This window comes from Candidatus Methanarcanum hacksteinii (genome assembly GCF_964305265.1).
Taxonomy (GTDB): Archaea; Thermoplasmatota; Thermoplasmata; order Methanomassiliicoccales; family Methanomethylophilaceae; genus Methanarcanum; species Methanarcanum hacksteinii.
In genome coordinates this window covers 57,672-173,014 of the sequence record NZ_CAYATA010000003.1, presented here as the reverse complement: position 1 = coordinate 173,014, position 115,343 = coordinate 57,672, and the positions used below count along the sequence as shown (strand labels likewise).

Annotated in this window: 107 protein-coding genes and 2 pseudogenes (1 of these 109 only partly in view); 56 read left to right on the top strand and 53 right to left on the bottom strand. The window is 46.8% G+C overall.

Going from position 1 to position 115,343, the window contains the following annotated elements; all coding sequences use genetic code 11:
* Positions 1-1,618, top strand: partial view of a beta-CASP ribonuclease aCPSF1 gene (locus ACI2NF_RS05620; RefSeq protein ID WP_400196246.1) — the 3' portion only. The gene continues 293 nt to the left of window position 1, outside the view; 1,618 of the gene's 1,911 nt are visible here — the last part of the coding sequence; the start codon falls outside the window, past its left edge; its stop codon occupies positions 1,616-1,618.
* Between the two features lie 32 nt (positions 1,619-1,650).
* Here ACI2NF_RS05620 and ACI2NF_RS05615 read toward each other — a convergent pair whose 3' ends face one another.
* From ACI2NF_RS05615 to ACI2NF_RS05600, 4 genes are all read right to left on the bottom strand, one after another.
* Positions 1,651-1,887, bottom strand: a complete 237-nt coding sequence (locus ACI2NF_RS05615; RefSeq protein ID WP_400148867.1) for a hypothetical protein — start codon at positions 1,885-1,887, stop codon at positions 1,651-1,653.
* Between the two features lie 70 nt (positions 1,888-1,957).
* Positions 1,958-2,500, bottom strand: a complete 543-nt coding sequence (gene rbr / locus ACI2NF_RS05610; RefSeq protein ID WP_400148869.1) for a rubrerythrin — start codon at positions 2,498-2,500, stop codon at positions 1,958-1,960.
* A gap of 128 nt (positions 2,501-2,628) precedes the next feature.
* Positions 2,629-3,174 (bottom strand): NADH peroxidase, encoded by a 546-nt coding sequence (locus ACI2NF_RS05605; protein WP_400146395.1) that lies wholly within the window; start codon positions 3,172-3,174, stop codon positions 2,629-2,631.
* A 90-nt stretch (positions 3,175-3,264) separates the two neighbouring features.
* Complete coding sequence (locus ACI2NF_RS05600) at positions 3,265-3,891, bottom strand: tetratricopeptide repeat protein (RefSeq protein WP_400148871.1); 627 nt, start codon at positions 3,889-3,891, stop codon at positions 3,265-3,267.
* A 64-nt stretch (positions 3,892-3,955) separates the two neighbouring features.
* Between ACI2NF_RS05600 and ACI2NF_RS05595 the strand changes: the two genes are divergently transcribed.
* The 6 genes from ACI2NF_RS05595 to purC all read left to right on the top strand — a co-directional run bounded on the left by ACI2NF_RS05595 (position 3,956) and on the right by purC (position 9,105).
* Positions 3,956-4,219: a DUF2188 domain-containing protein gene (locus tag ACI2NF_RS05595; protein ID WP_400146399.1), complete on the top strand. Its 264-nt coding sequence runs from the start codon at positions 3,956-3,958 to the stop codon at positions 4,217-4,219.
* Positions 4,220-4,305: 86 nt separating this feature from the next.
* Positions 4,306-6,384: an ATP-dependent protease LonB gene (gene lonB / locus ACI2NF_RS05590; RefSeq protein WP_400196831.1), complete on the top strand. Its 2,079-nt coding sequence runs from the start codon at positions 4,306-4,308 to the stop codon at positions 6,382-6,384.
* Between the two features lie 62 nt (positions 6,385-6,446).
* Entirely contained in the window at positions 6,447-6,986 is a 540-nt protein-coding gene (locus tag ACI2NF_RS05585) for a nicotinamide-nucleotide adenylyltransferase (RefSeq protein ID WP_177971980.1), read from the top strand.
* The gene (locus ACI2NF_RS05580) at positions 6,973-7,446 is read left to right on the top strand and encodes a CinA family protein (protein ID WP_400149930.1); all 474 of its coding nucleotides are present in this window, start codon (positions 6,973-6,975) and stop codon (positions 7,444-7,446) included. The genes ACI2NF_RS05585 and ACI2NF_RS05580 overlap by 14 nt, the downstream gene beginning before the upstream one ends.
* Entirely contained in the window at positions 7,443-8,147 is a 705-nt protein-coding gene (locus tag ACI2NF_RS05575) for a HesA/MoeB/ThiF family protein (protein ID WP_400149932.1), read from the top strand. The genes ACI2NF_RS05580 and ACI2NF_RS05575 overlap by 4 nt, the downstream gene beginning before the upstream one ends.
* A 55-nt stretch (positions 8,148-8,202) precedes the next feature.
* Positions 8,203-9,105: a phosphoribosylaminoimidazolesuccinocarboxamide synthase gene (gene purC / locus ACI2NF_RS05570; RefSeq protein ID WP_400153343.1), complete on the top strand. Its 903-nt coding sequence runs from the start codon at positions 8,203-8,205 to the stop codon at positions 9,103-9,105.
* Between the two features lie 100 nt (positions 9,106-9,205).
* On the opposite strand, the gene ACI2NF_RS05565 is transcribed toward purC, so the two are convergent.
* On the bottom strand, positions 9,206-9,631 hold the full coding sequence (locus tag ACI2NF_RS05565) for a UPF0179 family protein (RefSeq protein WP_400149936.1): 426 nt from the start codon (positions 9,629-9,631) through the stop codon (positions 9,206-9,208).
* A gap of 11 nt (positions 9,632-9,642) precedes the next feature.
* The gene (locus tag ACI2NF_RS05560; RefSeq protein ID WP_400146411.1) at positions 9,643-10,713 is read right to left on the bottom strand and encodes an NAD(P)-dependent glycerol-1-phosphate dehydrogenase; all 1,071 of its coding nucleotides are present in this window, start codon (positions 10,711-10,713) and stop codon (positions 9,643-9,645) included.
* A gap of 73 nt (positions 10,714-10,786) precedes the next feature.
* Between ACI2NF_RS05560 and ACI2NF_RS05555 the strand changes: the two genes are divergently transcribed.
* Positions 10,787-11,335 carry a flavodoxin family protein gene (locus ACI2NF_RS05555; protein WP_177971974.1) on the top strand — a complete coding sequence of 183 codons (549 nt, stop codon included), beginning with the start codon at positions 10,787-10,789 and terminating at the stop codon, positions 11,333-11,335.
* Here ACI2NF_RS05555 and ACI2NF_RS05550 read toward each other — a convergent pair.
* Positions 11,319-11,951 carry a hypothetical protein gene (locus ACI2NF_RS05550; protein ID WP_400146413.1) on the bottom strand — a complete coding sequence of 211 codons (633 nt, stop codon included), beginning with the start codon at positions 11,949-11,951 and terminating at the stop codon, positions 11,319-11,321. The two genes, ACI2NF_RS05555 and ACI2NF_RS05550, sit on opposite strands and share 17 nt — an antisense overlap.
* Positions 11,952-11,955: 4 nt before the next feature.
* Positions 11,956-12,522 carry a flavodoxin family protein gene (locus ACI2NF_RS05545; RefSeq protein WP_177971972.1) on the bottom strand — a complete coding sequence of 189 codons (567 nt, stop codon included), beginning with the start codon at positions 12,520-12,522 and terminating at the stop codon, positions 11,956-11,958.
* Between the two features lie 78 nt (positions 12,523-12,600).
* On the opposite strand from ACI2NF_RS05545, the gene ACI2NF_RS05540 reads away from it, so the two are divergent.
* Together ACI2NF_RS05540 and ACI2NF_RS05535 are read left to right on the top strand one after the other, a co-directional pair.
* Positions 12,601-12,975, top strand: coding sequence for a desulfoferrodoxin family protein (locus ACI2NF_RS05540; RefSeq protein ID WP_400211204.1), 375 nt, complete (start codon positions 12,601-12,603; stop codon positions 12,973-12,975).
* Positions 12,976-12,987: 12 nt separating this feature from the next.
* On the top strand, positions 12,988-13,248 hold the full coding sequence (locus ACI2NF_RS05535) for a KEOPS complex subunit Pcc1 (RefSeq protein WP_400146417.1): 261 nt from the start codon (positions 12,988-12,990) through the stop codon (positions 13,246-13,248).
* Here ACI2NF_RS05535 and tgtA read toward each other — a convergent pair.
* The 3 genes from tgtA to ACI2NF_RS05520 all read right to left on the bottom strand — a co-directional run bounded on the left by tgtA (position 13,195) and on the right by ACI2NF_RS05520 (position 16,053).
* Entirely contained in the window at positions 13,195-15,120 is a 1,926-nt protein-coding gene (tgtA, locus tag ACI2NF_RS05530) for a tRNA guanosine(15) transglycosylase TgtA (protein WP_400211202.1), read from the bottom strand. The genes ACI2NF_RS05535 and tgtA overlap by 54 nt on opposite strands.
* A 105-nt stretch (positions 15,121-15,225) precedes the next feature.
* Positions 15,226-15,636, bottom strand: a complete 411-nt coding sequence (locus ACI2NF_RS05525) for a hypothetical protein (RefSeq protein WP_400211201.1) — start codon at positions 15,634-15,636, stop codon at positions 15,226-15,228.
* An 81-nt stretch (positions 15,637-15,717) separates the two neighbouring features.
* Positions 15,718-16,053 carry a hypothetical protein gene (locus ACI2NF_RS05520; RefSeq protein ID WP_400146423.1) on the bottom strand — a complete coding sequence of 112 codons (336 nt, stop codon included), beginning with the start codon at positions 16,051-16,053 and terminating at the stop codon, positions 15,718-15,720.
* A 115-nt stretch (positions 16,054-16,168) separates the two neighbouring features.
* Between ACI2NF_RS05520 and pth2 the strand changes: the two genes are divergently transcribed.
* A complete protein-coding gene (gene pth2, locus ACI2NF_RS05515) occupies positions 16,169-16,552 on the top strand; it encodes a peptidyl-tRNA hydrolase Pth2 (protein ID WP_400146425.1) in 384 nt (127 codons plus the stop codon).
* Between the two features lie 6 nt (positions 16,553-16,558).
* Here pth2 and ACI2NF_RS05510 read toward each other — a convergent pair whose 3' ends face one another.
* Genes ACI2NF_RS05510 through thiM form a run of 3 tightly spaced genes read right to left on the bottom strand, consistent with a single transcriptional unit; the run spans position 16,559 to position 18,775 of the window.
* The gene (locus tag ACI2NF_RS05510) at positions 16,559-17,305 is read right to left on the bottom strand and encodes a hypothetical protein (RefSeq protein ID WP_400146427.1); all 747 of its coding nucleotides are present in this window, start codon (positions 17,303-17,305) and stop codon (positions 16,559-16,561) included.
* 31 nt (positions 17,306-17,336) lie between these two features.
* Positions 17,337-17,993: a thiamine phosphate synthase gene (gene thiE, locus ACI2NF_RS05505; protein ID WP_400146429.1), complete on the bottom strand. Its 657-nt coding sequence runs from the start codon at positions 17,991-17,993 to the stop codon at positions 17,337-17,339.
* Complete coding sequence (thiM, locus tag ACI2NF_RS05500) at positions 17,990-18,775, bottom strand: hydroxyethylthiazole kinase (protein WP_400146430.1); 786 nt, start codon at positions 18,773-18,775, stop codon at positions 17,990-17,992. The genes thiE and thiM overlap by 4 nt, the downstream gene beginning before the upstream one ends.
* 158 nt (positions 18,776-18,933) lie before the next feature.
* Between thiM and thrS the strand changes: the two genes are divergently transcribed.
* Positions 18,934-20,688 (top strand): threonine--tRNA ligase, encoded by a 1,755-nt coding sequence (gene thrS / locus ACI2NF_RS05495; protein WP_400211200.1) that lies wholly within the window; start codon positions 18,934-18,936, stop codon positions 20,686-20,688.
* A 120-nt stretch (positions 20,689-20,808) separates the two neighbouring features.
* A complete protein-coding gene (locus ACI2NF_RS05490) occupies positions 20,809-21,837 on the top strand; it encodes a hypothetical protein (RefSeq protein ID WP_400211199.1) in 1,029 nt (342 codons plus the stop codon).
* Positions 21,838-21,935: 98 nt separating this feature from the next.
* Here ACI2NF_RS05490 and thiD read toward each other — a convergent pair whose 3' ends face one another.
* A complete protein-coding gene (gene thiD / locus ACI2NF_RS05485; protein ID WP_400151309.1) occupies positions 21,936-23,231 on the bottom strand; it encodes a bifunctional hydroxymethylpyrimidine kinase/phosphomethylpyrimidine kinase in 1,296 nt (431 codons plus the stop codon).
* A 122-nt stretch (positions 23,232-23,353) separates the two neighbouring features.
* Here thiD and ACI2NF_RS05480 point away from each other — a divergent pair, with 122 nt between their 5' ends.
* On the top strand, positions 23,354-23,725 hold the full coding sequence (locus ACI2NF_RS05480; protein WP_400146438.1) for a hypothetical protein: 372 nt from the start codon (positions 23,354-23,356) through the stop codon (positions 23,723-23,725).
* Here the strand turns inward: ACI2NF_RS05480 and ACI2NF_RS05475 are convergent, their stop codons facing one another.
* Genes ACI2NF_RS05475 through ACI2NF_RS05465 form a run of 3 tightly spaced genes read right to left on the bottom strand, consistent with a single transcriptional unit; the run spans position 23,726 to position 26,784 of the window.
* On the bottom strand, positions 23,726-24,049 hold the full coding sequence (locus tag ACI2NF_RS05475) for a hypothetical protein (protein WP_177971111.1): 324 nt from the start codon (positions 24,047-24,049) through the stop codon (positions 23,726-23,728).
* 58 nt (positions 24,050-24,107) lie between these two features.
* Complete coding sequence (gene argH / locus ACI2NF_RS05470) at positions 24,108-25,553, bottom strand: argininosuccinate lyase (RefSeq protein ID WP_400211198.1); 1,446 nt, start codon at positions 25,551-25,553, stop codon at positions 24,108-24,110.
* A gap of 4 nt (positions 25,554-25,557) precedes the next feature.
* Entirely contained in the window at positions 25,558-26,784 is a 1,227-nt protein-coding gene (locus ACI2NF_RS05465; RefSeq protein ID WP_400146446.1) for an argininosuccinate synthase, read from the bottom strand.
* Positions 26,785-27,046: 262 nt separating this feature from the next.
* Here ACI2NF_RS05465 and argC point away from each other — a divergent pair, with 262 nt between their 5' ends.
* The 6 genes from argC (at position 27,047) to ACI2NF_RS05435 (ending at position 32,838) form a co-directional block, all read left to right on the top strand.
* On the top strand, positions 27,047-28,057 hold the full coding sequence (gene argC / locus ACI2NF_RS05460) for an N-acetyl-gamma-glutamyl-phosphate reductase (protein ID WP_400211197.1): 1,011 nt from the start codon (positions 27,047-27,049) through the stop codon (positions 28,055-28,057).
* Entirely contained in the window at positions 28,054-29,286 is a 1,233-nt protein-coding gene (argJ, locus tag ACI2NF_RS05455) for a bifunctional ornithine acetyltransferase/N-acetylglutamate synthase (protein ID WP_400149359.1), read from the top strand. Before argC ends, argJ begins: the two co-directional genes overlap by 4 nt.
* Positions 29,287-29,300: 14 nt before the next feature.
* The gene (gene argB / locus ACI2NF_RS05450) at positions 29,301-30,104 is read left to right on the top strand and encodes an acetylglutamate kinase (RefSeq protein WP_400211196.1); all 804 of its coding nucleotides are present in this window, start codon (positions 29,301-29,303) and stop codon (positions 30,102-30,104) included.
* A 4-nt stretch (positions 30,105-30,108) separates the two neighbouring features.
* The gene (locus ACI2NF_RS05445) at positions 30,109-31,278 is read left to right on the top strand and encodes an aspartate aminotransferase family protein (RefSeq protein WP_400211195.1); all 1,170 of its coding nucleotides are present in this window, start codon (positions 30,109-30,111) and stop codon (positions 31,276-31,278) included.
* 85 nt (positions 31,279-31,363) lie between these two features.
* Entirely contained in the window at positions 31,364-32,047 is a 684-nt protein-coding gene (locus tag ACI2NF_RS05440; protein WP_400148334.1) for a DUF7523 family protein, read from the top strand.
* 5 nt (positions 32,048-32,052) lie between these two features.
* Entirely contained in the window at positions 32,053-32,838 is a 786-nt protein-coding gene (locus ACI2NF_RS05435; RefSeq protein WP_400211194.1) for a YqaJ viral recombinase family protein, read from the top strand.
* Between the two features lie 100 nt (positions 32,839-32,938).
* On the opposite strand, the gene ACI2NF_RS05430 is transcribed toward ACI2NF_RS05435, so the two are convergent.
* From ACI2NF_RS05430 to upp, 3 genes are all read right to left on the bottom strand, one after another.
* Positions 32,939-34,279, bottom strand: a complete 1,341-nt coding sequence (locus ACI2NF_RS05430) for a citrate/2-methylcitrate synthase (RefSeq protein WP_400148330.1) — start codon at positions 34,277-34,279, stop codon at positions 32,939-32,941.
* 105 nt (positions 34,280-34,384) lie between these two features.
* Entirely contained in the window at positions 34,385-35,734 is a 1,350-nt protein-coding gene (locus ACI2NF_RS05425) for a uracil-xanthine permease family protein (protein ID WP_400151299.1), read from the bottom strand.
* A gap of 9 nt (positions 35,735-35,743) precedes the next feature.
* Positions 35,744-36,382 (bottom strand): uracil phosphoribosyltransferase, encoded by a 639-nt coding sequence (gene upp / locus ACI2NF_RS05420; protein WP_400148327.1) that lies wholly within the window; start codon positions 36,380-36,382, stop codon positions 35,744-35,746.
* A gap of 135 nt (positions 36,383-36,517) precedes the next feature.
* Between upp and ACI2NF_RS05415 the strand changes: the two genes are divergently transcribed.
* Positions 36,518-37,423: a DMT family transporter gene (locus ACI2NF_RS05415; RefSeq protein WP_400148325.1), complete on the top strand. Its 906-nt coding sequence runs from the start codon at positions 36,518-36,520 to the stop codon at positions 37,421-37,423.
* Here ACI2NF_RS05415 and ACI2NF_RS05410 read toward each other — a convergent pair.
* The gene (locus ACI2NF_RS05410; RefSeq protein ID WP_400149587.1) at positions 37,415-38,365 is read right to left on the bottom strand and encodes an asparagine synthase-related protein; all 951 of its coding nucleotides are present in this window, start codon (positions 38,363-38,365) and stop codon (positions 37,415-37,417) included. The two genes, ACI2NF_RS05415 and ACI2NF_RS05410, sit on opposite strands and share 9 nt — an antisense overlap.
* Positions 38,366-38,510: 145 nt before the next feature.
* On the opposite strand from ACI2NF_RS05410, the gene ACI2NF_RS05405 reads away from it, so the two are divergent.
* Positions 38,511-40,268: an ABC-F family ATP-binding cassette domain-containing protein gene (locus ACI2NF_RS05405; protein WP_400201898.1), complete on the top strand. Its 1,758-nt coding sequence runs from the start codon at positions 38,511-38,513 to the stop codon at positions 40,266-40,268.
* A 135-nt stretch (positions 40,269-40,403) separates the two neighbouring features.
* Here ACI2NF_RS05405 and ACI2NF_RS05400 read toward each other — a convergent pair whose 3' ends face one another.
* Positions 40,404-41,405, bottom strand: a complete 1,002-nt coding sequence (locus tag ACI2NF_RS05400) for a PhoU domain-containing protein (protein WP_400149584.1) — start codon at positions 41,403-41,405, stop codon at positions 40,404-40,406.
* A 237-nt stretch (positions 41,406-41,642) separates the two neighbouring features.
* On the opposite strand from ACI2NF_RS05400, the gene ACI2NF_RS05395 reads away from it, so the two are divergent.
* From ACI2NF_RS05395 to phoU, 4 genes are all read left to right on the top strand, one after another.
* Entirely contained in the window at positions 41,643-42,290 is a 648-nt protein-coding gene (locus tag ACI2NF_RS05395) for a substrate-binding domain-containing protein (protein ID WP_400211192.1), read from the top strand.
* Positions 42,291-42,560: 270 nt separating this feature from the next.
* Positions 42,561-44,498 (top strand): phosphate ABC transporter permease PstA, encoded by a 1,938-nt coding sequence (gene pstA / locus ACI2NF_RS05390; protein ID WP_400211191.1) that lies wholly within the window; start codon positions 42,561-42,563, stop codon positions 44,496-44,498.
* A 5-nt stretch (positions 44,499-44,503) separates the two neighbouring features.
* Positions 44,504-45,286, top strand: a complete 783-nt coding sequence (pstB, locus tag ACI2NF_RS05385; RefSeq protein WP_400211190.1) for a phosphate ABC transporter ATP-binding protein PstB — start codon at positions 44,504-44,506, stop codon at positions 45,284-45,286.
* A 4-nt stretch (positions 45,287-45,290) separates the two neighbouring features.
* On the top strand, positions 45,291-45,938 hold the full coding sequence (gene phoU, locus ACI2NF_RS05380; RefSeq protein ID WP_400211189.1) for a phosphate signaling complex protein PhoU: 648 nt from the start codon (positions 45,291-45,293) through the stop codon (positions 45,936-45,938).
* 47 nt (positions 45,939-45,985) lie between these two features.
* Here phoU and ACI2NF_RS05375 read toward each other — a convergent pair whose 3' ends face one another.
* The 3 genes from ACI2NF_RS05375 to ACI2NF_RS05365 are packed head-to-tail and all read right to left on the bottom strand — an operon-like array spanning position 45,986 to position 48,662.
* Complete coding sequence (locus tag ACI2NF_RS05375; RefSeq protein ID WP_400149296.1) at positions 45,986-46,414, bottom strand: RrF2 family transcriptional regulator; 429 nt, start codon at positions 46,412-46,414, stop codon at positions 45,986-45,988.
* A gap of 3 nt (positions 46,415-46,417) precedes the next feature.
* Positions 46,418-47,344 (bottom strand): cysteine synthase A, encoded by a 927-nt coding sequence (gene cysK, locus ACI2NF_RS05370; RefSeq protein WP_400211188.1) that lies wholly within the window; start codon positions 47,342-47,344, stop codon positions 46,418-46,420.
* A gap of 1 nt (position 47,345) precedes the next feature.
* Positions 47,346-48,662: an O-acetylhomoserine aminocarboxypropyltransferase/cysteine synthase family protein gene (locus tag ACI2NF_RS05365; RefSeq protein WP_400211187.1), complete on the bottom strand. Its 1,317-nt coding sequence runs from the start codon at positions 48,660-48,662 to the stop codon at positions 47,346-47,348.
* Between the two features lie 85 nt (positions 48,663-48,747).
* Here ACI2NF_RS05365 and ACI2NF_RS05360 point away from each other — a divergent pair.
* The 4 genes and pseudogenes from ACI2NF_RS05360 (at position 48,748) to cobJ (ending at position 51,488) form a co-directional block, all read left to right on the top strand.
* Positions 48,748-49,680: pseudogene (locus ACI2NF_RS05360) on the top strand (homoserine O-succinyltransferase).
* 83 nt (positions 49,681-49,763) lie between these two features.
* Positions 49,764-49,865, top strand: a pseudogene (locus tag ACI2NF_RS05355) (iron-sulfur cluster assembly scaffold protein); the annotation flags it as partial.
* 130 nt (positions 49,866-49,995) lie between these two features.
* Positions 49,996-50,757 (top strand): precorrin-4 C(11)-methyltransferase, encoded by a 762-nt coding sequence (cobM, locus tag ACI2NF_RS05350; RefSeq protein ID WP_400211186.1) that lies wholly within the window; start codon positions 49,996-49,998, stop codon positions 50,755-50,757.
* Positions 50,757-51,488: a precorrin-3B C(17)-methyltransferase gene (gene cobJ / locus ACI2NF_RS05345; protein ID WP_400149597.1), complete on the top strand. Its 732-nt coding sequence runs from the start codon at positions 50,757-50,759 to the stop codon at positions 51,486-51,488. Before cobM ends, cobJ begins: the two co-directional genes overlap by 1 nt.
* Before the next feature lie 22 nt (positions 51,489-51,510).
* Here the strand turns inward: cobJ and ACI2NF_RS05340 are convergent, their stop codons facing one another.
* Complete coding sequence (locus ACI2NF_RS05340) at positions 51,511-52,272, bottom strand: ABC transporter permease (protein WP_400147948.1); 762 nt, start codon at positions 52,270-52,272, stop codon at positions 51,511-51,513.
* Positions 52,272-53,150: an ABC transporter ATP-binding protein gene (locus ACI2NF_RS05335; RefSeq protein ID WP_400211185.1), complete on the bottom strand. Its 879-nt coding sequence runs from the start codon at positions 53,148-53,150 to the stop codon at positions 52,272-52,274. Before ACI2NF_RS05335 ends, ACI2NF_RS05340 begins: the two co-directional genes overlap by 1 nt.
* A gap of 239 nt (positions 53,151-53,389) precedes the next feature.
* Between ACI2NF_RS05335 and ACI2NF_RS05330 the strand changes: the two genes are divergently transcribed.
* From ACI2NF_RS05330 to ACI2NF_RS05320, 3 genes are all read left to right on the top strand, one after another.
* Complete coding sequence (locus tag ACI2NF_RS05330) at positions 53,390-54,496, top strand: hypothetical protein (protein ID WP_400153365.1); 1,107 nt, start codon at positions 53,390-53,392, stop codon at positions 54,494-54,496.
* A gap of 166 nt (positions 54,497-54,662) precedes the next feature.
* Positions 54,663-55,697, top strand: a complete 1,035-nt coding sequence (locus ACI2NF_RS05325; RefSeq protein ID WP_400147942.1) for a FecCD family ABC transporter permease — start codon at positions 54,663-54,665, stop codon at positions 55,695-55,697.
* Positions 55,679-56,551, top strand: coding sequence for an ABC transporter ATP-binding protein (locus ACI2NF_RS05320; protein WP_400211184.1), 873 nt, complete (start codon positions 55,679-55,681; stop codon positions 56,549-56,551). Before ACI2NF_RS05325 ends, ACI2NF_RS05320 begins: the two co-directional genes overlap by 19 nt.
* Here the strand turns inward: ACI2NF_RS05320 and cobI are convergent.
* Complete coding sequence (gene cobI, locus ACI2NF_RS05315) at positions 56,543-57,247, bottom strand: precorrin-2 C(20)-methyltransferase (RefSeq protein ID WP_400211183.1); 705 nt, start codon at positions 57,245-57,247, stop codon at positions 56,543-56,545. The two genes, ACI2NF_RS05320 and cobI, sit on opposite strands and share 9 nt — an antisense overlap.
* 56 nt (positions 57,248-57,303) lie before the next feature.
* On the opposite strand from cobI, the gene cbiD reads away from it, so the two are divergent.
* Genes cbiD through ACI2NF_RS05295 form a run of 4 tightly spaced genes read left to right on the top strand, consistent with a single transcriptional unit; the run spans position 57,304 to position 62,736 of the window.
* Positions 57,304-58,428, top strand: coding sequence for a cobalt-precorrin-5B (C(1))-methyltransferase CbiD (gene cbiD / locus ACI2NF_RS05310; protein WP_400149608.1), 1,125 nt, complete (start codon positions 57,304-57,306; stop codon positions 58,426-58,428).
* Positions 58,425-59,447 (top strand): cobalt-precorrin 5A hydrolase, encoded by a 1,023-nt coding sequence (locus tag ACI2NF_RS05305; RefSeq protein ID WP_400146607.1) that lies wholly within the window; start codon positions 58,425-58,427, stop codon positions 59,445-59,447. Before cbiD ends, ACI2NF_RS05305 begins: the two co-directional genes overlap by 4 nt.
* On the top strand, positions 59,447-61,405 hold the full coding sequence (gene cobK, locus ACI2NF_RS05300) for a precorrin-6A reductase (RefSeq protein WP_400152193.1): 1,959 nt from the start codon (positions 59,447-59,449) through the stop codon (positions 61,403-61,405). The genes ACI2NF_RS05305 and cobK overlap by 1 nt, the downstream gene beginning before the upstream one ends.
* Entirely contained in the window at positions 61,402-62,736 is a 1,335-nt protein-coding gene (locus ACI2NF_RS05295) for a cobyrinate a,c-diamide synthase (protein WP_400149612.1), read from the top strand. The genes cobK and ACI2NF_RS05295 overlap by 4 nt, the downstream gene beginning before the upstream one ends.
* 15 nt (positions 62,737-62,751) lie before the next feature.
* Here the strand turns inward: ACI2NF_RS05295 and ACI2NF_RS05290 are convergent, their stop codons facing one another.
* The 3 genes from ACI2NF_RS05290 to ACI2NF_RS05280 form a co-directional block, all read right to left on the bottom strand.
* The gene (locus tag ACI2NF_RS05290; RefSeq protein WP_400146613.1) at positions 62,752-63,009 is read right to left on the bottom strand and encodes a TM2 domain-containing protein; all 258 of its coding nucleotides are present in this window, start codon (positions 63,007-63,009) and stop codon (positions 62,752-62,754) included.
* Between the two features lie 169 nt (positions 63,010-63,178).
* Complete coding sequence (locus tag ACI2NF_RS05285) at positions 63,179-65,032, bottom strand: hydantoinase/oxoprolinase N-terminal domain-containing protein (RefSeq protein ID WP_400146615.1); 1,854 nt, start codon at positions 65,030-65,032, stop codon at positions 63,179-63,181.
* A 46-nt stretch (positions 65,033-65,078) separates the two neighbouring features.
* Complete coding sequence (locus ACI2NF_RS05280) at positions 65,079-65,726, bottom strand: HAD family hydrolase (RefSeq protein WP_400146617.1); 648 nt, start codon at positions 65,724-65,726, stop codon at positions 65,079-65,081.
* A 207-nt stretch (positions 65,727-65,933) separates the two neighbouring features.
* Between ACI2NF_RS05280 and ACI2NF_RS05275 the strand changes: the two genes are divergently transcribed.
* The 4 genes from ACI2NF_RS05275 (at position 65,934) to ACI2NF_RS05260 (ending at position 70,203) form a co-directional block, all read left to right on the top strand.
* Positions 65,934-67,073, top strand: coding sequence for a fructose-1,6-bisphosphatase (locus tag ACI2NF_RS05275; protein ID WP_177971499.1), 1,140 nt, complete (start codon positions 65,934-65,936; stop codon positions 67,071-67,073).
* Positions 67,066-67,743, top strand: a complete 678-nt coding sequence (gene tpiA, locus ACI2NF_RS05270) for a triose-phosphate isomerase (RefSeq protein WP_400151876.1) — start codon at positions 67,066-67,068, stop codon at positions 67,741-67,743. The genes ACI2NF_RS05275 and tpiA overlap by 8 nt, the downstream gene beginning before the upstream one ends.
* An 80-nt stretch (positions 67,744-67,823) precedes the next feature.
* Complete coding sequence (locus ACI2NF_RS05265) at positions 67,824-69,752, top strand: phospholipase D-like domain-containing protein (protein WP_400211182.1); 1,929 nt, start codon at positions 67,824-67,826, stop codon at positions 69,750-69,752.
* Between the two features lies 1 nt (position 69,753).
* Complete coding sequence (locus ACI2NF_RS05260; protein ID WP_400146621.1) at positions 69,754-70,203, top strand: GNAT family N-acetyltransferase; 450 nt, start codon at positions 69,754-69,756, stop codon at positions 70,201-70,203.
* 24 nt (positions 70,204-70,227) lie between these two features.
* Here ACI2NF_RS05260 and ACI2NF_RS05255 read toward each other — a convergent pair whose 3' ends face one another.
* The 11 genes from ACI2NF_RS05255 to ACI2NF_RS05205 all read right to left on the bottom strand — a co-directional run bounded on the left by ACI2NF_RS05255 (position 70,228) and on the right by ACI2NF_RS05205 (position 87,908).
* Positions 70,228-71,745, bottom strand: a complete 1,518-nt coding sequence (locus ACI2NF_RS05255) for an ATP-binding protein (protein WP_400146623.1) — start codon at positions 71,743-71,745, stop codon at positions 70,228-70,230.
* Positions 71,745-73,478 carry a DNA primase DnaG gene (gene dnaG / locus ACI2NF_RS05250; protein ID WP_449727732.1) on the bottom strand — a complete coding sequence of 578 codons (1,734 nt, stop codon included), beginning with the start codon at positions 73,476-73,478 and terminating at the stop codon, positions 71,745-71,747. Before dnaG ends, ACI2NF_RS05255 begins: the two co-directional genes overlap by 1 nt.
* A gap of 358 nt (positions 73,479-73,836) precedes the next feature.
* Positions 73,837-76,206 (bottom strand): ATP-binding protein, encoded by a 2,370-nt coding sequence (locus ACI2NF_RS05245; RefSeq protein WP_400211180.1) that lies wholly within the window; start codon positions 76,204-76,206, stop codon positions 73,837-73,839.
* Complete coding sequence (locus tag ACI2NF_RS05240) at positions 76,203-77,399, bottom strand: metallophosphoesterase family protein (protein ID WP_400146629.1); 1,197 nt, start codon at positions 77,397-77,399, stop codon at positions 76,203-76,205. The genes ACI2NF_RS05245 and ACI2NF_RS05240 overlap by 4 nt, the downstream gene beginning before the upstream one ends.
* A 52-nt stretch (positions 77,400-77,451) precedes the next feature.
* Positions 77,452-78,603: a uroporphyrinogen decarboxylase family protein gene (locus ACI2NF_RS05235; RefSeq protein WP_400146655.1), complete on the bottom strand. Its 1,152-nt coding sequence runs from the start codon at positions 78,601-78,603 to the stop codon at positions 77,452-77,454.
* Between the two features lies 1 nt (position 78,604).
* On the bottom strand, positions 78,605-78,787 hold the full coding sequence (locus ACI2NF_RS05230) for a hypothetical protein (protein WP_400151661.1): 183 nt from the start codon (positions 78,785-78,787) through the stop codon (positions 78,605-78,607).
* Positions 78,759-81,386 (bottom strand): HAD-IC family P-type ATPase, encoded by a 2,628-nt coding sequence (locus ACI2NF_RS05225; protein ID WP_400211179.1) that lies wholly within the window; start codon positions 81,384-81,386, stop codon positions 78,759-78,761. The genes ACI2NF_RS05230 and ACI2NF_RS05225 overlap by 29 nt, the downstream gene beginning before the upstream one ends.
* A gap of 20 nt (positions 81,387-81,406) precedes the next feature.
* Positions 81,407-84,307 (bottom strand): UvrD-helicase domain-containing protein, encoded by a 2,901-nt coding sequence (locus tag ACI2NF_RS05220; RefSeq protein ID WP_400211178.1) that lies wholly within the window; start codon positions 84,305-84,307, stop codon positions 81,407-81,409.
* Positions 84,300-86,963, bottom strand: coding sequence for a PD-(D/E)XK nuclease family protein (locus ACI2NF_RS05215; protein WP_400211177.1), 2,664 nt, complete (start codon positions 86,961-86,963; stop codon positions 84,300-84,302). Before ACI2NF_RS05215 ends, ACI2NF_RS05220 begins: the two co-directional genes overlap by 8 nt.
* A 64-nt stretch (positions 86,964-87,027) precedes the next feature.
* Complete coding sequence (locus ACI2NF_RS05210) at positions 87,028-87,462, bottom strand: hypothetical protein (protein WP_177971435.1); 435 nt, start codon at positions 87,460-87,462, stop codon at positions 87,028-87,030.
* Positions 87,459-87,908 carry a PaaI family thioesterase gene (locus ACI2NF_RS05205; RefSeq protein ID WP_400146641.1) on the bottom strand — a complete coding sequence of 150 codons (450 nt, stop codon included), beginning with the start codon at positions 87,906-87,908 and terminating at the stop codon, positions 87,459-87,461. Before ACI2NF_RS05205 ends, ACI2NF_RS05210 begins: the two co-directional genes overlap by 4 nt.
* Before the next feature lie 117 nt (positions 87,909-88,025).
* On the opposite strand from ACI2NF_RS05205, the gene xseA reads away from it, so the two are divergent.
* Together xseA and xseB are read left to right on the top strand one after the other, a co-directional pair.
* Entirely contained in the window at positions 88,026-89,351 is a 1,326-nt protein-coding gene (gene xseA / locus ACI2NF_RS05200) for an exodeoxyribonuclease VII large subunit (protein ID WP_400150074.1), read from the top strand.
* The gene (xseB, locus tag ACI2NF_RS05195) at positions 89,351-89,587 is read left to right on the top strand and encodes an exodeoxyribonuclease VII small subunit (RefSeq protein ID WP_177971432.1); all 237 of its coding nucleotides are present in this window, start codon (positions 89,351-89,353) and stop codon (positions 89,585-89,587) included. The genes xseA and xseB overlap by 1 nt, the downstream gene beginning before the upstream one ends.
* On the opposite strand, the gene ACI2NF_RS05190 is transcribed toward xseB, so the two are convergent.
* Together ACI2NF_RS05190 and ACI2NF_RS05185 are read right to left on the bottom strand one after the other, a co-directional pair.
* Positions 89,577-90,443 carry a DUF4435 domain-containing protein gene (locus ACI2NF_RS05190; protein WP_400211176.1) on the bottom strand — a complete coding sequence of 289 codons (867 nt, stop codon included), beginning with the start codon at positions 90,441-90,443 and terminating at the stop codon, positions 89,577-89,579. The two genes, xseB and ACI2NF_RS05190, sit on opposite strands and share 11 nt — an antisense overlap.
* On the bottom strand, positions 90,436-91,473 hold the full coding sequence (locus ACI2NF_RS05185) for an AAA family ATPase (protein WP_177971430.1): 1,038 nt from the start codon (positions 91,471-91,473) through the stop codon (positions 90,436-90,438). Before ACI2NF_RS05185 ends, ACI2NF_RS05190 begins: the two co-directional genes overlap by 8 nt.
* A 100-nt stretch (positions 91,474-91,573) precedes the next feature.
* Between ACI2NF_RS05185 and ACI2NF_RS05180 the strand changes: the two genes are divergently transcribed.
* Together ACI2NF_RS05180 and ACI2NF_RS05175 are read left to right on the top strand one after the other, a co-directional pair.
* On the top strand, positions 91,574-92,182 hold the full coding sequence (locus tag ACI2NF_RS05180; protein WP_177971429.1) for a DUF998 domain-containing protein: 609 nt from the start codon (positions 91,574-91,576) through the stop codon (positions 92,180-92,182).
* Between the two features lie 27 nt (positions 92,183-92,209).
* Positions 92,210-93,058, top strand: coding sequence for a tetratricopeptide repeat protein (locus tag ACI2NF_RS05175; RefSeq protein WP_177971428.1), 849 nt, complete (start codon positions 92,210-92,212; stop codon positions 93,056-93,058).
* On the opposite strand, the gene ACI2NF_RS05170 is transcribed toward ACI2NF_RS05175, so the two are convergent.
* On the bottom strand, positions 93,042-94,535 hold the full coding sequence (locus ACI2NF_RS05170; RefSeq protein WP_400211175.1) for a TrkH family potassium uptake protein: 1,494 nt from the start codon (positions 94,533-94,535) through the stop codon (positions 93,042-93,044). The genes ACI2NF_RS05175 and ACI2NF_RS05170 overlap by 17 nt on opposite strands.
* Before the next feature lie 5 nt (positions 94,536-94,540).
* Entirely contained in the window at positions 94,541-95,881 is a 1,341-nt protein-coding gene (gene trkA, locus ACI2NF_RS05165; protein ID WP_177971426.1) for a Trk system potassium transporter TrkA, read from the bottom strand.
* A gap of 113 nt (positions 95,882-95,994) precedes the next feature.
* Between trkA and hisD the strand changes: the two genes are divergently transcribed.
* The 3 genes from hisD (at position 95,995) to ACI2NF_RS05150 (ending at position 99,608) form a co-directional block, all read left to right on the top strand.
* The gene (hisD, locus tag ACI2NF_RS05160; RefSeq protein WP_177971425.1) at positions 95,995-97,266 is read left to right on the top strand and encodes a histidinol dehydrogenase; all 1,272 of its coding nucleotides are present in this window, start codon (positions 95,995-95,997) and stop codon (positions 97,264-97,266) included.
* 262 nt (positions 97,267-97,528) lie between these two features.
* Positions 97,529-98,803 carry an Nre family DNA repair protein gene (locus ACI2NF_RS05155; protein WP_400146649.1) on the top strand — a complete coding sequence of 425 codons (1,275 nt, stop codon included), beginning with the start codon at positions 97,529-97,531 and terminating at the stop codon, positions 98,801-98,803.
* A complete protein-coding gene (locus ACI2NF_RS05150; RefSeq protein WP_177971424.1) occupies positions 98,796-99,608 on the top strand; it encodes an SPL family radical SAM protein in 813 nt (270 codons plus the stop codon). The genes ACI2NF_RS05155 and ACI2NF_RS05150 overlap by 8 nt, the downstream gene beginning before the upstream one ends.
* A 14-nt stretch (positions 99,609-99,622) precedes the next feature.
* Here ACI2NF_RS05150 and ACI2NF_RS05145 read toward each other — a convergent pair whose 3' ends face one another.
* Positions 99,623-100,039 carry a hypothetical protein gene (locus ACI2NF_RS05145; protein ID WP_400152177.1) on the bottom strand — a complete coding sequence of 139 codons (417 nt, stop codon included), beginning with the start codon at positions 100,037-100,039 and terminating at the stop codon, positions 99,623-99,625.
* A gap of 178 nt (positions 100,040-100,217) precedes the next feature.
* Here ACI2NF_RS05145 and thsA point away from each other — a divergent pair, with 178 nt between their 5' ends.
* Both thsA and ACI2NF_RS05135 read left to right on the top strand, forming a co-directional pair.
* The gene (gene thsA, locus ACI2NF_RS05140; RefSeq protein WP_400196289.1) at positions 100,218-101,864 is read left to right on the top strand and encodes a thermosome subunit alpha; all 1,647 of its coding nucleotides are present in this window, start codon (positions 100,218-100,220) and stop codon (positions 101,862-101,864) included.
* Between the two features lie 93 nt (positions 101,865-101,957).
* Positions 101,958-102,545, top strand: coding sequence for an HAD-IB family phosphatase (locus tag ACI2NF_RS05135; RefSeq protein ID WP_400196815.1), 588 nt, complete (start codon positions 101,958-101,960; stop codon positions 102,543-102,545).
* On the opposite strand, the gene ACI2NF_RS05130 is transcribed toward ACI2NF_RS05135, so the two are convergent.
* Both ACI2NF_RS05130 and ACI2NF_RS05125 read right to left on the bottom strand, forming a co-directional pair.
* Complete coding sequence (locus ACI2NF_RS05130) at positions 102,496-103,434, bottom strand: alpha/beta fold hydrolase (RefSeq protein ID WP_400196291.1); 939 nt, start codon at positions 103,432-103,434, stop codon at positions 102,496-102,498. The genes ACI2NF_RS05135 and ACI2NF_RS05130 overlap by 50 nt on opposite strands.
* Before the next feature lie 5 nt (positions 103,435-103,439).
* Entirely contained in the window at positions 103,440-104,447 is a 1,008-nt protein-coding gene (locus tag ACI2NF_RS05125; protein ID WP_177971925.1) for a diacylglycerol/lipid kinase family protein, read from the bottom strand.
* Between the two features lie 263 nt (positions 104,448-104,710).
* Between ACI2NF_RS05125 and ACI2NF_RS05120 the strand changes: the two genes are divergently transcribed.
* The 4 genes from ACI2NF_RS05120 (at position 104,711) to ACI2NF_RS05105 (ending at position 110,076) form a co-directional block, all read left to right on the top strand.
* Complete coding sequence (locus tag ACI2NF_RS05120) at positions 104,711-105,502, top strand: recombinase family protein (protein WP_400151798.1); 792 nt, start codon at positions 104,711-104,713, stop codon at positions 105,500-105,502.
* Positions 105,499-106,344 carry a recombinase family protein gene (locus ACI2NF_RS05115; protein WP_400148615.1) on the top strand — a complete coding sequence of 282 codons (846 nt, stop codon included), beginning with the start codon at positions 105,499-105,501 and terminating at the stop codon, positions 106,342-106,344. Before ACI2NF_RS05120 ends, ACI2NF_RS05115 begins: the two co-directional genes overlap by 4 nt.
* A 500-nt stretch (positions 106,345-106,844) precedes the next feature.
* The gene (locus ACI2NF_RS05110) at positions 106,845-107,309 is read left to right on the top strand and encodes a hypothetical protein (RefSeq protein ID WP_400211174.1); all 465 of its coding nucleotides are present in this window, start codon (positions 106,845-106,847) and stop codon (positions 107,307-107,309) included.
* A 532-nt stretch (positions 107,310-107,841) separates the two neighbouring features.
* On the top strand, positions 107,842-110,076 hold the full coding sequence (locus ACI2NF_RS05105; RefSeq protein ID WP_400148294.1) for an adenosylcobalamin-dependent ribonucleoside-diphosphate reductase: 2,235 nt from the start codon (positions 107,842-107,844) through the stop codon (positions 110,074-110,076).
* A 1,042-nt stretch (positions 110,077-111,118) separates the two neighbouring features.
* Here ACI2NF_RS05105 and ACI2NF_RS05100 read toward each other — a convergent pair.
* Positions 111,119-111,493, bottom strand: coding sequence for a cupin domain-containing protein (locus ACI2NF_RS05100; RefSeq protein WP_400148311.1), 375 nt, complete (start codon positions 111,491-111,493; stop codon positions 111,119-111,121).
* Positions 111,494-111,546: 53 nt separating this feature from the next.
* Between ACI2NF_RS05100 and ACI2NF_RS05095 the strand changes: the two genes are divergently transcribed.
* Positions 111,547-112,809 (top strand): ArsB/NhaD family transporter, encoded by a 1,263-nt coding sequence (locus ACI2NF_RS05095; RefSeq protein WP_400211173.1) that lies wholly within the window; start codon positions 111,547-111,549, stop codon positions 112,807-112,809.
* 36 nt (positions 112,810-112,845) lie between these two features.
* Here the strand turns inward: ACI2NF_RS05095 and ACI2NF_RS05090 are convergent, their stop codons facing one another.
* Positions 112,846-113,187 carry a P-loop NTPase family protein gene (locus tag ACI2NF_RS05090; RefSeq protein ID WP_400148314.1) on the bottom strand — a complete coding sequence of 114 codons (342 nt, stop codon included), beginning with the start codon at positions 113,185-113,187 and terminating at the stop codon, positions 112,846-112,848.
* Positions 113,188-113,239: 52 nt separating this feature from the next.
* A complete protein-coding gene (locus tag ACI2NF_RS05085) occupies positions 113,240-114,109 on the bottom strand; it encodes a trypsin-like peptidase domain-containing protein (protein ID WP_400148316.1) in 870 nt (289 codons plus the stop codon).
* Positions 114,110-114,659: 550 nt separating this feature from the next.
* Between ACI2NF_RS05085 and ACI2NF_RS05080 the strand changes: the two genes are divergently transcribed.
* The gene (locus ACI2NF_RS05080; protein WP_400146576.1) at positions 114,660-115,304 is read left to right on the top strand and encodes a hypothetical protein; all 645 of its coding nucleotides are present in this window, start codon (positions 114,660-114,662) and stop codon (positions 115,302-115,304) included.
* Positions 115,305-115,343: the final 39 nt, after the last annotated feature.

Sequence of the window (115,343 nt, the reverse complement as noted above, 5' to 3'; positions counted from 1 at the left end):
TGATACTGGCGTAGTGATGGTGGAGGCCAAGAATCCTGGAGCCATCGTAGGAAAGGGTGGACAATACCTTACGGATCTGAAGAAGAGTACCGGATGGAACATAAAGACGATCCGTTCGCCTCCGATCCCCTCCAAGACGATCAATGATGTCCGCGGATACTTGAGATACAGTCGTGATGAGAGGTCAGAGATCATGCGCCACATCGGTAGGCGTATCAATAGGGCCATCATAGAGAACGGGGAACAGTTCGTGAGGATGACATCCTTGGGCGGTTTCAGACAGGTCGGTAGATCATGCACTCTTCTGATGACAAAGAACAGCAAGATCCTCATCGATTGCGGTCTCGACCCGTCATCCGATGCATCCCCGTACTTCAATGTCCCTGAGATGAAGCCGATAACGGATATTGATGCCGTTGTCATCACACATGCACATATGGACCACTGCGGTCTGCTCCCCGTACTCTACAAATACGGATTCGACGGGCCGATATACTGTACTCCTCCAACGAGGGACCTTATGACCCTTCTACAGTTGGATTCAATAAAGCTCATGTTCGGTGAGGCGAAGAAGGCACCTTTCGATGCTTCTGATGTAAGGGAGGAGATATTGCACGTCATACCATTGCAATATGAGAAGACGACCGATATCGCCCCAGATGTGAGATTGACATTCTATAACGCAGGACACATCCTCGGATCATCCATAGCGCATTTCAACCTCTGCAACGGATTCCATAATGTTGCATTCACTGGGGATACCAAATTCGAGAAATCATGGTTGTTCAATCCCGCAAGTACAAGATTCATTCGTCTGGAGTCGTTGGTCATAGAATCGACATACGGCGGACACAATGATATGCAACCGAGCAGGATGGATGCATCAGAGGAGATGTGCAGCATACTGCAGAAGGCTACCGAGAATGGCGGAAAGGTCTTGATCCCTGTGTTCGCTGTCGGAAGGTCGCAGGAGGTCATGTTGGTCATCGAAGAGATGATGCGTACTGGTAAGTTGCCCAAGATGCCCGTTTACCTTGATGGTATGATCTGGGAGGCAACAGCCATCCACACAGCCTATCCTGAATATCTCAACAGTCAACTCAAGACCAAGATATTCCAACAGAATGAGAATCCTTTCCTGTCTCCCATATTCAAACGTGTGGAGACATCGGATATGAGAGAGGAGATATGTCATTCGCCCGATTCCTGTATCGTTCTTGCTACAAGCGGTATGATGACCGGCGGTCCTGTGATGGAGTACTTCAGGGAGTGGGTGGACGATCCCAACAATTGGTTGATGTTCGTCGGTTACCAGAGCGAGAATTCCTTGGGACGCACAATCCAAAGAGGAAGGAAAGAGGTATCATTGACTATGAAAGGCGGAAAGTCGCTCAATCTCGAGGTCAAGATGAATGTCGTGACCATTGACGGTTTCTCAGGACATTCCGACCGTAAACAATTGATGAATTATATCTCGAAATTGGATCCAAGGCCTTCCAAGATAATCGTAGGCCATGGTGAGGATCGTAAATGTGCGGATCTCGCATCATCGATCTATCAGAAATATAAGATAGAGACGAAAGCGCCTCAGAACCTTGAGACGATCCGTCTTAGATGATCGTGATGGGAGAAGAGATTCTCCCAAACACATCATTCTTTTTCAGTGTATTCGTCATCGAAGCAATCTTCCTCACAGCAGCAACTGCATTCGCAATCCCCGTGGTGATTTGAAGATTCGCCGAACAATGCGTCGATGAGAGAAAGGTTCGATGCATAAATGATGAAACTACATTGTCTGCAGTCGCCATCTTCACAGATGTGGCTGTTGATTATGCAGTGTCCATCCTCGCGGTATGCTTCGCTCGCTTTGATTTTAAATTGATCCATTTCCATGTCGAAGGGGATGCGTGTTTATTATAAAAAATGGAATGCCGCACACATGGTGCGGCGTAAAAATTCACCAGTTCGATGCTTTGAGCTCAAAGTATGACTGGGGGTGTTTACAGACGGGACAGACCTCAGGAGCCTCTTCGCCCACGTGAGTGTATCCGCAGTTCCTGCATTTCCATATGGCGACCTTATCTTTCTTGAAAACAAGGCCCTCTTCGATGTTCTTGAGAAGTGCCAGATATCTTTCTTCATGTGTCTTCTCAACAGCACCTACACCTTCGAAAGCGGCAGCGATCTCGTTGAAACCTTCCTCTCTTGCCGTCTTTGCGAACTCGGCATACATCTTCATCCATTCAAAATTCTCCCCATTCGCAGCATCCTTGAGATTCTCTACGGTACATGGTACAGAGCCGTCATGAAGTGCTTTGAACCACATCTTCGCATGTTCTTTCTCGTTCTCTGCCGTCTCCAAGAAGATGGCCGCTATCTGTTCGTAGCCATCTTTCTTGGCTTGTGAGGCATAGTATGTGTATTTGTTCCTGGCTTGACTCTCTCCAGAGAAGGCAGTAAGCAGGTTCTGTTCCGTTTTTGATCCTTTGATCGATGGCATTTTCAATACCTCGACCAAGTCATTGTCGTGCGAATAGATAAGGATTGACGCAAGACCATCCGATTATCAGATGGTCTTGCGAGAAAGTAATTGCAATGGGGAGAGCGGTTCCCGCCCTCCTGATGGTTTCAGTTGAAGTATCTCTCAAGGAGTCCCTTAAAGGCCTTTCCGTGCCTTGCCTCATCCCTTGCCATCTCGTGAACTGCATCGTGGATAGCATCGAGGCCAAGTTCCTTTGCCTTCTTTGCGAGTTCTGTCTTGCCTGCTGTGGCTCCGAACTCTGCATCGACCCTCATCTCGAGGTTCTTCTTTGTGCTGTCTGAGAGGACCTCTCCGAGCATCTCTGCGAATCTTGATGCGTGGTCAGCCTCTTCGAATGCGGCCTGCTTCCAGTACATTCCGATCTCAGGGTATCCCTCGCGGAATGCGACCCTTGACATCGCAAGATACATGCCCACTTCCGTGCATTCGCCCTGGAAGTTTGCTCTGAGTCCATCGATGATCTCTGCAGGTACTCCGTCTGTGATTCCGACCTTGTGCTCTGCTGCCCAGACCCACTGCTCATCCTTGACCTCTTCGAAATGTTCCTTGCTTGCACCGCAAACGGGGCATTTCTCGGGGCAGATGTCGCTCTTTACAATCTCTCCGCAGACTTTGCATCTCCATGTTTTCATAAATATCACCTAGTAGTCTTACGACTCTATCGTTGCTCTATCACAATCTTTGTATAAAAAGTTAACAATGTTAACAGCGATTACGTTCTATCAACGCTTCCTCAAGAATGAGAAGAATCCTTTCTTCTCGACATCCTTGGGGAACTTCTTCCTCAGAAGTTTATCCAACGCTTCCTTCGCTTTCGTGTTGTTCGGATCGAGTTCCAATGCCCTCTCGAGATGTGCTCTTGCCTCTGTGTACTTCTTCAGATCGTTCACGAGGAGTATCGCATAGTTGAGGTGGAATTCAGCCCTGTTCGGATCCAATTCGATCGCCTTGAGGTAGTATTCCTCCGATTTCTTGTTATCCAATAGCTGAAGTCTGCAGAATATCCCGTAGCTGTTCAAGAGATCGGGATCTTCGGGATGTTTCTCAAGAAGGTATTGGAATTGCTCGTTAGCTTGCCTGACTGTCTTCTTGTCGTTCTTGTAGATCGTGAGCAACGCCCTTCTAGCATCCTCATTGTCTGGATCGAGATCGACGATGATATTAAGCTGCATTATCGCATAATTGTGCATCATGGCATTGAATGCAATGTTCGCCAAGAGCATCCTGACCTCTACGTTGTGCGGATCATTGACGAGATATGCTTCCAGTGTTTCAATGGCACCGTTGCTGTTGTTGCTCGATGCTTGATTCTTCGCCTTCTTCATTGCATCCTCTGGTCCGCCGTACATGCTTGGTGAATTGAAAAAGCATATTATAATTTGACGACCCTAATTGATATGAGGAGATGTTTCCATGGCAGATAAGACTGAGATCGATGTTGGAGCACAGACGGAAGAGGTTGAATCTACTACATCCACTGAGAGGAAGAAGAGGCAGTTCGTCTCCCCACATCCTGATGGCGGGTGGCAGGTGAAGATCGAAGGCGGCAAGAAGGCTACGAAGAGATTCGCGACTAAACTCGAAGCAGAGGCATATGCGAAGGAATTGGCGAAGAACCAGGGCACGACCGTCATGCGTCAGAAGAAGGATGGCAAGTTACAGAAGAAACGTTATTGATCCCTCCCATTTTCTTGTATTTTAAGGACAACCTTATATCCTGTCGTGCATAAGGGGGTATCCACTTAGTTACACGGAGGAAGAGAATGGGTGAAGAAAAGGACGTGGAATGTAAGGTCCCTCTCGAGGAATGGGTAGAAGGACAGACATTCCAAACCACGGACGATATCCAAATCCCCGAAATCAAGGCCGATCAGGTCATTGGACAGGAGGAGGCCGTTGATATCGTCAAGAAAGCTGCGTCACAGAAGAGACACGTGATGCTCATCGGTGAGCCCGGTACAGGTAAATCGATGTTAGCGAATGCAATGACGGAATATCTCCCGAAAGGAGAGTTGCAGGACGTCATCGCGTATCATAACCCTGAGGATTTCAACGAGCCCAGGATACGTGTCCTCCCTGCTGGAAGAGGAAAGACGATCGTCAATGAGCAGAAGGCACAGGCTGCGGCTCAGAAGAATCGTAAGAACAACACGACACTTTACATCATCTTCGCCATTCTCGGAATCGCCGTGTTATACTTCATCATGACAAAGGACATGTCGCTCCTTTGGATTGGATTGATGGCTTCATTCCTGATTTTCATGGTGTTCAGGACACCTGGGGGTCAGAGGCAGGAAGTCATCATAGTGCCCAAATTATTGGTCGGTCATGATGCCAATGAGATGCCCCCGTTCGTAGATGCGACAGCTGCCCACGCAGGAGCACTTCTCGGTGATGTCAGACACGATCCGTTCCAATCCGGTGGATTGGAGACACCGTCACACGACAGGCTTGAAGCGGGAGCAATCCACAAGGCGAACAAAGGTGTTCTCTTCATCGATGAGATCAACATGCTCAGGATGGAATCCCAACAGGCATTGCTCACTGCTATGCAGGAGAAGAGGGCATGCATCACAGGACAGTCCGAGAGGTCATCCGGTGCACTCGTGAAGAGTGAACCCGTACCGACGGATTTCGTTCTCGTCTGTGCAGGTAACCTTGATGCGCTTCAGGGAATGCACCCTGCACTCAGGTCCAGGATAAGAGGATACGGTTACGAGGTCTACATGAAGACGACCATGATCGACAGCGATGAGAACCGTAAGAACATCTGCAGGTTCGTCGCGCAGGAGGTCAAGAAGGACGGAAAGATCCCTCCATTCGACAAGTATGCCGTAGGAGAGGTCATCAGAGAGGCACAGCGCCGTTCCGGCAGGAAAGGAGAGCTCACACTCAGGTTCAGGGAACTCGGTGGTCTCGTCCGTGTATCCGGCGATATCGCTACGCAGAAAGGAAAGAAGGTCGTCGGTATCGATGATGTTCTCCTCGCAAGAAGGACAGCAAGGAGTCTTGAGAAGCAGATGGCTGACCGTGTCGTCGAATCACACAAGAAATACGACATGTTCAAGACATCTGGCGATGAGGTCGGTATGATCAACGGCCTTGCGGCACTCAACGCAAGCTCGAACATGGCAGAGTATGCAGGTATCGTACTTCCGATCGTAGCAGAGGTCGCACCTTCACAGAGCAAGAAGGGCGGACATATCGTCGCTACCGGTAAACTCGGCGAGATCGCCAAGGAAGCCGTGGACAACATCTCGGCTGTAGTGAAGAAGTACGCCATCGCGGACATCTCTGATGTGGACATTCACCTTCAGTTCATCGGAACATACGATGGTGTGGAGGGCGACAGTGCATCCATAACGATCACAACTGCGATCATCTCAGCATTGGAGAACATCCCCATCCACCAGAACATCGCTATGACAGGAAGTCTCAATGTCAGAGGTATGGTGCTTCCAATCGGTGGTGCTACTGCCAAATTGGAAGCTGCAGGGGATGCAGGGATAACGAAGGTCCTCATTCCCAAAGAGAATGCGAACGATGTGATGATAGAGTCGAGATACTACGAGAAGATGGAGATCATCCTCGTGGAGACGTTCCGTGATGTCATCGAACACGCATTCGCAGACTGCCCCAGGAAACAGGAGTACATGGAGAAACTCCTTCCACTTCAGAGGAACGGTGTGTCCTCTGCTGTGAAGGTCGTGCCCCCGAAGGTACCCGATGTAGTACACAAGGTTGTAGAGGAGACGCACGAGGAGGTCATCGAGACCACCTCGGACCCCTCTCCTTCGATCACTGTCGATGTCAAGGGAGACACAACTCCATCACCTCAGTGATCACATTCACTAAACCATTTACCAACCATTACTTTTTATCTCAGTTGCATATAGTAAATCGTATGCACAGCATTCACGGTCATGAGAATGATGCATTGATCATCGGTCGCTTCCAACCATTGCACAATGGACATCTAGAGGTGATAAGGAAGGTTTCTGCCGAATGTGACCACGTCATCATCGGTATCGGGAGTGCGCAATCCTCACATACTTCAGAGAATCCGTTCACTGCAGGTGAGAGATATCTGATGATGTCCGAGACGCTCAAGGATGAGGGCATCGATAATGCGATGATCGTTCCTGTCGAGGATTTGAATAGGTATTCCGTGTGGGTTTCTCACGTCGAATCCATATGTCCTCCGTTCTCCATCATCTATTCCAACAATCTAGGTACTAGACGTCTTTTCACGGAGGCGGGATATGAGGTACGTCATGCACCATTGTACAACAGGAGGGATCATTCCGGTACAGAGGTCAGAAGGAGGATGGCCAACGGCGGCGATTGGAGGTCTTTGGTGCCTGAACCCGTTGCAAAGGTCATCGATGCCATCGACGGAGTGGGCAGGATAAGGTCCATGGGTGATTTCGATGGTGGCATCTGATCTACAGGAACTCATGCTTGAGAAAGGATTGACATTGTCCTTGGCAGAATCCTGTACGGGTGGTATGATATCTTCGAGCATAACGGATCGTCCAGGATCCTCTGCATATTTCATCGGTTCAGCGATAACCTATTCCAATCAATCAAAGATCTCCATCCTTGGAGTGAGACCGGAGACGATATCCGAATTCGGAGCTGTCAGCAGGGAGACGTCCGTAGAGATGGCATTGGGTGCATCGAGGATATTCGATACCGACATCTCTGCATCAGTCACCGGTATCGCAGGTCCGGATGGAGGTTCTGTCTCCAAGCCTATCGGAACCGTATGGATGACGGTTACCGACGGTTCAAGATGCATATCATCCGTATTCCACTTCGATGGGAACAGGGACGACATACGCACAAGTTCTACTAATGCTTTGATCGATATGATCATCGATTTCGTGAAGGGTGTGTTATGAGATATTCAAGACAGATACCGATCATAGGAGATGATGGGCAGAAGAGGATAGAACAGGCCCATGTCGCCGTTGCAGGATGCGGAGGATTGGGCTCCAATGTGATAACTCAATTATCCGTTGCAGGCGTAGGTAATTTTACCATTATCGATGGTGATGTCATCGAAGAATCAAATCTTAACAGACAATTCGTTCATTGCGGCAACTCAGGTTCGAAGGCATTGTCAATGAAGGATTGGATACTTCGCAACAATCCTGATGCTAAGGTCAAGGTAATGGATGTATCATTGAATGAAGAAAACGTGAACGAATTCATCTCCTCTGCAGAGATAGTTGTCGATTGCCTAGATAATAATGAAACTAGATCATCATTGAATGATGCCTGTGTGAAAAGGAACATCCCTATGGTCCACGGCGGCATCAACGGGATGTATGGGCAGGTGACGTTCATCAAGCCTGGTATCACGCCATGCCTCTCATGCTTTTTGGGAAAAGGTGACAACGAGAGATCATCCATCGGATCCGCTGTCGCAGTCATCGGATCCATCGAGGCAAATGAGGTGTTGAAATACATAACAGGAGTGGGAGAGGTCCTTACGAACCAACTACTCCTGATCGATCTTCTCTCGAATTCATTCGAGAAGGTCCCGATCAACCGCAGAGAGGATTGTCCTGTATGCGGTCATCTTCACAATGGCCGATAGATATCTTTCGCGTGTTTTGAGATACTATTAATATCGTTCTTCCGATGTGGAATGCATGGAGCACATTAGGACAGGTAAAGTGAAAGAGGTCTATGCTGTGGACGACGATACACTCGAGTTCGTATTCACAGACAACATCTCTGTCTTCGACAAGATAATACCTTCACAGATCCCGCACAAAGGGGAGACACTATGTAGGACTGCGAAGTATTGGTTCACTCTTCTTGAATCCAAAGGGATAAAGAATCATTTCATCGAGTATCTTCCACCTAACAGGATGAGGGTGAAGAGATTCCAGATCATTGAGGACTATGACAAGATAGATCAGACCACAAACGACTATCTGATCCCTCTTGAAGTGATCTGCAGGCATTACGCAGCAGGTTCTTTGATGGATCGTGTCAAGACCGGAAAGATAACAGCGGAACAGCTTGGATTCCCCAAGGATCACGTTGTACAATATGGTGAGAAACTTCCGAAGCCATTCCTTGAGTGTACGACGAAGTTGGAAGCACATGACCGTGAATTGGATGAGAAGGAGGCCAAGGATATCGCAGGTTTGAGCGATTCCGACTATCAGGGAATCCTTGATACGATCTTGAAGGTCGATGAGATCATCGGTGAGGAAGCATCCAAGCGTAAACTCATCCATTGTGATGGTAAGAAGGAATTCGGTTATGATGAGAACCGTAACCTCATGCTCATCGATACATTCGGTACGCTCGATGAGGACCGTTGGTGGGATTCGGATGAGTATGCGAAAGGGAATGTTGTGGAATTGTCGAAGGAATTCGTCAGACAGTACTATCGCGATATCGGATACCACAAGGAATTGATGGAAGCACGTGAGAAGGGCCTTCCTGAACCCGACATCCCTGCATTGCCGCAGGACATCATCGATCGTGTGAGCAAGCTCTATACAGATATGTATGAGAGGATCACGGGCGAGAAGTTCTAAGCAATAAGAACAAATTACAGGCGGATGATGTCGGCCATCGATGGCCGGCCATCCTGCCTAGATCTCTGTATCAAAATCGTCTGGCACAATCGATTCGATATCAATCCAATTCTACCAGAACAAGATTATCGAATTCGGGGCAATCGATCTTACCGATGTTATTCACAACGGTCTTCTTTGCCCCTTTCTTCAATCCTATCGGGTGACAATACTCATAGTTCTTGCATCCGAGTCTTCCGCAATCGATATCGTCATAGGTTATGACGCTCCCTTCGATGGCGTATTTCTTAGGGATCAATGCTTTGGTCGGTACTTTGGCGACTTCGACGACCCTTACCTTCTCACTGATGAGTTCGCAATCGTGCTCAGTGTCCCTGAGCTTTACTATCTCGTATTTGTGTCCAGGTTCGAGATTGAAACATACTCCCTTTAATCTGCAGTCCCTGCATTCGGTAAGGGGGCCGATGTAGTAGAATCTGTTCCCAATCTGTGCTTGTTCCTTTCCTACCAACGTGATCAATACCATCGTCTTAACCTTCAGATTACCATTGTGGTCTTGGCGACCACTTCAGCCACTTCACGATCGAGTCCATTATCTCCAAGGATGGTGAATCTGTCCTTCCTTATGTTGGGCGCTTCTACGAGTGCATCGATAATATCCTCATCCTTCAGTCCGAGATCCTTCGCACAGGTGGGTGCTCCGATATCCTTCAATGCATCCCTTATCCTCATCCAATCGCCTCCGTGCAGGTACATCATCATTATTGAACCTACACCGCACTGTTCGCCATGCATCGCACGTCCGGGATGGAGTATGTCCAACGCATGGGAGAACATGTGTTCCGCACCGCTAGTAGGCCTTGAACTGCCTGCAACGGCCATCGATACACCAGATATGATAATCGGATTCAATGCTATATGTACACTTTCCTCGAGTCCGGGTTTTATGAGCTTCGAATTATCGATTATAGTGTTGGCGGACATCTCCGATAATGCATACGCCGTTTTGCTGAACGGTTCGTTCTTGATCCTCCTTGCGAAATCCCAATCCTTCAATGCGGTGATATTGGATATGACGTCCGCACATCCTGATACGAGGTATCTGTATGGGGATTTGTAAATGATGGCAGAATCTGCAAGTATCCCCATGGGAACGACCGCATCAACGGATTTAGGTCCCATGTCCGATTTCAGAGATGCTCTTCCGGATGCTATGCCGTCATGAGCTACGGATGTAGGTACGCTGATGAAAGGTATCCTCATCTGTTTCGCTACCATCTTGGCAATATCTATCTTGCTGCCACCTCCGACAGCGAGGATGAATTTGGATTTCGTTTCTTTCCCTGCAGACACAACATCCTCGACATTCGCTAATGTCGCATTGCCTGTAAGTTGGACATGCATGTCGTAGCCTGAATCCTCCATGTATTCCTTGACGGTCCTTCCGGCTGCTTTGTACGTATTGTCTCCTGTGATGATCATCCCATCCTTGGCGAATCCGAACTGTTCGCACATGTTAGGGATCTCTGGAAGAGTATCATGTCCAACGATTACATTCCTCGGGAATGTCATCGCTCTGAATTCTGAAAAACCTGTATCTTCGATCATAAGACAGCACGTCCGAAATATGGTCAATTATGGTAGCCAAGTATTAAAACTGTTCACAACAATCCATCGTCCGATGAAAGCTGCCATCATTATCGGAAGTGCAAGGGAGGACGGTAATACTGAGGCACAATGTCGTGCGGTGATGGACGCCCTCGAAGAGAATGGTATAGAGGTAGATGTCATAAGGCCTGCCAAGATGGACATACACCACTGCACAGGGTGCAACAGGTGTATCGATACCGATTCTTGTTACATGCAGGATGATATGCAGGTGATCTATGATGCGTTCGATGGTTCGGATGTCTTTATATTGGCAACACCGGTCTATTTCTCCGGACCATCATCGATATTGAAACAGGTCATCGATAGGTTCCAATGCAGATGGGAATCTGTGGATGAGCCCTATTCAGACAAATATGTCGCTCTTCTCTGCAATGGAGGTTCTAGGAATCCGAGATTCGAGAATGTCATCTCCATCGTAAGGGCATTCGCATTCGGCACAAGGTGTGTCTGGGCTGGCGAGACGCTTGTTGAAGGGACCGATAACGACGAATCGAAATGTTTCAAAGATTCGTACAAGTTCGGAGTCCATCTTGCGGAGATGCTCAAGGATCTGGAGTGATCAGATAGAGATCATCCGGCATGTTCAGATATTCGAAGACACTGCTGTGGAATCTTTCCGAATAGGGGATGATCCTGCCATAGGAGGATATCCTCTTCCAATCGTCGAATGATAATGAGCCGTCGGTATCTATGACAGCGATGTCCGTGTACCCTATCTCACGCAGATAGTCCACTATCTCTTTCACGGAGCTGGTGCCATCGATACATTGGGCTATCCCTTCTGACACGAATATGGTCGGTATGGCGGAATCAGAGACTGATAATATATCATGCAGGTTGTCCTCGGATTCCACTTTGTGATAAGGCATCAATATCTTATCCGCATCTGAATTGAATGCATCAAAAAGATCGTCCGTATTGCGAACGCAAGTCATCAGCCATGTGGTCACACCCCGCATCTTTGAACGTTTGAGGATGGTCGGATTGATGGTGTCGTTCTGCAATCCCTTCACATCCATCACCAATATGGGAGAACCGTACGGTACACTTGGGATTAGGCGCTGTTTCGTAAGGATGGTCCCTTTCTGTTTGATCTCACATCCATCGAATTGGATCTCAGCGAACAGGACGATCTCATCCGTATCTGATGTCAAAGGTATCATCGGGACATGCATCGGATCACATCTCTGCCTGGAATTCCAAACTCTCCAAGTAATCATTCACCTTCTCAGATGTTGTCGCGGTGTCAGGCGTGAGTCCGCAGAGTATCGTCCCTGAGAGATCGTTGACACCCATTGATTTTATGGTGTTCGTAAGTCTCGAGAGGATCCCGCCATACGTCATGTATCCGTCCGGTGCGCCACATGTGAGGAGTATGGATGCCTTCTTCACATTGCCGAAATTGACGAATCTCTGTCCATCCTTGTTGATGACCATGGCATACATCCTATCAACGAATGTCTTCATCTGACCGGTCTCTGCACCGAAGTATATCGGTGAGCACAGGATGAGCATGTCCGACCCTCTGATCTTATCATAAAGTACTGTCATGTCATCATTCTGAGCACACTTGCCTGTCTTTTTACAGGACATGCATGCCTGACATCCCCTGATATTCAGATCATTGATGTTGACGGCCTCAGCATCATAATCGTATCCTTTCATACGTTCGGCGATCATCTGTCCGATCTTGGCATCGACGCCATCTTTTCTCGGACTTCCATTGATGATAAGGAGTCTGCTCATATTCCATCGAATATCATTCAACGATTTATCAACTACTAATAAATATCAGGATTCCAATGTATTAACGGTGTTTATAAGATGGAGCAGAAGAGATACTACGTCTGTCCCGTTTGCGGGAATATCATCGAATCTGAATACGCAACGAAGGCACAGGTCATGTGCTGTGGACAACCCATGAAATTGCTTGAAGCAAAGATAGCTGATTTCGCTACGGAGAAGCACGTCCCTTATGTGGAGAAAGTCGACGGCGGAGTCATCGTCAAGGTCGGAAAAGAGACGGCACATCCTATGGAGCCCGACCATTACATCGTCTTCATTGAGATACTCGCAGACGGCGTATATATGAAGAAGTATCTCAACCCGGGTGATAAGCCTGAAGCATTCTTCAAGACGGATGCGAAGGATATCGTCGCGTGGGAGATGTGCAACAAGCATTACCTGTGGAAATCATGAACAGTGATCCTGATGTTGGAATTGGAACTCAGATTGAGATATGAGGATGAGAGGACTGCGGAATCCGTATTGAGGGCCGTGGAGCCTGATAATGGAGGATATGTCGAATCCGAATTGAATGGAAAGGAGATAATATTCAAAATGAAAGCGAAGGATGCCGGCAGTATGAGGAATACTGCCGACGACCTTCTCGTTTGTATCAAGATCGCTGAGGAAGCATCAGGAATCGTCGCTTCCGCTACGGACTTTGATGGCGATGCCTTTCTTGAATGACTTCAACTCATCGAAGGTAAGGATCGCACGTCCCGTAGCGAGGAAGTTGTCATCCTTATCGACGATGATTATCTCTTCCATCGGTCTGATCTCGGGATCCATGTCTGTTACGAATTGACAGAACATGTTCCTTCCGTTGGATACGAAGGGAACCGCATCATCCATGGAGATGCATCTCATCTTCGGTGAAGGCAATATCTTGAGAAGTCTCTGCGCACCTTCGGGCCTCAGAGTATAGAGTCCATCGGGAGCTCTGAGGGAAAGGACGTGTTCTCCGTCGGATATAATATTCCTTATCTTCCCGGTCTTCCTGCTCTTGATGAGTTCGATCTCTCCCTTGAACAATGCATCCGCAGATTCTTTTCCGAATTGATACGCAGCTGTTGCTTTCGCTCTCAACAGGTCTGCATCGTACTCGATCTCTCCGGGCTCAATGTCCTTCTGTTCCCTGACATCGATGAATCCCATCTTCTTGATGAATTCATCCATCATCCTCTCGACATCCTCTTCAGTCTCTCTATCCCATATCTCTGGGAACAAGGATTGTGCAAGAGGATATACCTCATCGAGATCGGCGGGAACTGGGCCGAAGGGAGATCTTACGATCGGAGTGTATCCTGCCGTCCTCACTCTATTGAAATCGGAAACATAATGTCTGCTGTATGGTTTCGGTGAATCCTCGAAAATCGCTGCCTTGTTCGTAGGAGGGACATAATTCTCGAGGAGTTTCCTGTAGTATCTGAGGAATATCGGCCTCGATCTCGATTCCGATCCTGTGTAGAACAATGCCGCATCACGGCTGATGGGCTCTGTCCTCTCAAGGAATGCCTGATGTTCCTTAAGTCTTCTCAATCCGTTGAGCAATTCGGGGTGTGCCCTGCATCTCATCTCAGCAAGGTCCCAAAGCCTTCCTTCCTTGAGGTATCTCTTCACCAATGCGAGTTCACTCGTTATCTGGTAGAGGTTGTGACGTGCGATGAGCCTCTCTCTGTTGGATTTCTCCATCTTCTTGATCTCTTCCAGAGTGTGTCCTCTGCATGCAGGACAGTTACAATCAAGGGATTGCATATCAGCGATACGATATGTTCCGTCGATGAACATGAATCTGTCATCCCTTGCGAATTTCGCATATGATGCGGAATCGAAGAGATCGCAACCGAGCAGTGTTGCGAATGCGAGGATCATCGGATGTCCTGCGCCGAATAGATGCACTGGGCGGTTGGGGTTCAATCCTTTCTTGGAAGAGATGATGACGTCGACGAGTTCAGTGTATCTGTACTGCTCCATCAGGGGAACGACTCCGCCGATAGGATGAACATCGATATCCATATCCGCCATCTTCCTTGCACAATCCTCTCTCAGGTCTTGGTAGACCGATCCCTGTACGACACCATTGATCATCATATCTCCTTTGATGCCGCATGCGTGCTGTGTCCTCTTGAGAGTCTCCGTGATCGAATCAGCGGTCTCCTCTTTGGGCCAGAACGGTTCTGTGAATATGTCGAGGACGGTACCGATATCGGTGCCGATACTTTTCTGGAATTCGACCATCTCATCGTTGGTGACCTCAACTTCGCCGTACATATGACTCTGGAATGTTCCCGAGTCCGTCATGATCACTCCGGGGAAATCTAGCATCTTGTGAAGACCTTCAGCTTGTGCCTTCTCCTTGAGGGCAGGGTTGTTCTTTATGATGTATGAATTTGTGATGAGTGCCCTGAATCCGAACTCCTCATAGAGTTCCTTGGGCGTGACTGTGAATATCTTCGGGTTCACTACAGGTAATAGCGCCGGTGTTTCGAGGACTATGCCTGACTTGGTTTCGAATTTACCTAATCTGGCGAGTCCGTCCCTTTTGGTTATTTCGAACATTAAGGAACAGTAAACAAACCCTATATTAAATAAGGACGGTGGCCATTTTATTGCAAAAGTATTGTGCCAGATAATAAGTTTGATGATATGAGGGTATACCTCATATCACATTATTCTGTCAGCTTCCATGTCAGCATACATCTTGGCTATGGCGTTCTTCATCAACACATCGGAAATATCCTCGATGTGTTCATCGTTCCAATCGAGCTCGGAACGTCCGATATTTGTTATCGGTTTCGAAGGGGAATTGCATTCACAGCTATCCTCATCAGGTTCAAGCATCACGAGTTGAAGACCATCGAGGATCTGATTGACGGTCTTTCCATTGATCAGGACCGTATTCCTATCCAAATCATCTTTCTTGATCATCTTGAAACCGACAGAGATGTCAGCCATCTGCATCTCGAGGACAAGGCTTCTGATGTAGTTCTCCATCTCTTTGACGGATTTACGCCTGATATCCAAATCCGACGGCGGTTCAGCAGAATACCTATATTCGATATCTAGCATTGCCATGTTGAGGATTATTGTGTAATCGATTGAAATAACTATGTTTTAAAAAATGGAATGGGTGAGCCCTTCCGAAGGGCTCAGAATTCATTCCTCATTCTCGGATTCGATCTTGAAATTCTCTCTTTCTTCCTTGCCTTTGACCTTTATGTCGTCTATGAGCCTTTCATATTCCTCGATATCGACTTTGGATTGATCGATCTTCGCAATGGCCTCATCGATCTTGGTCTGAGCATCGGGATCGGTGCCTTTGACAAAGGCATAGTAGAGTTCTCCGATCAATTTGAGATTCTTCTCGATCTTGGATTTCTCATCGTTTATCTTACTCTTGGTCTTGGAAACATCAACGCCCTCTCCGAGTTTGCTGTCGACGTTCTTTGCGACAAGCTTGGTCTTATTGATGGCTTTGTCAAGAAAACTCATGTTATCGAACCTTGATGTGTATCGGAGTAATTCAAACTTATCTTATCTCAATAGGCCATAACTCAATGACATCGTACCTGGACAGGATTTTATACAACATTCCTGATTGATGTGTATGGCTTTATTTCTCAGATCGAAGACTGATGAAGAATACAAGATGGTCATCGTCATGAGATCCGATCTCAAGATGTCGAAAGGTAAACTGGCGGCTCAAGCTGCTCATGCGGCTGTGAACTGTGCCTTCGCTGCCAAGAAGAAGGACCCCAGAGGTTTCGATAAATGGTATTCCGAAGGTCAGAAGAAAGTCGTATTGAAGGTGGATTCCTTGGAGAGGCTGTATGAGATCAAAGCCATCGTCGATGCCAATTCTATCAACAACTCATTAATCACGGATGCTGGAAGGACGGAGATCGCCCCTGGTTCGGTCACATGTATCGGTATAGGGCCTAGCACGGATGCGATCCTCGACAAGATAACCGGCGAGTTATCCATGCTTTGATCATCATCAGACGATGTCGAGGTATGTGTTGACGAATTGTGAGATGAGCATCTTCCTTCTATCTTCCACCGTCGGCCTATCGGTAGGAGGGCATGTTATCAGGTCCTCGGTAGCATAATATGCGCATTTCAGTGCGAACGATGAACCTTCGCGTCTATCATCCATCGATTTGGATCTCTTGATCAATTCGGATTCGTCCATGCATCCTGATGCTACTGTCAATTCGCCAAGGAGCTCTATGTACTGTGTCCTGTATTCGTCCGCAACCTTCCAAAGGATCGTCTTGACCTCAATCGGTTCGTTCAATACCTTGGATATCGAACAAATGTCGGACATCGTATTCATCAATGCTTCGCATTTGTTCTGAAGATCGGGACAATAGTCAGTGTTGATCAGTGAACAGTATGAGATCCTATTGACCCCAAGTGTGTAGTTGATGAGTGATTCCGAATCCCTGAATGAGGTGGATCTCTCTGATATCACTCTTATTATGTCCATCGGTAGGTCTATATCCTTGGCCTTCAGCATGTGCTTTGACAATTCCTCGAGACCTTCTGTAGAGAATCCGTTTAGTCCGCCTTCGATACATTCGAAATAGAAATCTGTGAGTTCAGAAACGATCTTGTCGCAATCCTCTATCGGAAGTTCAGCTATCTCGAAGGCCTTGTTCCAATTCATGATTGCGCCTGCGACATCGCATTTGTACAACGTCTCAAGGCCGGACTCGAATAGTTTCTTTGAATCATCAGACATGGTCGCGGTGATTTGTTACAGTGATATAATCCTAATGAGTCGTGTGTGAGGCAGGACCATCTCTGCACATCTTTGCATCAGAGATGATCTTCCTCAGTTCTTTCGCTGCTTTGGGGATATCTTGTTGCGACACGACGGCAGAGATGACCGCAATGCCCTCTGCACCGTTCATGATTATGGGTTCGACATTATCCTTGTTTATCCCGCCGATAGCGATGGCAGGGATCGATACGGATTCGGATATCGACCTCATCATCTTCAATCCATGGCCGTGTCCTGCATCATCCTTGGATTTCGTGTCAAAGATAGGACTGAGTGCGACATATGTCGCACCTTCCTTCTCGGCCTTCACGGCTTCTTCTACATTGCCGACGGAAACACCGATGATGAAATCCTCGGGTACGCGCTCTCTTATCGATGATGGGGATTCATCGCCTTGGCCGACATGCACACCATCGGCACCGGATTCCAATGCGATCTCCACATCATCATTGACGATGAAACATCTGCCATACGATCTCGAAATCGCAGAGATCTCCTTCGCCCATGACAGGAATCTCGGATCGTTGTCCTTCACACGTAGCTGTACGATATCCGCACCGCCCTCGTAGGATCTGCGTGCGACCTCCACATGCGATAGGCCATTCGATAGTGTATCGTCGGTGACCACGTACAGGTCGTAGTTCATATCTCCTCTACCTTCAGTCTTGAATTCAGGTATTCGGGAACCAATGAGAAGAGTGAATCCATGAGATTGATCTTATAAGATGCAGGTCCTTTTGAATCGTTAGCAAGTTCACCGGCGACGGTGAATGACGATATCGCTGCGGCGACCGATTCTGCGGATACGCCATTGGCTCCCACGAAACATCCGATCACGGATGAGAGCATGCATCCTGTACCGGAGACCATGTCCATCATATCCTTACCGTTATGGAGCGCATATGTCGTTTTTCCGTCGGATACGTAATCGATTTCACCTGACATACCTACGACAATCCCAAGTTTCCTTGCCAATCTCCTACAGTCTGAAACCTCGGAGGAAGTATCAGAATCCACACCCCTTACCTTTCCTTTGTGACCAAGGAGTGATGCGATCTCACCGGCATTGCCTTTGATGACATCGACCTTGACTTCTTTTAGGATCCCTTCGGCGGCTCTCGATCTGTATCCCGTGGCGCCAACTCCCACCGGATCGAGTATGACAGGTATCTTGCATTCATTGGCAATTTTACCTGCAGAGATCATTATGCCTAAGGTATCATCATTGACCGTACCGATGTTCAGGACGAGGGCGGATGCCATACCCACCATCTCGATGGCGTCAGCCATAGAATCGCTCATCACAGGGGAACCGCCTGTGCATAATGTCACATTCGCACAATCATTGATGGTCACATTGTTGGTTATCTGACAGACCAGGGGTTTCATCTCTCTGACTTTTTTCAGCATGCCGCCTGTAGTAATCATGCATTGAGTATCATGTATTATCTGTATAAATCTGAGCATTTCAACGATACTTGCAAAATTGTCCTTTTCGATGGTTCATGTTAGGATGTATAATATTAATACAACGTCATTGATTGACAGTGTCGATTAAGAACCCGTTTGTAAAGGGATGATTTTAAATGAAAGCATTGTACAACGACGGAAGCGTCAGAGAAACAGAAGATGAACTACCAGTACTGAGGCACACGGCATCCCATATTTTGGCACAGGCCGTCCTCAGACTTTTCCCAGGTACGAAACTCGCGATCGGTCCAGCGATCGATGATGGATTCTACTATGATTTCGACAAAGACGGAGGTTTCACAACAGACGACCTCGAGAAGATCGAGGCAGAGATGAAGAAGATCATCAAAGAGAACCTCAAGATCGAGACATACACGCTTCCAAGGTCGGAAGCCATCGAATACATGAAAGGAAGGGGTGAGATCTACAAAGTGGAGCTCATCGAGGACCTTCCCGAGGATGCACTCATCAGTTTCTACAAGCAGGGCGAGTTCGTCGACCTATGTGCAGGCCCGCACGCGTTGTATACGAAGGCTATCAAAGCATACAAGCTGACATCCATCGCAGGCGCATATTGGCGCGGAAGCGAGAAGAACAAGATGCTCACACGTATCTACGGTACGGCATTCCAGGACAAGGAGAAGTTGGAAGAGTATCTCAAGATGTTGGAAGAGGTGAAGAGGAGGGATCACAGGAGACTAGGGAAGGAACTCGGCCTCTTCATGCTCCTCGAGGAAGGTCCCGGATTCCCGTTCTTCCTTCCGAAGGGTATGACCCTCAAGAACACGCTCGTCGATTATTGGAGACAGATACACCAGAGGGAGAACTATCTGGAAGTGTCCACACCACTCATCATGAGGAAGCAGTTGTGGGAACAATCCGGCCACTGGGACCACTATAAGGACAACATGTACACGACCAAGATCGAGGATGAGGAGTTCTGCATCAAACCGATGAACTGTCCAGGCGGAGTATTGGTCTACAAGAGTGAACCGCACTCATACAAGGATCTCCCACTCAGGATCGGAGAACTCGGTACCGTCCACAGGCATGAGCGCTCAGGCACGCTCCATGGATTGATGCGTGTGAGGTGCTTCACACAGGATGATGCGCATATCTTCATGACGAGGGATCAGATAACTGAGGAGATCGAAGGTGTCGTCAGACTCATCGATGAGGTCTATTCATTGTTCGGATTCAAGTATCACGTGGAATTATCCACACGTCCTGAGGACTCTATGGGTTCGGACGAGGATTGGGAAGCAGCCACAGAAGGTCTGAAGAAAGCACTCGATGAGATGGGATTGCCCTATGTCATCAATGAGGGTGACGGAGCGTTCTACGGCCCCAAGATCGATTTCCATCTTGAAGATTCGCTTGGGAGGACATGGCAGTGCGGTACGATTCAACTCGACTTCCAGATGCCTCAGAGATTCGACATCCATTACGTAGGAACGGATGGCGAGAAGCACAGGCCTATCATGATACACCGTGTCGTATTCGGTTCCATTGAGAGGTTCATCGGCATATTGATCGAGCATTACGCAGGTAAATTCCCTGCATGGCTGGCACCTGTTCAGGTCAAGGTACTTTCAGTCTCGGAGAAATCACGTCCGTATGCGAACCAGATACTCGCTGAACTTAAGACGAAAGGCATCAGATGCGAGGTCGACAACAGGGATGAGAAGATTGGATACAAGATCCGTGAAGCTCAGTTGGAGAAGGTCCCGTACATGCTCGTTCTCGGTGAGAAGGAGAGTGATGACGGTACGGTCGTTGCTGTCAGGAGCAGGGACAAAGGGGATCTCGGTTCTGTCAAGACCGATGAGTTCATAACGAACGTACTCAACGAGATATCATCCAAAGGATGAATTGGATCGGGTCGATGCTTATGCATTGGCCCGACTCTCTTTCTTTTTTAACACGCGCGCATTATACTTGTGCGGGCATTATCTTTATATAAAGTCCTGTCATAGTCCGCGACAGTTATTATGTCCGACAAATCGAAGAAGTCGAAGGAGATGGAGGTCATCAACGATTTGCCCTTGGATGAGGGTTCGCTCGATACAGCTTCCATTAACGAGGACGTCAGATCCGACAAGGATAAGAGATCTGAGGACGGGAAAAAGAATCTAAGGATGGGCCTCATCAAGAAGAAGGACCGCGATCCGATTCTCCACGTCAGTGCAATAGTCCTCGCAATTGCATGTATGATCGTCATTTGTAACACAGTCTTTGATATCGCTATCGCAGACCACTCTGACCCGCCGATTGAATACGGTGACAAGGTCGTTGTGGACTACATCGGCTGTTACCAGGAATTCTATGACAAGGACAATCTCAAGAACGGTGCAATCGTCTTCGACACATCCCTTTCGAGCTTGAAGGATTCGGACGTAATGAAGAGCTACGAATACAATCCTGCGTACAAGCAACTCAATGTCGAGATCGGCAAGGGCAAGTACTTGAAGGCGTTCGAGGAAGCATTGATCGGTCACGTTCCTGGTGATGTTGTCAAGGTCTGTATTCCCAATGGATACGGCGAAGCACAGCTGTATGATTTCACCAACATGGCGAACATCAAGATGGCAGATGTCCTCACAGCTGATGAATTCAAGTCACTCTTCGGTTTCGATGCACCTAGTGCTAACAGCGGCCTCATGTACTTGAACGCGCACACAGAGATTAAAGAGAAGGACGAAGCGAAATACTCGCCTTTCGGTTTCCCTGCAGTCATCTCCACGATGACGGATGGTACCGTGGCAGTGAACTACATGCCTGAAGAGGGTAATACCTACATCATGAGCGAAGATGTCTCCATCAAGGTCGATTCAGTCAAGGATGGAGTTGTAAAGATCACATACGAACTCAAGAAGGATACCAAGAGGGATTTCGTTAAGGTCATTGTGGACAATAACAACGCAATCTACGTCTACCCCGAGTCAATGAAGTACAAGACAACTGACGAGAAGACAGGCGAAGATCTCTACTTCACGATCACGATTGTGAAGTACGAGTGATTAAAACAGATTATACGGGGGTAGATCCCCTGTAATCCTTTTATTCCATTTCGATCGATGCAAGAGAATTGACTTACATTGATATTATCGATGAACACTCAAACGAAGAGTTCGAGTTTATCATACAGGTCCTTCGGACTCTTACCTAACAATCTGAGGTAATTCTTCTTTCCTGATTCCCTGTCGATGAAAACATCGGGTATGTATCCGATCTCTCTTATCGTCGCATCCGTGATCTCACCGAGGCGAAGGTCCTTGTATTTCTTGCGATCCAAAGCAACGATCTTCAAACCGACCTCTTCCATGACATCATAGAGTTCCTCGGTGTATTCAAAATTGATCGTCGCTCTCATTTCAGGATCATATTTCATTACGGAGAGCAACATGTACGATGCATGTTCCGCTGAACCGTATTTGGCCTTCCCTGATTTTCTAAGGCTTCCGTTCTTGAAAACGATCCTGTTGTCTATCGCGGCGATATCCTCGGGGCCTGCTGCATTAGGCATGGAATATGCGATGTTCAGACCAGATGTTGGAACCCAATCCTGCGGAATCATGTTTACGACCTTATCAGCAAGACCATCTATCTCATCAAGTATACGGAATCTAACGGAATCATCATGCATCTTCACCAAAGGATTAACGATCTTGTCGCCCTTCCCTATGACATACATGGATGCGATTGATTCTTGGATCAATTCCCTCGATTTGATGACAGAATTCACGATATCGAGTCCTTTGGCCATATGGGCTGTGATGTATGATGATAATGTACATCCCCCTCCATGGCCTGCTCTCTCTAAACGAGGGTATTCCATCCTTGTGATCTCTGATGACAGGTAGAAGTAATCAACAACGTTCTTTCCCGTCATGTGCCCACCTTTGAGTAGGACAGATGAACCTTCCTTACCAATGAGTTCACAAGCCAAAGTAGCATCATCCTCTGTCCTTATCGGCATCTTGGCGAGAACCTCTGCCTCATGCCTGTTGGGTGTGATGAGTTCACAGAGTGGCATGAGTTTCCTTTTGATGCTTCTTCCAAGATCATTGGTCGCGAGTGAATCTCCTACTCCTGCGACCATGACGGGATCTATGATGAGAGGCATGTCGTGGTCCTCGAGAACATCAGCAACAGCCTCGACGATTTCCGAATCATAAAGCATACCTGTCTTTATCGCTTTGATGTCCACATCCTTCAATACAGATTCGAGCTGATCTATGACCATGTCTACAGGCATAGGATAGATGCGATCGACGGCCGTCGTGTTCTGTGCAGTCACTGCTGTGATAACAGCACAGGCATGGATGCCTATCGACCCCATGGCCTTGATGTCTGCTTCAATACCGGCACCGCCTATTGAGTCTGAACCTGCAATCGTAAGTGCACATCTCATATGTGAGCTTATAATACATCCTTATATAAAGGATATGAATGGCCTGTCGCTGGCCACAATGGTGTGCTTATTCCTCATCACAAGCCGAATAGATAAATACGGGCTGAATCATAGGGCGATTGATGAAATCTCACAGCTATCACTTCATTCTCAAAGGAAAGGCCGAATACAAGGATTTGGTGCCTGTTTTTCCAGACATCCTTAAGACGATCCTTGCAGAGAACGATCACTTCCAGAACGACGAGGATGAAGAGAGCAGAGAGATGTTCATCGAGTTGAATATGTTTGATCTAGAACAGAATCGCAAACCAGAGGGATATAACAGGAAAGGTAAGTACAGACTCATCTTCCCCATAGGCACCATGGAGTTCTATCTCATTTCCTTGGTTGCGAAACCCAATGATGTCAAGCGCGTCGGCGATAGGATCGCAGACATCCTTTCGACAACGAATATCAAATTCGAGACGTCGAGAGGAGATGACGAGATAGACTGATTACATCAGTACGAACATCGACGAAATGAACAGGGCGACTCCTGTGCACATCAACGTTCTAACAATATCTGATCTGTATTGTTCCTTTGATATCAGATAGGCTGACAGTGAGATCATCAATAATCCTGTCAACAAAGAACATTTGTTCAATACATTCATCTGACTGAAAAGATCGGTGTTCAATATAGCTAGGAAGAGCAAGAACACTATCGCAGATGATATGCAGACCATCCTGCAACGTTCTTTCTTCGCTTCCTTCTCATTCTCGATCTCGACGATTCTGCTTCTGTTTAGCTCATACATCGTTCCCATCCGTATCGCCATAATTACGATTCGTCGAACGATATATAAACGAAAGTGGGGGAGGTCACCGATTGATGATTCAGTTAAGAAGCTCATCCCAACAGCTTTCGATCAGATCGGATTCTTGTCTGACGATATCCTCTCTCGCCATGTATTCCTGTATGGCGATCATGAGCTGATAATCGGTAGATGCAGAGGATGTTCCTCCGAATGACGATCTTCTCTCGACGCAATTCCTCACATCGATGAACTGATAGACGTCATCAGTGATAAGGGGAGAGAACTTGTTGAATTCTTCGACTGAAAGGTCATCCAATTTCTTTCCGTTATCGATACAGTATCTCACTGAAGCGCCTACGATACCATGCGCCTCCCTGAATGGAACACCTTTTGTAACAAGATAATCTGCAAGATCCGTGGCGTTGATGAATCCAGAGGTCACTTTGGAAAGCATGACGTCCGATCTCACCTTCATCGTGGAGATGACTTTGGACATCATCGTGAGACACGAATTCAATGAATCAAGGGATTCCATGACAGGCTTCTTGTCCTCTTGTAAATCTCTGTTGTAGGACAGTGGGAGTCCTTTGATCATCATGAGCATTGTGATAAGGCTACCGTTTATCGCACCAGACCTTCCTCTTATCAGTTCTGCGATATCCGGGTTCTTCTTCTGAGGCATTATCGATGAGCCTGTAGTGTACTTATCGGCCATCTCTATGAATCCGAATTCCTGTGATGACCACAGGACCAATTCCTCTGACATGGAGGATAGGTGGATCGATGTCAACGATGCACAGAATGCCAATTCTGTTACGAAATCCCTGTCACTGACGGAATCCATAGAATTGAACGTAGGTCCTTTGAACCCAAGTGATCTGGCGGTCATCTCTCTGTCGATGGGATATGTCGTACCCGCAAGGGCAGCTGAACCAAGGGGGCAGAGGTTGAGTCTCTCGAAGGCATCGAGGAAACGTTGTGCATCGCGTGAGAGTTTGAACGCGTGAGCAAGCATATGTTGAGCCAATGTGACGGGCTGTGCGTGCTGCATGTGCGTGAATCCCGGCATCACAGTATCTCCGTTGTCCTTGGTGATGGTGATGAGCGAATCGATCAACAAGTCGATGTTCTTCACGGTCTCGAGGGTCATATCCCTGAGATACATCCTGAAGTCCGTGGCCACCTGATCGTTCCTACTCCTTCCTGTATGAAGTTTTCCGCCGGCAGGTCCAATCATGTCAGTGAGTCTGAACTCTACATTCGTATGGATATCCTCCAAAGATTCATCCATCTTGAATTTGCCGTTCTCCATCTCGGCAGCTATGGTCTTGAGACCCTCGATGATCCTATCAGCATCATCGGATGGTATTATCTCACATTTTTTGAGCATTCTCACATGTGCTAACGATCCCATGACATCATAGAACGAGAGCATGACATCGACATCCAAAGAGGATGTGAAACTCAATGTGGAATCATCCATCTTATCTTCGAATCTTCCGGACCATAGTGCCTGTTGGGACATGATATCACTTCTTGTGTGCTCTTGATGTCGTTTTGTTCGGGAGTCCCCAGCAATAGATGAATCCAAGTGCGGATTCGTGGTTGAACTCATCACCTTTGGCGTATGTTGCGAGTCCTTCGTCATAGAGCGAGTATTCTGATTTGCGACCTACGACCATGACGCTGCCCTTGTAGAGTTTGAGACGTACGACGCCTGTGACGAATTCCTGTGTCTTCTCGATGAATGCCTGAAGCGATTCCCTGAGGACACCGTACCAAAGACCGTTGTAGATTATCTCAGAATACCTCTGCTCAACGCCTCTCTTGTATTCGAGGACATCCTTCTGGAGTGTAAGGAACTCAAGACCTCTGTGGGCTTTGATGAGTACCGTTGCAGCGGGACATTCGTATGTCTCTCTGCTCTTGATTCCCACAAGACGATCCTCTACGTGATCGATACGACCGACACCGTTCTTGCATGCAATGGCATTGAGTTCCTCTATGATCTTTACGCCTTCCATCTTCTTGCCGTTGACAGCTACAGGCACTCCTTTTTCGAATTCGATCTCGACGTATTCCGCCTCATCGGGTGCATTCTTGGGATTTGTGGTCCATCCCCATGCCTCCTCAGGAGGCTCTGCCCATGCGTCTTCGATGATACCGCATTCACAGCTTCTTCCCCAAAGGTTCTCATCGACGGAGAATGGATTCTCCTTCTTCACGATGATCTCTACACCGTTCTCCTTGGCGTAATCGATCTCTTCCTCACGTGTCATCACCCACTCTCTCATGGGGCCGATGATCTTCATGTCAGGGTCGAGTGATACGATACCGACATCGAAACGGACCTGATCGTTTCCTTTCGCTGTACAGCCGTGTGCGATATATTTGGCGCCTTCCTTCTGTGCGACCTCGACCAATTTCTTCACGATGAGGGGTCTTGCAGTCGCTGTGCTGAGGGGATACACATCCTGATACATCGCATTGCCTTTGAGTGTAGGCCAAATGTAGTCCTCAACGAATTCTTTCTTAGCATCGATGAACTCTGCCTTGATAGCACCGTTCCTCAGAGCACGTGCAACGATATCGTCGCTGCTCGGTGGTTGACCAACATTGATCGCAACTGCGATCACATCGAGATTGTATTTGTCTTGTAGCCATCTGATTGCAACGGATGTATCCAAGCCACCAGAATATGCGAGAACTATCTTCTCCCTCTTATTATCAGCCGTACCACAATTACATGCGACCATGTTATCATTTCTTGGTATCCTAGTTTTAGATTTAAATGTATTTGACTGAAATAAAACATTTATTGTTTAAAAATATCATGATGATATGAATTAAAACAGTTTTAATCAACATTTATTGGATACAAAACATTCATTTTCTCGTTTGATGTCGGATTACATTGTCTGTATGAAAACATACTATGTGTATTTTATACAATTTGTGTCTTAAATGAAACATTATCTTTATAGGTTGGTTGTTGATAGCAGTAATCAGGTGTATTTCATGTTCAAAGTAGGGATAATTGGAGGGACAGGCTATACAGGGGGAGAATTGGCCCGTATACTCTGTGTGCATCCTGATGTAGAGATAGTCTCTATGACGTCACGTCAGAATGATGGGAAGAAGGTCTCGGACATACATCCTTTCCTTAAAGGATATACGGATCTGACGTTCTCAGAAACGATATCCGATAGTGCGGACCTTGTCTTTGTTGCTACGCCCCATGGTGTCGCGATGAACGAGGTACCGAAATATCTCGAGAAGGGCATGAAATGTATCGATCTCTCCGGGGATTATCGCTTACACGATGTTGATGTTTACGAGAAGTGGTATGGACATGAACATACCGATCTAGACAATCTTGAGAAAGCTGTATACGGCCTCCCTGAATTGTTCCGTAAGGACATTACGAATGCCGATCTTGTAGCGAACCCTGGTTGTTATGCGACAGCGACGATACTCGCCTGTGCCCCCTTGGTCGCATCTGGTTCAGTGGAGGATGATATCGATGTCGATGCGAAGAGCGGCACCTCAGGTGCCGGTATGGTACCGTCCTCCCGTACGCACCATCCATTCTGCGGAGAATCCGTGATCCCATACAGCATAGGTTCGCATCGTCACACTCCTGAGATAGAGATGGCATTGAAGATGTTCTCTGGCAAGGATTCCGATATCCTCTTCGTACCTAATCTTGTACCGATCGTCCGTGGAATACTTTCTTCATGTTACATGAGATTGAAGGATGATCTGAATGAAGATGATGTTAGAGGCATCTATGAGAAACAATATGCTGACGAGAGATTCGTGCATGTTGTCGATGATGCATCCATACGTTCCGTAGTGGCATCCAATCACGTACAGATAGGTGTCAAGACGATAAAGAAGAAGGTAGTTGCATTCGGAGCGATAGACAATCTTGTCAAAGGCGCATCCGGACAAGCGGTCCAATGTATGAATCTCATGTTGGGATTGAAGGAATCCGTAGGTCTTGACATGCCTGGTTTGGGGGTGTGAACACGGTCGAGATAATCGATGGTGGTGTAACTACACCACATGGATTCAAAGCAGCAGGAGTGCACAGTGGTGTGAAGTATCGTTCATTGGATCTCGGCCTCCTGTACTCCGATGTCCCTGCGACAGCATGTGTAGGTTACACGAGCAACAATGTGAAAGCTGCACCCGTACAGGTGATGATGGCAGAGAATTCACCGAAACTTTCTGCTGTCGTCGTGAACAGCGGTAATGCGAATGCATTGACCGGCCACAGAGGGATCGAGGATGCGATCACCATGAAGGAATCGGTCGCCGCAGAGCTGAATCTCGATCCGAAAGAGGTGGGTGTGATGTCCACTGGCCTCATCGGACGTTTCATGGACATGCACAAGATCAAATATGGGATCAATAAGGCCGCGAAACAATTGGATGTCGGTCGTGAAGCCGATGACCGTCTTGCTGAAGCGATAATGACGACGGATACCGTGAAAAAGGAATGTGCCGTTCGCGTACGTCTCTCCGATGGTACCTTGGCATACATAGGCGCAGTCTCCAAAGGGAGCGGGATGATAGAACCTCATCTCAAGGTACTCCATGGAACGACATTGAGTCTTGTGACGACCGATGCTAATGTCTCTCTCGGATTCCGTGAGAAATGGCAGGAGATATTGGATGATACGATGAATATGGTCTCCGTGGATGGTGATCAATCGACCAACGACACATGCATATTCCTTGCCAATGGACTCTCTGGAGGAGCATATGCAGATGAGGATCCTGAATTCATATCTGCATTGCAATTCGTCATGAAACGTATCGCCCGTTCCATTGCAATGGATGGTGAGGGAGCGAGTAAATTGATCGAAGTTCAGGTCAATGGTGCAGAATCGAAAGAGGATGCAAGAGTTGTCGTGAAAGCGATCATCAACTCCCCATTGGTCAAAACGGCGATATTCGGTTCTGATCCCAACTATGGACGTATAATGATGGCATTGGGTGAGAGCGGTGCGAAGTTCGACATAGAGAGATGTCGTCTGATAATAAAAGGGGGAGAGATGGAAGTACCTATCCTCGAAGGTGGTTCCCCTGTCTTCCAAGAGGAACGTTCTGTCGAAGTCGTCAGGATGGCGATGGATAACAAAGAGGTGAAGATCATTCTCAATCTTGCAGTAGGGGATCATTCAGCGACAGGATGGGGATGCGACCTCACATATGATTACGTCCGTATCAATGCAGAGTATTCAACATGAACAGGGTGTCGAAGATGTCAACATTTCTTTTCAAGATCGGAGGCAATGCACTAAGTGATGCAAAGGACAGAAGACGTTTCTGTGATGCAGTGTCGACGATGATCGACTCAGGTACAAGAGTTATCATCGTACATGGCGGAGGCCCTGAGATAAACAAGGCATTGGAGATGAAGGGCATACAGCCAAAGAAGGTGAACGGGCTCAGAGTGACCGACAAGGATACATTGGATGTCGTGGAAGGGACGTTGTCCTCGATCAACGGAAGTCTTGTACGTTCATTGAAGAGATCCGGTGTGAAGGCATTAGGTGTTCCCGGATATGTCGTCGCACTCTGCAAGAGGAAAGAACCTTCGATCGTCGATGGAACGGCTGTCGATCTGATGTATGTCGGAGATGTATCTTCAGTCGATATCGATGCTATAGAGGGACTATTTGATAATGGGATAACTCCTGTGATATATCCGATAGGTGCGGACGAGAACGGCGATCATCTGAATATCAATGCGGATTCCATGGCATCAGGTGTCGCATCCGCATTGAGATGCGACGAGATGGTGCAGATAACTGATGTTCCAGGTGTTCTGATGGATGTCAAGGATCCATCATCGAAGATAGATGAGATGACACTCATTGAAGTTGATGAACTGATCAGAAAAGGGATCATATCCGGCGGCATGATACCGAAGGTAGAAGCATGCCGTGAGGCATTGGGCGCCGGTGTCGAAAAGGTACGTATGATGAACGGGAAGGATGACAGGATCATCATCTCGGACATAACATCTGGTTCAAAAGAAGGAACGATCATAAGAAGAGGGTGAAGGGATGAAGATTGACGAAGTGAAAGAGAAAGGTTCAAAGTATCTATTTCAGAACTATGGTCGTATCGACCTCTGTTTCGATCACGGAGAGGGGATGTATCTCTACGATCTCGATGGCAGGAAGTATCTCGACCTTGTTGCGGGAATCGCTGTGAATTCCATCGGATATTCACATCCAAAATGGGTCAATGCGATCCAAAAGAAAGCTTCAGAACTCGTTCATGTATCCAACCTCTATCAGGTGAAGGAACAGGCAGATGCTGCAGAGGCTATCGCATCCATCACACCGAAAGGATTGGATCATACCTTATTCGTCAACAGTGGTGCTGAGGCGAACGAGGGCTCGATGAAGGTCGCTGTTCGTTACACAGGTAAGAGGAAGATACTGTCCGCATTGAATTCATTCCATGGACGTACGGCAGGCGCATTGGGTGCGACAGGTCAGACGAAATATCAGGATACATTCCAAACACTGATCTCTGATTGTTTCGATTATTTTGATTATGATTCATTCGAATCAGTCAAATCCATGGTCGACAAGGACACAGCTGCAGTGATCGTGGAGCCTATCCAAGGGGAGGGCGGTGTGAGAACGGCATCAGCTGAATTCTTCAAGACCGTACGTGATGTCTGTACCGACAGAGGTGCACTGATGATCGTCGATGAGGTTCAGACCGGCATGGGGCGTACAGGAAGATGGTTAGGTATCGATAACTTCAATGTAATACCAGATATCATTTCATTGGCGAAAGCATTAGGTGGTGGAGTGCCGGTAGGTGCAGTCGTCACCACTGATGAAATTTCATCCGTAATGACGCCGGGAACACATGGTACGACGTTCGGAGGGACACCGCTTGTCTGTACGGCGGTATCGGCAACGATCGACGTGATGAAGGAGGAGGATCTCGTTCAGAACTCGCATGACGTCGGGAAGTATCTGAAGGACAGAGTATCTAAGATCGATTCCGATGAGATAGTCGATGTACGCGGATATGGTCTGATGATCGGTATCGAGATGAGAAGCAAGGCATCCGATTTCCAGAAGTACTGTCGTGACAACGGCATATTGATCAACGTATGCCATGGGAACACGGTCCGTCTAATACCGCCGCTCATAATGAAAACATCTGATGCAGACATATTCGTCGAAACACTTGATAGATTTTTGAATTGAGACATTATTGTCTCATTTCTTTTTCTATTTCAACAAATATGTCTGAAATAGAACAAATAAATACTCGCATACCATTCGAACGCTCATGTCAAAAGGCCCTACAAGAGAGAGTCTCGCTGAGAAGACAAGAGTGTATATCGATGCACATCCGAGTGTGAAGGATTGTGTCTCGAAGGGACTTGTCAATTATTCATCGCTTGCAAGAGCGATCATGAAGGAACTTGACCTCGATAACGAGGAAGCGGTCATGATCGCATGCAGAAGATATGCTAGCAAGATGGGAGTTTCGACCGATCACGAGATCAGCATCCTCAACATCCTCAAGGACAGTCGCCTTGAGATGAGGACGAAGACATGTATCGTCACAGCCAAGAACGATTGGTCCGTCCTTCATAAGATGGATAATCTCTTCAAGGACCTTTGGAATGAGGATTCCATCATGCAGATCGTTCAATCCGCATCTGCAGTCACGATCATCGCGGATAAGATGCTGAAGGAACGTATCATCGATACGGTAGGTAGGTTCAACATCCTGAAGATCAGAGAGAATCTTGTCGAGATCACTGTAAAATCCCCTGAGAAGATCGTGGAGACAAGCGGTGTCATCGCATACCTGATCACGAATCTCTCTGATGCGGGCATAAACATCGAGGAGACCGTTAGCTGTCATACGGACACCGTATTCATCGTCGGCGAATATGACATGATCAATGCATACTCCGTATTGACCAAATGTATCCAAAGTGCTGAAGAGACATTGAAGGAGTGATCCCGATGGCCTTTGATGGAAGGAAGAACATCGTCGAGATAAGCGATGATGAGAAGACCATCTACTTCGAGACATGGAAGCCTAAGAAGATATCGGGTACAAAGATCGGAGGGATATTGGGATATAGTGAATTCGCCACACCATTCAAGGTAGCATGCGAGATCGCAGGGATATATCCTGGCGATAAGGCCAACAAATACATCGATGCAGGCAATGCGTTGGAGCCTGTGCTGAGGAATTATCTCGGTCAGAGTTGTACAAGGATGTTGTCTGGACCGATGGGTCTCTCGGAAGGACAGAAAGCTGCGGTCGAACAACCTGTCGAAGGCGATAAATGCGGTTATGATCACTTTCATGACAACAAGTTGTTCGGTGGGCTTGTTGACGGTTATATCGTGATCGATGGCGAGAGAAAAGCTATACTTGAGATCAAAACATCCCACGATAAGAGTAAATGGGATGATGGCAAGGGTGGGTTCACCAACATTCCGATGACGTATCAGTTGCAGGCTTCCCTGTATGCTGAACTCGCAGGCCTCGATACCGTTGTGTTCTTGGTAGGGTTCTTGGAAGAATCCGAGGTGATCCGTCCGAATGCATGGAAGCCATCGGAGGATAACGTCAAGATCATCGTTGTTCCAAGATTGGATATGAAACCATACATGGAGGAGGCAGAATCATGGTACAAGGAGTTCATCCTCAATGGATACACTCCTGAATGGTCCGATGAGAAAGATGCGGACCTTCTGAAATATCTTAGAACAAAACCTAAAGATGATAGGAAGAGATGAATCTCCTATCATAAATGAAAATTAAGTGTGATCGGCCCCGATGGAATGCACCTTCGGGGTCGATCTAACATATTTTTGATTCGTACGATCGATAGAGAATTCATCTCTTTTCGATCGGTACGTATTTCCTCTCAGGCGAGATCGAGATGTAGGCAGGACGTATGATCTTGCCTCCGCCGACGAGTTCCTCGATACGGTGTGCGCTCCATCCGACGATCCTTGCTATCGCGAATATCGGGGTGAACATCTCCTCTGGTATCCCCAGCATGTCATAGACGAATCCGCTGTACATGTCGACGTTTGCACTGACGCCCGTGAACGCATGTTTCCTCTCAGTGATCAGATCCGGTGCGTATTTCACGATGGTCTGATAGAGCCTGAGATCCTTCTCACGTCCTTTCTCAACAGCTAATCTCTCTGCGAGAGTCCTGAGAATCTCCGCCCTTGGATCCGATATCGAATACACAGCGTGCCCCATGCCATAGATCAGGCCTGCTTTGTCGAATGCCTTCTTGTCGAGTATGTCTATGAGGTACTTCCTTACAGCTTCCTCGTCATCAGTGTCGTAGATGTGCTTCTTGATGTCTGCGATCATCTGAACGACCTTGATGTTTGCACCGCCGTGCTTAGGTCCCTTCAACGATGATAATGCCGCAGCCATGACCGCATAGGTATCCGAACCTGCGGATGTGACGACACGTGCTGTGAATGTGGAGTTGTTACCTCCTCCATGCTCCATGTGAAGAACAAGGGCAGCATCGAGTACCTTGGCTTCCAATTCCGTGAACTTCCCGTCCTGCCTGAGGGTCATGAGAAGATTCTCAGCAACGGAGAGTTTTGGATCGGGCCTGTGAATGATGAGGCTGTCGTTGAGGTCATAATATCTGTATGCCTGATACCCATAAGCTGCAAGCATGGGCATGACCGAGATCAAGCTGATGCATTGCTTTAATACGATGGGAATCTCGTTGCTTCCGATGTAATCGTCGTATGCTCCAAGTGAGAGCACGCTCTTTGTCATGGAGTTCATGATGTCCTTACTGTGAGCTTTAAGAATAACTCCCCTCAAGAATGTCGTAGGGAGTTCCCTGTGATTTGCGATTATCTCTTTGAACTCTTCGAGTTGACTAGTTGTCGGAAGTTCACCGAACAACAAGAGGTATGTGGCCTCTTCGAATGAGAATTTCCTTTCACCGTGGCCGATTATGAAATCCTTGATGTCGTATCCTCTGTAGATCAGACGGCCCTCTATCGGAGTCCTTACTCCGTTTATCATTTCAAATCCATCAACTCTTGATATGTGAGTCAGACCTGTGACAACACCTTTACCATCCTTGTCACGGAGTCCCTTCTTGACATCATATTTCTCATAGAGTTCTGTCGGCGTTTCGTCTTGTGTGGAGCATAATGCAGCCTGTTTAATGAAGTAATCGTCGACCATTTCTTATCTCCCCTATCTTATGATACCTAAAACGACATGATTAAAATAATTATTGAAAACAAGGGGGTAAAATCGGGGTTATCGGCCCCGATTGTTTAATTCTACTCAGAAATCATCGTCTTCCTTAGCTTTCCAGGAAAGAAGGAGGTTGGTGATGATACCGATTATCAAAGCACATGCGATCGTGCCTATGACGATAGCTTGTCCATCGAAATCGAACTGAAGTGATAATCCGCCGATACCTGTGATGAAGATCGCAGCAACGACATAGAGATTCTTGGAATCGTTGAGATCCACCTCTTTGAACATCCTGAGACCTGATACCGCGATGTATCCGTAAAGAGCTATGGAGATGCCGCCTACGACGCATGTCGGGATCGTTGTGAGGAATGCCACGAACGGGTAGATGAATGCGACGACGATACAGATTATAGCTGTCAGAAGGATTGTGCTGACGGAGGCGTTCCTTGAGAGTGCGACGCATCCGATGGATTCGCCGTATGTCGTGTTCGGACATCCTCCAAAGAATGCACCGACCATGGAACCGACACCGTCACCGAGGAGTGTGTTCTTAAGTCCTGGCTCTTTGATAAGATCGTGGTTGATGATCGAACTGAGGTTCTTGTGATCAGCGATGTGCTCAGCGAATACGACGAATGCGATCGGAATGAAGAGCACAGCGACTGTGACCCAACTAGCTGCCGAAGACATCAATGATGTTCCCTGATCGATAGCACCAAGGAATGTGAGGTCTGGAATCCATTTGTCGAAGTTGCCGATATCATCGAATGCAGAATAGTCCATTATGATCAATTCCTCGATGTTACAAGCGTTACCTACGATGGTGAGCAATGCGGCAAGGATGTAACCGAACATGATACCGATGATGAATGGGTAGAGTCTGATCGATTTAGGTCCTCTATTGGATGCCAATGCAACGACCATGAATGTTGCGATACCGATGAAGATCGTAACGTATGATGTGTTCCCACCGAGGTTCCCGATCGCAGATCCAGCAAGTGAGAATCCGATGAGTGCTACGGTCGGACCGATGATGATCGGTGGCATGTATTTGTCCACCCAATCAGTTCCGCATTTCCAAATTATCGCTGCAAGCAAAACATAGACGAGACCAGCCATGATGGCTCCCATGATGATCCCGAAGTAACCGAAGGACACAGCGCCTATGAGAGCGGGAATGAACGCGAACGAACTTCCTAGGAACACCGGACTCTTGAATCTGGTGAATAGGAGATACACGATCGTACCCATACCTGCTCCGACAAGTGCTGATGCTTGGTTGAGATACTCAGTACTTGTTGCCGAATTCACGAGAACAGGGACAAGGATCGTCGCTGCGATTACGGCAAGGAATTGTTGCAAAGCAAATATGATGTTCTTTTTGAATGGCAGTTTGTCATACACATCATATACGAGTTTTATTCCATTAGTCATTATAACACCTTATTTGGTTCCAAAAATCCTATCTCCTGCATCACCGAGTCCAGGCAGGATGTAACAATTCTCATTCAGTTCCCTGTCTAGTGTAGACACATATATCTCCACATCAGGGTGGTCCTCAGCCATCCTAGTGACTCCTTCAGGAGCTGCGATGATGGACATGAGTTTAATCTTTTTACAGCCACGTTTCTTGAGCATGGTGATTGCTTCTGAGGCACTTCCGCCTGTGGCAAGCATCGGATCAAGGACGACGGTGACCATGTTCTCGATGTTCTGAGGTAATTTGCAATAGTATTCCACAGGTTCATGCGTTTCTTCGTTACGATAGAGTCCAATATGTCCGACCTTCGCTAAGGGGAACAGATTAAACACACCATCAACCATGCCTAGTCCCGCACGTAGGATGGGGACGATAGCGACCGAATCATTCTTGACGATATCTTGATCGATAAGCTCGAATGGCGTTTGGATCTTGATCGACTCTGTCGGTACGTCCTTGAATGCCTCATACGTCATAAGTGTGGCAACTTCTGTGATGAGATCTCTAAAAAGCTTGGTGTCTGTATTGACATCCCTAAGATAGGCGACCTTGTGCCTTATCAGCGGATGGTCCAGAATGTGAACGTTCGGATAATCCTTCATTTATCCCACTACTCTGGGAAACAATCATAGCGTTATGTGATATAATCCTTTACTCCGTTCATATATGCCACCCATCAAAACGAATGATGTGCCCCCATAGGATTATATTAATATGGGAAGGAGATAGGTCGGTATATGGAGAAGAGGGCATTCTATGCATCTATGATCGTCGTCGCCGCATGTCTGTGGGGAGTCATAGGTGTATTCACGAGTGAACTTGAGGCGGATGGACTGACATCCACGCAGGTTACTGAGGTAAGGTGTGCCGTAACCGCCATAGGCCTTCTGATCATAATGTTGATCCGCGATAGGTCTCTATTCAAGGTGGAACCGAAGGATCTCGTCATCCTGGTTGCCGTAGCTTTGTTCTTCATGGTCTATAACATCCTGTATTTCGAAGAGATCGCCATAGGATGTCCGTTGTCGATGGTGTCGATCATGCTCTATACGGCACCATTCTTCGTTCTTGTATTCTCCGTGTTCATCTTCAAGGAAGAGCTGACGCTCCACAAGGTCCTAGCTCTTGGATTGGCATTCATAGGCTGTGCATTCGCAGTCGGACTTGTGGGAGGCGAAGGCGGAGAATTGAATATGCGTGGATTCTGGATGGGACTCGGTTCAGGTTTCACATACGCCCTCTATACGATTTTGAACAAGTTCCTTCTCAGGAAGTATAGTCCGATGACATTGACTTTCTACGCTTTCGGGATCTCAGCTCTATGTCTGGTCCCATTCTCCAATATCCTTGGTATATTGGATATCGCGATCAACATCGAAGGAGCGGCCCTTTGGATGTTGGGATTGGGATTATTGATAACATTGATCCCGTATTTCCTGTACGGTTCCGGTCTTAAAGGTTTGGATGCGGGTTATGTGTCCGTTCTCGCGCTCATCGAACCGATGGTGGCAACGGTTGCCGGATTCGTGATGTATGGACAATCACCGACAACAATAAAGGTCTGTGGAATAGTGCTTGTCCTCCTTGGAGTAGCACTTTTGAATCTGAAACTAAAAAGGCCCAAGAAGATACAATCAGAGTGAGTCCTCATTCTCTTGTATTATCTTCCTGTAAAGGTCTTCGATGGCTTCGGATGGAGTTATTCCTTGTTGGAGAAGTATCCGCTCTGCCTTCTCTTTCACGATAGGGTCGATGCGAGCGTTGATAAAGGATCCTCTCTTCAAAGGTATCTTACCATATGTGACCTCGTCTCTTATGGATGCGATGTATTCGGCATACATCATATTGTTCTCCTTGGCGATACCACGGATGAGATCGGTCGTACCCGACCCATATTGCGATGATTTCTTAGGTCTCTTAGCGATGAAATCATATCCGAGGTGGATGGCGATCTTTCTAAGGACCTCCTTCCTAGAATCCATGTCCTTCGGTCTCAATACCTCTGGATCGATCTTCTCGACAAGAGAGGTCATACTGATGTCAAGATAAGGATAATACAGCGTCTTGTTGAAATGCTCCGCGATCTTGAGTTCACATGGAACTGAAACGTTCAACAGTCTTTCAACACTTGCTGTCTTTAGGACCTCATAATCCTCTGCACTCGCACCGACGAATTTAGCACAGCCCATGAAGTACTCGTCCGCACCCTGTCCGGTGAGGATGATGTCCTCTTTGGCAGCTTTACATACACAAAGCAGTGGCATCTCATAGGATATGGTGAAGGGATCCGGTTGACTTGCGATCTCTATCATCTCCCTTATCAGTCCGTGCATATCTCCTTTCGTTATCTTCGCATGGACCATAGGGATCTCCAATCTCTCCGAGAGATCCTTAGTCATCATCACATCATGTGCATTCTTCGTACCGCATGAGTACAATGTGACCGAATTGGCGAATTCCTTCGCGATAGCGGATACCAGGCCGGAATCCAATCCTCCGGAACAAGCGACACCGACATCCTTCCCTTCTACTTTCTCCTTGATGAACGATATCAATGCATCTTCGAGTTCCTGGTATTCGAACATGTTCCTGCCGATGACATCATATGATTTTATTTCATCGATTCGAAGGATATCTTAACGTCTAACAATATCCTCCTTGCCATATGTTGGATGAAGTCATTCGATTCGGACATTTTCGTTATATATCGTGAACCGATAGCCTGTGACCGTGTTAGTAAGAGCCTCATCATTATCCAAATCATTCGGCCCCATGAAGGTGCTGACGGATGCGACGCTTCAAATAGACGAAGGACAGCGCGTAGGTCTTGTCGGTAACAACGGTGCCGGAAAGAGCACACTTCTTAGATTGATACTTGGTGAGGAGAAACCTGATACCGGGGAGATAATCCGCAGGACGGATAAGATTGGCTATATGCAGCAATTCACCGAATTGCCCGACGATGCCACTCCGCGTGATGTTCTTAGCAGTTGCTATGGTTTCGTTGAGACGATCAAACGCCGTCAGGCTGAGATCGATGATATGATGATGCAAGGAGGGGACGTTGATTGGAATGCCCTGGCCGAGGAAAGTGCGGAATTGGAACGCAAACTATCATCATTCGAATCAGAGATAGATGATAAATTACAGGATGTATTCGCATCCATCAACTTCCCAACATCCATCCTTGACAGGAAGATGGATACATTGTCTGGGGGAGAGAGGACGAAAGTGATGATAGCGAAGCTTGCTGTCCAGATCTCTGATTGTGATCTCCTCATAATGGATGAACCCACATCGCACCTTGACATCACGACCATCGAATGGATGCAGGATATGATCCTGAGTTCGAAATGTGCCGTCCTAGTTGTAAGTCACGACAGATACTTCCTTGATGCCATCGTCACGAGGGTCATAGAGATCGAGAACGGGAAGACAAGGGAATACAAAGGCAACTACTCCCAATTCGTCGAGAAGAAGAATGAAGCGATCGAAAGGGCGATGGCAGAATTCGAAAGATATGAGAATCAGAAGAAGAAACAAGAAGCCATAGCCGAACAGATGTTCCATGATCAGCGCAGATACATGGCATCGTACAAGACAAGATTGATGCTCATCGACAAGATGGAGAAGAAAGAGAGACCAGAGGATTCAAAGAAGATCTCCATCAACTTCCAAGCCGCTCAGAAATCAGGGAAGAATGTCATAATCGCGAACGGCATGTCTGTGGATTATGATGGCAGGACGATACTAAGCGGTGTGGATCTCGATATCGAGAAGGGCGACAAGGTCGGTGTATTCGGTGCTAATGGTGCTGGGAAGAGTACTTTGATCAGATCTATACTCGGAGAGATACACGTGAAGGGTGAATTATGGGTGGCACCAGGCGCGAAGATCGGTTACTATTCACAGAATCATGAAGGTCTCGATCTGAATCTCACTGCAGAGGAACAGATGTTGATGATCATCGGCAAGGACAGGAAAGCCGAGGCAAGGAACATGCTTGCACACTTCCTCTTAACAGATGAGAATGTGACGAATAAGATGTCCACGCTCTCAGGAGGACAGAGGGCAAGGGTCGCATTGTGCATGTTGCTCAACGGCGCGACAAATCTGCTGATATTGGATGAACCTACGAATTATGTGGATATCGAATCCAAGCATATGCTGGAGCAGGCATTGTCAGAATATGATGGTACGGTCATAACGATCACCCATGACAGATATTTCCTCGACAATGTGTGTAACAAGGTTATCGAAGTGTCCGGGAACACAGCAAAGATGTACAATGGCAATTACACGGACATCAAAGGTAAACCCGTTGTCAAAACACCAAAGCAGAAAGGTGATTCGTATCGCGTACTGTCTCCATTCACGAATTGGGCACAGGGCAAGAAATACGCTAAGGGCGATAAGGTGATCATCACCCCTGATGATATGCCCGGTTTCGAGACTGCATTGAACCAAGGTAAATTGAGAAAACAATGAATCCGTGACCGAGACTCATCCAACTAGGGTAAAGGATATATCCATTCCAACACGATTCTTTCATGCTTCTTCGGAATCGACCGAAGATAGTGGGGGATGCACTGATCCTCTACTTCGAAAGTTCTTTCAAACGGTTTACTCCATGGTCGCGTTTATCGCGATCTCGGAGATATCCATTGAATATTCTATTATCCTCTTCACACTTTCAATGATCAGACCGGTGGAGATAGCAGCTTTTCCTGTGAATTCGTTAACGCGATTCGAGTTTTCAAATACCTTGTTCGCGAGTATCTTGCCTCTTTCGATACAGGCATTCGCAGATACCATATCCTTGGTCTTCCATGTCTTTATGGAGTCTGAGAACAACTTTATCGCGTCACGGCCTGCAGCGACCATAGATGATTCCATCATGTTCGGCGGACACTCTCCCAGTAAGTACCTCATGTTCTTTGACATGAGTACTGCGTGATCGCCTATCCTTTCGATGATGCGACTGATGGAACTGCAACGAGTTACCGATGCGATACTCATTCCCTGTTTACGTGCAACTGTTGGATCCCTCTGATTGATACTGACCTGTCTCAAGATCAACCAGTGTATCCTGTCCACTTCTTTGTCCCTCTCGACCATGCTCTCGAACAGCGTCACATCCTTCTTCTCAATCGAATCTATGACGTCATTGAGCATGTTGCGGACGAGAACCTCCATTCTCTCCAATGACTTCAATGGTCTGATCTGACTTTGGTTCATCAGATCCTGTATGATGATGGAATTATCATTTTCCTCTATTATCTCCAATCCAATAGAGGTCTGTACGAATGAGGATACGACGTCGATGTGTTCACTAGCCAATTTATCATTGGATCTGAGCTCTATCATATTGTGTCCTGCGATATATGCACCGACCAATTGTCTGTAGAGGAAATCATTGTCAGAGATATCATTTACGTCGATACATTTCGTAGAGGATAGATTCCTCTCTTCCATACCGTTAGGGAATATTATTAACGAACCATCGTTCTGTACGTCCAACGATACAGGATCGTTCTTCTTCAATCCAACTGTCTCTGCCCATTCTTTGGGAAGTGTGATCATCATTGATGAACCGCCGGTAATCTGAACTTTCCTTATTTCCATCGTCCTCGCCAAAACTAGAAGTATATAGCAATATAAATAATATATAGTAAACAATATTTAATATTCCTAATATGTTATTGTAACATAACTTAAAACGTAGTTTTTTCATTGAAAACACATGATTTTTCCATATTTTATATATAAAATATTGTTCTACATATAGTATATATTGTTCTATATAATAAATCAAATAACTATATATTAAGTCTCGAAATAGTCCGATTCGAGGTGTAAATCTTGAATAACAGGATCATAGCGTTGTTCGCTGTAATCGTAATCGCTGTTGCAGGCGTTTCAATCGTCGCTTTCATGAGCAATGGTGACGACAACGATAACGATGCATATGCAGTTTCATTGAATGGCGTAGAAGCAACTGAATCAAACGTGAGAGACAATTCATACCTTATCAAAAGGAACCTTATCGTATGTACGAACGGTGAAGCCACTGGCAATGTGGCAGAGTTCCTCAATTATGTGACATCTGCCGACGGACAGAAGATCGTCGGAAAGGAATTCATCTCGATCGACAAGATGACAGATTACAAAGATCCCGACAAGGATGGCAAGACCATGATCGCAATCTCTGGTTCAACAACCATCATGGATACGATGACACGTATCGCCGAGGGATACATGGCGAAGTACCCGTACATGAAAGTCTCCATCACCGGAGGAGGATCGGGTCAGGGTGCAAGCAACACGATCAACGGAGTCTCCGACATCGGAATGTGCTCCAGAGATCTCAAGGCATCAGAGGCTGAGAAGGGATTGATCCCTACGATCATCGGTAAGGATGGTGTAGCGGTCATCGTCAATGGTACAGGAGTGAAGGACCTCACCATAGAGCAGGTAGCAAAGATCTACGACGGAACATACACGAACTAGTCACAGGTCGGAGGTGTCGACAAGAGCATCGGTGTCGTATGTCGTGAGGATGGTTCAGGAACACGTGAATGTTTCGAGGAGTCAATAAAAGCATCCACACCAGGTTGGAAGATGAAATCGGATGTCAACTCACTCTCTTCCACGGGTGCCGTGATCAAGATGATCGGCAACACCGACGGTTCAATCGGATACATCAGTATCGGACAATTGGTAAATCTCTGATGGGGAAAATGGATGTTCGATAATCAACACAGCAGAGGAGGATTAAACATGGATGCGGATGCTATAATGAGGTATGTGCTCATTGCGATAGCATCAACAGCTGTGTTGATTATCTTCCTCATCCTCTTTTTCATTGTAGGTAATGGGATCGAACTATTCAAGGACGTAGATCCCATCGAATTCATCTTCGGTACCGATTGGTCACCGTCCGATGGCTCCTATGGAGCATTGCCCATGATCGTCGGTACCTTGTTGGTAACGTTGGGTGCGATAGCATTCGCATTCCCCATAGGGCTCTTAGCAGCCATTTACATATCCGAATTCGCGAATCCGAAAATACGTAGTGTCTTGAAACCTCTGTGTGAGGTGTTCGCAGGCATACCCTCAGTGGTCTACGGTTTCTTCGGGCTTGTGATATTAGTACCGTTCCTTTCCAAGATGTTCGATGAGAACCTTCTATTCGGTTCCTCTTGGTTGGCAGCATCGATCATATTGGGGATAATGGCGTTACCAACGATCATTTCGGTATCGGAGGATGCGATCCGCGCGGTACCGAATTCATACAGAGAAGCATCCATAGCGATGGGTGCTAACAGGTGGGAGACGACAGCAAAAGTGATCGTTCCTGCCGCAGTGATGGGCATATCGGCCGCTGTAACGCTCGGTATAGGAAGAGCGATCGGTGAGACGATGGCCGTCATGATGGTGTCCGGTAATGCTACAATAATTCCGGACCCACTATGGAACATATTCTCTCTGATCAGTACGATAACAGGCACATTGGCATTGGAGATGCCTGAGTCGGTCGTGGGAGATACACACTATAACGCACTATTCATGCTCGCTTTGGTCCTTATGGTTATGGTCTTTGCAGTCAATATCGTAGCAAAGAAAATCACGGACAACATGAAGCAGAAATTCAACGGAACAGCATTCAATGACCGTTCGAAGATAAGGGCGTATGCAACATTTGTCGATACCATCCAAAGGAACAAGAAAATGGTCTGTAAGATAGGATCTTTCATCCTTATCTTCACGATGTCGTGGATGATCCTCTCGTTGATGATTTCTGGTCTGTCCTCCTTGATAGCATCTATCATCATCACGATAGGGACTTATGCTACCCTCTTCACAGTCTCGAGACTGAGTCCGTCCGACAGAGAGGATGTCGCTAAATGCATATTGATCGCTAACATGGTATTCGTCCTCCTGCTGCTTGCAATAATCATATTAGATATAGTAATAAAGGGACTGCCGAACATATCCTTGGATTTCATCACCTCTTCACCATCCATGGGCGGTAGGGAAGGAGGGATAATGCCTGCGATCGTAGGCACATTGGAACTGATGGCAGGTACTGCCATCATAGCATTGCCTTTGGGGATATTGACAGGCATTTATCTTGCAGAGTATGCCAAGGATAACAAGCTCAACAGAGCGATAAGAGGTGCGATAGACACATTGAACGGTACACCATCTGTCGTATTCGGCCTCTTCGGATTATCATTCTTCGTGATTTATCTCGGCATCGGATATTCTCTGATAGCTGGTTGGGCGACATTATCGATGATGATACTTCCTGTGATAATCAGAACGACGGAAGAATCCATAAGAGCAGTACCTAACGAATTACGTGAAGCATCCAGAGCAATGGGTGCAACAAAATGGCAGACGACATACAGGGTCGTCTTCCCTGCAGCCATAGGTGGAACGATAACCGGTGCGATCCTTTCCTTAGGACGTGCGACAGGAGAGACCGCTCCGATCATGTTCACTGCAGCAGTGGCATTCCATCCAAGTCTTGCAAAATCGATAATGGATCCTGTGATGGCTTTGCCATATCACCTGTATTATCTGACTGCAGAGGTCCCTGGAACCACAGGCAATCAATATGCAACGGCAACGATACTTCTGATCATCGTGCTCTCGATGTTCGTGTTGGCATCTGTTGTCAGAAGTCACTACAATAAGAAAATCAGATGGTGAGTATGATGGAAATGAAAGAATCCGCCTCAAATTCTGAGGTGGCGATAGACATACAGGATGTGAATCTCTGGTATGGGGAGAAACAGGCACTGTATGATGTGTCCATGAAAGTCAAGAAGAATGCGATCACCGCATTGATAGGTCCCTCAGGATGCGGTAAGTCCACATTGCTGAGGTCGATCAATAGGATCAATGACCTCATTGATGGATGCAAGATCGAAGGGAAGATAATGTTCCGCGGAGAGAACATATGCTCCAAAGACACCAATGTGAATGATCTGCGCATGAAGATTGGGATGGTGTTCCAGAAACCGAACCCATTCCCGATGACGATAAGAGAGAATCTTACCTATGGACCTAAACTCAAAGGCATCAAGGATAAGAAGGAATTGAACGAGATCGTAGAGTCATGTCTTCAGAAGGCCGCTCTCTACGATGAGGTGGCGGATAGATTGGACAAATCCGCATTCGGCCTCTCAGGAGGACAACAGCAGAGATTGTGCATCGCAAGGACACTCTCCATGAATCCTGATGTCATCCTCATGGATGAACCGACCTCCGCATTGGATCCGATAGCTACATCGAAGATCGAGGATCTCGCTGTGCAGCTGAAGAAGGAGTATACTGTCGTTATAGTGACACACAACATGCAACAGGCTTCGCGTATCAGTGACGATACAGGTTTCATGTATCTTGGAAAGATGATCGAGTTCGGGAACACGACATCATTATTCAACAAACCAAAGGAAGAGATGACTGAGAGATATCTTACAGGAAGGTTCGGGTGATCGAATGCAAAAAGCGATAGAGGAGATCGATTCGGTCGTGGAGAATACGATCAAGATGGCGAAGATGACGTCGAGCATGATCGAAAGATCGATAAAGGCTCTCGCCGACAGCGATATCAAGCTAGCTGATGATGTGATGTCAGATTTCGAGATAGTCGACAGATATGACAGATGTATCGAGGAGAGTGCGTTGAAAGTATTATCCTTGTATCAGCCGCGGGCATCGGATATGCGCACGATGGTTACTGTATTGAAATGCATAACATATCTGGAAAGGGTGGCGAAATACAGCAAGAACATATCTTCTGCTGTAAGGAAACTCGATGGCGATGTGCCGAATGAATTCATCGAAGATGTCGTCTCCATGGGTAACATAGCTGTGAATATGGTCAACAAGGCCATAGATGGCTTCATTCAACGTTCTGTGGACGGTTTCGATGAGATACAGGATATGGATGATCTCATCGACGAGAGTCTCACGAACAATCGTGAATCATTTATAGCACACATCAAGGAGAATCCTGCATCAGCGGATGATTGTGTATTCCTGCTGTCGATAATGAGATACATAGAGAGAGTAGGGGATCACGCCTGCAAGATAGCTGAGAAGGTCACATACATGGTGACCGGATTTCATACAGTGATCGCATAAAGGGATTGGCGCACGTAAGTGCGTCGATCTCATTTTTTAAAAAAAGATCATTCATCAGCGATACTGATGATGTCATCGGTCAAGAGGTCGCTGAGCTTTATCTTACTGAGATAATTGTTGATTGTCTCATCCAAACCCTTCCAGATTGGTAATGTCTTGCACTTGGAGCTGCGCTCGCAAACGATCTCGGGATCAAGACAAGAAACTGTAAGGATGGGCCCTTCAACAGCAGTGATTATCTCTGCCAATGTACATTCATCAGGCGAAACGGCGAGTTCATAACCGCCACCCTTACCATGGATGGCGGTCACGAACCCTGCTTTCGTTAACGGAGGCATAATCGATTCGAGATACTTGAGCGATATGCCCTGGTCATTGGCGATATCTTTCAAAGGAACTTTCCTTCCAAGATTGTTCGCCAACTCAATCATCACGCGTAACGCATATCTGCCCTTTGTCGAAACGATTGCATTCATTCCTTATTCCTCGAACAATGCTGTTGAGAGATATCTCTCTCCTGTATCCGCCATGATGGCGACGATATTTTTACCTTTATTGGCAGAATCCTTCGCCAATTCTATCGCAGCCCATGTCGTAGCACCCGATGAGATGCCGACAAGTATGCCCTCTTTCTTCCCAACGAGTCTGCCGGCCTTGAATGCATCCTCATCCTCCACAGCGATAACACGGTTGTAGATGTCCCTGTCGAGTGTCTCTGGAATGAATCCTGCGCCGATACCTTGTATCTTGTGGGTGCCTGTCCTCCCTTCAGAGAGCAATGGAGAACCCCTAGGTTCTACAGCGATGATCTCCACATCTGGATTCTTCTCCCTGAGGTATTTCCCCACTCCAGAGAGTGTTCCGCCCGTACCGACCCCGGCTACGAAGATATCCACCTTCCCATCCAGATCCCTATAGATCTCAGGACCTGTCGTCCTATAGTGGGTGGCAGGGTTCGCAGGATTGATGAATTGTCCCGGGATAACAGCATTCGAAATCGTCTTGGATAATTCCTCTGCTTTGGCGACAGCACCTTTCATTCCCTTAGCACCCTCGGTCAAGACCAATTCCGCACCATATGCCTTGATCAGTTTCCTGCGTTCGATGGACATGGTCTCGGGCATGACGATTATCGCTCTGTATCCGCGTGCCGTGGCGATGGAAGACAACGCGATGCCTGTGTTGCCTGATGTGGGTTTGATTATGACGGAATCTTCCTTCAATATCCCTTTTTCCTCAAGATCATCGATCATCGCTTTCGCGATCCTGTCCTTCACTGAACCAGCTGGGTTGAATGCCTCTATCTTTCCGTAGATCCTGGCATCCAATTTCAGATCTTTCTCGATGTTCGTCAATTCCACCAACGGAGTGTTACCGATGGTCCCATCTATAGTCTTATAAAGCATCTTATTCGCCTTCTACCGCTTTGAAACCGTTCTTCAGATCATTTATGATATCATCTATGTTCTCAGTACCTATCGAGAGACGGATCGTGTTCGGTTTGATGCCGCTTTCAAGGAGCTCTTTCTCATCTAATTGTGAGTTTGTCGTCGAGGCAGGGTGGATGACCAATGATTTGACATCCGCAACATTGGCGAGGAGTGAGAATAATTTCAGAGACTCTGTGAACTTCTTCGCTTTTTCTGCGTCGCCTTTGATCTCGAATGTGAATATCGAGCCTGCGCCGTTCGGGAAGTACCTATCATACAGCTCCTTCTGCTTACCAGTCGCTAACGACGGATGGTTCACTTTCTCGACATCAGGATGTTCGTTGAGGAATTCGACAACTTTCAACGCATTCTCGACCTGACGCTCCACACGAAGCGATAACGTCTCCAATCCAAGTAACAGAAGGAATGAATTGAATGGAGAGATCGTAGCTCCCTGATCCCTCATCAGTGTAGTACGTATCTTCGTCACGAATGCAGCCCTGCCTACGGCATCGGTGAAGACAACACCGTGATACGATGGATTAGGTTTTGACAATGTTGGGAATTTATCATTCGCTGCCCAATCGAAATTACCTCCATCGATTATGATACCTCCCATTGCGACACCATGGCCTCCGATGAACTTGGTCGCAGAATGAACCACGATATCGGCACCGTGCTCGATGGGCCTAAGAAGATATGGTGATGTGAATGTGCTGTCAACGATCAATGGGATTCCATGTTTGTGGGCGATGGCAGATATAGCTTCCAGATCAACCACATCAGAGTTGGGGTTTCCCAATGTCTCTGTGTATAGCAATTTGGTGTTCTCTTTGATCGCCTTTTCAAAATTGGAAGGATCGGAGGGATCCACGAATGTCGTCTCGATACCTTGTTCCCTCAACGTATTGGCAAATAGATTGAACGTTCCGCCATAGAGATTTGTCGAGGACACGATATGGTCCCCTGCAAGAGCGATGTTCTGTATCGCATACGTTATCGCCGCTGAACCCGATGCAGTTGCCAATGCACCGACACCTCCCTCCAAAGCGGTCATCCTCTCTTCAAAGACGGATGATGTTGGATTCATCAATCTTGTATAGATGTTCCCTGGTTCCGCCAAAGCGAACCTTCCTGCTGCCTGTGCAGAGTCCTTGAAGACATATGATGTTGTCATGTAGATAGGTACTGCACGTGAATCCGTTGCTGGATCCGGTTCTTCTTGTCCTGCATGGACCTGCAATGTTTCGAATTTGTAATTCGGACCTGTCACCATATCACTGAAAGTGACCATGCACGAATTGTATTTAACACTTACCTACTATGTTGATAGGTAAATACAAATAGTGTGAACCGATTAGGCTCACTCGAGGAGAAAGATGCCGATCAAGATACCTGAGGGACTACCTGTATTCTCGACTCTAGAGAATGAGAACATATTCGTCATGGATGACGATCGTGCGAGAACACAGGACATCAGGCCTTTGAAGATCGCGATATTGAACCTTATGCCGACGAAGGTGGAAACGGAGATACAATTATTGAGATTGCTCAGCAACACACCACTTCAGGTGGATGTCGATCTCATCATACCTTCAACTCATGAATCTAAACATACATCTATCAACTATCTTACAAGATTCTATAAGAGATTCTCTGACATTGAGGATCGCTACTATGATGGGATGATCATCACTGGTGCCCCATTGGAGGATATCCCGTTCGAAAAGGTGGATTATTGGGACGAGATGTGCAGGATAATGGATTGGACGAAGGAACATGTCTGGTCCACCACGTACATCTGCTGGACATCAATGGCTGGATTGTATCATCATTATGGCATTCAGAAAAGGAGTCTTCCCAAAAAGAGATCTGGCATCTTCGAATACAGGAATGTCATTGAGACCTAACCGTTGATGAGGGGCATAGATCAGTATTTGAAAATCCCTCAATCAAGACATGCGACGATCTCATCATCGGACATAAAGGCCAACCCAAGGTTGAATATCTTGGCCGAAACGGCTGATGACGATACAGGTATCGTGATTTCCGATGATGGGCAGATCTTCATCACAGGACATTTGGAATATGATAGATCGACGCTTGCCGATGAATATTCAAGGGACATGGAGAGAGGACTCAATACAGAGATGCCGAAGAATTACTTCCTGAATAATGACGACAGATACGATCCGATCGTGACTTGGAGAAGTCATTCCACATTGATATTCACCAATTGGCTGAATTATTACGTCTATCAGCAGACGCCCTATGACATCAGGGATATCAGTAAGAGATTAACAAAGAGATGAGAGGAATGGAACAGATTTCTTCGATAATGCATCGACAACGAGAATGAAACAAGAGACATTGGATGTGATGATGCCGTATTTCATTGAGAAATACGCCAATCCATGCAGCACTTTGGGATTATGCCGAGAAGCATAATATCAAGATCGAAGGTCTTGAGAAGCCTAAACATGACATAAATGATTGAATTCTGGGCCTGAGGCCCATCATTTATTCCATTACGTATCCGCATCACCCGTGAAATATGTTGGATTATACAACCAATTTATTATATTGGACAAAATATGGTTTCCAAAGGGCAAAGGCCCTCAGGCGTGATGAAGATGATTCATTTCATAGGTGCCGGACCTGGGGATCCGGAATTGATAACAGTAAAAGGTCGCAGATTGATGGATGAAGCAGACGTGATAATCTACGCAGGATCGTTGGTGAACCCGAAGGTCCTGGACGGTCACAAGGATTCTGCCGTGATCTACAACAGCGCACTCATGGATTTGGATGAGGTATCTCGCATCGAGATCGAAGCAGCGAAAAAAGGTCTGAGTGTAGCACGTGTGCATACTGGGGATCCATCGATATATGGGGCGATCCGTGAGCAGATGGACCTTTTGGAGAAGGAAGGCATCGAATTCGATGTCATACCTGGTGTTAGTTCGTTCGTAGCGACCGCTGCTGTTCTGAAGAAGGAATACACATTACCTGATGTCAGTCAGACAGTCATCTTGACACGCATGGAGGGTCGCACACCGATGCCTCCGAAGGAGAAGCTCATCGATCTTGCGAGGCACAACTCATCGATGGTCATATTCCTCAGCGTGAGTTTCATGGACGAATTATGCAAGACGTTGATAGAGGGAGGATATTCACCCGACACTCCTGTTGCCGTTGTCTATAAGGCGACATGGCCTGAACAGAAGATAGTCGAAGGTACATTGAGCGATATGCCGCAGAAGGTCAAGGAATCAAAGATCGATAAGACCGCCCTCACAGTAGTAGGCGGATTCTTGGGTAACAAATACAGCCTTTCCAAACTCTATGACAAACACTTCACGACAGAATACCGCAAAGGGGTGGAGTGATGGGCGTCCTGAAGGTTGTCGGATTCGGTCCTGGGAGCAAGGACGACATGTCCATAAGGGCTGTGAAGGCCATCGAGGACGCAGATCTTGTAATGGGTTACACGACATACGTGAGAATACTGAAAGAGATCTTCCCGGATAAGGAATTCAAATCGACAGGTATGACGCACGAGGTCGACCGTTGTAAGGCGGCTTTGGAAGAAGCGAAGGATAAGACCGTAGCATTGGTAAGCAGCGGGGATTCAGGCATCTATGGTATGGCGTCGATAACATATCAGGTCGCATCAGAGATGGGTTCTGATGTGAAGATAGAGGTCATACCCGGCATCACCGCAGCTTCCTCGGCAGCTTCCCTCTTAGGTGCACCGCTCACGCACGATACCGCATTGATCAGTCTATCCAATTGCTTGACACCATGGGATGTCATCGTAAAACGTCTTGATGCGGTCTCTTCAGCAGATATGGTCATAGCATTGTATAATCCAAGGAGCAATGCACGTCCCGACGTACTTTCAGAAGCCATCAACATCATGTCCAAATACAAATCCCCGTCAACACCTGTCGGTGTCGCAAGGAATATTGGAAGGGCCGATCAGGAATCATGGTGCACGACACTCGGAGAACTTGATTGTGAGAGCATCGATATGTTCTGCACATTGATCGTCGGTAATTCAAAGACGTTCATCGAAGATGGAAAGATGATAACCCCGAGGGGTTATACGATCCAATAATTTTTTCAAAAAGATGGGGGGTTCAAACCCTCCTCGTTTTTATCAGATACAAGTTGATGAAATAGAATACAACTGTATATGCCAGTAAGGCGATCAGCAATATCCACGGGAATTCAGCACCGAGTGCTGTGGCCCTTATCAACTCACTTGAGTACGTCAATGGTATCATATACAATATGCCCTGGAAGATGGGTGGCAATGATGCCGTAGAGAAGAACGTACCGCAAAGGAATGTCATCGGGAGCACGATGAGTGTGTTGAACAATGACATACCCTGATGCGTCTTCACGACCAATGCAGCCGTCTCACCCAACAATGAGAATGCTATGCATGATAGCAACACCATCGCGAAGAATCCCAGACTCGGGATCATGCCGATATCCAATGCCAATCCTATGATAAATATGACGATACTGCTCAACAGACCTCTCAAGATCCCTAAGATCGATTTTCCGATGACTATCGATGAATAGTGTATAGGACACATCAGCATCTCATCGAAACTCTTGTAGTAGAGCCTCTGAACGTTCATCCTCGTAGCAGTGGAAGTGAACGAGGATGACAACGTCGACAATGCGATGATACCCGGCAACATGAACGAAACGTACTTTATCTGTTCCCCGCCGTATTCGATGGTCGCCGAGCCCCCTAGACCATAACCGAATGCTATCAAGTATAGGATAGGACTCATCAGACTCATCAATATCACGTTGAGGATATTGTGCTTCATGAATGCGAGATCGGCCCATGAGACGTAGTATATCTCCCTCAGACGTCTGAACATCATACACCACCTACCGAACTACCTGTGAGTTTGACGAAACAATCCTCCAAGTTGGTCTTCCTTATGAGTACATCCACATCATCCGTCAGAGTCGCGGAGTATGCGTTCGCATCATCCCTGTTCTTGAAGTATTTGTAATCGGTGTGACCGTCGTGATATTTGCATTCGACAGCGACATTACCAACAGTTTCGCAGAGATGTCTTGGTGTATCGATCGCTTTGATCTTCCCGTGATCGATGATCCCTACTCTGTCGCAGAGATTCTCAGCTTCCTCTATGTAGTGTGTCGTTAGAATGATCGTTGTACCATCATTGTTGAGTTTACGGACAAGATCCCAAAGCCCCCTCCTTGCTTGGATATCAAGGCCTGCTGTGGGTTCGTCGAGGAATATTATCTTCGGTTCATGGATCAATGCCGCAATGATAGCGACACGTTTCTTCCATCCGCCCGATAGGGAGTCGACAGTCTTGTCCATATATTCGCCAAGTGAAACATAGTCTGCTAGATCCTGTATCTTGGAAGTCCTCTTTGCACGCGGCATCATATGCATCATCGCGTGATGGATGAGATTCTCACGCACGGTCAGATCTTTATCGAGACTTATGTGCTGTTGAATGACTCCTAAACAACCTTTTGCTTCATTCGATTGTTTGATGAGGTCATTCTCATCTATCATTACCGATCCCTCGTCCATCGTTGTGAGTGAGGATATCATCCTGACAGTGGTGGTCTTACCTGCACCGTTTGGACCAAGAAGTCCGAAAATCTCGCCTCTTTTTATTTCCAAGTCTACGTGATCGACAGCTACTTTTTCGTTGAATCTTTTTGTGATTCCTTTTACAACGATGATGTTTTCATCTGCAGTATTAGTCGTCATGTGAATGAAGTTCGCTATTTTTGTGCACCTATATTATGATTTACGATTTTTTTAATACTGGATGGGTTTCTTTGCTCCACCTTCATTTCATTTCAAAAGGCCAGAGATGTGTACTCAAATATTCAAGTTGGATTTATATACCAATTGAGAGATTGAGTAACATTGGATGAATTATCCAACGAGGTGATTAGACGGCAATTGATAAGAAAATCATTGCGATTGCGGCAGTAGCGTTAATTGTGATAGCGGGTATTGCGACAGCAATCGTCATTTCAAACAACGACTCATCGAGTGAAGGATATACGATAGTCGATGGAAGCGGTAAAGAGATCAAAGTCTCCGGACCGGTGAAATCGGTCGTCACTGTGAATACGAATGTTCCTAAAGCAATGAAGATCTTGGGTTTGGACGATTACGTCACAGGGATAAGCAATTATTCAAGCTCCTATGATGCAAAATTATGGGAGATGTTCCATCCCATTTTCAAGAATGCGAAACACATGTCTGTAACTAAGAATATGACTGCAGAAGAAATCTCCAAACTTGGAGTGAAATATGTTATCGCACCTGTTTCCTCAATGACGGTATCCCCTGATAAAGAAAAAGCATATGCGGAACTTGGAATCACTGTCGTCAAACTGGATTGCTTCGGCGACAAAATGGACGAGGATTTTAAAACGTTATTGAAATTGTGTCTTGGAGAAAATGTAGAGACAAACGATGCATATGAGAAATACGTTAAGATGTCAAACGATGTCATCAACACTGTTATCACAAAAGCTTCTTCTTCAAGTACGAGCGATAAAACCTTCCTGTTCTACATGTCAGGTAAGGGATTCTACAACAAGACATCATCACTCAGTGAAATAACAGAGAAAATCTACGGAAAGAATGCTCTTAACAGCATACCGAATCTCGATCTTAATGGTGTAACGAACAGTGCAGGTTCAGATGGAATCAAAGAGCAGGTTATCGCATTGGATGCAAAGACGCCTGTAGATAAATTATTCATCAGAGGATCAAGTAAGGTTGTTGATGCTGCATCGGCTAAAGCATTCTGGTCAGATGATAAGAACGGATTGATCAAGCAGAGTGAGGCATATAAAGACCTCAACGCTGTAAAATCAAATGAAGTATACGTATTGAACACGAATGTTATGTCGGGCCCGTTGACATATGTAGGATATGTGCTTATTGCAGAAGCTTCTGGCATCGACACAGGATATGATGTATCCAAATTGATCTCAGACTACAACAAAGCATACGGATTCGACGAAGATACAACAGGTATGCTCTTCGGCACATCCGATAATTGTAACACATTCAAGGAGATCATAATCGAGTGATGGGGCTAACGCCCCTATTTTATTTTTTCGTGATCCAATGGCGAACGATGACGGGATAATCAGCCTCACAGATATCATAAAAAATAGAATCGATGAAGATACCTTTGAAGGAAAATATAGCGCGTCGGTACGTAAAAAACTGATCCTAATCCTTGTGCTACTGTTCATGAGCGTATCGCTGATGATGCTAGGCATGTGTCTTGGTTCGGTCGATATACCTTTTGTAGATCTCGTCAGAGTGTTCTTACATCCAATATTCCCTGATTTTGTCCAACAACCATCAGAAACATACTATGCGGATTTCATCTACAAGGGCAGAATGCCGAGGATGTTCATGATCCTGTTAACAGGATTCAGCCTCGGAATGGCTGGTATGGTCATGCAGGGACTTCTGAGGAATCCGTTGGTCAGTCCGTTCACGTTGGGTGTTTCGACAGCCGCATCATTCGGTGCTGCGCTTTCAATATTGTTCGGTTCTTTCCTGTTCGGAGCATTGGCAGGAACCAATGCAACAGTTGGGGACATAACATTCTATTTCGATGATCTCAGTGCAGTCCTCTTTGCATTCGTCATGGCGATGCTAAGCATGGCATTAATCCTTGGATTGACAAAAGGGAAAGAAGTATCGAGATCTACTGTTATCCTCGCCGGAGTTGTCATCAGTTACCTGTTCCAAGCAGGGATCATGGCAACGAAATATTTCTCCGATGACGATCAACTCAGAGAGATTACGCTATGGATCATGGGGAACTTCTCTGGTTCATCATGGAGCTCGATAATAATCCTCACTCCTATCGTGATCATCTGTGGAATATATCTTATGAACATGGCGCTCAAGATTAATGCGATGTCCGCTGGTGATGATGTAGCTACAAGTCTCGGCGTGGATGTGATTGCATTGAGACGTAACGGGCTGATAGTCTGTACACTCGTAACCGCATCTTGTCTTTCATTCACAGGAGTCATCGGATTCATCGGATTGATGGCCCCGCACATATGCAGGATGATCATAGGTAATGATTCAAGGTACCTCTTACCAGCATCCGGACTCATGGGAGTAGTCATCCTTTTGATATCGGATCTGTTCTGCAGGATGATCATAAGGCCTGGTGAACTTCCAGTGGGAATCGTGCTGTACATAGTCGGCGGTGTGTTCTTCGTATGGATGATCGCAAACAAGAAATGGAGTCAGAGAATATGAGGTTGGACATAGAATCTGTTGATCAGGGATATGGCAGTAAGACGATCCTCCATGACATATCGTTGAGTGCTCAATCAGGAGAGGTCCTGACGATACTCGGACCCAACGGTTCAGGAAAATCCACTTTAATAAAGACGATCTGCGGTATCAAAAAACCACAATCCGGCAGGATCCTCATCGATGGCGCCCCTATCAATGAGATCGACAGGAATGAATTCGCCAAGATCGTAGGATATGTGCCTCAGAATTCAGAATTCATAGGACATTCAACAGTATATGATGCCGTCCTTATCGGCCGTCTGCCGTATGTGAAATGGAGCTATACACGCAACGACATCCGTATCGCCGTGGAATCTATGCAAATGATGAAGGTAAGTCATTTCTTCGACAGACAGGTATCAGAACTATCCGGTGGACAGAAGCAGAGGGTCACATTGGCACGTGCTTTGACGCAGGATCCGATGGTCTACGTTTTCGATGAACCGACATCCGCTTTGGACCTCCGTAACCAATTGGATACATTGAAATTCATGCAGTCCACCATCAGACGGAAGAACACTTGCATGATTGTCGCATTGCACGATCTCAACCTTGCATTGAGATATTCAGACAAGGTGGCTGTACTGAAGGATGGGAAGGTATACTCCTTTGGAAAGACTGAGGATGTCATCACGAACAGGATGATCAAGGATGTCTACAACGTAGATGCCGACATCATTGACACTCCGCGCGGAAAGTTCGTACTAGCTTATGATTCTGAGATGTGCGGAGATCTTCAAAAACTGATGCAGGACATCAGTAAGAAGGATAGTATGGAAAAGAGTTCGATAGATGCAGGAGATGCATCAATCTGAATCCCTTTTCACCAATACTGTTGTGAAATACGTCGTATCCTTTCTCACATCCAGTGGGCCGACATATTCATCGATGAGTCCAAGATTGCACATCATGATGGCATTATCGAATGGTATGTTATGTTCACAAAGTAACTTGATTATGGTCTCGATGTGACCATGAGCCTTCATGATTATCACATTGTCATTCTCATCCAATGCCTTTTTCAATCTCCAGACGTTAGATTTTGCCATAGGTACGATACATAGTGATTCGTCACCCATCATGAGGGGAACATTCGCCAAAGCCGCACCATAGACGAAGGAACTGATCCCTGATACGACCTCCACGTCATATCCTCTCTTCATCAGCGTCTTGTGGACGTACATGTACGTACTGTATACACAAGCATCACCGATCGTCACTAAAGCGACATCCTTCCCCTCATCCAGTATTTCCGAAATCATATCTGCGGCGATATCCTGCGAATCCTTCATCGCAGAATCAACAGGTTTCATGGAGAACACCACCTCTCTGACATCCTTGTCGCTCGTATCGATCTGTTTATCGATCACTTCCTTAGCGACTCCGACCTCACCTTTTTCCTTCACAGGATAACAAATGACATCGACGGTCTCCAGAACATTCTTGGCTTTCAAGGTCATGAGTTCTGGATTACCTGGGCCGATACTGACTCCGAAAAGCTTTCCTCTCATAGAACAGGTATCACAGATATACTATATATTGGATTATATATCCAAAAATTGATCAAATGAACTGTGATGGCCACGACGGACGCGTCAAAAAAATGAGGTGCGGATATACGACGGGATCCTGCGCCACGGCCGGTGCCGTGGCAGGAGCCATTGAGCTCCTGACAGGCAATGTACAGGACAATGTCGCTATAACATTGCCGACCGGCGATACGTTGAGGATCGATGTGAAGAAATTATCATCATATCGTGACAAGGCCACGTATTCAGTGATCAAGGATGGTGGAGATGATATCGATGCGACAGATGGCATGGAGATCATCACCGAGATCACGTTCACTCCATCCGAGATCAATATCGACGGCGGTATCGGAGTGGGCCGTGTAACGAAAGAAGGCCTCGATCAACCCGTAGGTAATGCAGCCATCAATTCTGTCCCTAGAAAGATGATAGAATACTCGCTGAAGACGATATTCGAGAAGTTCGATTACCATGGAGGTGCGAATGTAATCATCACAGCACCGATGGGTGAGGCTGTTGCGGAACAGACATTCAACCCTAACCTTGGGATCGTGGGAGGGATCTCCATACTTGGTACGACAGGCATCGTCAATCCGATGAGCAATGAAGCGATAATATCCACAACCAGGGTGGAGATGAACGTCAAAAAGGCCGAAGGGAAGAAGATAATTGTGATGGTCCCTGGTAACTATGGAGAGAATTTCGCCATCTCATTACCGGGAGTCGATGGAGATAACGTCGTCAGATGCAGTAATTTCATCGGAGAGGCATTGGACAATGCTACAGAATTAGATTTAGATGTCCTGCTCATAGGGAACATAGGGAAATTAGTGAAATTGGCCGGCGGCATAATGAACACCCATTCCCACGTAGCGGATTGCAGGATGGAAATCCTAGCATCCAATTGCATAATGGCTGGAGGATCCTTGGAATTGGCAAAGAGGATCATGGAATGCACGACAACGGATGATGCACTCAAATACATCAAAGAAGAGAACATATTGGAACCTGTCATGAGGATCCTGACAGAGAAGATCTCCCAAAGGATGTCCAAACGTACCAATGGTACTATACGTACGGCCGCGATAGTATTCTCTTCGAAATACGGATTCCTCGGTGAAACGGATAACGCCAACATATTGCTGGAAGAGGTGAGAAGATGAAGATAGCCGCCATAGCATATTCATCGGACGGTTGTAAGGTCCTGCTTAGATTGAAGGAGATCTTCGGCGATGATATCGACGTCTGCTGCAAGACCTCTTCTGATACACATGGCATCGAGGATGTCGGGATGAACGTTACCCTTTGGACGGAACAGGTCTTTAAAAATTATGATGCCTTGATCTCCGTAGGTGCGATCGGGATCGTAGTGAGACACATCTCCCATTTCGTGAAGAACAAATGCGTCGATCCGGCAGTGATAGCGATAGACGATCTTGGAAGATATGTCATCCCTATCCTTTCAGGCCACATCGGCGGTGCTAACGAACTTGCGAAGAGAATATCCTCAGAATTAGGTTCGACCGCGATAATAACGACATCAACAGACATCCACAACAGATTCGCTGTCGATGTCTTCGCGAAGAAGAACCATCTTTTCATCACAAGTATGTCCAAAGCCAAAGATGTATCCGCCAGATTGATCGATGGACGCTTCGTCGGATTCAGCAGTGATTTTCCGATCGAAGGGGACATTCCATCGGAATTGACACCATCGGATGGCGGGGAGTTCGGCATAAAGGTAACGGAATCCATTGATGATAGACCGTTCGATGAGACCTTGGTATTGATCCCCAAAGATATCATAATAGGCGTCGGATGTAAGAGGGACACCAACCCCAAGGTGATGGAATCGTTCGTTAAGGATGTACTCAGAAGAGAGAACATCTCGGAACACCGCATAAAGAGGGTGGCAAGCATAGACATAAAGAAGGATGAGGATGCTATCATCGAACTATCGGAGAGGTACGGTGCCGATCTATCTTTCTACAATGATGTGGAATTGAATTCGATCGATGGTACCTTCAGCTCATCCGAATTCGTTAAGAGGATCACAGATGTCGATTGCGTATGCGAACGCTCTGCGGTATGCGGAGGTGGCGAACTCATCATGCGCAAATATGCATCCGATGGTATGACCATCGCCCTTGCGAAGGAACCTGTTGTCTTGAGGCTGATGTGATGTGTAAGATATTGATATTCTCAGGCACTACCGAAGGCAGAAGACTTACGGAATGGCTTTCCTCGTGTAAAGAATTGGATGTGACTGCTAGAGTGGCTACGGAATACGGTGCACTCGTATGCAATGACGTGAATGTCGATGTAGGCAGTTGTGGTGGTGTAGAAGGCATAGCGAGAACGATAAAGACTGAAGGGTACGATCTCGTCATAGATGCGACCCACCCATATGCATCAAGGATAACGGAGCACATCCGCGAGGCATGTTCGATGACCGATACCGAGTTGATAAGGGTCAAGAGGAACGAGTCCGAATACGATGATGTCATCACCGTCCCTTCTATAGATGATGTACCGAAGATATTGAACGATGTCGAAGGTAACATCCTCGTTACGACCGGTTCGAAGGAAGCTGATGTCTACACTAGGATCAAGGATTTCAAAGAAAGGGTATTCGTAAGGGTCCTTCCAACGATGGATTCATTAGACAGATGTATCAAACTAGGATATCCCAACAAGAACATCATCTGTGCACAAGGGCCGTTCTCGATGGAAATGAATATGGCCTTGTTGAAACAGATCGATGCTTCATACATGGTAACGAAGGAATCCGGCGATGTCGGCGGATTCGATTCCAAGTACGAAGCTGCAAAGAAGATGGATGTCAAACTCATCGTGATAGGTCGTCCGAATGATGACGGGATGTCATATGATGATGTCGTGGATGAGCTATCTGCCCGTTTCAATATCAAAAAGGATACTCAAAAAAGAAAGATCACGCTCATCGGCATAGGTCTAGGCGGAGATACGATGACGATCGAGGCCAAGGATGCGATATCGGAAGCGGACTTGATCATAGGCGCTAAACGCATGATCGAATCGTCTCACGTACATGATAAAGCAACATATGAGGGATACCTTCCCAAGGATGTTATCGACTACATCGAATCACACAAGGATCACAAAAGGATCGCCGTATTGTTATCAGGCGATGTGGGATTCTATAGCGGTGCGAAGGGACTTCTTGAAGTGATAGATACTGAAAGATATGACATAGACGTCGTTTGCGGCATATCCTCCATGGTGTACTTCTTCTCCAAGATAGGGAAGTCATGGGATGATGCCCATCTTATCAGTTCCCACGGAAGAAGGATGAACACCATCAATCACATATGCAGATATCCGAAGGTATTCTCACTGCTCTCATCATCCGGTGAATTGAATGACATCCTCTCAGAGATGTGTTACTATGAACTGAATGATGTCGATGTCACCGTAGGCAGTGATTTCAGAACAGATGCTGAGAGGTTCATCAAAGGAAAGCCTTCAGAACTCAAAGGAATGGAATTCGGCAAACTCATCGTCGTACTGTTCGAGAACAAGGATCTGATCCAAAGGACAGCCTGCATACCTGATGATCAATTCATACGTGGTGATGCACCGATGTCCAAGAGTGAAGTGAGAGCGTTATCCGTACTGAAATTGAACTGTGATGCAGATTCTATAGTATATGACGTAGGTGCAGGCACAGGCTCCGTATCCATAGAATTGGCATTGAGAGCGGTGGACGGTACGGTATATGCGATAGAGAGGGATCATGATTCTATAGAACTGATCAAGGAGAATCGCAAGAGATTCAAGGTCCCAAACCTCATCCCAGTCGAAGGATTGGCCCCAGAGGCATTGAATGACCTGCCTGCACCCACTCATGTGTTCATCGGAGGATCATCAGGCAATCTCAAGGACATCATCTCGTGCATATTGAAGAAGAACCCTCACGTACGTATCGTGATGAACGCGGTCACATTGGAGACCATATCCGAAATATTGGATGTGATCAAATCATTCAATCTTATAGAGGAAGAGACCATATGCCTTTCCGTGGATCGCACTAGGAAGATAGGAAGATACCATCTGATGGATTCTCAGAATCCTGTATACATCAATGTGGTGAGGGGATGACGACTCCACGCATAATGATCGCTGCACAATCCAGCGGAAGCGGTAAGACCACCATATCATGTGGCATACTGCAGGCGCTTGTCAACAGAGGTTTGAAGGTATCATCATTCAAATGTGGTCCGGATTACATAGACCCGATGTTCCATAAAAAGGTCATCGGCGCGGATTCCACGAATGTCGATCCTTTCTTCTCGGATGATGAACAACTCAAATATTTGTTCTCAAGGAGTGCCGATAGGACGGACATCGCCGTCATCGAAGGCGTAATGGGATTCTATGACGGTTCATCCCTCGATTCCAGTAAGGATAGCTCATGTGATATCTCATTGAAATTGGATGCGCCTGTGATATTGATCGTTGATTCCTCAGGTTCATCATATTCCGCCCTCGCAGTGTTGAAGGGATTCGCGGATCTGGAGAGGAACAATATCAAAGGTGTCATCTTCAACAGGATGTCCGAGAGGGTATTTGATTCCATAAGACATCACGTCATAGACATGGGCATCACACCGATCGGTTACATCCCGAAGATGAAGGACATCAAGTTAGAAAGCAGACATCTGGGTCTTGTGATGCCCGACGAGATTTCCGACATCAAGGCGATGTTGAACGAGGTCGCCAACAGATTCGAAAGGACATTGGATATTGACGCCATAATCGAATTAGCAGGGACTGCGAAGGACATCGTATCCAAGGAACCTCCGACATCGGATCTAAGATATGATGTGAAGGTCGCGGTCGCTGATGACGAGGCATTCTGCTTCATGTATCACGACAACATAGAACTGCTCGAGTCATTGGGTGTCAAGATCGTAAGATTCTCGCCCATACACGATAAGGCGATGCCTGATGCGGATGCTTTGATCCTGTATGGCGGATACCCCGAGATGCATGCTAAGGAGTTGAGCGAGAATCATACGATGATCGCATCGATAAAGAACAATCTCTCCAGAGGGATGCCATGCTTGGCCGAATGCGGAGGATTCATGTATCTGCACGAGAGGATGGAGGGTGCTGATGGCATTATGTACGACATGTGCGGAGTGATCAAAGGTAGCACATGGAAGACCGAAGGGCTGGTAAGATTCGGTTATGTGAGATTGAATTCACCGAATTTGGAAGGCACCATCAAAGCACATGAGTTCCACCACTGGGATAGCGATAACAATGGAGAGGATTGGACTGCGACCAATGTGAAAGGGAACAGCTACAGATGCATCCATGACGATGGCAACATGATAGTAGGGTTCCCTCACATGTACTACTATTCGAACCCCGAATTCGTACATTCTTTCCTAAAGAAAGCATCGAATTTCAAGGAAGGTCACTGAGTCCGCAATCATAGCTCAAACGAAATACTTGTCAGGGTTGACGATAAGGAATCCATTCCCGTCATCTTCCTCTGTCAAGGCTACGATACCTTCAACGATACCCAATATAGCAGGTATCGCCGTCCAGCAGAAGAGGATGTATAGGATACCGGAAACGAATCTCCTTGCATAGAATCTGTGGATCCCTATCCCGCCTAACAGTATCGCCAACAGCGCATATGCGATCTTATTCACTTTGACGCAATCGTTGCATGTATTCTGATGAACGACCATCGGCTTTGACGTTTCCTTCCCGCAATTAGGACAAAAGTTGGATTCACCAACATCCTTTCCGCAATTTTGACAATACAGATAATCACCTCTTAGAGATATTACCTATAACATTGTGCAAACATCATAAACGTTACCCATTGCAGTCAGTGATTGGTAACAGGATCGATCATCATTTACTACCGAATGAGGGGTCACCGAACGCCTTTACGATGATATCTGCACCACGGAACAGACACTCCCCATGGAATTTGTCATCGATATTGTGCTCTTCTATCTTCATCATAATCTCAATCTCATTGGCACCTGAGGCTTTGGCCTTCTGAGTAGCGATCCTGATGCCTTCACTCTTGGCGAATTCTATGGCCTCATCCTTCCCGTTGAAATAGAAGCTATCGTCGGATGCGTACACCCTACACTGCGGGTCCGGTGAGAAGTCATTGGGTGCTGCACGTATGATTATCTCGACGTATTCCGTAACCCTGCTGCATATTGCACCCACAGCATTCCTGACATCGAAATCATCAGGGATTATGAGATCATATCCTATCGCATCTACGACATCAGGTAACCATGACCCTGATGGGGCACCTACGCCGATGATGGTAGTGATATCCGCTTTCTTGTATCTCTCTGCCTGTCCGACACGCCCGAACACCTCCATCGGTTCATCGTCGGAATGATAGGTGTAATCATAGATGCATTGGAGCAATCTTCCCTTCACGGAGCCTTTAGCCAAATGTATCAATTCATCAGCAGTCATCGAATTGAATGAAGCTATCAGCTCCACCATGACTGTGGATGCTGTGCTATCGTACCTGTCATATCTGCCTTCTGCAGCTAAGATATCCGTAGGCGTCAATGAGATACGGATGAGCGAACCTGATGATTCCATCGCACCCAATGACGCATCGGATAAACCCATCTCGCCCTTCAGTTCATTGAGAGATAAAGGTCCTTTACCATTGGAATGAATGAAGAATATGCAATCATCGATTGAAACCATCCTTCTCTCCATTATGCGATCATGGATGGATGGCCATCTGCTGGACGCGACACAATATGGGATGGAGCGTCTGCCAGAGAATACTATCCTCTTATCGACCAATTCCATGCCCGTATCCCCTCCAAGACCATACGTGCATATGTCCGCCGCATGTACTCTGGTCCTATGTCCGCATATCGATGCCCCTTCATCCAACGTGTGAACGAAACCGTTCTGTATCATCCCGATGTCGGTCGTCGTCCCACCGATATCGATGACCATCGCGTCCGTCACACCGGGGACGTTCATCGCACCTGTCAGACTCGATGCGGGACCGGACATTATCGTATCGATAGGCCTCTCCATCGCAACGTCGGAACTCATGACAGAACCGTCACCTTTGACGATCATCAACGGGGCATCGATATCGAACTCCACCAAAGCATCCTTCACGGAAGAGATCAACCCAATTATCTCTGGGATGAGACTTGCGTTCATCACTGCTGTGTTCAGCCTTTCCTTGAAACCGAGTTTCGATGTCAGATCATGAGCGCATACGACAGGTACATCCAATATCTCAGATGCCAAACCTTTCAAACGATTCTCATGTTCAGGATACCTTACGCTAAGATATCCGCAGATCGCGATGGAATCCACCTTGCCCTTCATATCATTCAGAAGATTCGTCGCGGACATCTCATCCAATTCTGTGACGATGTTGCCTCTCATATCGAATTCACCGTCGACGAAACCGATGGAAGATACATCGAGATCGGGGACGATCCTCTTTCCGATCATCAATAATCCTACACGACAGCCTTTACCTTCGACGACGGAATTCGTGGCCAAGGTCGTGGAGAGAGAAACTAACTGTATATTCTCATGAGATCTCAGTCCATCGATCGAATCGACTATCCCTTTCAGAAGATCATCGTGCGTCGTAAGCGCTTTGGAACGGGAGATAATCTCCTTCGTATCAAGATCCAATATCACGGAATCCGTATAGGTGCCGCCTGTATCGATACCAAGCCCTAATCTCATCGAGGATACAATATGCTGAATGGTATTTTATCGATGTGGATGGAATTCATTCATCGAAGAACCGTTGCAGTCCGCTGAGATCGGATATCTCTCCAAACACCACATCCTTCAGATCATCACCCAATGGAGTGAGATCAGGAACGAAAACTACATTGCATCCTGCACGTGAAGCAGATAATACACCATTGGGGGCATCCTCCACCGCAATGCAATCAGAGGGATCCTTACCTATGGCTTCGCATGCGTAGAGATACACATCCGGTGCAGGTTTCCCATCCTTCACCATGTTCGTGCATATCTTCTCATCGAGAAGGTCACTTATCCCCACCATGTCAAGATATTGCCTCATCCTGGATTCCCCTGTGGCTGTGGCGACAGCGGTCTTTACTCCCCTGTTCTTCAGGAAAGCGAGGGTCTCTTTGACGAAGGGTTTCAATTCCAATCCTTCGGATACCACATGCTCCCTCATCAGTTGCCTCCTATCTTCCCTTATCGAATGGAAATCGAATGTCTCTCCGAATCTATCGATGAAATACTTCTCCGATATCCTGGCATCCAGACTTCTTATGTGAAGGACATCCTCTTCGGTTATGTCGAAACCGTTTTTCCGTCCAGCCTCCATCCAGAACCTTACGTTGAGTTTCTCTGTGTCTAGGAGCGTACCATCCATATCGAAGATGACTGCACGTATCATGTTCTCCCACTTCCCCTGAATCGATTGGAGGATGGTCCGATGATATGTAAATTGTCCGAGGATGATAGGTATCATCCGATCCTTCATTTTACGGTTGAATTGACGATATGACGTCCCTTCATCCCTTACTCCATGGATTTTACGCACCCCATTTCGAAAAGACTATTATATTGCGCGCAAATCAGGGGGTAATAAATAGGTGACCATATGGCACAGAAAGTTACGGTTTCAGTTATCAAAGCTGATGTCGGTTCAGTTTGCGGACACACAAGACCACATCCCGACATGATGGCAAAATGCGATGAGATGCTCAAAGAGGGAGTCATGCAAGGCATCCTGGAAGACTACTACGTCACACGCGTCGGCGATGATATCAACCTCTTCATGACACACTACAAGGGCGAGAACAACAAGGACGTCCACAAGCTTGCTTGGGATGCGTTCTATGAGGCCGCACAGCTCGCAAGGAAGATGCACCTCTATGGAGCAGGACAGGACCTTCTCGCAGATTCGTTCTCAGGCAACATCAAAGGCGCCGGACCTGGATCCGCTGAGATGGAGTTTGAGGAGAGGAAATCAGAACCTATCATGTTCTTCATGGCTGACAAGACAGAACCGTCAGCATACTCATTGCCTCTTTCGAAGATATTCCTCGACCCCTTCACTACAACCGGCCTCGTCATCGATGCCAGGGCAAAGAAGGGATTCGATGTCGAGATCCATGATGTCATGGACCACAAGAAGGTCATCATGTCCGCACCTGAGGAGACACTCAGCATCCTTTCACTCCTCGGTGACACGTCAAGATATGCTATCAAGAGGGTCTTCAGCCGTGCAGGTCTCGGAACCGCGGCTGTCGTATCCACAGATAAACTCAACCTCACAGCAGGCAAATACGTCGGAAAGGACGACCCTGTCTGTGTCGTAAGGGCCCAGAGCGGTATGCCGTCTGTCGGTGAGTACCTCCAGCCCTTCATGAACACGATGCTCGTCGCAGGATGGATGAGGGGATCACACTACGGTGCATTCTACCCCTGTTCACCCGAGGACTCCACACCCACATACTTCGATGGACCTCCAAGAGTATGCTGTCTCGGATTCCAGCTCGTAGATGGTCACCTCCAGGGTCTTGAACCCATGGGATCAGCACCTGGTGTGCACGTTCCTGTCGATTACTTCAAGGGAGCAGAGTGGGATTATGTCCGCAACAATGCTGTCAAAGCATCCAAATTCATGAGGACACACGGCCCGTTCATGCCTGCAGTACTCGGCCCCGAAGAGATGGAATACACCTCAAGGCCGGAAGTCCTCAAGGAACTCACAAAGAGGATGGAGAACCTTGACTGATCTCAAGACGCCTGCAATAGTCGTCAACTTCAAGGCATACAGAGAGGTGGACGGCGAAGGTTCGCTCAAGCTCGCAAAGATATGCGAGTCTGTATCGAAGGATTCAGGAGTGACCATCGCTGTCTGTCCGCCTATGGTGGAGCTTGGAACGGTCGCCAGGGCTGTGGACATACCTGTATTCTCGCAGAATGCTGACCCGCATGCCCCAGGTTCATCCACTGGATGGATCACTGCATCGATGATCAAATCCACTGGTGCGATCGGTACGCTGATCAATCATTCGGAACACAGATTCGAGAACAATGTGATCAGCGAATCGGTAGAACTCGCAAAGGCCGATGACCTCATAACGATGGTCTGTGCCGAATCTGTCAAGAAGGCGGTATCGGTTTCAGCATATCACCCGGATTTCATTGCGATCGAACCTCCGGAACTGATCGGCGGAGATATATCTGTGACTACAGCGAACCCGCTTATCATCGAAGATACTGTCAACTCAGTGAAATCCGTGAATAAGAAGATCTCTGTCCTCTGCGGAGCTGGTGTAAAGACCGGAGAGGATGTCGCCAAGGCCATCGAATTGGGATCATCAGGCGTTCTGTTGGCTTCAGGAGTCGTTAAATCGAAGGATCCTAAGGCAACGCTCTACGATCTCATCAAACACATTTGAATCGGTTATCTCCCCGAAAGGGGATTAACTGATTACAATTAACATCCATTGAATAATACCTTCTGAGGAATCATCCTTTTATGAGGATGTTCCCATTCCTATTGGTCCTGTTCCTTGTCATATCCATACCATTGGATGTCGTTGATGGATGCGAATCAGATTATGTTCGATTATCGGTAGTGATCCCAACGAGTCAATCCGAAGGCGTAGGGATAACCAATTATGGCAATGGCGACGTGAATCTCAAAGAATATCGCCTTTCTGACGGTGAAGGCACGATAACTTTCACGAAATCAATCATATTGAGTGGAAGATCCACGATATTCTTATTGAAATCGGCTCCAGAACCGTGGATGATGATCGATAATTACATCCAATACGGGGACAAAGGCGTCGTATGCAAAGGATTTCTACTGAGAGATACTGGGGATGATGTATATCTCTACAAAGGAGAACAATTGATTGATACATTCGTTTATGGGGATGAAAGCAACAGGAACGGTTGGGATGGTGACGCATTTCAAAAGATACCGAAGAAATGCTATGCGAAGAGAACATCGATTATAGATACCGATACATCGAAGGATTGGGAGATATTCACACCAGGGCGCAGCGATTTCTCTATGACGGGAGGATACGAATGCGAGATAACACCATTCGTGTTCCCTGATTCGAAAGGGATTCCTGTGAAGGATGTTGTGTATGGTACTACGTCAAGGATCGACATATCAACATACCTTTTGAGTGAACCGGGTGTCATCTCATCCTTATTACACGCGCTGTCCGATGGTGTCATCGTAAGGATATTGTTGGAAGGGTCACCTGCGGGAGGCATACCTCTGTCGGAAAGGATAGCGATGTCAACACTCGTTTACCATGGTGCCGATGTAAGATTCATCATCTCTGATGATGGTTACAAAAGATACAATTTCCTTCATTCGAAATATGCAGTGATTGATGAAGATATTACAATAATCACATCGGAGAATTGGGCGGAATCATCGTTCAATAACAACAGAGGATGGGGCGCCGTGATATCTTCAAATGAATATGCGCATTACATGAGATCGGTCTTTGAATCTGATTTCAATGGTAATCTGGACATCAGATCATTCAAGGAACTCTTCCCTAAGGAAAGAAGAGGCACTTTCGAAGGATACATTCCGTCGAATGAATTATTTCCATCATATCATGGGAGGGCGACACCTATATTGTCTCCTGATTTCAGCTTCAGTGCAATGAAAGGATTCATTACATCAGCGAATGAGAGGTTGTTCGTTGAACAATTGGAAGTTGAATATGACTGGTTGGATGAAGACAACAACCCATTATCATGGATGATCGGATCGAAAGCTGACTGCAGATTATTGATCGATACGACATTCGATTCTGAATTCGATTCAGATGAGAAGGATGGTTTTGGTATACGCGATCGCTTGAAGGGTAGTGATACTATCGCTGTGAGAACATCCGCGATGGACAGGATGTTGCATAACAAAGGGATCATATCCGATGATGGAGTCTGGATCGGTTCCATAAATTGGTCGAACACATCGATACATGACAATAGAGAGGTCGCTGTTATCATAGAATCGAAGGAAGTATCCGATTTCTTTGCGAAATATTTCATCGATGATTGGGGAACGGAATCGGCTGATGATATTGTGATAACAGTGGATGTCATCGGTGAACTGAAGAACGGAAGGACGATAGTCATCGATGCATCAGGATCCTATGCACCTAACGGCTCACTGTTCGAATGGGATATCGATGGAGATGGAGTGATCGAAAGGACTGGGAGGAAGATATCTATTGATCTTTCAGACAGCACATACGACATCACTTTGAGAGTGACCGATGGCGATGAGACATATCTTTGGAAAAGGACGTTGGACATCAGTGACACCGATATAGATATGTTCCCAATACCATTGAAATACATCCCAATCATTATCATATGCATAGCGACTGCAACGGTTAGCCTGCTTCACAGATGGAAGTGCAAATAAGATGATGATCAGGGAGTTCAGACCCGATGACGTAGATAGGCTCTATTCTATCATGATTTCATCCCTCGATGAATACTACCGTCGCGAGGTGTTCTTCCAGTTCTACAGCATGTGGCCTCAGGGACAGCTGGTCGCATGCGATATATTCGATGCACCTGTGGCCTTTCTGTTCTCTTCTAAGGCTGAACCAGGGACTGCACGCATCATGTTGTTCGCCGTCTCTCCAGAACATAGGAACAAAGGCATCGGACAGGAAATTCTGAACAGATTCAGACTTGTCTCTCTGATGTCCGGTGTTCGTAATATCACACTGGAGGTCAGGGAGAACAATGAGGGTGCTAAGAGATTCTATAGAAAGAATGGATTCAAAGAGACAGGACTGATCCCTAATTTCTACCAGGACGGCGGGAACGGAATACGTATGGATGGTCCTGTCCAATTGAATTTCTAAAGTAGAATGCGGGTCTCCCCACATTCAGTTGAACATCGTATCTCCGAGGTGTTCATTCTCCATGTAATAGTTGGAGGATTTCTGCTTCTGAGATTCCGAGAGATCCTTGGAAAGACCTTTGGTGTATGATCCGTAGATCTCCCTGATCTGGTCCTCTGCAGGCCTTGCACGCTTGAGCGCTCTTTTGATATGATCCTCAGTGATGAGAGGCGCATCCTCCATGACCGCAAGATCCCCTGCGGCCCTTATCAGACCACCCAACTCTCTAAGCCTGAGTGTGAGCGAATTGAGCTGCTTATCCTTCTTAGCACGGCTTCTACCCTCGTTGACGACTGCTTCGACCGCACCGATCGTCGCATGTGGTATGTGACCGTCCATAGTGATCTCCTGAGCTACGAATTGAGCATATTTCGCTCTGTTAGCATCGTTGTCAGCCATCGCGACATCCACAAGCACCTCATATCCTCCACCGATGATCCTTGATCTCAACGGAGATAGGATGTTCTCGAGGTCCTGTATGTTACATGCGGCAACAAGGATGAAATCGCAAGGTACGTGGTCGACCTTGACACTCGCACCAGCACTCTGAGGATTCCTACCCGTAATAGGGAACTCCTTGTCCTGCATAGCGGTGAGGATGAATCTCTGCAATTCTCCCAAATGCGAAATCTCATCCACGAAGAGGACACCTTCATGTGCCTCATGAATTGAACCAGGAATCACTCTCTCATACGCGGGCGTCCCAAGGCCTTGGTGACCTCCATAAGGGTCGTGCCTGACATCGCCCAACAATTCGGTCTCTGAAGCGCCTGTGGCAAGAACGAATGGTTCCCTGTCCAATTTGACGAGAACCTTCTGCTTGGAGTTCTTATCCACCTGCCTTCTCTTCTCGAGTGCCTTCTGATCGAGCATGCGGATCTTATCGCCTGCACGTTCGAAGACAACAGTCTCTTCCGTACCATCGGCGAGAGTACGTGTCGTGTTCACTCTCTCCTTACCTATGGAAACAGGCATTGCTTGGAACATGCCGCCGAGAAGGTCACCGAATGGGTTGTTCTGCATACCGCCCATGTCGATCTTCGTCTTTCCGCAATGGGGACAGTTCACCTCGTTAGGAAGTGACATCTGTCCGCAGCTCTTGCAGACGTAACCGAGTTTCTCGGCCACATGCCTTGGTGCCTTATCGGGATCCAAAAGCTTACCGGATGCTCCGGAGAGTGCTGTGTTCTCCCTGTTGACCTCTTCCTCTGTGAGTACTTCGAGGAAAGGCCTTTCAGGATTCTCGGGGTTGTCTGCGACCCTAATCTCTGTCTTCACCTTAGGTAATTGCATGGAGATAGCCCTAGCTATCATCGATTTACCTGTGCCTGGCGGGCCAACGAGCAGAAGGTGTCTGCGCTGTTTGGCAGCGATCTTCGCAAGAGCTATCGCTTCTTCCTGACCAAGTACGCGATCCAATGGGTTTGAGGGGATGAGGATGTCCTCCGTAGAGGACATTCCTTCTACATCCGCCCATGTCGTTACAAGTTTTTTCTCTGTCATCAGTAGAGATCTTCCTTTGTCCAGATTGTTATTCCTGCAGGCATCTTCGTTATGTTACCTTTCCTGGTACCAACGATGGTCTGGATCCCATTAGCTGATGATACATCGAGGATCCTCTGTGATATCACACCGTCGAACACGATGGTGCATACACTGCTGGAATCTGATTTCAATGAATCCACGAGACTCTTCACAGCGATCTCACGGATGATCTCATTGTTGGAATTGAGGATCTTAGCATTGTGTGTGGATGCCATGTCAAGAAGCATATCGCGGTATGTCTGCTGTTCGGGCGAGAGCGTTTTCGTCTGCCTTGCAGCATCCCTCTTCTTGGAGCGGATCGTCTTGGGTTTCTCCTCAACGACCTCGGGTTCTTCGATGACAGGTTCTTCGACCACAGGCTCCTCTTCGACGACCTTCGTCTTTCTTGTCCTCTTGGGCTTTTCCTCCACATCCTCTGCAGAGCCTTCCTCGGACTTCTTGGTCTTCCTTGTCCTCTTGGGTTTCTCCTCGACGACAGGTTCTTCGACCTCAGGCTCCTCTTCGACGACCTTCGTCTTTCTTGTCCTCTTGGGTTTCTCTTCGATGACTTCAGGTTCCTCTACAACGGGTTCCTCGACGACCTCAGGCTCCTTCTCTACAACGATAGTGGTCTCGACGATCTCGTTCCCCTCGTGGACAGGCTGCGATTCCTCTTTCTTCTTGAATCTGTCAGCGGCATCCGTGTTGAAACGATCCTTCCTCTTCTCCCTGAGTTCGCGCTCCTTGAAATCCCTGTTGTGACGATCCTCGTCCCTGTTGTTGTCCCTGCGACGGTCGTCTCTGCCGTTGTCTCTACCGTTATCTCTGCGGCGTTCGTCCCTGTTGTTGTCCCTGCGATGGTCATCCTCTCTGACATGCCTCTGTCTAGGTTCATCGTCGTCATCAGGCGCATTGAGCTTGTTCATCTCCATGTATTGGTCGTACGGGACCTTGTTTCTCAGACACTTCGTGAGCTGTTTCGGACTGAGCTCCTCCACCTCGTGTGCACGGGGTGCCCTTGCGACGAAATCGACCTCTGCGACCTGGAAGAGTTCCCTGAGGATCAATTCCCCTCCTCTGTCGCCATCGACAAATGCTGTAGCCACTCTTTCCCTTGACAATTCCTGTACGGTCTCGGGTATGTTCGTTCCTTCTACAGCTATCGCGTTCTTCACACCAGCCCTGAGGAGGTTGAGAACATCGGATCTACCCTCGACGATGATGATGGCCTCGGAATCCTTCACTGCCGGTCCAGCAGGACAGTGATCCTTACCATATGTTGTGATCTCCTCGACCTGAATGCTCTGCCTTATGCTCTCTGTGAGATCGGATGATTTTCCTTTGCTCTGTTTTATGAGATCGTTCAGAAGTTCCTTAGCCCTCTCGACGACCTGTTCCCTCTTGGATACACGTACGTCCTCGATGCCCAGGACCCTCATCCCAGCCTTGCAGGGACCTACGCGGTCGATCGTTTCCAATGCGGAAGCGAGGATCGCGGTCTCCACTTGATCGAGAGATGATGATACAAGCACGATACCTTCGGATTTACCGCTCTTAGACTGGACATCAACTTCGATCCTTCCAATCCTTCCGGATTTCTGAAGGTCGCGAAGGTCCAGTTCATCACCGAGAAGACCTTCGGTCTGACCGAAGATTGCTCCGACGACATCAGGCTTGTCTACAATACCATCCGCCATCAGTTTTGCTTTTATCAGATATTTAGTTGCAGTTGGATCTATATTCGTATGACTCCTCTCCTTGTGAGGTTATACGAGAAAACAAATTCTAGACTCTCGCAGCCACTGCTTCTTGCTCCGCCTTGATCAGGCTCCTACGTCCTTAGCGGATTGCTGTGATAGATCCCTTCTCGGGACACATTCCCTATTGATTTACGACCGCATCCCCGCGATCGAATTATGACATGGCTACCTCATCTCGCGAGATTGCCGTAATCGTGATAGTGATCAGTGATACGAGGAGAACTTCGTTTCCTCTGCGACGAGAATGTATGCCTATATATTAAACATTAACGCACAATGGGGTTTTTGAGGGGGTTTACGCCCCCTCCACTCATCCGAGTGTTATCTCGTTGAAGTTCCCTTCCAATCTAAAATAGTTGAAGACGGAGTTATCACAAGTGAACATTATGACCTGATTCTCCCTCGAGAATTCATAGATCGCCTTACAGGCCCCTTGTTTCCTCTCATCATCGAAACGGACCAGGATATCGTCCATGATCATTGGCATCTTCTCTGCCGTGATCTCCTCCGCCAATGCCATCTTTATCGACAGATAGATCTGATCCCCGAGACCGGAACTCCATTGGGATGAGTTCTTCCTCATGACGCTATCTTTGACGACTATGTCGTTGTCCCTCGGATCGTTGTCCAGTTGGTATCTTCCCTCGGTCATGAGTGAAAGATATCTATTGGCCCTGATGACGACCGTTGGTTGCAGATCGGAGTAGAAGCGATCGCAGGAATCACGTATGATGGTCTGTGCAATACTGTATGTGGCCCATTCACGGACCAATCCCTTCAATCTCTCCTCCGCATTCATCCTTTTGGTGAGGAGCTGATTGTACGCATCGTCATTCATGATCTCATCCATCATGTGCGTTATCTCTCCGATCCTCTGACTGTATTGATCTGAATCATCCTTCAGATCGTCAGCATCAGGTATATCATCGGCAAGGAATGCTTTGAGCTCGCTGATCGATAACTTGGTAGTGGCCTCAATGCTCTGTTTGAGTGTCTCCATCTCCTTCCTCAGATCGATGAGTCTGAGCTTCTTCAGGTATGCCTCTTTGAACCTCTCGGATGAACCCCATCTCCTAAGGAGTCTTGACCTCTCTTCGGAATCAGCCTTCATCTTGTCCTTCAATTTGGTGATCTGCTCATTCTTCTCCTTTATAACGATGGCATCGTTGAGCATGGTCCTGAGGCTCTCTATGTTCTCTTCAGTGCTACCTTTCAATTCATACGCCATCGCCAAGGGGGCCAACGCCCTCTCGAACAATGATGTCTCGGCGATGAGGCTCTGTCTTTCTGCCTTGGCTGCATCCCTCTTGCTATTGAGATCGCAAAGTACACGGAGATTCTCGGCAAGGACGATTGCCCTCTCAGGTTCTATTCCCGAAGGATATCCTTCATTGACGATCCACTGATCCCAATTGAGAGGATCCTTCTTCTTTTTGGACACTACGATGAATGGTAATGCGATCCCCAGGAGTGCTAATACGGCACCAGCTATCGTCACGATCATATCTTCCAATAACAACGCGCCAAGCACTGCAACGACTATGCCCACTATCCCCAACAGAAGGAGACCATATTCCCTCTTTCCGAAGTTACGGCCGTTGCGTTTCTGCAACACACGCTCAGCCTTACTGATGATGTATTGTCCGTTCCTGACCTTGGAAGCCTGTTCGGATGTCCATCCGACCTTCTTCTCGAGTTCCGTTATCTCACCATCTATCTTGCTGATATCGGACTCCACTTTGGAGATCGATGCCTTGTTCTTGATGTAATCATTCGATTGAGAACATACATTCTCGATCTCGGTACGTTTATATAGGACGTTATTGACATCCTTGATCTCCTTATCGGACGGGATCTCGCTCTTGATACGATCGATCTCCTCGGAGATGTGTTCGAATCTCGCTTTATCATCTGGATTGAATGAATCGTATTCGGACAATCCTTTGCATTCATCCTCTAATTCACGAAGATGCTCAAGATTGCCTGATTGTGATCTGTTCAATCTCTTGCGCGCCTTCTCATCGTTCGAGAGGTCGATCAATTTCTTCTTATCGAGGACTTTTCTTTTAAGATCCTCTCTCTCGGCATATAATGCATCATACTGGTCCATCTTGGATTCGATCTCCTCGATCTCAGCATTGATGCTATCGATCTCCTTCATGCACGCGCCGATCAGTCTTGTATCCGACATCTTCTCGGGCGTCATAAGTTCCTCGAGTCTGTTGTCGATATCCTTCGATACCGCAGGTACATTCTCTCCGCCAGGTATGGTTAGGAACTTGCTCTTGAAATCATTGGTCGATATGACCTTATTATTAGTCAATTCCTCGAGATCGAGGCCATAGAGTGCACGATATGTGGCGGAATCCATGTTAGAGAATTCTTCGGAGATCGTTCTCTTTCCGTTCTCCTCCTTCACCTTCTTCTGTTCTCTGATCAGCGTTCTACGATCGCCATTGTCCATCGTAACCTCTATGATGCCAGAATCGTTCTTCGAAGGCGTTGGATACAGTCTCTTCTTCCCGCTTATGGGGAAGAGCGTTGATCTTATGAATTCGGTTATCGTGGATTTTCCACTTTCATTATGACCATAGATGACGGTCATGTTGTCCTTCAGATCGCCGGAGTTCCAACGCATGATGTTACCGAACGATCTGACGTTGATCCTGTCTATCCTCATTGTTCGGCCCCCATCATCTTCTCTATTACGAGATACATCGCGTCATCGACGATATCCTTCAATTCATCATCTGATAAGGATTCGAACATGCTCTTTCTTGATTGGGAGACGGTCGTGGAACAGATCATATCGATCAATTCCTTTCTTCCGAAACCTGAGATCCTGTTACCGTAACTGATGACCGCGGATGTGAAATCATTGATCTCCTCTCTTGTCTTGAGATCGATATCCGGTACCGTCCTTACGATCACGGACGATATCTTGCAATCGATGGAATTCTCAATCATCTCCTTGATGGATTCCGTTCCGCCAGTACGCAGTATCGCATCCAATGGTCCGCGACCGGAGAATGTGATGGATGCTATGCAATTCTTCTTGATCTTCGACAATTCATCGATCGCAGTCTTGAAATCTGTTTTCCCTGTGATATCGATATTGACATCCACCCAATCGATCGCAGATGTCTTGAATGGGGATATGTCAACGACGGCGCCATCATTCACCGTCACAAGATATGCTCCCTTCTCACCGCTCTCCTTGGGGTCCATCCCTTGAGTGTTACCGGAATAGACGACATAAGGCATCCTATTGAGTATGGATGCCTTGTGTATGTGGCCCAACGCCCAATAGTTGACATCCTTATCCTTCATGTCGGACAGTTTGCAGGGCGAGTAATTGTCATCCTTGGCTCCATCGACATTGCAATGGAACACGCCTATGGCAAAAAGGTCGCTCTCCTTCTTCACTGATTTCACATAATTCGAATTAGGCTTCATTGACGGGAAGCTCATGCCTATGAGCTCAGTGACCCTTCTCCCGTCCTTCTCGAAATACATGTGCGTTATCTGCTCAGGGAATACGAAAGCATTCTTCGGCAACGGTATGGAGTTCTCCCATCTCCTCTTGGTATCATGGTTGCCGTAGATGATGTAACACGGTACTTTCATGGATGCTATAGCGTCGGCGAATCTGCTCCTCGTCAACGGCGTCTCATTGGTACTGTCGAATATGTCTCCAGAGAATATTACGAAATCAACTTTCTCCTTCTTTGCGAATGATACAATGTTATCGAGTGCAGTGAACACTGATTCACGTAATCTTCTCCCAAGATCCTCATCCGCATCGGAGATCCCTGAGAATCTGCACCCTAGATGCAGGTCAGAACAATGAATGAATCTGAATGAATCTCCCATGTCTCTCTATATCAAGGCCTATGTTTAAACGATTATCGCTCCGCCTATACGCTTAGTTGTGAGCCACCAACTGAATCGGAGTTTCCTTCTTCTGGATATCATATCTGCCGAAATCGTCAGCCGCTTTGACAAGGGATTTGATGTTATATTCATAGGAGTAAGGGGGAACTTCACATGTGGTACCCAATATCATCCCACATTTGGTGTCGATCCCGCCCTCTATCTGTGATCTGGCGTGCTCATAGATCTCATTCTGATTATTCTCTATGACGAACAGTTTGGTATCCACCGATGGCATTATCGCACAGAGGTTACCGAAAGTATCCTTCATGATCTCCGCAGGGAATTCCACACGATCCCAATATCCGATCTGCATTATGGTGAGTGGAGTGAAGACGATCTTCCCTGGATACAGCATATAATCATCCTTATGGTTCCCACAGAAGTGATAGAATATCTGCGGACCAGCACCTTTGGAAAGACAGTTCCTGACCAACTTATTCAGTGCTGGAGGCGATATATCTTTAATCATCTCCGGAGACATGGAATCGCTGTTCTCGAGCACAGCGGATGTGTTCAGCAAGGCCATGCCGTATCTTTTTGCTATCGCTTCCGCCCCCATCGTTGCCGTCTCTACATAGATATCAACGAGTTTCTTTGCAAGATCCATCTCCGTTTGACACCACATGAAGAATTGCTCCAATCCGCAGAGTTCCGCACCGGCACCAACAGGCTCAGGGACATAGGCCAATGGCACGAACATGTTGGGCATGGTCTCCTTGATGTAATCCATGGCCATCGTCAATCTGTTGAATGTGTATCCTGAACGGATCTGCTCTGTGCCAGGGATCTCCATCCTCTCCGCATCCTCGGGATCGTTCACTACGATATTCGTAGGAACGGGGGCTGTGAGATTCATATATTTCAGATTTATACCCAATTCAGGGAGCCAAGGGTGTGCGAAATAGTATTTCGTGACGGGCAACAAATCATAATGCTGTTGCGCATGCGCCAAACAGACCGCTGCCAATTTAGGATTCTCATAGAATTCCCTGATCGTATGCCCATAGAATACAGTGGAATGGGAAAGCATCATCGGATCGACAGGTATCCTATCAGCACCAGGGGCTCCTATCACAGCAGAAGCGTATCTCTTCTTGGCCTTCTGTAACCACAGATCATCAATAGGGTCGAACGTGTCCATATTATCCACCAGATGCCACCCTTATCGCTCTTACCTTGCAATCCACGGGTATTGAATCCATAGGCACTGGATTGCCATCGATCAAGAAGATGAATGAATCGGGATTCAGCCCCATCTCGAGTATCGCCTCTTCAATGGAAAGGCATGTCTTGATCTCAGATGTGTCTATGGACAGTGTGTACATCCTGATTATCCTCCTCATCAGATTTCACAGATACTTTGTAGAGAGCTTTCTCATACCATTTCTCTGTCAGCCTTGTTATGAAATTCGTACTGTTATGTTTCATTATCCATCTCATGACGAAGAACCATGCCACCAATGAACCTATGATGATAAGGACATATTGCCATGGGAACATGGTGATCTGAAGGATCTGCCATGCGAAATCAGTAGTATCCACTGCATAGTATGCGGCACCGACGACACAAAAGAGGAAGAGGGTGAGGAAAAACACCCTGAAGTTCCCTGTGACCTTCCCGTCCAACGCGAAGAACTTGCAGATCGGATTGATGAAGAATAACTGTGAGATCTGTGCAAGGACAACGAACAGCAATAATGCATTCCTTGCAGCGACCTCTGCGTACCTCTCGTCGAGAGAGATCCCGCTCTCAGCATAATAGTCGAGCATCGCTTTTGTCGATTCGAACTGGGGATATCCGAATCTGTACAATGTGTCGGGATCGATGTACGAGTGCCCCAAGAGACCGTTGAGTGTGCCCGTGTAGAAGAACAAGTAGACACATACCGCCATAAGAGCTATGGAAAGTGCAACAGGAACGGCATAACTGAGAACAGCAGGCAATATCGCACCTTTGATATCCGTCGGTTTTGCCCAGAGCGTCATGAAGAACGATGGGATTGCTACCGAGACGAATGCATAGAATGCGGCCTGTGTAGGCAGGAACAGAGTGGTACGGAATGCGGAGCCCAACATGATCATAACGAACAGAACGAGGAATGCGAACACGAAGTTCCTCGATATGTATTGTTTGAGGATATCCCTCATACCGCTGACGGTCCTCTTGCCTTCTACGAGTGCACGCGGAAGTGCAGAGAAGCTATCCTTCATGAGGACCATATCCGCAACACCTCTCGCGGCACCGGCACCGCTTTCGAGAGCTACACCGACCTGTGCCGATTTCAATGACTTGACATCGTTGACACCATCACCGATCATCGCGACGTATTTTCCATTCTTCTTGAGGGTCTCGACGATGAGTTCTTTGTGGTTAGGCCTCATTCTTCCGAATATGTTGTATTCGAGGATCGCATTCTCCTTATCCTTGCCCTGAAGGGCATCCAACTCATCACCGGAGATTATCTTCCTCTCTCCAGGGATGTTGGCTATCGTGAACATCGCATCGACGGTAGCGGGATCGTCACCAGAGATGACCTTGATCTCCATGTCATTCTTCATGAAGACATCCATAGTCTCCCTGCAATCCTTGCGTATCTCATCCTCGATAGCTATCACGGATACGACCTTCAATTCGGGTATCAACGGAGTATCGCCCGAATACATCTCGAAATCAGGGCCGACGGTCAAAAGCAATGTCCTGTACCCCATCTTTGCATAGGAATCGATGACATCCTTCACATCCTGTCTGTCAAGGTTGTCGCGTAATGCGGAATATGCACCAGAATAGATCGTTATCGGCTTTCCGTTGTATGTGAGCTTCACCGCACTGTATTTCCTCTCGGAGGTGAAACGGATCTCATCCAACGGCTTTACATCCGCCTCCCCGAATTTCTTGATGAGTGCCTCGACAGTACGGTTCTTGCTTCCAGTGGCATTCGCGAACAATTTAGCTATCTCGTCCGCATCCTCCACGTACTGTATCTCCTCGCGATAGTTCAGCCTGTTAGTGGTTATTGTACCCGTCTTATCCATGCAGACGACATTCACATGGCTGAGCGCTTCGATCGAGTTGGAATTCTGCAGAAGGACGCCTGTATCCGCCATCCTTACGGCAGATACCATGTATGCGATGACTATCAACAACAAGAGAGCCACGGGGACGATGTCCAGAACGATGACGGCATTGTTCACTATCGTCGTGACCAATACGGATGAATCGAAGTGTTTGATGAGGTTTATGATTATCATCAAAATCATGAAGATTATCGATACGAAGACCAACAATTCGGTAACCGCGGTGGTCTCCATCTGAAGAGGGGTCTTCTTCTTCTTGAACTGTTTCGCTGACGAGAGCATCTCGGATGCGAATGTGGATTCTCCGAAAGCATCCACTCTGTAGTATCCGATGCCGGTGACACAGTATGATCCGGAGAATATCCTGTCAGCTTCCTTCTTCCTCACAGTGTGTGATTCACCGGTAAGAAGCGATTCATCCATCTCAAGATATTCCGACTCCAACAGTGTTCCATCGACAAGAGCCTGATCACCAGAGGAAAGCTTGATGATATCGTCCTTTACGACCTCAGTCTGATCGATCTCACATTCTTTCGAATCCCTGATGACGACTACTTTCGGTCTCATCAGGAGCGCTATCTTATCCAATCTACGTTTGGCCCTTACTTCCTGTATCGTGGCCACCGTCACGCTCAAACAGATAACGAATGTGGCCGCCAATGCATTGATGTATTCCTGAAAACAAATGAGTATCGCACCGAGAGCGAACAGGATTATGTTGAACGCAGTGAAGACATTCTTGAAGATGATATCCTTGTACGTACGACTGACAACCTGTTCCACCGAGTTGACCTCGCCTTTGGAAATACGCTCGTTCACTTCCTCGGTTGTCAATCCTGTGAGATCCATAGTTCGCGATTACATCCGAATTATATATCCTTAAAGGACAACTCACCTTTCGAGACCAGTTCATAGTACTTCTTCACGAACGATCTGATGTCCTCCATCGTGTACATATTCTCGACCTTGTCAGATCCGATGTTGAGGTAATCGATGTAACATTCGATGGGCTTGTCCGTTGTGGATGCTACGGCAGCAGCATAGATGCTCAACTGCAACTCGTACAACTTCCTGTTCGCCTTGGTACCGTCTGTCTTGTAGTCATGTATCTCGACGTGATCGTCGAATTCGGCAAGAAGATCTATCGTACCTTTTATCGACACATCATCCACGGGAAGCACGAATCTCTCCTCTGCGACAGTTATGGCCTTACTGACAGAATCCAAGATCTCTTTGATCCTATCATGCTCTTTGAAATCGACATCGCATTTACGGCCTCTCCACATGGAATACGCATACTCATGCACCTTAGTACCGTATTTCGTACCCTCTCCATTGGTGTCCTCGACACGATTCTTGAAGACCGACATCAGGTCGTGCGGGGAAAGACTCCTCCTTCTTGTCGCATAATCCCCTATCACAGGCACTTTGGAAAGCTCGACATCCTTCTCGATCATCTCGAACTCATCGAAATCGATATTGTCATTCGCTGTACCGAGATCTTTGAAGAATCTCGATGGATTGTACGATGTTACCGTCAGATATTGTTTGGCCCTTGATGTTGCTACGAACATCAACCTCCTATCCTCAGAATAATCTGGATTCTTTATCCCTTTCAGTACGTTGTATCTCCATGAATTGAGAACACTATCATATTCCGTATCATCCACGATCGTTGACCTGTATTCCTTAGTACATCTGATACCGTATGCATCAGAGTACCTCAAGACCTCCTTGTCGCTGTTCGTGTTAGGCATGGATCTTTGATTGATACCGGCGATGATGACGGCAGGATACTCCAATCCTTTGGATTTGTGCATCGTTTGTATCGTCACAGCTTCCGCATCTAGGGCTTGATCCACGTTGTACTTAGTACCGTTCTTTATGTCCTCCTCGATGAGCCTTATGAGATCGGAGAGGGTCATGAGTGAATTGGAGTATGCGGACGAGAGTACGGTTATTATCGACTGGGTTATGTCATTGTCCAACCCATAGAACGCGAATATCGTCGTCAGCAGATCGTTTGGCCTCCTCCTCTTGTTCAAGAGACGGAACCTCTGTCTGTTGAACTCGTCGGGCATCGCACCTGTGCCTTTTTCACCAAGGATGGTCTCGATCTGTGAGAGACTGTATCCCCTATCGGAGAGTATCGCCATCATCCCTCTCTTGTCCTTCGAATTGTTCACATACCTAAGCCAAGCGAGGACAAGTTTGCCTTCACGAGTGGACATTATCTCAAGATCGCCTTGGAAGAATGCAGGTATATGCTGTTCTGAACATCTATCAAGTATCTGTCTGCAGAGTTTACCGTTACGGCAAAGGACAGCGATATCGCCGAATGACATCTTCTTCTTATTACCATCCTTGTCAAAAACTACGTACTTTGGATCGGAGATGTATTGTTTTATCTTCTTGATGACGATATCGATCTCATCATCGAGTGATTCGGTCTGAATCATATCGAATGATGTGTTGTCTCCGTACAGCTCATCCTTCTTAGCGTTGAGAAGGACGACGTTAGCATTTTCGATGACATCTTTTTCGCTACCCTTGAGTTCGAGTGATCTGAACACTTTCTCCAGAATCAATGATGAACTTCTGTAATTCTCAGTGAATTCTATACATTTCACACCGACCATCTTGAACGGGATCCTCTTGTCATCCCTGTTCAGTTCGGTGATAAAGAGGTCGACCCTGTCCTCGAACTGTGTTATATTCTCGATTGAAACGAACCTAAATCCATAGATACCTTGTTTCCAATCGCCGACAACGCAAAGATTCGGCTTATTCAGCAGAAGAAGACAGATCTTCAATTGCAACTCGTTCGTATCTTGGAACTCGTCGACCATCATGTAGTCCACGGTGTGCATCTCGCGTGAACGGCGATCCGAGTACAATATAGCGAAAGCGAACAGTTCTACGAGACCGAATGTCAACCTGTTATCGGCAATGGATGATCTTATGTATCCGAAATATACGTCACGTATGAACTCGAACAGCATGAAACGATCCTCATGAGAGATCGAACGGAGGATGTCGTCGGATATCGATTCATCATCGCATGAACCAAGTTCATCCGGGAGTGCATAATCATCTTCCGATCTTTTTGCGTCATCGATCGCTTTCTTCACTGATTTCTCATTGTTCTTGAGTGTGATGAAAAGATCATCTGTTCTGCCTTCTATGAGCCTCTCCCCCTTTCCGAACCATTCGTACTCCATCGGGATTATACCGCGAGACATCAGTTTGTTGATGATCTTATAGAGATCGTTCACTTTGTTGCCTATCAGAGCAGCAGGATCCTTTCCATCCTTGTGGTATCTGCCTGAATGCTCATTGATGAATTTTGCATAGAAGTTGCGGAAATATTCGCGATTCAAAGTCTCATTCTCTACAAGATGAGCGCTTCTTGACAATGATTCCTTGATACAGAAGAAATCATTGACACTTTCAGGAGAATCGAGAACGATGTTCAGACATTCCGAATCGAATGTCGTCGTACGGACGTTCTTCGCCATATTCCTGTATGCCTTTGAATCGCCTTCGTCCATGGAGATCAATTTCTTAGTTATCCTTGCCTTCATCTCCTCTGCTGCATTCCTAGTGAATGTCAGCATCATGATCTTCATCGGATCGATGTTGCTCTTCACCATATTTACATATCTGTCAACGATCGTGTGCGTCTTCCCTGTCCCTGGACCGGCATCTACGACGACCATCCCATCGATATGATTCGCCAAAAGAAGCTGTTTCTCATTGAGATCAGACATCGGTCTCACCTCTTATCTTGACGGTTTCGGTACATATATCGTTGAAATAGCAATTATTACAGTTGATCAATGGTTTCGCGATAAATCCGTCCAAGTAGCTCTCTTTGACGAGTTCGTGATTCTTCTTCACCTCGGCTCTGAAATCCTCAAGGGCTTTCCTGGTGACGAATGCCCTATCTCCGCTGTAGAACATCTCCTTGTCCATGTTATTGCATATCTCCTTGACAAAACCCTCGCCCAATGTGGCGGACTTCTTTTCCGTTAGGCCGGTTGCAGACATTATGTAGCTTGTGGCCATTGCATTCAGAGTGTCGGAATCCCTCGTACCAGAATTAAGGATGAGATCTACGAGGCCATCCTTACAACCTTCCAATGGCATGTACGTCTTCTTTTTGACCTTCTCCGCAGCGACATAGTTCTTGATGAAATACTCCTTGTCATCGATCAATTCCACATGCCTCATGTTGGATTTGATATCAAAATCAGCCCCTGTAGCATTCTTATTCAGATTGTCATTCGTATAGAAGAGCGAGAACACATGTTGACCCTCTTTATTCTTCTCTTCAAGCAAAGAGAGGTAGAACATACATTGGAATTCGAGATTGTATTCCGATTTCTTCTCGGAATTCATGGCTTCTATGATATCCTTCGCTTCCTTTGGGGAGCCTGTCTTGAAATCGAAGATGCGACCATCGAGGACTACATCGAATATCCCTTTCATGTTCTCATCTGCTGAGGTGCATGTGATCTCAGTTATATCGCTTCCGAATCTCATGCCCTCCATGTCGATGAAGAGATTGTATCCTTTCCTTTTGTCATCGACATTGTTCTTCGTGATGTTCTCATCGATCTTCGATTTCTTATCCAATTCGAATTCATTGACGAATCTGTCGATATTGATTATCGAATTCCTGATATTGGTGCGCTCGATGGAACGCATCTCTGGAGAGAAGAGGCCCTCGCACTTGTCGCAAATTATGTCTGAATAGTAATCGATGTCATGTTTCTTAGCAAGATCAGGATATGTTATCCTGAACTCAGCATACTCGTGCAATATGTTCCCGACGACATTGCTACGGTTATCTGGACTTCCAAGGATCACACTATACATGAATTCCCTTGGGCACGAGACGAAATTACCATATGATGTCTTAGAGAAGGGTTTTGGGATGTAATCGGTGTATGAGATCTCCCCTGATTCTATGATCTGAGGCTCTAGAGCAGGGACCCAGGGTCCAGGGATCAGGTCCTTGCATACATCACCAAACTCCTTGGTGAGTTTGAACGATGCAAAGTCGAAATAATTGCACGGTTTGGTTTTCTCACCATCCTTTATCGAGTTCACCACATACAGTCTTCTGCTGCCTTGTTGAAGGAGGACCTCGAATTTCGAAACGTTCCTATCACTCTCGCTGTCCTTCATCCTATAGTCAATAAGATTGAGGAAACTGAGATCCTTCTCCCATTCTTGGCCCATTCCAACGAAAATGACCACTGGACGGTCAACGAACACAGAATTCTTACAATCGACAAGGAGCACACCTTCCTTCTCCGAATCAGGTATCTCCTCGTTATGCTTCAGATTCGGTATGTTGTTTACGGCGTATATGATGTCGCCTGTATCGGCATCATTGACCGACACATCTTTCAAATTCAATTCATCGAGAAGCAGATTGATCTGTGCCGCCTTCTTCCTTTGAGAGACGGCATCACAGACCTGAGCATAGGTCATGTTGCGGATACCATCCATCGTCGAAAGAATGAATTTCGTCCTCTCGTCCTCGCAGAACACAGAATACTGTTTCACCAGATATTCATCGAATTTGGAACTGATATATCCCCCATAGGAAGAGATCAATTCCCTCACCTGAGATACTTTGACGGTCTCAAAGGATAATGACAGTGAAAGGAACTCGATGAAATCCCTGACATGACTGAGATCCTTCACATTCAGCGAATTGATGAATGGTATCTCCTTCCTGTACAATGCGGAACGAATCGCATCAGCTACCCTTCCGTCTACGTCGAACACGATGGCAAAATCCTTCGCATTGTCCTTGTTGATGAGGGATACGATATTCTCAGCAATCTGACGATCGTTCGAGAGTTCCCTGATCTCATCTATCTCATAACAATCCTTTCTCTTGAATAATGAGATCTCATCGTGCTTGTCTGGTGGGGGGAGGATGTTCTTATCGAGATTGTCGAAGAACTCCTCGCCGATCACGGCAACCTTCTTTCCAACGAAATATCCTGTTCTTTCGCTGTCGAATGATATCATCGCCTTCTCCAATGTAGGCAACTCGATGAATTCATCATACACCCTCTGAGATTTGCGACTGAGTTTAGATCTTACTTCAGAGGTGTATCTCATGATGGTCTTGATGTTCTCGATCTCGCCATGGACATATCTCAACCTATATCCTGTCGATTCCGAGACCTTTTTCACGACCTCTATGTCATCCATCATTCCTTGGCCGAGGATGTCTATCGCCATATCCCCTGCCAATTGTCTCGGCGTGATAGCGAATATACCGATCCTTGTCTGATCCAATCTATTGTTCAAAGCAAGTGAGAGAGGCGCATCGTTACAAAGAACGACATCGTAATCCTTGACCTCTTCATACAATTCATCGATACTCTTCGCTAATCTCATCGTACTTACATTCGATTAGATAGTTAATAAAGCCAATGATGTTATTAATGTTATAATTCTGTGATCAGAATCTGAACACCGTTCTGGCGTATGCATCGAACAATTGCATCAGGAATGTGGCGACATATACAACCAAAGACAACAAGAACAATCCGAGAAGAAGGAACGCCCAGCCTTTGACGGTTATCATCTGATACATGCAGAATGCCATTATCACGAACGATAATGAACCGACGATGAGGAACTTGACACCTTTCTCACCCTTGCCTTGATATATCTGCCCTATCCCCATTATGCCGAAGAGTGCAGGGACGATGGAAAGGAACAGTATGAGCGTCTTGCTATACCTTACCGTCGCAGGCGCCCTGTCATCCGGAACCGTATGTCCGGAGGAACGCTCGGATCTCTTCTCCTCCCTCGGTATGTCCCTGTAACACTTGGGGCACGTTATGCTGAAGGTAGGCACCTCCTCACCGCAATAAGGGCATTTCCTGCTCATCTATCATCACTCAATCTGAATGCCGTCATGGTCGATGATGCGATAAGCTTGTCCTTGGAGAATACTTTCACATCATATATCAACAGACTTTTGGACCTATTCACTACGGAGAGCTTCGATATCAATCTCCCTTCTTTCACGGGCCTGTGGAAGATCACGTTGGAACTCTGTCCTACGGCCTCTCCGCAGAGATTGGAAGCGAAAGCGAGACTGTGGTCCATGAGAGTGTAGATCACACCGCCATGGACGAAACCGCGACTGTTAATGTGTTTGGGCTGGATGTCGAGATATAATTCCACCTCATCTTGTGATATCTTGCCTATCTCTATTCCCAATTCCCTTATGAATGGTGCATTGTAGACTTCCTCGATCTTCTCCACATATTGTTCACAATCCTCAGATACGACAGAGAGGAACTTCGGATCACACACATTCTCATCTGACATAATCCCTACTATAATCACATTATAGATAATCATGTCCGTACTCGACATATGATAGCTATCCACGCTGCGAATATGGATACAGTAAGGTAGATAATCCATGTCCGTGTTATAAGGGCCATGACGGAAGAACTGACGGTATCGGAATTCAATGATCGTGTCAATTCCGTCGTTGTTAATTCTGGACAATTACGCGATGTATCTGTTGTCGGTGAGATATCCGGTGCGAAGAGATCGACAGCAGGTCACATCTATTTCGACCTGAAGGATGGAAATTCCCTGATCCACTGCACATTGTTCAGATTCGCTGCGTCAAGGATAAGGATAGAGATCAAGGACGGTATGAAGGTCGTCGCATTCGGTTCAGCTTCTTACTACGCCAAGGGCGGTTCATTCGGATTCAACATCGAATCATTGACCCCGTATGGAAAGGGCGAATCGCAGAAGAAATTAGAGGAACTCACAGCCAAACTTCTGAAGGAAGGGATATTCGAACCTGAACGCAAGAGAGCCCCGCCGAAATATCCGAATACGATCGGTGTCGTCACATCACCGACCGGCGCTGTGATAAAGGACATCATAGACACCACGGCGAGAAGATATCCTGTCAACATCCTCCTCGCTCCAGCGATCGTTCAAGGAGAGGATGCTCCGATCACCATCGTCTCAGGGATCAAGGCCTTGAACGAGATTGGTGTGGACGTGATAATCGTCGGAAGAGGCGGAGGCTCCAAGGAGGATCTCAGCGCATTCAATTCTGAGATCGTTGTCAGAGCCGTGGTTGGATCCGCAGCACCTGTGATCTCTGCCGTCGGGCATGCTACCGATAAATCATTGACGGACCTTGCCGCGGACAGATATGCGGAAACGCCTACCGCCGCAGCGATGATCGCTACTCCGGACAGGATCGACGAGATGCGTAACATCAATAACCTGGCCATAAGAGCTAACAAATCACTCATGATGATGGTCTCGTCCATGAGATCCAGGTTCGAGAGCATCGATAAGAGGTTATCTCCCAAGAATGCAAGGGCACTCCTCACACAGAACAGGAGCGATCTGAAGAACCTGTGTTTGAGGATGGATGCCGGTCTGAGAGGTAAGATCAACACCGAAAGATCGAGATTCAACATATTGGATTCTAAATTGGACCCGACACGTCTCAAGGACAGATTGAATCAGAACATGATGTACATGGACAACCTATCCGAAAGGATCGATAGGTCCGTGTCCGATATACTGAAGGACAGGAAGAATCGCCTCGCATCCAGTGAGAGCATGCTCAACGGCTTGGATCCGAACAAAGTGCTTGACAGAGGATACAGTATGATAATGGATGCGAAGGGGAATGTGATAACATCCATCGGGCGCATATCCGTGGATGATGACGTTACGATAAGGATGAGGGATGGAAAGGCCATCGCAAGTATCAAGGAAGTGGAATGATGACAACAGAGAACGGAAAAGAGGAATTGTCCTTCGAGGAATCCATGAACAAGTTGGAGGAGCTAGTCAAGAAGCTCGAGGAAGGGAATCTCGATCTCGATGAGAGTATCAAGATCTACTCCGAAGCAGTCAAATTGAAGGAAAGATGCAGGAAGATACTCGATGAGAGTGAAAGGAAAGTGGAGATCCTCATGAACTCCGCCGACGGTCTGATAAAGGACGAATTCAAGATCTGACGATACCGCTTTTGTCCCAAAGGGGCATGTCCTTACCAGATGCCCATGCATCCGATGTCGCATAAAGGACGGTCTTATCGAAATCCTCCCTGTCATATGCGATCCTCATCGCCCCGGCGACCTGGTAGCCGTTGATCGTCCTTGCGTTATACCCTCCGAATATCTCTCTGAGGGCGAATGCGAACACATCGGCTATGTCGTGACCCCTACACACGATGACGGGATCCATCTTCGGCTCATCGAAGACGAGACTGACTAGTTTGGATAATGATATCCATGCCCCGTTGCTCCTATCCAGTATGTGCTCGCACATACGCCTGATGTCACATTTCAAGGAACGACGATCCAAGAAATGTTCAAAGACAAGATCCTTGAAGGAAAGGTTCAATCCGTCTCTCGAGGATATCATCATCAATATCCCTATAGGATAGCAAGCGGAATAGATGGCATCCTTCGGATTCCCATGTCTTCTTCTGAAATCATCCAACCTTTCCTTGTCCGCGTATTCGAACAGGACATCGTCGAACGCTTTACTCAAGAAGAGCATCCCCTCGCTGTCGCGTGCATCGGTCTGGAAGAGCGGGGGACTCCTTTTGATCCCGTTCATGTGATCCAGATCGGAATCGATTATTCCGATCAGACGTTCATCACCCCTCCTTTTCGATACCTCTTTGACCGAATTGTAGACGTTCTGTCTGCAATGTGCGATCACAGTCTCGGTATTCTCCTCATCCAGGAATTTCCCATACAGTCTGCTGTCTGTGGAACCCTCTACGATCACAATCGTGCCTTTGAACGCTGAACGCAGCATCATCACGGAATTCGCAATATCGTTCGCATTGATACGGTCACGCATGATCCGCCCTCAACTCCTGAGCAAGATCCCATCTGTCGTGTATTATCTGTGGTGAATGCGTTGCAACGAGGATATCTATGTTCCTTATCCTACTGATGTTCAGGAACAGATTGCACAATCTCTGTTGCCATGCGACATGTAATGATATCTCGGGCTCATCTATGATGACGGTCATATCATCATGCGTCATGAACAACAGTCCATAGAACATTATCATGATCTGCTTCTCGCCGGCGGAGAGCTTGTTCACAGGGATGTTATTGCCATCGAAGAGCACTATACTCAATCTGTTATGTTCATTGATGACGACCCTCTTGTTCGTGAACATCCCATTCAGTATGTCCAAGTAAGTGACGATCGATTCCGCCAATACGTAATATCTCTCGACCCAATCCATAAGGGAATGCAGAAGCGCCCTGTATCTGTCCCTATTATCGCAATAATCCATCCTCTCTGGAGGGAATTTGATATCGGATGGTAACTTCGGGACGAAACCAGCCTCGGACATAAAATCCATCTTCGCCTTGATGTCCTTGCACTTATTGACGAAATCACTTGGTTCCATATCATCGCAAAGATCATCCCCGATCTCGATCGACATGTCCTCGACGGCGGAAGATATGCGTGCGTTGAAATCATCCACAAGTACGTCGATCGAATTCCTGATCATCCCATCCTCGAATTCGATGATGTTCCTGTCAGGCGAAAGGTAGAGGACGTCGTACATCTTCCCGATCTCCTCTATCGTCGTATCGGTATCGACCTCATTCTTCGATATGCGTGCCTTCAATCCCTCTCTCCTATCAACGAAGATCATCGTACCGTCATCGAATCTGACATCCATCCTTTGGAACGGTACGGACAGGAGTGCAGCCTCATCCCCGAGGAACAATGAATTGATGAGTTTGAGGGCGATGCTCTTCCCGACACCGTTGAGGGAATGTATGAAAGTGAGACCTTCTCCGTTCAATTCGATGATATGGTCATAACTGTTGAACAATCCGTATACAGCGACATATCTTAGTCTCATATCATTTGTAACGGCTACAGAGTAGATAAATCATGTCGATGTCAACATTTGGGATAACCCTATATCTGACGACTGCGATTGTAATGACAAGGTGATATGGATGGAGGGTAAGGTACTTGGCCGCATCGGGATGTTCACATCACTCCTCTTTCCAGCGATGTGGGCCATAGCAGCAAAATTGGACAAGGATTGGACATTCGGACACAACTCCTTGTCGGCGATGGGCGTATCATCAGTCCCCCTTACTGCTATATTGTTCAACGTAGCCTGTATCGTCACCGGTGCCCTTATCGTATTGTATTTCTACGAATTGGCGAAGAAGGATCATGGAGGAGGTGTTGCAGGCGCATACATCGCATCACTCTCAGGTGTCTTCCTCTCCATGGTCGGCGTGTTCAACCTCAACACAGGTGCATTCCACTACTTCTTCGCAACTGTTTTCGGTCTTTTGGCAACGACAGGTGTAGTCTTCTACACGATGAGGGATATCAACAGGAGACGCGGTCCGCAATCGATACTGACGTTCACGATGCTGTTGCTCGGATTGTTCGTCACACTCAACTTCAGATTCGAGATCTGGGAGCCCATCGTCGTCATCCTCGGACTCGCATGGTTGTTCCTCTTCAGCGTAGGTACATTCAAACCCACGTGGTTCTGGAGAGTCGTCATAGACTTCATAGAATCCGAGATTGAGCAACATGAGAATTAAAATAAAGAACCGCGGATACGGACAATGATGGATGCCGAAAGCACATTCAAAGAGATATCCGAATACATCAAGAACGAAAAGAACGATGAGGCCAGCGAACTTACCAGGGATCTGGCGGCATCGACCGATGACATCAGCATAATGCTCAAGTGTGCATCATTGCTGAAAGTGATCGAGGATGAAGAAGGATGTCAGGATATCATCGATGATGTGCTAGACAAGGTAGAGGATGATGATCCAAGGAATTTCGATATAGGGTTATCCATCAGAGCCTTGGGAAGGGCAGAGGATGCATTCGGATTGATGAAATGTTACCGTACAGACGATGACAGGATCCCGGAGGTCGCAAGGACGCTCATGCTCATAGACGAATCCGAAGAGGCCCTATCGATGATGACGAAACGCGGATGCAAATCCATCGATGATCGTATCCTTCTTTGTGACATCCTGTGTTCTCTCGGAGAGTTCGCCAAAGCACAACATGAAGCTGAGGACATCGTGAAAGAGAATGGTGCCTCATACAAGCCGCTGTTGAATCTCGTCACCGTGTTGATGAAGAAGGGCGATGTGAAGAATGCTATCAAGGTCGCGAAGGAACATCTCAAAGAGGACAAGAAGAACGCAGAATCCTTAGCGTTGCAGGCCTATGTGATGTACATATCCGGAAAGATACCTGCAGCGGCCAATTACGCCAACCGTGCACTTCAGATCGATTATTCCAACATAGGTGCATTGGAGGTAATGGCCATGTGCTTCATCGAGAAAGGGAAGTACAAAGAAGCGAAACTCCTAGCTGGCGTGATCAACGAGAAGGATCCTCTCGATCCATCCGTGATGCGCATTCTGGACGCATGCAGGATCACCTCCAGTTCCTGACCGGTTTTCTCCTCATATTCCTCATGGAGAGTCTGAACTCTCTCCAGTAACCAGGTGTGAACAGGATGAATGCGGACATTATCTCCACACGTCCGATCCACATCAGTATGCACATGAACAGTTTCGCACCATCCGTCAGTTCAGCGAAGGAACCGAATGGTCCGTACGGACCTATCGATGCCCCATAACATGTAAGACTGCTGATCGATGTCAGGACGGAGACGTCGAAAGGCAGTCCGAACAAAAGGAACACTGCCGTACCGGATATCATGGTCACGATGAATGCGAAGAGCATGACCATGGTTATCGAGATGTAACGATCATCCACGCTAGATCCGTCGACCTTCACATCATATACAGCATTCGGATGCAGAAGCTTATTGATCTCATTGTACGCGTTCTTCGTTATTATCAGGAATCTGCTGACCTTCAGACCTCCTGCTGCTGAACCCGCAGAACCACCTACGATCGTTGCTATGAACAGCAACGCGACGATGAATATCGGATATACCGAATAATCCGAAGCGGCGAACGATGCCGTGGTCGTAGCGGATATCGTGTTGAAGATGATGTTGATCGGCGTATCGTCGCCTTCGATCAGAAGATACACCAACGCGATCAATAGAACGACACCTGTCAGCATGACCATCATCCTGAACTCCTCGCTCTTGAAGTATATCGGTTTCTTTGACATGACCGATTTGTAATGGAGATAGAAATTGGTGCTACCGAAGATCAACGACACAATGATGACGATCTTTATGATATCGCTGTATCCCGAGACGCTGTTATCTGCTGGGGAGAAACCGCCCAGCGATATCGTAGACAAAGAAAGACAGAACGATTCGAAGAAGGACAATCCACACAATACCAATGCGATGAGTATCAATATCGTTGCGATCGAATACACAATGGCGAACTGTTTTCCAGTATCCTTCAGTTTCAATGTTATGTTGCCGGCATCCGAACCGGATACCTCGTTGGAGAACAATGCCCTGTTCCCGAAACCTATCGTAGGAAGGACTAGAAGGAACATGACGATGATGGCGATACCGCCGATCCATTGAAGGATCGATCTCCAAAGTATGACGCCTCTGCTCCATTCATCCACTCTCGGGATTATCGATGCGCCTGTCGTCATCACACCGGATGTCGATTCGAAGATGGCATCCACAGGTGCGAAACCTGAAAGGAAGAACGGTAGTGCGCCACATATCACAGAAATGAACCACATGAGGGCCATGTCTGCTAGGATGAAGATGGGGTTGATCGATTTGGGCATATGGGTCATAACGACCATCGGTATCCCTATCACCATCATCGCAGACATCGGAAGCAGGAACGGCAATACATCATGACCATCGACGAGATTGTAGATCAGGGATGGCAACATCAGCACTGCCAATGTCAACAGTGTGTATCCGACGGTCTTCAATGTGAAACTGTCGAACTTCTTTATGCGCACGTGCCTTTCCATCTCATTCACACATCGATGTCTATCGAGGTTCCGAACATCTTCTCCAATTTGTTCTTATTGACGTTGTATGTATACAGAACAGCGCGGTCATTGGCCTGGAATTTCGTGTACATATCGGGATAGATCTTATCGTTGTTGCGTATGAGGCATGTGAGACGACATCCCTTAGGCAATTTGATGTCCCCTGTGTGCTCGTTGCAGACAGCGGACCTTGGATTAACGGTCACGGTGAAGAACAGTTCGTCGGGATTCTTCATCTTGAGGATGGCCTTATCGTTGGAGATCAGTGTCTTGGTGACTCCATTAGCTACAACACGGTAGTTACCGACTATGGTCTTTATCCCGGTGTATTCGAAGATATCCTCATACTCCACCATCGAGTATCTGCTGACGATCTTGTATGCGCCGAGTTTCTTTCCCATAAGACCGGAAAGAAGATTTGTCTCATCCACATCGGTACTTGCGATTATCACATCCGCCCTTCCAGCGTTCTCTGACTTTAGAAGGTATGGATCCACGCCGCTTCCATTGACGATGACTGTGGATGTCAGTTCCTTGGCGAGTTCGGTACATCTCTTACGATCGGATTCGAATAATTTCACATATCTCTTCCTGGACTCGAGGAGTCTTGCAGTCTGTGAGCCTGCGACACCCCCGCCGATTATAAGGAACTCATTGGCAGGACGTTTCACACCCATCATGTCGTTGAATGCATGGATGCTCTCAGGGGAACCGAGGACGCGTATCATATCTCCGACATGGATCGCCGTCATCTCATGCTCCATGATGATCTCATCACCGCGATAGATTGCAACGATGGTACAATCCTTCGGCTTTTGGATATCTATGCTCATCTTCCCGATTATGTCCTTGTGGTCGTCCGTGACCTCGAAAAGAGCGAGACCGAGGTCCATCGCCTCTATGCTCTCATAATCGACAGCGTTCTCAAGAAGGGCCAATTCGGCCATCTTGTTGGCCATCATTATCTCAGGGGAGATTATCTGATCGACGGTCTGAGGCGAAGGTTCGATAGCGAAATCAGGATTCCTGATCCTGACGATGGTCTTTATCTCCGGTTTGATCATCTTCGATAGCATCGATATGAGAAGATTTTCATCATCCCTGGCCGTGGTGCTTATGACGATATCCGCGTGATGACGCTCGATCGCACTCCTGAGCACCTTCGGGTTCGAGCCGTCCTCGTAAAGAACGGATACATTCAGAAGGCTCTTGACCTTCTCCACTGTAACCTTATCATTATCGATGATCATGACGTCATGATATTGTGACAATACCTCGGTCACTATGTACCCCACATTTCCGATTCCAACTACGATTATATTCATTTGAAAGCCTCGGCCGATATGGTTGGAATTCATCTTGGATTATATAATCAATGGGCTTGATGGCTACGCATCATTGCGTATTGTTTATATCGCACAATAATATAGAGAGCGATATGATGCAGCAATTCGAAGAGGGATTCTGGCAGAGGAATCGTTCATCCAAAGTAGATGATGTCATGGAGACAGCAAGGAACATCATCGCTGACGTCCAGAAGGACGGGGACAAGGCCATCAAAGCCTACACAGAGAAATTCGATAAGATCAAACTTGACAGACTTCAGGTCTCACGCGAGGAGATCGAGGAAGCATATGAGAAAGTGGATCCCGAACTCGTCGAGGAGCTCGAGAACGCTGCATACAACATCGAGAGATTCCACAAGATGCAACTCCCTCAGGACCTTTGGCTGTCAGAGGTCGAGCCCGGGATAACACTCGGTGTCAAGAGCACCCCTCTTGAAAGAGTCGGATGTTACATACCCGGAGGAAGGGCATCATATCCTTCCACAGCACTCATGTGCGTTATCCCTGCACGCGTTGCAGGTGTCGATGAGGTGGTCTGTTGTACGCCCGCACCCATCAATCCTGCGACACTCGTCGCATTGGATATCGCTGGTGTGGACGAGATTTACAGCATCGGAGGCATACAGGCAATCGCAGGTATGGCCCTCGGTACCGAATCCATCGAACCTGTACAGAAGATCGTCGGCCCCGGTAATGTGTTCGTCACTGCGGCCAAGACACTCCTCAGAGGTAAGATCGAGATCGATTTCCCTGCAGGACCTTCAGAAGCGGGTGTGCTTGCGGATGATTCATGCGACCCCGCATACGTTGCTTCCGATCTCGTAGCACAGGCGGAGCACGACCCGATGTCGGCATTCATCCTCATTACCGATTCAGAGGATGTCGCGAAAGCTGTAGACAAGGAAATAGAGAAACAGGTGAAGGATGCTCCCAGGAAGGAGATCATCATGGCCGCCATGAAGAACTCAGGCTACATCGTGGCCGACGACATGGAGATCGCCATCGAGATGATGAACGATGTAGCACCTGAACACCTCTGTATACAGACCAAGGATGTCATGGACACCCTTTCCAAGGTAAAGAATGCAGGATCCATATTCGTCGGAAGATACACACCTATCGCAGCAGGCGACTACGCATCAGGCACCAACCACGTACTCCCTACAGCTTCCGGAGCAAAACTGTACTCCGGATTGAATGTGGCGCACTTCAGGAAGACGTCCACCGTGCAGATGTTATCCAAGGATGGACTTGACATATTGTCACCCACGATCAGGAAGATCTCGAAATCCGAAGGACTCTATGCGCACTGCAACTCAGTGGATATCAGGCTCCCTAAGAAGAAGAAATCGAAAGATGAGTGAATCCCATCCAGACACAAACCATTTACATCAAACCCCCTTAAAATCGTTCGATTTTTCACAATTTTGCAACTTTTTATATACTGAGAAACTGTTCAGAGATTCACTGCAAGAGACGGACCCCTTGTACTGGACCAAAAGTCCACCGTCTCTTGTTACCATGTTTTTCACACACAGTCCACACGATCATCTATAGTAGGATATCACCACGGCGATATGCATTTCCGACAATGTTCTATACTTACATCCTATCGTTGTAGATGATATGGCGGGCGAATGGTTCTTTGACAAGATGGTCAACTACAATGACGTATCCAACGATACCAGCCAATGTATCATCTGTAAGGGTGCTAGGAGACTCTGTGGCAAGGACAGATGTCCGCTGATGATCAAATTCTATTCACAGAGCAAGACGATGAAACTCATCGATGCCACAGATATCGAAGGGAGCTCACCGCCTGCAGTGTTCGTAGGGAGATACGGATATCCCAAGGTGGACATCGGTCCACTGATCCCCCCTGAGTTCGGGGACACATCGATCATGGACAAACCAGAACTCTGGGGCAACAAATCGATAGATGAGATAACCGACTTCAGATTCAGGCTCGTCAGAGGGAAGTATCGCATCGATGCGACCGATTTCAAGAAAGGCGGCAGGATAGTCGACCAGGTACAGGAGATGGCTTTGATCGAGAGACCCATAGACATCGAAGCCAGATTCTCATCCAAACCCAAAGGCCGTGTGATCCTGGATGACGAGATACAACCTTTCGGACCATCCGCCAGGATGGATTACATGAAAGCGGGGAACGGAAGGATGCATAAGTATCTGGAGAGAAGTTTCTACGATACCGATATGAAGGCGGCGGATGCCGTGTTGAATGCATACAGGAACGGCACACTCATTTCAGAGATCCAAAAGGCATTCTCCGTAGGGACAATGGGGATCGATAGGAACAGACGTTTCGTACCTACGAGATGGAGCATAACGGCGGTCGATGACATCATCGGCAAAGACCTTCTGAAAACGACGAAACACAACAACACGATAGATGAATTCAGGATCTACGAACTCCATGCGTTGGACAACAGATGGTGCATACTCATGATGCCATGTACGTGGAGGTTCGAATTGATCGAGGCATGGTATCCGAACACGACATGGAATCCATCGGGCAGACAGATAGAGATGATCTCCGATTGCGAATTCTTCGATGGAAGGACGGAATACGCGCCCATAGGCGGGTGTTATTATGCATCGAGGATGGCTGTGAACGAACTCCTGATGAAGGAGAAGAGAACAGCAGGCGTGGTGATATTCAGAGAGGCCCATCCGGGATATGTGATGCCTGTCGGAGTATGGAACGTCAGAGAGAGGGTCAGGGAATCATTGACAGGGAATCCATTCAGATTCGATAATTTGGAATCCGCATTGCAGCATATCGATTCCGTCATGGACATACCGCGCAAGACATGGTTGCAGCATTCTGCGGTGCTCAGAGACTACATGATACAAAGGAGGATCGATGATTATGTCTAGTCTTTTCGATTTCGATGATACGAACAAATGGGATGGTGCATACGAGATCGTTCAATGCAAACGTGCCCTGTCCCCATCCGGCCTCCCTGATATGGACTATTCGTTGAATCCGTATGGCGGATGTGCCCATGGTTGCATATATTGTTACGCCCCCGAGGTCACACATTCGGATTGGGACACATGGCGTGTCGTAAGGGTCAAATCCAACGTCGTGGAGAGACTCACGAAGGAATTGACATTCGTGAGAGGTACGATCGGCATCGGGACCGTCACCGACCCATATCAACCGGCCGAGAAGAGATTCCAATTGACTAGGCAATGTCTTCAAAGGATATCGAGGACGGATTGTCCGATCCATATGCATACGAAATCGGATCTCATCCTTCGTGATATCGACATCCTATCGCAGATCGATGGATTGATCGCCGTGACCATCACATCGATTGAAGAACGCTGGAGCAAGATCACCGAACCGGGCGCTCCGATGCCCGCAGAACGTTTAGATACACTTGCAGGACTCACGGATGCAGGATTGAACACCTATGCGCTCATAGGCCCAGTCCTATCGCATCTGGAGGGCAAGGAGGAGATGTTCGCCGATGCGATCGCAGATACAGGCGTGAGATTGGCATACATAGATAGATTGAACAATCGTCCACTGTTGAATTCAAGATTGTCCAGGATGAATATAGGCGGAGGTTCCATCGAGAGTATCGAAAAGATAAGGAGAAGATTGATGTCAAAGGGCGTGACCGTCAAGGATGTGTTCGAGAGACGAACGATCGATGATCATGGACGATCTTGACACCACATCATAGTTCAATCCTTACCCTCATCCCTAGTGAATCTCTTCATGACCGATTTCTTCACCGTGTCGGTGACCATTCTGATATCATCTTTGACATCATCGAACGTCATGTTCTCTATGTGATCCTTCGCGGACACCATCACAGCATTCCTTATCGCATTGTCGCGTGTCTTCTCAACGGTCTTGATGGCCTCCCTGGTCCTGTCGGACATGGGCATGACATCGACAGCGGATTCGAAGAAATGCATCATCTCGATACATGCTGTGAAAAAATGTTTCTGCACATCCTCATCGCTCATGATCCTCAGCACAGCATCCTTCAAAGAGAATGTGTTCTCTTCCTGTGCGCCCATCAGTTCTATTATCCTGTCCCTGTTGGAATTGACGAATTCCTCAAACTCCTTATCATCCATCGGTTCATCAGTCATACGCATACATCGAATCGGACCATGATAAACTGTTCCCTTCTCGCAGCCAGCTTTCAACTTTAAGATTATAGGTGGTAGCTATATTATTACGAAGAAAATTACATGAATTTGATATTAAATTGAATATGTTTATATAGAAGAACAAAATTACTACCACCCATATTAGGAGATACATATTATGTATGGTTCCGGAAACAATCAGCCGATCATCGTGCTCAAAGAAGGCACGGAGAGAAGCAAGGATAAAGAAGCACAATTCAACAACATCGCAGCCGCAAAAGCAGTTGCTGATTCCGTAAGGTCCACCCTTGGACCGAAAGGTATGGACAAGATGCTCGTTGACTCCATCGGAGATGTCACTGTCACCAACGATGGTGTTACGATCCTCAAAGAGATCGATGTCCAGCACCCCGCAGCAAAGATGGTCGTAGAGGTTGCAAAGACGCAGGATGCAGAATGCGGAGACGGTACGACGACAGCTGTCGTACTTGCAGGAGAACTCCTCAAGCAGTCTGAATCACTCATCGATGCGAACATCCACCCCACAGTCATCACCAACGGTTTCAAACTCGCAGCAGAGAAGGCAGTCGAGATCCTCAACAGTATCGCTGTCCCCTCGGATGACGACAAGCTCTTGAGGAAGGTCGCAGAGACCGCCATGACAGGCAAATCCGTCGGCGGAGAGAGTGAACACCTCGCCAATATCATCGTCAAAGCAGCAAGGGATGTCCAAGAAGGAAAATCCGTTGACACAAGCAACATCAAGATCGAGAAGAAGGCAGGAGGAGTCATCAACGATACCTACCTCGTAAAGGGTCTCGTCATCGACAAGCAGAGGGTACACCCCCGTATGCCTAAGGTCGTCCCCAAAGCGAAAATCGCATTGTTCACGACCGCACTCGAGAACAAGAAACCTGAGGTATCCGCAGAGATCAGCATCTCAGACCCGCTCGCGATGCAGTCATTCCTCAACGAAGAGGATGCAACATTGAAGGCTATGGTCGACAAGATCGCATCCGTCGGAGCGAACGTCGTATTCTGCCAGAAAGGTGTGGACGATCTCGTACAGCACTATCTCGCAAAAGCAGGTATCCTCTGCTTCAGGAGGCTCAAGGAATCCGATATGATCGCAATCTCCAAAGCAACTGGAGGTTCACTCGTAGGAGAGGTCATGGAGATCCAGGCAAAGGACCTCGGTACAGCAGATGAGGTCGCTGAGAAAGAGGTCGGAGCTGAATCCATGTGCTTCATCACTGGATGCAAGAACCCGAAAGCAGTCTCGATCGTCATCCGCGGCGGTACAGAGCACGTTCTCGCAGAAGTTGAGAGGGCAATGATGGATGCAATCCGCGTCGTCGGTGTCGCCATCGAGGACGGAAAGGTCGTTGCAGGCGCAGGTGCACCTGAGATCGAGACAGAGCTCAGGCTCGCAGAATACGCTTCAACAGTCGGCGGAAGGGAACAGCTCGCAATCGAGGCATTCTCCAAAGCTCTCGAGATCATCCCCTGGACGATCGCTGAGAATGCAGGTATCGACTCAATCGATGCTATCATCAAATTGAAGACAGCCCACGACAAGAAGAAGAAGGATGCCGCATACTACGGACTCGATCTCGATACCGGAGAGGCAGTCGACATGCTCGAACGCTTCGTCATCGAACCTCTCAGAGTCAAAGTACAGGCAATCAACTCAGCCGCTGAAGTGGCGAACATGGTCCTCAGGATCGATGATGTCATCGCTTCACGCAGGGCTCCCCCGATGAACCCCATGGCCGACCCATCGATGGGCGGACCTGGTATGAGCGGCATCGGCGGAATGATGTGATTCTGAAAAAAACCAATTCTGGGGGTGGAAACACCCCCAACAACCCCACCCTTCTAAATAATCCGATATGGATACATCCAATGTGGTGTCCTGATGAACGTATATGACTTCGATGGTACGCTTTACAACGGAGACAGCACCATCGACTTCTACAAATATTGTCTCTCTCAGAAGAAATCGATATTGAGACACTTCCCGATACAATTCAAAGGATGGCTCGGTTTTCACATCGGCCTTTATGATCATACCAGGATGAAGGAGCATTACTACAGATTCTTCAAGGACATAACCATCGAAGAGACCGTGGAGAACTTTTGGGATCAGAACATACAGAAGATCGCCGATTGGTACTCTGAAAAACATCAGGATGATGACGTAGTCATATCAGCTTCACCCGATTTCCTCATCAGATCCGCGTGCAAACGCATAGGGATCAAGAATGTGATCGCATCACCTATCGACCCCATCACGGGTAAGCCCACTGGCAAGAACTGTCGTGATGAGGAGAAGGTAAGGAGATTCAGGGAATTGTACGGCGATTCTCCTATCGATGAATTCTACTCGGACTCCGATGCCGATATGCCTTTGGCAAAGCTCTCTCAGAGAGCATTCAAGGTCATATGGCCCAATATCATTGAATGGGAGATTGAACGCTCGGAAGAGCGAGTATCCAATCCTTGATGTCCTCGAATACCGCTTCCTTACCATTCTCGACGAGAAGTTCGTGCCTAAGGCCTTCGTAAACATTCTTCTTAGGGTCCAAGCCATATTTCCTCAAAGTTGCTATCACTTTGTCGAGAGTTCCCTTGTATTCGCCGATGACATCATCAGAACCTGATACGAAGAGAAGGTTCAGGTCCTTCGGGATCTTATCGAAATCCTGTTCCTTACCCAATTTCTTGACCAATGTTAGCAGATCGCGATATCCTGCGGCTGTGAAATCGAAGCCACAATCAGGATCCTCATCATACATCCTTCTGCTCTCTTCACTGGTGGACAGCCACCTGAGCGGATCGTCCGAATCCTTGAAAGGCTTATTATTCGGCCCAAGTATGAGATTGAACAGTAATTTGGACTTGTAATGCGTCCCTCTTACTTTACAGATCAACTTCGAAAGCAACAAACCGGCATTGACTTCCAACATACTGTTCTGACCTGTGCTCATGAGTATGGCACCATCGACAGAATCGCCATATTTCGTCAGGAAACGCCTTGTGACGAATGAACCCATGCTGTGCCCCAAGACGACCCTAGGAACGCCGGGAAGATCGGCCTCGACCTTCTTACAGACCTCGTAGAGATCGTTGACAAGAACCTCATCCCCGTCCTTCTCTGCGAAAAATCCACGGTCATCCGGAGAGGTACCTCCATGCCCCATATGATCATGACCGTATACAGCGATGTTGAATCCATTGAGATACTCCGCGAACGCATCATATCTCAATATGTGCTCCATCATCCCGTGCGATATGAAAAGAACGGCACGGACATCACCATCAGGAATCCATTTGTAACAATTCAGTTCAACATCTTTCCTTGTCGATCCGATCCTGAAACCTGTACGCGTCACTTGACTCACACCCTTACGATCAGTTTGTGGTCACCGGGCTTGACTTCGATCGATCCATCGAATTTCAATGTCTCCCCGTCGACGATCATATGAGTGATCTCATCGCTCTTCACTGTAACGGATTTAGCCTTGAAATATTCGACATTCTTCTGCGTTTCGATCTTACCGCTGGACATTGCTACGAGGTTCATCACGTACCTGTATTTCGATTTCTTATTGACGTTCAATACAATGAGATCTGCAGAGTCGATCGCAGCGTTCGGACAAAGATTGAGTCCTCCACCCATATATTCGACATTTTGAACTGACAATAAGATGCTTTCAACATCCCTTGTGACACCGTCGTATGTGATCGTGTACTTCTTCGCCTTACATTTGGCCACAGCTTTGAGTGCTATCCTACGATAATCCTTCGATTTAGCGACCTTGACGAATGATAATTCTCCATTGAGGATGCTATGAATCATAGAGGACATGAGCGTCTTTGTAACATCGATATAACGCCTTATGATCGCAGTCGTTGTGTTGCCTGTCATCTTCGACATCAGATTCTCGATGTACTCATCAGCGATCATATTGATGTCGACGATCGTACCGAACGACAATGTCTGAACAAACACCATGTCATTGGCGACCCAATATGGGATCGGACGTTCCGTACCATTGGTGAAGGCGTTGACGATGTCTTCATCGGTGTAATTGAATACGCCTGCGGACCTCGCAGTATCATTGCCTGAACCGAATGGGAGGAGAACGTAAGTGAGATCCATGTCATATGTAGCGGATATCACTTCGTGGATGGTACCATCGCCACCGGCGATACCTATTATGTCACCATCCTTGGCAACGAGACGGGCCATTGCATCGCCCCTCATCTCGAATGTCGTCTCATAATACTCGAAAGTAACACCTTTATCCTCGAGGAGTGAACGGACATGCTTCATCCTGTCCCAATTCATACCTCCTCCGCCGATAGGATTGTAGATTATCTTGATCAAGAGTGCATCACCCACAAACGAAGTAGTATAAGGATTGTTATTTATATAGATAGTATAAAAACTTTTAAATATAGAGTTGGGCGGCAACAGAATATCCCAGCACACCTCATGATAATTTAGTCTGATGGCCTCCAGCCTTTGGATTGCGAATACCTGAAAAAATCGCTCTCCGTTACTAATTCAGTACACACCTTTTTTGTTTTAAGTTGGATGCTAAATAATTCAATCTCGACAATGACCAAGTTATAAATATGAAATTTAACGATTATGCTTTTGGGATGGATGAGCACAGTGTACGCGCTGCACTCTACGCAAGGGTATCAACAGAAGAGCAGGCCATGGAAGGTTTCTCTCTGGACGCACAACTAGGTCGTCTGAGGAAATACTGCAGTTCACAAGGGTGGATAGTGGCCGACGAATACCGTGAGGAAGGGCACTCCGGACGCAACATCAAACGTCCCGAATATACACGTATGATGGACGAGAGCGAAAAGTGGGATATCGTTCTCGTACTCAAGATGGACAGGATACATCGTAACAGTGAGAATTTCACGAGGATGATGAAGGATCTCAATGCTTCGAACAAAGGATTCTGTTCCGTCATGGAGCAATTCGATACGAGCAATGCCATGGGCAGGTTCGTTATGGATCTCATACAACGTATAGCACAACTTGAATCCGAACAGATAGGCGAGAGGGTGAAGTTAGGGATGGAACAGAAAGCAAGGACAATGGGCGGCCTGCTTGGTTTCGGGCAGCCATATGGTTACGACTATAGGAAAGGCGTACTATCAGTGAATGATGACGAGGTATTCGTTGTAAGGGCGATATACAGGATGTACAACAAAGGATTCTCCATGGAATTCATCGCCACATCACTGAATGATGCAAGCATACCTGCCAAGAAAGGAGGGAGATGGAATAAACAATCCATCTTCAAGATACTTCATAACCCCCTTTATGTGGGATACGTAAAATGGGGAGAGATCGTCAGAGAAGGTGACCATCCAGCTATAATAGATATGGATGAATTCATCACGATCAATGGCCCGATCAAGGTAAATTCATGAGCGACAGGATACGTGCCGCCCTATATGCACGTGTTTCTACGGAAGAACAAGCGGATCAAGGATATTCACTTGCAGCACAATTACAGATGCTCAGGGACTTCTGCGAAGTATTCGAGATGGATATCGCAGGCGAATATGTCGACGACGGATACTCCGGGACGAATACTAGAAGGCCCGCATATCGCAGGATGTTCTCTCCTGATGAGCGTCAGAGATGGGATGCTCTCGTCGTCATAAAGATGGACAGGATACATCGTAACAGCAAGAATTTCATGCTGATGATCGAGGATCTGTCAAAGAACGGACAATCATTCTTCTCCACGACCGAACGGATCGATACGACCACGGCCGTCGGAAGATTCGCGATGGATGTCATCCAACGTATAGCACAGCTAGAATCCGAACAGATAGGCGAGAGGACCAAATTCGGTATGATACAGAAAGCGGAGCAGAAGGATGGCATCATGGGATTCCAACCGCCCTACGGATATTCCATCGCCGATGGTGAATTGATATCGATACCCGAGGAACAGATCGTCGTAAAGAGGATATTCGGATCATATCTCGAGAATTCCACATTGGATGAGATCGCTTCTGAACTGAATTCATCGTTCATCCGTACAAGGAACGGGAATCAGTGGAATAAATACAATCTCCGCAACATATTGCATAACCCCGTCTATGCAGGATACATGCATTGGGAGGAGCATTTGATAGGACATCATGCGGATCGTCCCGTTTCTGTTGATGAGTATAACCAAGTACAAAGGTTGATGGCATCAAAAACGAGGGGTGCGAAGAAGAATCTACCCATCTTATTGGATGTTGAGGAGTCTTTGTGACATACTCCGATAATTTTTTTAATATGCAGTCACGTCATGGCAGATATGTCCGATAAGAAGAAAAAAGAGATGATGGTGAAGATCATTGCCATAGCTATCGTACTCATCTTCGTTGGTACCGCACTTGTTGCTGGTGTTAGTGTACTCATCAATTGATTGGCTTCTGATTTCTCTAGTCCTTTACGGGATAGCGTCAGTTAGGACAGGATTTGTTAGATTCTCGATCATTTTCATGTTGATCTGTGCGCCCAGCTATCATATGTATCGAGATGAACAATAATTCAATCATGACAATGCAAAACGATATCATCAACGGAGAATCCAGAATACTCGAAGAGAAGATTCAAAAGGATACTTCCAAGATCTTCGTTCTGCGATGACATCTGTCATCGGATTCGTCCACTGTAAACGACGTTAATCGTCAGGAATGTGCCCGCAGCTACGCTACTGTCATCACACTTGTAGACTCCAACATAGATCTGTCCAAACCAAAAGCCGAAATGGTGCTCCAGAAGGGCAGTTTCATCCAATACAGTATCGTAGGTAAATTCATAGGCATGGTCACCGAAGAGCCCATGATATTCACCAAAACCATCGAAAAAGTGAACGATGACGGAACTTACGTAAGTAATACCGCCATATCCGTAACATTCTCCGAAAACACTGTCATGACCATCACAGAGATAGACAAGGATGGTACACTCAGCGTCAACGATGGAAAAAATGAATATGCTGAAACGAAGGATAAATTCCTGAGTTACATCTCCTTTACATACATAGAAAAAACAGAAAAAAATCTGAAGATACTTGACGAAAGACCGCAGTTATCGATACCGAATTCGGAAAACGTTCGGTCACAGTCAAATCAGTGGAAGTTGCCAATGATACGGGCAGTGTTGGCAAAGGCAAGTACTACTGCGGTAATGATGGGATATTGTACCTCACCGAAGCCGACTTGGATATAGGTGGTCAGAAGATGTCAATATCGACAACTCTGAAGAACTCCAGCCTTCTGACAATCGGATCCTGATCTCAAACAGCCGTCACTTATGTGGCGGCACCTTTTTCTTTCTGATTCGGAATAACAATCTCCGCTCTGTTGGAATCGAAGGAGAACGAGTTCTGCAACCTCTCAATGTGCATCATACCCTCGGAATCCACGCTCCGATCCAGATGGGAGATCAAAATGAGAAGTTGAACTTATATTAGAGAAAACTTCCCTCAACTTCTACTCTATCCACTGATCGAACTTTTTTCCGAAGTTTTTCGCCACATTTGCAGAAGTGAAAACTGGTGTAGAATCGTATTTTGAAGTGACAAATAATAAAGCTGATATCTTTATTGAGATTATTTATTTATGTAAATAAAATTGTATAATATTATCATAATTGTGATAAAAATCAAGACCCAGTGCAAAGTATAACGTTGTTTTAACGCCAAATGTGTTAATTCATTCACTTAAAATACATCGAATCACTACCTCAGAACGGTACGTTCATGGACATAAAAGAGTGGCTTGGAGAGGAAAACAATCTTGGTATTGACATTTGGGAGAAAAAGTACTGTTATCAGGGCGAGACCTTCGATCACTGGTTGGATCGTATATCCGTCGGCGACGAAGAATTGAAACAGCTCATCATCGAAAAGAAGTTCCTTTTTGGAGGAAGGATCCTTGCGAACAGGGGACTTCACCTCACGGGACTCAAGATAACACTCTCCAACTGCTATGTCGTAGCACCTCCAGAGGATTCCATAGAGTCGATTTTTGAGACTGCTGGAAAGCTAGCGAGGACGTTCAGCTACGGCGGCGGAGTCGGAATAGACATTTCCAAGCTAGCACCGAGAGGAGCTAAGATCAACAACACGGCATCAGAGACATCTGGAGCCGTGTCATTCACGGATCTGTTCTCGATGGTGACCGGACTCATCGGCCAACATGGAAGAAGAGGAGCATTGATGCTCACGATGTCCTGTGATCACCCCGACCTAGAGGAATTCATGTCTGTGAAGACAGACCTGGAAAGGGTCACCAAAGCCAACATGTCCATACGCATGAGCGATAACTTCATGAACGCCGTCAGAGACAAGAAGAAGTACATCCAGACCTTCGAACGTCCTGAGACCAATGATATCACGAAGAAAGAGCTTGATGCTCACGAATTCTTCAAGAAACTATGCTACAACAATTGGGATTATGGGGAACCTGGTTGCCTGTTTTGGGACAGGATAGAATCATGGAACCTCCTTTCTGAATTCCCGGATTACCACTACGCAGGAACGAACCCATGCGCTGAGGAGCCTTTACCCGCAGGAGGTAGCTGTCTTCTCGGAAGCATAAACCTCTCCAATTTCGTAGATGAATATGGAGAATTCGATGAGGATGAGTTCAGAAGATGCGTAGGAGTCTGCGTCAGAGCACTCAACGGCGTATTGGATGAGGGATTGCCACTCCACCCATTGAAGGAACAGAGGGAATCGGTACGCGATTGGAGACAGATTGGCCTCGGAATCATGGGATTGGCAGACATGCTGATCAAGATGGAGCTCACATACGGAAGCAGAGAGGCGATGGACTTCTGCGACCACCTAGGTACAATCATGGCAGATGAGGCCATGAAGGCATCCGCTCTCTTGGCGAAAGAGGATGGTCCGTTCCCTAAGTGCAACATCGATCATATCCTCGCATCACCGTATTTCATCCACAATGCTTCCGATGAAACGAAGGAACTTGTCAAGAAATACGGCCTAAGGAACTCACAACTCCTCACCATCGCACCGACAGGAACGCTATCCACAATGCTCGGAATATCCGGCGGTATCGAACCTATCTTTGCGAACTATTACGTTAGAAGGACGACATCATTGTCTGATCACGACGAGTATTACAAGGTCTACACACCTGTCGTGAAAAGTTACATGGAGAAGCATGGGATAACCGATGACCTTGATCTTCCGGCATTCTTCGTCACTGCACAGAATCTTGATTATAAACAGAGGCTCAACCAGCAGGGAACATGGCAGATGCACATCGATGCATCGATCAGTTCAACTGTCAATCTTCCCTCTGAATTCCCCGAGGAGGATGTCTACGACCTCTACATGTACGCATGGCAGATCGGATGCAAAGGTGTGACCGTCTTCAGAGATGGATGCAAACGTCTTGGTATCCTTACGACCAAAGAGGAGAAGAAAGAAGAGACTCCGAAGAAGAAGGAGAAGAGAGGATTCGTGGAGAATGTCGAGGACGATGTCGTCGGCAAGAAGAGGAAACTGATCACTGGTTGCGGAAGCCTCCATTGTACAGCATTCTTCGATCCTTCGGATGGACAGTTGTTGGAAGTCTATCTCAACAAAGGTTCTACCGGCGGATGCAACAACTTCATGATCGGTCTCTCGAGGATGATCTCCCTCGCTGCAAGAAGCGGATGTGAGATCAGCGATATCGTCGATCAGCTGAAAAGTTGCGGCTCATGCCCATCATTCGTCCTCCGTACCCACACACAACATGATACGAGCAAAGGCTCATGCTGTCCTACCGCTGTCGGTCATGCACTCATTGACATGTACAAAGAGATGCAGAGGGAGATCAACGGCACGATGCTTTATGATGACAAGAAAGAGGACAAGGCTCAGAGAAAGGTCATCAACCCCTGCCCCAAGTGCGGAGACGAACTTGAATTCCAAGGCGGATGCAACGTTTGTAAAAGCTGCGGATGGACAAAATGCGATTGAGGGTGCTATCCCTCAATCAAACTTCTTTCTTTAATTCTATATTGCAATTAATTAAGCTGATAACTTAACTTGATTAATTAATATAACTACACGAAAATTAGACAATTAACAACGTTAATTTTCTATTACGAAGGATGTTTCTGCAGAAAAATCGAGAAGATCCGCATGAGCTATCGAAAAATTCATGCGCAGAAATGCCCCTATATCTCAATAAGTCGTGTAAAGCCATACTCGTCATCGAAAAGACGAAAAAATCGATTCTATGCCCGTTTACAGTAAAATAAATGAAGATGGTAAAAATTAGTGATCTGACGTGCAATAGATATCTAATTAACGCCGTTAAAAATAGGTTAATTTGACAGTTTGTTATTATTTAATTAGATAAAGCAATTAGCTTAATTTTTTTAACACTATAACAATTGTGTGAAAAACAAGGTAATTCAATCAAATAACTTAATTAACGTAACAGCTAAATTAAATTAGATAGAATAAATAATAACATAATGAATGTTATAAAAATCACAAATTATGTCAAAATTGACCTAAAAATGTGTCATTTTTGAAAAAATCACATCATTTCAAGTTGATATTCGGGGTACCGTCGTGGACAAACAGATAGAAAATTGACCTAAAAATGTGACGTTTTTGGCCAAAAATGAACAAAAATCGATCGCAAAAATTGTAGTTCACAATTAATTACATAAATAAAGCTACTAACTTAATTTTTTTAACAACTGAAAAATTAGACAAATATAGCATGTAAAGCAAATTGCTAAATTAACACCGTTAATTACAACATTTTGTAAAAAATAATTTATGTTAAGCAATAAGCTTAATTTAATGCAACATACAATTAAAACTAGTTATAGTAAGCAAATAAAGCAACGAGCTTAACTGCATAGCTATAAGAGGTAATGCAAAATGATCGAAGTCCAAACTAAATGATTGCTGCGAGCACATTTTTCAATACAACAAGAATTAATGATTGACATATTTTACTAATTAAGTAAATAAATCTACTAGCTTAATTAATAATAATCAATCAAGAAGGTACAATTGGCTTACCCTCGACCTTTGCAGAATCCGCGGGAAACAACACCACCAACAACATCTTGAACTGCTCCTCACCAAAAACAGAATGCGGTATGTTGGCAGGCATAACGATACTCTCGCCCTTATTCAATACGTAAGGTATTCCGTCGATGCAGAACTTTCCCTTCCCTTCGAGTACGGTCACGAACGCATCACCTCTAGAAGCATGCGAACTTATCTCCTCACCTTTATCGAAAGCGAAAATAGTGATACTAACAGAACTATTCTGAACGATCGTTTTACTGACAACCTGTCCCGGAAGGACCTGTACTTGGTCCGCGACCCTGAACATTTCCTGCAATGGGATGTTCTTCACGATAGACATGATTTCAAGATGGTTGCATAACTATTAACATTGTACCGTGAATTAGCGAAGAGATGGCATTGATAAGCACGATAGCAGCAATCGTTTTCATCTGCACGTATCTATTCATCGCCGTCAACAAGACGCCTTGGTTCGAGATCAAGAGATCCTATATTGCCTTAATCGGTGCTTCGTTGATGATCATAGTCGGTGCGATATCATTCACCGATGCCATCGATTCTGTGAACATGGATGTGATCATGCTATTGCTAGGCATGATGCTTCTTGTCGCAGGGTTGGAGTACACAGGATTCTTCACACTCCTATCGAATTTAATGGTCAAACAATCCTCATCGAAAAGGAAGATGCTTGCGATCGTGATGCTGATATCAGCGATACTCTCTGCCGTCGCATTGAATGATGCTGCAGTCTTAATTCTTACACCCATCGTGATCAGATGCTGTCAGAAGGCCGATGCGGACCCAATCCCTTTCCTTGTTGGCCTGATGATGTCTGCTAACATCGGCAGCATATCCACTGCCGTGGGCAACCCACAGAATGCATACGTATTATCCGTCTCCGGGATGGATTTCATCACATTCTCACTCTATTCCATCCCGATATCCATCGTTTGCATCCTTTTGACGTATGCAATCCTATTGCTCATATTCAGAAAGAGTCTCTACTCGAAATACGGATATCATATTGATGTTCATGAGAATGAACGTCCGGTCGCTAAGAAACAAATGTACCTGATGATCACAGTGATGATTTGTACATTCGTCGGTTTCCTCTGTTCAGGCATCGGAGGATATAGGATATGCGTCGTATCGATGGTCTCTGGTGCGATATCCCTATTGATCATCGCATCATCTGAGCCCAGATACACCATATGGGCCATCAAACACGTGGATTGGCATGTACTGCTGTTCTTCATCGGATTATTCGTCCTCATCGGCGGAGCATCGAATACCGGCCTGATATCCGACCTCTCATCATCCTTCCCTGGATTCCGCGAAGGGGATTCTCTTTCGATCACGTCATTATCGATATTCACTGTCGTATTGAGCAATATCGTGAGCAACGTACCTGCAGTGATGCTCATAACAGAGATGATCACGGACCCTACGACAATGATGCTGATAGCTCTCGCAGCATCATCCACATTGGCTGGTAACACCACATTGATCGGATCCGTAGCGAACATAATCGTCGCTGAAAGATCGGAGAATTACGGCATAAGGATCGATTTCTTCAAGTTCATGCTCGTAGGAATCGTCGTGACTGTCGTCACGATCGCAGCGATGATTCTGATGATCAACCTAATGTTTAATTAATTAAGCTGATAACTTAACTGAATTAATTAATTAAAATCACCAATCATCAACGATCTTTGTAACCTCATCGCAGAAGATGACATCCTTCCTCTTCTCGATACATCTGATCCTGTAATCCTCTCTTTTCGATTCAGGCATATCATCCAGATTGAGGTAAATGTCGATGATGTCGTGATACGCATGTTTATGCCAACAATCCTGCTTGGGGCTGTTCTCTATCTCTTCCTTGATGTTGACACCATGGAGTACACTCATGATCTTGAAACCCTCTCCAGCTTCTGTGATTATCAGTGCGATGGCAGGAACATTCGGCAATTCATCCCTACCTAATACGTATGGACCGTCGAATTTGAGCCCGTCTATCTGAATCGTCTGCATAGGACAGAATATGTGATAAGGGTACTTAATGAGAGGGTATCACGAACGATACTCAACTCACGATCTTGAAGCCCTGGTCATCCCTTTCGCAATCATAGCTGATGTGCTTATCATCGAGTATCTGAAGGATACTCTTCACGTGAAGTCCGATACCGACGTTGAGGAACTGATTCTCGACCACCCTCTCACCCTTCTCATTGACAGCTGTAGGGGAGAATCCCAAGGGCATGTGGGCAGTACGGACCTGCATACCTGCTATGTAACCGTTCTTATCGAATATAGGGCCTCCAGACTGTCCCTTCATACCCGGCGTGGAGGTCTCTATGTACAATTTGTCATAATTGCCGACATTGCTCTTTCCAGAGTAGATGTTACGCGTATGAATCCCGTCATTCGGGAAGAATGCCATCGGAAGGACGCCTTTCCTTATGCAGAATGTCCCGTTACTTTCGTTGAAATCGGTCGTACTGTCGATGAACGGGAATCCGATACGGCACAGACTGGTCCCTGGGCGGATGGTGTCCGGATCCTTGAATACAGGATATTCGGAGATCATCTCAGGTCTGAAGCCTTCCAATCTTCCTACAGCGATATCCGTATCACCATCTACAAATCCCTCAACGAAATTGACACGATCCCACCCCCACCAAAAGGAGTGATGAGTGATCCATTTCGGATCCTTCTCCAGATTCGGATGGTTACCTTCCTCTGCGACTATCCTATCGATCTCTTCCATCTTCTTCTTATCCTGTTGGAATCTGATGAATTGAGAGAACAGATGCCCTGCCGTGATGATCCATCCATCCCTATTCAATACGATGAATGCGCCGCAACCCGACTGAGTGGACCCGTCGACACAACGTGTAGAAACTATGACCGGCCTAGTGTATCTCATTGCCTTCTCACAAGCATCTGCGAACATGTACGGATGATGTGTGATTGAGTATATACTCTCAACGACGAAAAACAGTCATTTTTGATGAATCGTTAATAAAAACGAAATGGTTTGGAGACAGCCATCGCCTCCGCAGAGATGAGGATCACCATAAAGAATCACACGAAAACGAGAACAGACACAATCATGCGAAAGCATCGGACTCATCAACGTTTTCATCTTTCTCATCATTGGATGCCCATACGCCACAGCTAGAAGGCACAAGTGCATTCCTACTTTGACGATGGCTGAACTCAACTATGTATGACTAATGCAATCTAGTATATATCCATGACTACCGAATGCTTCTTTTTTGAACAAATAAACCACGGAATATGAGCGAATATCGACATGTATGAATTCAACGGGATTAGTATTATGGCCCCTTATTCTTCGATTGTAATTTCAGAGAAATGAAATGACTCTGAAGAACATTAATTTCTAAGATGATATTCCCGCAATTCAAAAAAGTACTTGAATACGATTCACATGCACTGGTTTCGAGGATGCACATTATACATTGTGCAGAGCGGATAACATGACACTCGTTGCGTGCACATGCCCCCATTGCGGTGGAGAGGTGAAGATGGAGGACACCCTGGCGACAGGGTTCTGCACATATTGCGGACGCCAGATAATCAACGACAAAGCAATAGTCGGCGATATCAAAGTAAAGATGGATCGCACATCAGAAGTGGTGAACATATTGAGGCTCGCCAAGTATTCGATGTACGATGGCGACCTCTATGGCGCACAGGCACTCCTCGGCAAGGCCATGCAGATGGATGCTGATAACGCAGATGTATGGTACATGGATGCCGTTTTCGACAAGAAGAACGCTAAGAACGACATAATCCGTGCGAAGAGTCTGAAGTCCTACGGCGTGTTCACCGAGGAGGATATGAACTCCTACAAGACACTCACACGTAGCGGAGGGCAGGGATTATTCATCACATGCACCATCATAACGTTCTTCTCGATATTCTTCAGCGTTCCATTCGCGATCATATTCGAAAAATTCTACCTCATACCGATCATCATGTTCTGTGGCATGTTGCTCACTGTACTCTCTGCAGTGAACATGATGCGCCTGAAAAAGAAGAACATACCCATTCCATCGCCGAGGAATGAGATGGATGATGAGATGAGACAAGCCATCAAGGATGAGCTCAGAAAACAATGATCTGAAGGGGCCGATGGACCCCATATCAGTCATTGATTT

What these genes read in the sequence shown, in the direction of transcription:
- thiE (WP_400146429.1), bottom strand. Translation starts at nt 17,993, where the DNA reads ATGAACTACGACCTGTACGTGGTCACCGACGATACACTATCGAATGGC.
- pstB (WP_400211190.1), top strand. Translation starts at nt 44,504, where the DNA reads ATGGAAATGAAAGAATCCGCCTCAAATTCTGAGGTGGCGATAGACATA.
- ACI2NF_RS05615 (WP_400148867.1), bottom strand. Translation starts at nt 1,887, where the DNA reads ATGGATCAATTTAAAATCAAAGCGAGCGAAGCATACCGCGAGGATGGA.
- ACI2NF_RS05100 (WP_400148311.1), bottom strand. Translation starts at nt 111,493, where the DNA reads ATGTCTATCGTGAAGAACATCCCATTGCAGGAAATGTTCAGGGTCGCG.
- ACI2NF_RS05480 (WP_400146438.1), top strand. Translation starts at nt 23,354, where the DNA reads ATGAAATCTCACAGCTATCACTTCATTCTCAAAGGAAAGGCCGAATAC.
- argB (WP_400211196.1), top strand. Translation starts at nt 29,301, where the DNA reads ATGTCAACATTTCTTTTCAAGATCGGAGGCAATGCACTAAGTGATGCA.
- ACI2NF_RS05340 (WP_400147948.1), bottom strand. Translation starts at nt 52,272, where the DNA reads ATGTTCAGACGTCTGAGGGAGATATACTACGTCTCATGGGCCGATCTC.
- ACI2NF_RS05525 (WP_400211201.1), bottom strand. Translation starts at nt 15,636, where the DNA reads ATGGCAATGCTAGATATCGAATATAGGTATTCTGCTGAACCGCCGTCG.
- cysK (WP_400211188.1), bottom strand. Translation starts at nt 47,344, where the DNA reads ATGCTTTATAAGACTATAGATGGGACCATCGGTAACACTCCGTTGGTG.
- ACI2NF_RS05430 (WP_400148330.1), bottom strand. Translation starts at nt 34,279, where the DNA reads ATGGTCGACGATTACTTCATTAAACAGGCTGCATTATGCTCCACACAA.
- cobJ (WP_400149597.1), top strand. Translation starts at nt 50,757, where the DNA reads ATGGGCGTCCTGAAGGTTGTCGGATTCGGTCCTGGGAGCAAGGACGAC.
- lonB (WP_400196831.1), top strand. Translation starts at nt 4,306, where the DNA reads ATGGGTGAAGAAAAGGACGTGGAATGTAAGGTCCCTCTCGAGGAATGG.
- ACI2NF_RS05085 (WP_400148316.1), bottom strand. Translation starts at nt 114,109, where the DNA reads ATGTTCGCAGATGCTTGTGAGAAGGCAATGAGATACACTAGGCCGGTC.
- pstA (WP_400211191.1), top strand. Translation starts at nt 42,561, where the DNA reads ATGGATGCGGATGCTATAATGAGGTATGTGCTCATTGCGATAGCATCA.
- tgtA (WP_400211202.1), bottom strand. Translation starts at nt 15,120, where the DNA reads ATGTTCGAAATAACCAAAAGGGACGGACTCGCCAGATTAGGTAAATTC.
- ACI2NF_RS05595 (WP_400146399.1), top strand. Translation starts at nt 3,956, where the DNA reads ATGGCAGATAAGACTGAGATCGATGTTGGAGCACAGACGGAAGAGGTT.
- ACI2NF_RS05375 (WP_400149296.1), bottom strand. Translation starts at nt 46,414, where the DNA reads ATGAATGCAATCGTTTCGACAAAGGGCAGATATGCGTTACGCGTGATG.
- pth2 (WP_400146425.1), top strand. Translation starts at nt 16,169, where the DNA reads ATGGCTTTATTTCTCAGATCGAAGACTGATGAAGAATACAAGATGGTC.
- ACI2NF_RS05180 (WP_177971429.1), top strand. Translation starts at nt 91,574, where the DNA reads ATGGAGGGTAAGGTACTTGGCCGCATCGGGATGTTCACATCACTCCTC.
- ACI2NF_RS05290 (WP_400146613.1), bottom strand. Translation starts at nt 63,009, where the DNA reads ATGGTCGTTCATCAGAATACATGCAACGATTGCGTCAAAGTGAATAAG.
- thiD (WP_400151309.1), bottom strand. Translation starts at nt 23,231, where the DNA reads ATGAGATGTGCACTTACGATTGCAGGTTCAGACTCAATAGGCGGTGCC.
- ACI2NF_RS05265 (WP_400211182.1), top strand. Translation starts at nt 67,824, where the DNA reads ATGAGGATGTTCCCATTCCTATTGGTCCTGTTCCTTGTCATATCCATA.
- ACI2NF_RS05510 (WP_400146427.1), bottom strand. Translation starts at nt 17,305, where the DNA reads ATGTCTGATGATTCAAAGAAACTATTCGAGTCCGGCCTTGAGACGTTG.
- ACI2NF_RS05105 (WP_400148294.1), top strand. Translation starts at nt 107,842, where the DNA reads ATGGACATAAAAGAGTGGCTTGGAGAGGAAAACAATCTTGGTATTGAC.
- ACI2NF_RS05400 (WP_400149584.1), bottom strand. Translation starts at nt 41,405, where the DNA reads ATGGAAATAAGGAAAGTTCAGATTACCGGCGGTTCATCAATGATGATC.
- ACI2NF_RS05150 (WP_177971424.1), top strand. Translation starts at nt 98,796, where the DNA reads ATGTCTAGTCTTTTCGATTTCGATGATACGAACAAATGGGATGGTGCA.
- ACI2NF_RS05575 (WP_400149932.1), top strand. Translation starts at nt 7,443, where the DNA reads ATGAGATATTCAAGACAGATACCGATCATAGGAGATGATGGGCAGAAG.
- ACI2NF_RS05185 (WP_177971430.1), bottom strand. Translation starts at nt 91,473, where the DNA reads ATGAGACTAAGATATGTCGCTGTATACGGATTGTTCAACAGTTATGAC.
- ACI2NF_RS05205 (WP_400146641.1), bottom strand. Translation starts at nt 87,908, where the DNA reads ATGTCAGATGAGAATGTGTGTGATCCGAAGTTCCTCTCTGTCGTATCT.
- ACI2NF_RS05275 (WP_177971499.1), top strand. Translation starts at nt 65,934, where the DNA reads ATGGCACAGAAAGTTACGGTTTCAGTTATCAAAGCTGATGTCGGTTCA.
- ACI2NF_RS05170 (WP_400211175.1), bottom strand. Translation starts at nt 94,535, where the DNA reads ATGGAAAGGCACGTGCGCATAAAGAAGTTCGACAGTTTCACATTGAAG.
- ACI2NF_RS05295 (WP_400149612.1), top strand. Translation starts at nt 61,402, where the DNA reads ATGACGACTCCACGCATAATGATCGCTGCACAATCCAGCGGAAGCGGT.
- ACI2NF_RS05545 (WP_177971972.1), bottom strand. Translation starts at nt 12,522, where the DNA reads ATGAGCAGACTCCTTATCATCAATGGAAGTCCGAGAAAAGATGGCGTC.
- ACI2NF_RS05445 (WP_400211195.1), top strand. Translation starts at nt 30,109, where the DNA reads ATGAAGATTGACGAAGTGAAAGAGAAAGGTTCAAAGTATCTATTTCAG.
- ACI2NF_RS05490 (WP_400211199.1), top strand. Translation starts at nt 20,809, where the DNA reads ATGTCCGACAAATCGAAGAAGTCGAAGGAGATGGAGGTCATCAACGAT.
- cobI (WP_400211183.1), bottom strand. Translation starts at nt 57,247, where the DNA reads ATGAGAGGAAAGCTTTTCGGAGTCAGTATCGGCCCAGGTAATCCAGAA.
- thrS (WP_400211200.1), top strand. Translation starts at nt 18,934, where the DNA reads ATGAAAGCATTGTACAACGACGGAAGCGTCAGAGAAACAGAAGATGAA.
- phoU (WP_400211189.1), top strand. Translation starts at nt 45,291, where the DNA reads ATGCAAAAAGCGATAGAGGAGATCGATTCGGTCGTGGAGAATACGATC.
- ACI2NF_RS05235 (WP_400146655.1), bottom strand. Translation starts at nt 78,603, where the DNA reads ATGGACACGTTCGACCCTATTGATGATCTGTGGTTACAGAAGGCCAAG.
- ACI2NF_RS05145 (WP_400152177.1), bottom strand. Translation starts at nt 100,039, where the DNA reads ATGACTGATGAACCGATGGATGATAAGGAGTTTGAGGAATTCGTCAAT.
- hisD (WP_177971425.1), top strand. Translation starts at nt 95,995, where the DNA reads ATGATGCAGCAATTCGAAGAGGGATTCTGGCAGAGGAATCGTTCATCC.
- thiM (WP_400146430.1), bottom strand. Translation starts at nt 18,775, where the DNA reads ATGATTACTACAGGCGGCATGCTGAAAAAAGTCAGAGAGATGAAACCC.
- rbr (WP_400148869.1), bottom strand. Translation starts at nt 2,500, where the DNA reads ATGCCATCGATCAAAGGATCAAAAACGGAACAGAACCTGCTTACTGCC.
- ACI2NF_RS05365 (WP_400211187.1), bottom strand. Translation starts at nt 48,662, where the DNA reads ATGGTCACTTTCAGTGATATGGTGACAGGTCCGAATTACAAATTCGAA.
- ACI2NF_RS05285 (WP_400146615.1), bottom strand. Translation starts at nt 65,032, where the DNA reads ATGAGATTAGGGCTTGGTATCGATACAGGCGGCACCTATACGGATTCC.
- ACI2NF_RS05090 (WP_400148314.1), bottom strand. Translation starts at nt 113,187, where the DNA reads ATGCAGACGATTCAGATAGACGGGCTCAAATTCGACGGTCCATACGTA.
- ACI2NF_RS05565 (WP_400149936.1), bottom strand. Translation starts at nt 9,631, where the DNA reads ATGGTATTGATCACGTTGGTAGGAAAGGAACAAGCACAGATTGGGAAC.
- ACI2NF_RS05435 (WP_400211194.1), top strand. Translation starts at nt 32,053, where the DNA reads ATGGCCTTTGATGGAAGGAAGAACATCGTCGAGATAAGCGATGATGAG.
- ACI2NF_RS05540 (WP_400211204.1), top strand. Translation starts at nt 12,601, where the DNA reads ATGGAGCAGAAGAGATACTACGTCTGTCCCGTTTGCGGGAATATCATC.
- ACI2NF_RS05215 (WP_400211177.1), bottom strand. Translation starts at nt 86,963, where the DNA reads ATGAGATTAGCGAAGAGTATCGATGAATTGTATGAAGAGGTCAAGGAT.
- ACI2NF_RS05520 (WP_400146423.1), bottom strand. Translation starts at nt 16,053, where the DNA reads ATGAGTTTTCTTGACAAAGCCATCAATAAGACCAAGCTTGTCGCAAAG.
- argH (WP_400211198.1), bottom strand. Translation starts at nt 25,553, where the DNA reads ATGTCCCAACAGGCACTATGGTCCGGAAGATTCGAAGATAAGATGGAT.
- thsA (WP_400196289.1), top strand. Translation starts at nt 100,218, where the DNA reads ATGTATGGTTCCGGAAACAATCAGCCGATCATCGTGCTCAAAGAAGGC.
- ACI2NF_RS05555 (WP_177971974.1), top strand. Translation starts at nt 10,787, where the DNA reads ATGAAAGCTGCCATCATTATCGGAAGTGCAAGGGAGGACGGTAATACT.
- ACI2NF_RS05095 (WP_400211173.1), top strand. Translation starts at nt 111,547, where the DNA reads ATGGCATTGATAAGCACGATAGCAGCAATCGTTTTCATCTGCACGTAT.
- ACI2NF_RS05535 (WP_400146417.1), top strand. Translation starts at nt 12,988, where the DNA reads ATGTTGGAATTGGAACTCAGATTGAGATATGAGGATGAGAGGACTGCG.
- ACI2NF_RS05325 (WP_400147942.1), top strand. Translation starts at nt 54,663, where the DNA reads ATGAGCGTATCGCTGATGATGCTAGGCATGTGTCTTGGTTCGGTCGAT.
- ACI2NF_RS05580 (WP_400149930.1), top strand. Translation starts at nt 6,973, where the DNA reads ATGGTGGCATCTGATCTACAGGAACTCATGCTTGAGAAAGGATTGACA.
- ACI2NF_RS05220 (WP_400211178.1), bottom strand. Translation starts at nt 84,307, where the DNA reads ATGTCTGATCTCAATGAGAAACAGCTTCTTTTGGCGAATCATATCGAT.
- ACI2NF_RS05260 (WP_400146621.1), top strand. Translation starts at nt 69,754, where the DNA reads ATGATGATCAGGGAGTTCAGACCCGATGACGTAGATAGGCTCTATTCT.
- ACI2NF_RS05190 (WP_400211176.1), bottom strand. Translation starts at nt 90,443, where the DNA reads ATGCGTGACCGTATCAATGCGAACGATATTGCGAATTCCGTGATGATG.
- ACI2NF_RS05280 (WP_400146617.1), bottom strand. Translation starts at nt 65,726, where the DNA reads ATGATACGTGCAGTCATCTTCGATATGGATGGTACGCTCCTAGACACA.
- ACI2NF_RS05550 (WP_400146413.1), bottom strand. Translation starts at nt 11,951, where the DNA reads ATGCATGTCCCGATGATACCTTTGACATCAGATACGGATGAGATCGTC.
- ACI2NF_RS05255 (WP_400146623.1), bottom strand. Translation starts at nt 71,745, where the DNA reads ATGACAGAGAAAAAACTTGTAACGACATGGGCGGATGTAGAAGGAATG.
- ACI2NF_RS05175 (WP_177971428.1), top strand. Translation starts at nt 92,210, where the DNA reads ATGGATGCCGAAAGCACATTCAAAGAGATATCCGAATACATCAAGAAC.
- ACI2NF_RS05320 (WP_400211184.1), top strand. Translation starts at nt 55,679, where the DNA reads ATGGAGTCAGAGAATATGAGGTTGGACATAGAATCTGTTGATCAGGGA.
- cbiD (WP_400149608.1), top strand. Translation starts at nt 57,304, where the DNA reads ATGAACTGTGATGGCCACGACGGACGCGTCAAAAAAATGAGGTGCGGA.
- ACI2NF_RS05120 (WP_400151798.1), top strand. Translation starts at nt 104,711, where the DNA reads ATGGATGAGCACAGTGTACGCGCTGCACTCTACGCAAGGGTATCAACA.
- ACI2NF_RS05425 (WP_400151299.1), bottom strand. Translation starts at nt 35,734, where the DNA reads ATGACTAATGGAATAAAACTCGTATATGATGTGTATGACAAACTGCCA.
- ACI2NF_RS05155 (WP_400146649.1), top strand. Translation starts at nt 97,529, where the DNA reads ATGGCGGGCGAATGGTTCTTTGACAAGATGGTCAACTACAATGACGTA.
- xseB (WP_177971432.1), top strand. Translation starts at nt 89,351, where the DNA reads ATGACAACAGAGAACGGAAAAGAGGAATTGTCCTTCGAGGAATCCATG.
- trkA (WP_177971426.1), bottom strand. Translation starts at nt 95,881, where the DNA reads ATGAATATAATCGTAGTTGGAATCGGAAATGTGGGGTACATAGTGACC.
- ACI2NF_RS05560 (WP_400146411.1), bottom strand. Translation starts at nt 10,713, where the DNA reads ATGATCGAAGATACAGGTTTTTCAGAATTCAGAGCGATGACATTCCCG.
- ACI2NF_RS05410 (WP_400149587.1), bottom strand. Translation starts at nt 38,365, where the DNA reads ATGTTCGAATACCAGGAACTCGAAGATGCATTGATATCGTTCATCAAG.
- ACI2NF_RS05240 (WP_400146629.1), bottom strand. Translation starts at nt 77,399, where the DNA reads ATGGGAGATTCATTCAGATTCATTCATTGTTCTGACCTGCATCTAGGG.
- ACI2NF_RS05335 (WP_400211185.1), bottom strand. Translation starts at nt 53,150, where the DNA reads ATGACGACTAATACTGCAGATGAAAACATCATCGTTGTAAAAGGAATC.
- ACI2NF_RS05415 (WP_400148325.1), top strand. Translation starts at nt 36,518, where the DNA reads ATGGAGAAGAGGGCATTCTATGCATCTATGATCGTCGTCGCCGCATGT.
- ACI2NF_RS05110 (WP_400211174.1), top strand. Translation starts at nt 106,845, where the DNA reads ATGGTGCTCCAGAAGGGCAGTTTCATCCAATACAGTATCGTAGGTAAA.
- ACI2NF_RS05080 (WP_400146576.1), top strand. Translation starts at nt 114,660, where the DNA reads ATGACACTCGTTGCGTGCACATGCCCCCATTGCGGTGGAGAGGTGAAG.
- ACI2NF_RS05585 (WP_177971980.1), top strand. Translation starts at nt 6,447, where the DNA reads ATGCACAGCATTCACGGTCATGAGAATGATGCATTGATCATCGGTCGC.
- cobK (WP_400152193.1), top strand. Translation starts at nt 59,447, where the DNA reads ATGTGTAAGATATTGATATTCTCAGGCACTACCGAAGGCAGAAGACTT.
- argC (WP_400211197.1), top strand. Translation starts at nt 27,047, where the DNA reads ATGTTCAAAGTAGGGATAATTGGAGGGACAGGCTATACAGGGGGAGAA.
- ACI2NF_RS05230 (WP_400151661.1), bottom strand. Translation starts at nt 78,787, where the DNA reads ATGTACACACTGTCCATAGACACATCTGAGATCAAGACATGCCTTTCC.
- ACI2NF_RS05440 (WP_400148334.1), top strand. Translation starts at nt 31,364, where the DNA reads ATGTCAAAAGGCCCTACAAGAGAGAGTCTCGCTGAGAAGACAAGAGTG.
- ACI2NF_RS05135 (WP_400196815.1), top strand. Translation starts at nt 101,958, where the DNA reads ATGAACGTATATGACTTCGATGGTACGCTTTACAACGGAGACAGCACC.
- ACI2NF_RS05600 (WP_400148871.1), bottom strand. Translation starts at nt 3,891, where the DNA reads ATGTACGGCGGACCAGAGGATGCAATGAAGAAGGCGAAGAATCAAGCA.
- ACI2NF_RS05475 (WP_177971111.1), bottom strand. Translation starts at nt 24,049, where the DNA reads ATGGCGATACGGATGGGAACGATGTATGAGCTAAACAGAAGCAGAATC.
- ACI2NF_RS05305 (WP_400146607.1), top strand. Translation starts at nt 58,425, where the DNA reads ATGAAGATAGCCGCCATAGCATATTCATCGGACGGTTGTAAGGTCCTG.
- ACI2NF_RS05605 (WP_400146395.1), bottom strand. Translation starts at nt 3,174, where the DNA reads ATGAAAACATGGAGATGCAAAGTCTGCGGAGAGATTGTAAAGAGCGAC.
- upp (WP_400148327.1), bottom strand. Translation starts at nt 36,382, where the DNA reads ATGAAGGATTATCCGAACGTTCACATTCTGGACCATCCGCTGATAAGG.
- purC (WP_400153343.1), top strand. Translation starts at nt 8,203, where the DNA reads ATGGAGCACATTAGGACAGGTAAAGTGAAAGAGGTCTATGCTGTGGAC.
- cobM (WP_400211186.1), top strand. Translation starts at nt 49,996, where the DNA reads ATGAAGATGATTCATTTCATAGGTGCCGGACCTGGGGATCCGGAATTG.
- xseA (WP_400150074.1), top strand. Translation starts at nt 88,026, where the DNA reads ATGACGGAAGAACTGACGGTATCGGAATTCAATGATCGTGTCAATTCC.
- ACI2NF_RS05210 (WP_177971435.1), bottom strand. Translation starts at nt 87,462, where the DNA reads ATGAGCAGGAAATGCCCTTATTGCGGTGAGGAGGTGCCTACCTTCAGC.
- ACI2NF_RS05225 (WP_400211179.1), bottom strand. Translation starts at nt 81,386, where the DNA reads ATGGATCTCACAGGATTGACAACCGAGGAAGTGAACGAGCGTATTTCC.
- ACI2NF_RS05115 (WP_400148615.1), top strand. Translation starts at nt 105,499, where the DNA reads ATGAGCGACAGGATACGTGCCGCCCTATATGCACGTGTTTCTACGGAA.
- ACI2NF_RS05465 (WP_400146446.1), bottom strand. Translation starts at nt 26,784, where the DNA reads ATGGTCGCATGTAATTGTGGTACGGCTGATAATAAGAGGGAGAAGATA.
- ACI2NF_RS05245 (WP_400211180.1), bottom strand. Translation starts at nt 76,206, where the DNA reads ATGAGGATAGACAGGATCAACGTCAGATCGTTCGGTAACATCATGCGT.